This is a genomic window from Flavobacteriales bacterium, from assembly GCA_016699575.1.
GTDB lineage: Bacteria > Bacteroidota > Bacteroidia > Flavobacteriales_F > PHOS-HE28 > PHOS-HE28.
Genome location: CP064979.1, coordinates 1,152,086 through 1,267,428 on the forward strand (window position 1 = coordinate 1,152,086; position 115,343 = coordinate 1,267,428).

The window sequence follows — 115,343 nt, forward strand, 5'->3', positions numbered from 1 at the left end:
GGCCATGGCCGTCCTGCAGTTCCAACGACTCCTGCACGCGCGGACGGCGCATGTCGGCATCGATGATGATGGTGCGCTTGCCGCTGAGGGCCATCACCGTGGCCAGGTTCAGTGCGCAGAAGGTCTTGCCCTCGCCGCTGCTGCTGCTGGTGAAACCCACGACCTGTCTCGCGGCATCCGCGTTCAGGTACTGCAGGTTGATGCGGGCCGTGCGGAAGGCCTCCGCCAGCAAGCTCTTCGGCTCGTCCGGAGTGATGCGCTTGCGCTTGCTCTCCGGGATGGTGGCCAGCAGAGGGATCGGGCTGAGGCGTTTCAGTTCATCCTGGTCGCCGATGGTGTCGTTGAGGAAATCACGCACAAGAACAAATCCTATGGGGATGAGCAGCCCCAGCAACAGCGCACCACCGAAGAGCGTCTTCTTGTCCGGCGCCACGGGCCCACCGACGGCAGCACGTGCATAGTCCACTACGGTCTTGTCCACCTGATCGGAGTTGATGGCGATGCGCGCTTCGAACATCTTTTCCATCAAATAGTTGTTGATGCTCTCGTTGAGCTTGTACTTGCTGCGCTCGGCCTCGGCTTCAGCCGCCGCTCCTGGTCGCGAGTAGATGGTACCGCGCACACTGGACAATTGCCCGGAAACACTGTTCTTCTCGAACTGCATGCGAGCCAACAGGTTGTTCGCACTGCCAACGATCTGCTCGCGGATGTTGCGGACCTTGCGCTTGAGCGCGATCGTGGGAGGTGCGGTGCCCGTTTTGTCGACGGCCAGCTTCTGTACCAGGTCCGTGACGTCCCGGTTGTACTGCTCGATGAGCGACGCGAAACTGGCGTCATCCACGTCGGCCGATGAAGCCACGTTGTTCGCATCAGGATTGCTCATCGTGGAGACGATCCTGTTGAGGTAGTCGATCTGGATGTTGATCCTGTTCAACCGGTTCTCAAGATCGGCCTTCTGACCCACGAGGGCTGTCAGCAAAGCATCGCTGCTGCCCGTCCCGCCAGCCGCCGTCTCTGCATTGACCATGGCGCTCTTGGCAGCATCCAACTGTGCACTGCTGGCATCCAATTGCTTCTCAATGAACTTCACCGTCCGCTCTCCCTTGAAGTTCTGCTTGTCCTGCTCATGCTTGATGTAGGTGGCCATGAGCGAATTGAGGAAGTCCTTCTCCTTGGTGATCGCTTCCCCCACGATGCTGAGCACGACGATGTTGCTCTTCTCGCCCATGCTCTCGGTGCCCAGTCGTTGTCCGTAGCTGTCCACCAGGCCTTCCAGCGAGTTGATGAAGAAGAAGTAGTCGGCTTTGGGATCGTACGGGTAATTCTCAGCGAACGTGATGCGGAAAGCGAGGTTGTCCTCCTTTACTGTGTCCCCGAATGAGAACTGCTTCTCCCAATCCATCAGGGCACGGAAGTCGTCCACGCCAGTACCCGTCTTGGGATCATACAAGGGCACGTTCTTGCCCTTCACATTCACCGTGAACTTCTTGCCGGCCTCATCCACCTTCACGTGAACCGGCAAGCCGGTCACCTGCTTCACGCTGCTATCGAGCACCACCGTGAACGGCGGGTAGTCGTACAGCTCCCGAGTGAGGTAGTTCTTCTTGCTGAGGTAGCTGATGCCGAACGGCTTGTCCTTCAGGTTCGTCAGGGTCTTGCGCAACATCGTCTGGCTGCGCAATACGGCGATCTGGTCCTCGATGTCGGCGCTGTTGCGCAGGTAGCCGGTGCCCTTCAGGAATTCCTCATTGGATGAACCGAACGCGCTGCGGCTCTTCTCGCTGAGCATGATGGACGCACCGACCAAGTAGCTCTTGGGCGTGGTCTTGTACTTGGCGTAGGCGGCAGCAACGGCCAGGCCGACGGTGATGACGAACAGCCACCACACCTTGAGCAGTTTGCCGAAGATGGCCTTCAGGTCAATGCTGTCGCCGACTGCTTCCTTGCTCATTGGTTCTGGCTGTTCACGACGGTGACCACCAACGCCGCAGCGCTCACCGCGGCGAACAGGATGCTGAGCAGATCGAGATTGTGGCGGCCTACGCGGGCCCGCAACGTGGGGACGTAAACCACATCGCCCGGCAGCAGGAAGTAGTACTCGCTGGTGAGCACATCGGTGCTGCCCAGGTCCACGTAGATGGCCTGCACACCACGATCGCTCTGGCGCATTAGGGTCACCTTCTCCTTGTCTGCGAACTCATTGGCCCCACCCGCTTGGGCCAGGGCCTCAAGAATGGTGATCTGGTTGTTGTAGACGAAATAGGTACCGGGGCGCTGCACATCGCCCAGCACGCTAACGCGGTAGCTCACCAGTTTCAGGATGACCGTGGCGTTGTTGAAGCGGTCGTTGATCTTGCGTTGGATGACGTCCTGCGCTTCGGGAACGGTGAGCCCTTGCACCTTCACTTTGCCGATCGTGGGCAGCTCCACCTGTCCATTCTTGTCAATGCCGAAGCCGTTGATGTACAACGAAGCATCGGTCATTCCGATGGTCCCGTTGGCACTCTCCACGTTGAAGAACTTCGAGGTGGCGTCATCGAGCCCCATCACACGGATGCTCAGGACATCGTTCACCTGGACGCGGTACTCGAACTTCTTGTTCTCGAAGAGCTTGGCGCCCTCGGTGCTGAGCGACTTGTCGCGGAGGTAGTTGATGTCGCGGCGGCCCACGCATGAGGCCAGGCTGCCGATCAGTACGATCCCGATCAGCCACAATGCTCCTTTCTGCTGCATACTGGTGGTTTGGGGCCGAGTAAGCGGCCGTTCCGTTTTGAAGAAGGCGAAAGATACGTGCGGGCCTAGCGCAGGGTTTCGAGCACGGCCAGCATGTGTTGGCCATCGATGGATCCGTTGGATCGGGGATACCAATCCCAAAAACGACAAGCTCGGGCGGATGCCGGGACTTGTTCTCCTCAGCCCGAAGTAGGTGGTAGCGAGGATCTGGTAGGGCCCGAGCGTTCCACCATTCCACTACAAGAATGAACAAGCCCCGGCGTTTGCCGGGGCTTGTTCTCCGTAGCCCGTAGGGGGCTACATCTATCCCGTCGCTACTTTTCCTCATTCCGCCCTCAACGGCTACTTCCCTGCATTCATCGGCCTGCCCGGATGGTGAATGGAGGTAGGCGGGAATCGCTCAGGGAAAGAAAAACCGATGCCCGGACCGATGCCGGAACATCCTGGCCGCTACATTTCGGGCATCCAGTGCAACACATCGTGAGAACCCATGCCCAAATACCGCTTCAACCTCCGAACGACTAAGGAGACGCGCCCCGACCAACCCGCCATTGTGCGTTTCATCATTCGGTGGAATGGTGAGACGCTCACCTATCCGACCGGCGAGACAATTGCACCGAAGCATTGGTGCGACGAACCAGGACAGCGCAACTTTCAACGGGCCAAGGAAACCCGGTCGTTCCCCGAACATCCGGAGTTCAACCGCCGCCTATCTGATCTTGAACTGAAGGCAAGGGACGCATTCCGGGCGTTCACCACGGACCACGGGCGGGAACCCTTCCCCGATGAACTGCGCACGGCCTTGGATATCGCAACGGGCCGCACGGTAGAAACACCCGCCGAACTATTCGCCTTCGCAGCGGGCTACATTGACAGCGAAGAAGGGCGGTTCAACACTGATCGGAAACGCTCCTTTCATCGGGCCACCACATCACGCTACCGTGTGACCTTGGCCTACCTGAAGGAATACACCGCGCAACGCCAAGGCGCGAAGGAGGGGCGGATTCCATTCGCGGCGATCACTCCGGACTACGTTACCGGCTTCACTGCCTTCCTGACTAACGATAAGGGGTTCGCGGCCCATACGGTCGTGAAGTACGCCCGGACGTTGCGCCTGTTCATGGCGAAGGCCGAAGAAAAGGGGCACGATGTGAACCGTCAGGCGATGGCAAAGGCTACGGCCAACATGCAGCAAGGTGACGAAACCGATATGGTCTATCTGACCACGGACGAACTAATGGCCTTTGATCGTGCCGACCTGACCGCACACCCCCGGTTGGACGCTGCCCGTGATCGGTTCATCGTTCAGGCGTTCACCGGGCTTCGGTTCGGGGACTTGTCGCGGTTGATGCCGGAGCACTTCGCCGCCGGACAGATGGAAACCGACACGAGCAAAACGGGGAAACGGGTTGTGGCCCCTATCGCCCCGGTCGTTCAGCGCATCCTTACCAAATACGGCGGCAAGATGCCCCCGGCGATATCGAACCAGAAACAGAACGATTACCTGAAGGCAGCGGCAGAAATGGTCCCGGAACTTCAGGAACGTGTGCGCACTGCCCGCACGGTAGCGGGTATGCGGGTGGAAGCCGTCCGTCGCAAGTGCGAACTGATCACTACGCACACCGCGCGTCGGTCCTTCGCGTCGAACCTCTACCTGTCCGGGGTTCCTGCCCGTTCCATCATGAAGGTCACAGGTCACACGACCGAACAGGCGTTCATGCGATACATCCGCCTAACCGATACGGAACACCTCGGCATCATTGCAGCGTCCCCGATGTTCAACGTTGGGTTGTTGCACGTCGCTTAATACACCGCGTCATGATGTTCACTTTTGGAAGTCTGGACTCAGACAGTGCGGAGGCATATCGGGAACGGGCAGAGGCCAACCCTACGCGCTGGCAAGACTTATCGCGGCTGTTGGAAGAGGAGGCCGAGGCAGCGAACAGTATCGCTGCCAGACCATGCACACATGGTCGCGTTTTCGCCGAAACTTGCTTGGAGTGCTGGCAGGACATTGCCCCTGCATTTCGAGGGGTGGTAGAGATCATGCACAGGATGCGAATGGAATTCGGGGAACCGGTTCCCACGGATCCAACCGAATACCGGACATGGGTTATCACCTATCGAGACGAACGGATTCGCGACATACAGTTTGCGGGCACCTCGGGCCAGGCATTTGAGAGGGCACCGGTCGCTTGGCAAGTCGAACAAGACTACATCGTGCAATTCTGCGATCAGGAAGTAGGAAGGTTGGATCGGTTGGCCGCTGCGGTGTTCGTTTCAGGTATGCCATCCGCACCTCCTTTCACTTGGAAAGGCGAAGCCGGTGAGCTGTTCCAGCTATTCGATGAGATGATCGGGAAGGGTTGGATCCGCATACCAAGGAACGGGGGCAAGGTTTCCCGTACAGAATTGGCGAAACGCGTGCGCACCGCCTTTGACTTCGATGACGGTTCAACAATAGCTGAATCGGTAGCCGTGAAGTACCTCAAGAAGAGTAAATATCCACCGGGGCAAACTGTCCAGACACTCGATTGGAACCCCAAGGTGCCACCGGGCAAACGATCCACGTTCAACCCCGAAGAACAGGGCGGTTAGGTTACGTCCGTACCCGGTCGGGACCTACCGATCTTCGTTCATCCGTTCTATTCGCATCGCGGCCAGCAAACACGGTCGGATGCAAATGGAAAACAACATTGTCCTTTCACAGATTCCCGCCGAAGAGTTGGCCGGAATGATCGCGCGGGCAGTACGCGCCCAAATTGGCCCGATGCCAACGGCAGCGTTACCGGACACCGAACGACTCCGCACGACCAAAGAGGCTGCGGACTTTTTCCAAGTCTCAGAGCCCACCCTCCGCGACTGGACACGCCGTGAGTTGGTGAAGGGTTCGCGAATCGCTGGACGGGTCCGATACCGACATGCTGACCTATTGGACGCGCTGCAACGGATCAGCGTTCGTAAATCCCAGCGTCATCATACGCGGTGAATGTGGAAACAACGAAGGCGCACCTTAGGCGCGCCTCGCTGTTCCAGTGTCAACCCACGGACGAACCGCAGTGATCGACGGTGTGAAACTACGCATCAGAGGGCGCGCACGGCGACGGCTGCGCCTTAACGAGTTGATTCAATGGCGACCCAATGGCACGTTCAAGGATGGGCGGCCGAGGTTCCGGGGCACCTGGGCAGGTTTCACTTTCGTGGGCGACGATCGGGAATGCTGGGAGTTCCGAGGGTCGTTCCACAAGTACCACGAAGGCGGTACGAACTGCCGTGACTTCACGTTGTCCCAATTCGTGCGCACGGTGAACGAGATATGTGATCGGTTGCGGTTGCATCCGGGCAGCGTGACTGTGTGCAATGTCGAAACCGGGGTGAACGTGTGCCCCCCGATACCGACGCGGGAAGTATTGGCGCGGATCATCATGCACAAGGGCGCGCGTCCAATGCACATGAAAGGCGCGAAACCGGGCCACGGCATCACGATCGAACACACCGCGTGCCGTTACAAGTGGTACGACAAGGCCGATCAGAACGACATGGAAGGCGAGTTGCTGAGGGCTGAGAACGCGGATCACAAGATGGCAGCGGTGAAGGCAGCGATATGGCCCAACCCAAAGGACCGCCGCACGGTGACACTTGCGGACCTGTTGGATCCCGCCGTTTGGCAGGCATTGCAAACCCTAGCCCTTCGCCGCTTCGATGAACTGTTGATCCTGGAACCCGACCTGAACACCGACGGCCTGAGCGAAAAGGACCTTGCCCTACTGAGCAACGCGATGCGCCCGGAGTATTGGAAAGGGCTGAAACGATCCACGCGCTGCGATCAACGTCGAAGGTTGGACCGGATCATCATGGAGCGTGGAAGATCCCACCTGAAGGCCGAACTACGGCAACTGATCACGGACAAGTTCACGGCAGCGATCGACATGGACGCCCGGACGAATTGCCCAAGGGTGCAACCGGTGGCCATGGTGCCCACGGATACCCCGGACCGGACATACTGCTCACTAGTGATAAAGGAGCACAACGTCCGGTCTGAGGTATCCGAACAGAACGACGTGGTGGAGGTACGTCGGTGCCCGGAATGCGACCGCGACATCACGCACCAAGATCCGCGTTCAGAGGTTTGCAGCGAACGCCTCTATGGCAAGGAAGGGAAGAGGTGCCGGAACGCACGGAGTAACCGAAAATTGAGCCTTCGGCGCATGGACGCGCGTAGCCTCCCCCTGTTCGATCAACGGCCGTTCATCCGCCCCCCTGGGGGGCCGCAACACGGCAACACCTCGGCGCGATGAACCCGCAACGTATTTTCAACCCATGCGCCGGTTCTTCAAACGCCTTGTCCGGTTGCTTGGGTTCCTGTTGGACCTTGCAACGTCACACCCCGCACGATGGCAATACAAGACTGACCGTTGGCAGGACCGTGACCCTTTATGAGCTCAACACCTTGGACATGGATGCCCGCGCTTCGCATTTGTGGACGCATGGTGAGTACGTGACCGGCATTGCCGATGCCCAAGGCCGTAGCAACTTCTACGCGCTCCACGGCTACTTTGTCGAGGTGGAGTTATTCGATGAAGGCAACGCAATTGCGGCCGTTATTCCCTTCAACGCTGGCGACCGTTACGAACGAATGATCCGGGGCGTTGACTTGTCACGGCTCACCTGAAGGAACATCCATGAACAAGGATCCGCATACTGGCCACTTCGCCAAGGGCAACAGCGGCCGTGCCAAGGGCACGAAGAACCTGCGAACCCTGCAATGGGAAGAGCTGGGTAAAGAGATCACAGAGGCCAACGGCGCACGGTTCAACGCCCTGCTGGAACGGTTGTGGAATAGCCGCAAACTGTCCGATCAGATCCGCGCCGCTGAGTTGTTCCTGAAGGTGGCGGAGTTCTTCAAACCGAAGTTGCAGCGGATCTACGCACCAGACCCAAACCCGCAGACCGTCCCAGTGATCAACATCGTTGTGCAACCGCCCCCCGTCGATCCCGATGGCCCCTTGCGCAGTGGGAACGCCTTGGATAGCGCCAGGACGTAGGCCGTAGTTTGCGGCGGTTCAACGGGGTGTTTGGCCCAGCGCGTGCGTGAAGGCCATTGCCGCGAAGTATGCACTCACCAAGTCACGGTCAGGCAACTACCTTCGGAGTATGCGAAACATGATACTACTACTTGCACTGACGTTAGGAACTGTGACCCGTGCCCAAGGCGACGTGATGGAAACACTGAGTTCACACTATTCCACTGATAGCCTTTTTTTCACGGTGGACACGGTGCGGTTTGACGTGCCGTTGGCCAATGTGAAACCCAAAATAGAGAAGTACGTGTGCGCCGCTGTCGGGCCTTGGAGCACTAACGAGGTCAGTTCCCTGGGTAGCCTCGCATCGGGCCGTGTGGAGTTTACCTACATGCCCGAGAACCTCATGGAAGTTACCCGTGCGGGGTACCTGTCTACGTTCGCGACATACCGATGGACAGAGGGAATGTGCATTGTTCGCCTTGAACTATGGCGGCAACGCCCTGCGGTCAGTTCATTCAAACCCGACATGTCGTTCGGCATGATCGCGCGCGGCAATCGGTGTTCTCAGAACCTTTGTTCCCTGCAAGGGGTGTCCAAGTGTTCAGAGGTATGCAACAATGAGCTATGGCCCGCCGTGGAACAGGTGCGCGCGGCTATCCTGAAGGAAGTCCGGTCAGCGGTGGCCTCGAAGTAGAGAACTGGGGGCTGCCGAGCACGGAGGACCAACCATGATCCACTACCAGTCCGATGACCCGGCGGAGGACATAGCTCGTTGGAGATCGGCTACCATGGCGTCGCATTCCTTCTTTATCAATGGCTGTATGATCCCCGCGCAGTGGATGAGCATCATTTCCTTTTCCGTCCCTTCAACGATCATCAATGTGGGTTTCGGAGTGTAGCACTCCGCGCCTGCATAGATGGGTCCATAGTCCAGATAGGGAACGTAGGTGGTGCCCGAGGTCAATCCGCCAACCCCAACGTGGTTGAAGTTGTAGAACCGCACGCGATAGCGACCCGCCTTCGCTGCAACCTCGACCGTAAACCAAATACGGCCCATATCGTGATAGTTAAACCACCCCTTGCCCACGATGGTTCTCGCACTGTCATCTTCCAACTGGATTACCTCTTCGGCGTCTTTGAAGGCGTCAACGAACCAACGTCGCGCCGATCGGTAGAGTTGGTCAGCCGTTCGGGTGCTGTCCACCCTAACCAGCTCAACGCGCTCGTACGGTTTCGGCGGATCAGTTGACGTAGGTTCCTGACCGAAGGCTGAGGAGGTCAATGCGGTCAGGGCCGCGAAGAGCAGGGTTCGCATTTGCCGAAGGTAGATGGGCTGAGGTGGAAAGAGGAACGGCGGAGAACTGGCCGTAACCGATGCCCAAACCAATGCCCTAGAAACGACAATCGCCGGAAACCCTTGCTATTGCTAAGGTTCCGGCGACACGTTGTAGCCCGTAGGGGAATCGAACCCCTGTTTCATCCGTGAAAGGGACGCGTCCTAACCCCTAGACGAACGGGCCATACCTCTTGAACCTCAGTCGCCTTCACAGAGGCTACGGCGACCAAAGGGGCGGCAAATGTAGAAAGACATTCGAACCGGGAAAGCCCATCAGGCCACTATCGCACGTCGTCGTTGTCCGCTTGGAAACGGAAGCCCAAGCGCTTGCCCGTGCTGATCTGCACGTTGGCGTTCAACTCGTTCATCTCGCTCACGGTCACCTGGTTCACCTGGTCGTACGGTGGGGTGAGCAGGTCGAAGTCGAGGGTGTACATGATCACAGAGTACAACACCTGCTGCAAGCGCTCCTTGCTGATCGTATTGTCGGCCAAGTCGTTGTAAAGGAAGCCGAGCTGGCGCTTGCCCTGCACGAAGAAGTGACCGTCCTTGTTGATGAACAAGCGCGACACGAGGTAGCCCAGGTCGCGCTCGCGGTTGTACTTGAAGGAGTCGCTGAGGAAATTGTACATGTTCACCACGCCGAAATAGCCGCGCAGCTCATCCTCCTGAAGGTAGCTCGTCTTCCATAGGCTGTGGCCTTGGTCCAAACGGAAGACGTTGGTGTGCATGTGGAAAATGATGACATCACCAGCGACCTTCAGTTCAGCGGCAGCCTCGCCTTTGTCAGTGTACTTCACCGTCACGCGCTTGTCCTGCTGCTCCATGGTGGCGTTCAGGTCATCGGCCGTGGCGGCAAGCACCGCCTTCAGATCGGCGAACACACTGAGCAGACGCTGGTAAACGTCCTGCTTCATGGCGCTCTTGCCACCGAGCATGCGCAGGATGGTGGAACGCGGGTCGTCTTGCTTGGTGGTCTTGCTCATCAGTAGGCTCTTGCGAAGATGACACGTTGTGCGCTGGGCTTGCCGGTGACCATGCATGCTCCGGGCGTGCGGTCGCCGTGCAGGGGGATGCAACGGATGGTGGCCTTGGTCTCCTGCTTCACCTTCTCTTCCGTCTCCGCCGTACCGTCCCAATGCGCCAGGATGAAGCCGCCTTCCTCGATGACCTCCTTGAACTCGGCGTAGCTGTCCACAGCGCGGGTCTTGGCATCGCGCATGGCCAATGCCTTCTGGTACAGGTTTTCCTGGATGGCCTGAAGGAGGTGTTCGACCTTTTCCGCCAGGTCGGTCACCTGCAAGGTCTCCTTTTCCAAGGTGTCGCGGCGGGCCACTTCAACCGTGCCGTTCTCCATGTCGCGTGGGCCCACGGCAATGCGCACAGGCATGCCCTTCAACTCGTACTCGGCGAACTTCCATCCGGGCTTCCGCTTGTCGTCGTTGTCGTACTTCACGGTGATGCCCTTGCTGCGCAGCGCGTGGACCATGGGCGCCACATAGGCGTCGATAGCGGCCAATTGCTCGCCGTTCTTGGCAATGGGCACAATGACCACTTGTACAGGAGCCAGTTTGGGCGGCAACACCAGTCCGTGGTCGTCGCTGTGCGTCATGATGAGCGCTCCCATGAGACGGGTGCTCACGCCCCAGCTCGTGGCCCATACGTGGCTCTGCTTGTTTTCCTTGTCGGTGAAGTACACGTCGAAGGCCTTGGCGAAGTTCTGACCGAGGAAGTGCGAGGTGCCGGCTTGCAGCGCCTTGCCGTCCTGCATCATCGCTTCGATGCAATAGGTGTCCTCAGCACCGGCGAAACGCTCGCCAGGGGTCTTCACGCCTTTGATCACGGGCATGGCGAGCCACTCCTTGGCGAACTGCGCGTACACATCGAGCATGCGCATGGTCTCCTCCACCGCTTCCTCCTTGCTGGCATGTGCGGTGTGCCCTTCTTGCCAGAGGAATTCGGCCGTGCGCAGGAACAAGCGCGTGCGCATTTCCCAACGCACCACGTTCGCCCACTGGTTGATGAGCAACGGCAGGTCGCGGTAGCTCTTGATCCAGCCGCGGTAGGTGTTCCAGATGATCGTCTCGCTGGTGGGGCGCACGATAAGCTCCTCCTCCAACTTCGCTTCGGGGTCCACCACCACGCCGTGTACCGGGTCGCTCTTCAAGCGATAATGCGTCACCACGGCGCATTCCTTGGCGAACCCTTCCACGTGGCTGGCTTCCTTGGCCAGGTAGCTTTTGGGGATGAACAGCGGGAAGTAGGCATTGACGTGACCGGTCGCCTTGAACATGGCATCCAAGGCAGCCTGCATCTTCTCCCAAATGGCGTAACCGTGGGGCTTGATCACCATACAACCGCGCACGTCGCTGTGCTCGGCCAGGTCGGCTTTCAGCACAAGATCGTTGTACCACTGTGCATAGTCCGTGGCACGCTTCGTCATCACTTCGCTCATCGCCTGCTTCCGGTACTATTTTTGACGTTGACCGGAGCGGCGAAAAGTAGATACTACCGGACCGCCCCGGACGTTGGAACCAAACCTCACTACCCCCGTGAACGGGATGAAGCACATGCGCGCACCGAACTTCCTCCACGGCACCGCCCCCGCTATCCTGCTGGCGCTGGTGGCCACGGCCTGCACCCAGAGCCAACCTTCGGCCTATGTGCATGACGATGTGTACGACCGCCCTGACCCGCGGGCGATCACTGCTTCGGTTAGCAACGAACCGTTGGCGGAAGAAGCCGCACCAACGCAGGAGGATTACTACGACCCCCAAGTGGCCCCGCAGTACAGCAATCCGCGCGGCTACTACGACATGGCCTACAACGACCCGTACTACTACGGCTATGACCGCTACGGCTTCGGTACGATGTACGGCAACAACTGGGGTTACAATGGTTGGGGCAGCGGTGTTTACATGGGCTACTACAATGGCTATTGGGGTGGGATGGGCAACGGCTGGAACTACGGATGGAACGATCCGCTCTACGGATACACCGGAAGCTGCGTTGATGGTTGGGGCAATTACGTACCCTGCTACAACGGCTGGAACAACAACTATTGGTACAATGGCCCCTACTACGGCTATGGCTACTACGGCTACGGTGGTGGCTGCTACAGCTGCTACCAACCCATCGTGAACGGCTGGAACGATGGTTGGAATTCCAACGTGTACTACGGTCACCGCCCACGCTTCGGTGGTGGAAGCGGCAATGGCACCGGCGGTAGTGCGCCCGTGCCGATGACGCGCACCAACCCGCGGGACCAGATCGGCTTGATGCGCCCCGCCACCGCCCGGCCCAATACCCAGATGTCCACCGGCACCACACGCCCGTTGGTCCAGCCCGATGCGCGCCCGACCACGCGCCCGACCACCGCTCCAGTGGAACGCCCGGTTACCCGGCCCGCCGTGCGCGAACGGGGACGTGGCACCGACACTGCTCCGCAGCGCAATGACGGTGGTGGTTTCGACAGGGGCACAGCGCCATCGCGCGACACCGGTGGTGGCAACAGTGGCGGAGGAGGACGTCGCCCGCGATAAGAACCCATGAACGCATCGATCATCCGCTCGGTCAGCATCGGGCTGGCCATCGTTCTGCTCGCGCCGACCGCCTGGGCCCAGACGGAAGAGGACGTCCTCGGGTTCTCAAGCCTATCCCACGGCAGTTCGGCCCGCAGCTTGGGCATGGCAGGTGCGTTCGGGGCACTGGGCGCCGATCCTTCCGCCGCTGTGATCAACCCCGCAGGCATGGCGCTTTACAGCACGAGTGAGTTCAGCATTACGCCATCGTTCGATGTGCAACGGGCTGATGCGAAACACTATGGGTTCAATGGTACCGGCACCGACCATAGGTTCTACTTCAACAACCTGCTGGTACAGTTCGCAGCGCGCGGCGATGCCGGCAGCAAGTGGACCAACTTCAGTTTCGGCATCAGCTACGACCGGCTCGCGAGCAACCATTGGGAGCGCCAAGTGGAATCCAAAGGCGTGAACAGCAGCATCGCACAAGCATTCGCAGCGGAAGCGAACGGAACGCCCTATGGGATGGTGGACAGCATCCTGCCCTATTCTGCGGGACTGGCCTGGCTTGCCTATGCCATTGATCCCTTGGACACCAACGGTTTCACCTACACGAGCGCCATTCCGTCCGGAAGCCTGGTGGACCAGACCCACACGATCAGCAGCGCTGGCAACGTGCGGTCATGGAACCTGTTCTTCGCGGCCAGCTGCATGGACGAGCTTTTCATCGGCGGCTCCATCGGAATACACGGTGTGCGCAACGAACGGATCACCACGCACGTGGAAACCACGCTCGATGAAGATCTCCCGTTGGAGAAACTGACCTACAAGGAAAACCTGCTCACTACAGGCACGGGCTTCGACATCAAGTTGGGCGCAGTGATGCGCGCAGGTGATGCTGCACGCTTCGGACTGGCGTTCCACTCGCCCATCTGGCTGAGCCTCACCGACGGCTATACCACGGAGATGAGCACGGCGTTCCGGGACAACGGTGATCGGTTCAACTACGAAAGCCCAGAGGGCAACTTCAACTACCGGGCGCGCACTCCCCTGCGTGTGGTGGCCAGTGGCGCGGTGATCGTGGGCAAGGTGGGTGCCATCAGCGCCGACTATGAGTTCGCGGACTTCCGCCACATGCGCCTCAACCATGCCACCGGCGAGGTCGGCGCGTACGACTTCAGCGAAGAGAACGGCATCATCAAGGAGCGGTTCCGTGTGCAGCACCACCTTCGGGTGGGCACGGAGTGGCGCATCGCGAGCAAGGTGTACCTGCGTGGCGGGGTGGGCTATTGGCCGGATCCGTACATCGATGAAGACCCACGCGGCGGCGAGGCGCTCATGCGCTACACGGGCGGTATCGGCTACCGCACCCAGCGCTGGAGCTTGGACTTTGCCGGGCTGCACGGATCACGCACCGCGGGCTACTACCAGTACAACCCCAACTTCATTGAACCCACCACCGAAACGCTCAAGGAGACCAGGGTGTTCGTGACGTTCTCCTACAGGCCTTAACAGCACAGCAGCAAACGAAAAGCCCGGCTCATCACCGGGCTTTCGCATTGTTCAGGTCTTCAGTTGATCACTTCATCGCGCGAACCTCCTCGGCGAGGAGCTCATCCACCAGCACGCGACCGCAGTGCTCGCACACGATGATCTTCTTGTGGCTGCGGATATCCAGTTGGCGCTGGGGCGGGATGCTGTTGAAGCAACCACCGCAGCTGCCGCGCTCCACGGGCACCACGGCCAAGCCGTTCATGGCGTTGCTGCGGATGCGGTGGTAGGCGTTCAGCAGGCGCTCTTCGATGTGGCTGCTCGCGGTCTTGCTCTTCTTCTGCAGGTCCTTCTCGTCCTTCTCCGTCTCGGCGATGATGTCGTCGAGCTCCTTCTTCTTCACATCGAGGTCCTTCTTGCGCTCCTTGAACAGCTTGGTGCTTTCGTCCACGGCAGCCTGCTTGCTGTCCATGCCGAACTTGGCTTCCTTGATGCGCTTCTCGGCGAGCTGGATCTCCAGGTTCTGGAACTCGATCTCCTTGCCCAGCGAATCGAACTCGCGGTTGTTGCGCACCTTGGCTTGCTGCGCTTCGTACTTCTTGATCTGCGCCTTCGAATCCTTGATGGAGTTCTGCTTTTCAGCGATCTGCGTCTCCATCTCCTTCAGCTCGTCCTGGAGCTTCATGAGGCGGGTCTCGAGGCCGGCCACTTCATCCTCCAGGTCCTGCACCTCCAGGGGCAGTTCACCGCGGATCACGCGCAGGCGGTCGATCTGTGAATCGACGGTCTGAAGGATGAACAGCTCGCGGAGCTTGTCTGCAATGGCGTTCTCGGCCTTGGTGGCGGCGTTCACGGCCTTGATGGCCCCGTTGCCAGCAACAGTGTCAGCGGCTTTCGGGGTCTTGGCGGCGGTCTTCGACATGGTCAACTGTAATGGATGGGGTTGGTGTTAAGCCCCGATAAACGGACCGCGAAAGTAGGTTTTTCCAGCACCAGCCGATCCCGGATGGCGTGCATGGTGAATTGCTCGGTGTGCCAATGGCCGGCATCCACCAGCAGCAACCGGCCTTCCGGCTCCTGGAACTGGTGGTATTTGGCATCGGCCGTTACCATGGCATCGGCCTTGGCGGCCAAGGCATTGCCGAGCAGGAAGGTGCCGCTTCCGCCACAGACCGCCACCCGCTTTATGGGCCTTCCCAAAGCCTCCGAGTGCCGCAGGTTGGGTTGGCCGAGAACGGTCTTCAGGTGCTGGAGGAAGTCCCCCTCGGCCATGGGTTCGGGCAGCTCACCAAGCAGACCGGCCCCGATGCGGGGGTCTTGGTTGGCCAGTTGATAGAGGTCGTAGGCCGCCTCTTCGTAAGGGTGAGCGGTTCTCATGCCCTGCAGAATGACCGCCTCACGCTCAACAGGATAGATCACTTCCACCCTGACCTCGGCCTCTGCGTGCCGTTCGCCGCGCACGCCCGCGAAAGGGTTGGTGCCCTCGCCTGCCCGGAACGTTCCCCTACCACTGAGGTTGAAGCTGCACTGGTCGTAGGCGCCAATATGCCCGGCGCCCGCCTCGAAAAGGGCCGAACGCACCGCTTCGGCGTGGGCCTCGGGCACAAAGACGACCAGCTTCCTAAGCCGATCGGCCTTGGGCTCGAGGACTGAAAGTGGCTTTAGACCTAACCGCTTGGCCAGTTCGCCGTTCACGCCATCGATCACATTGTCCAGGTTGGTGTGAATGGCATAGATGGCGATGTTCTTGCGTAGCGCCAGCTCGATGGTGCGCTCCACCGCGTTGCTGCCTGTGAGCCGCTTCAGTCCTTTGAAGATGACCGGGTGGTGGCAAATGATGAGGTTGCAGCCTTCGCGCTCGGCCTCCACCACGGTGCGCTCATCGCAATCCACCGATACCAGAGCAGCGGTGGCTTCGGCGTTCCGATCACCGACCTGAAGCCCGCAGTTGTCATAGTCCTCCTGCAGGGCGAGTGGAGCCCAGTGTTCGAGGACGGAGATGATGGAGGCGATGGTTTGGGGCATGTTTAGAAGTGTTGTTCCACTGCGAGGGTCCTGTACGCTTCACTGCAACATCAGGCACGGATAGCAATAGAACAGGGTCTGTTAGATTAAGTGTGTCACGATCTTGATCACTGATGTTGTTGATGTAGTTGGGTTTTCAACGAGGGGGTCTGGGGGAGACTGATAACGTGTTGATCGGTGTTGGCCAGTTGTGGATCGAAGCGCGGTCCGAAGAGCAAGCGTAACTCGGCTGCGATCTCACGCCAGGCGAAGATGGGCTTTGCGGCCATCTTCTCCACGATGCGCTGCTGGGCCAAGAAGAGCAGTTTGAGCAGGGCCATGTCGTTCTCGAAGACGCGCTTGGTCTTGGTGTATTTGCGCAACTGGGCATGGAAGCCCTCGATGGGGTTGGTGGTGTAGATCAGCCGCCGGATACGCTCGCTGTACCGGTATTGGCTGGCCAGAAGCGGCCAGTTGATGCGCCAGGAGTTCACCGCTTGCGGATAGCGCTCGCCCCATTTGTCGCTGAACACTTCCAGTGCTTGCAGGGCACGCTCCTCGTTGGGTGCCCGGTAGATGGCCCGCATGTCCTTGACCACTTCCTTGTAGTGCTTGTAGCTCACGTACTTCAAGGTGTTGCGCACCTGATGCACAATGCACAGCTGGATGTCGCTCTGCGGGTACACCAGCGCGATGGCCTCGGAGAAGCCGCTGAGGTTGTCGATGCACGCGATCAGCATGTCCTCCACCCCGCGCTGGCGTAGGTCGTGCAGCACGCTCAGCCAGAACTTGGCGCCTTCGTGCTGGCCAACGTAGAGGCCAAGCAGGTCCTTGTGGCCATCGGGGCCCACGCCAAGGGCGGTGTAAACGGCTTTGTTCACCACGCGACCCTCTTCCTTCACCTTGAAATGGATGGCATCGAGCCATACGATGGCGTAACGCGCTTCCAAGGGGCGCTGCCGCCATGCCTGCACATCGGCGACCACCTGGTCGGTCACCGCGCTGATGGTGGCTTCGCTCACTTCGATGCCGTAGAGGTCGCGCACATGGTCGCTGATGTCGCGCTGGCTCATCCCCAGTCCATAGAGCTTGATGATCTTCAGGTCCAGCTCGGCGTTCAGAACCCGTTCCCGTTTAGGCAGCAGCAGTGGGTCGAAGGTCCCGTTCCGGTCCCGCGGGGTGGCGATGTCCACCTCCCCGTGTGCGGTCTTCACCCGCTTGCGGCCGTGCCCGTTGCGCCGGTTGGCCTTGCCGGTGTCCTCTTCCAGATGCGCGCTCAGCTCTCCCCGTAGGGTGGCTTCCATCAGCCGTTTTACCAAGGGCGTCAGCACCCCTTCGCTGCCGCTGAGCGGCTTGCCCAGAAGCAATTGCTTCATGGCCTCCTTCTCGAAGGCTTCGTAATCGAACTTGTCCGTCTTGTCTTCCATGGGTCAGGGTTTGAAGTTCGCAACTCCGGCCTGACACACTTTACTGAACAGTCTCATAGAACACGCTCATTGCCCTCCCGCGACCTTCACATAGCAAGTCTCGCAACCCTCGTTGCCATAGCAGAATCCCATCCATCCTTTGTCCTGTTCAACAAATGTGCTCACTGTCGTGCGCTCCACCCACTCCTTGTCCATCGGGGCGGAAGCATCGAAGACGGGTCTGCTCATCAGCCCATCAAAGTGAATCCTAGCGCCGCCCCCTAGTTTCCACTTACCGTCAGTCTCGGCAAGCAAATCTCCCCGATGGTCGTATATCCGGTGTCGAAATGAGCCAGCTCCTGACAGAAAAAGTGAATCCTGCAAGTCCAGCCATGAAGTGTTCACATACGTGCCAACAACATCCTGCTCTTCGGCACCACAGGCTGCCAGAAGAACCCAGCTAACCAGAAGAACACCCTGACCCCGAAAGACCATTCGCTGCATGAGCTTAAACCCGGTGCTCAAACATAGTCAGCATGCAATCGGACACTGTTCGCCCACTCAACATCTTTGGCCTTCCAGATGATTCCATTGAAGAGCCTTCTCCTCCCCCTCTCCTGGCTCTACGTCGGCATCCTCCGCCTCCGGCATTGGCTCTACGACGCCAACCTTCTAAAGAGCACGCGGCCCAGCGTCCCCACCATCGTGGTGGGCAACCTCTCGTTCGGTGGCACGGGCAAGACACCGCACGTGGAACTGATCCTGCGCACACTGGCCGGAGCTGGCAACATGGCCACACTGAGCCGGGGCTACGGTCGCAGCGGAACGCAAGTGCTGGAGGTGCAATCGAACATGGATGCCGCCAGTGTTGGCGACGAGCCCTTGCAGCTGAAGCGCAAGTCCCCTGACGTGCGCGTGTTCGTGGGTGCGGATAGGACGGCAGCACTGGCAATCATCAAGCAACACGTGAAAGACCTGCGGTTGGTCGTGCTGGACGATGCCTTCCAGCACCGGCGCGTGCAGGCCGGACTGAACATCCTGCTCACTACCTGGACCAAGCCATGGCACCGCGATGCGCTCGTGCCTGCTGGCACCTTGCGCGATGTGCCTTCGCGCAGCCGGGCCGCCCAAGCAGTAGTGGTAACCAAGTGCCCGCATACCCCTTCTCCTGCCGAGCAAGCGCAGTGGCGTATTGACTTGCGGCTGCTTCCAGGGCAAGCGTTGTTCTTCAGCGGACTGCGGTATGCAGCGCCTCGTGCGCTGTCCGCTGCCGGAGCGCTGACGACGGAAGTCGCGCTGGGCGGCAAAAGGTGTTTGGTCGTCACCGGCATCGCCGACCCGGCACCCTTCGTTGAGCATGTGCGTTCGTTGGGTGCAACCACCGAGCACCTGCGCTTTCCGGACCATCACGCTTTCAGCTCGGCCGACCTCCGGAAAGCGGCGGAGCGCTTGGCTACTTTCGCGCCCGGCCCGGAATTGCTGGTGACCACGGAGAAAGACGCCATGCGCCTGCTCCCCCACCTGCACCAAGGGTCCTTGGCCAAAGCAACGGTCGTGGTGATCGGTGTGGAGGCCGTCATCCTCAACAACCAAGACCGGTTCACCCGACTTCTGCATGACCACATTGGAGCGCATCAAGCGCACGGCTGACTTCCTGAAGCAACGCACCAACGGCTTCGCGCCGCGCACCGGCATCATCCTCGGCACGGGCCTCAGCGGCTTGGGCAAGGAGATCAAGGTGGAGCATACTGTTCCTTACAGTGAAGTGCCGGACTTCCCGGTGAGCACCGTGCAAGGCCACAAGGGCCAGTTCCTCTTCGGCACCTTGGGCGGCAAACCCGTGGTGGCCATGCAGGGGCGCTTCCACTACTACGAAGGCTATACCATGGAGGAAGTGGTGCGGCCGGTGCGCGTGATGAAGTACCTCGGCATCCAGCAGCTGTTCGTGAGCAACGCCAGCGGCGGCGTGAACCCCGACATGATCATCGGCGACCTGATGATCCTCGACGACCACATCAACCTGTTCCCCAACCCGCTCATCGGCCCGAACATCAACGAACTGGGCACACGGTTCCCGGACATGAGCGAGCCTTACGATCACCAATTGATCGCCAAGGCGAAGGACATTGCGAAGGCGAACAGCATCCGCGTGATCACGGGCACCTACGTGGGCTTGACCGGTCCGACGCTGGAGACACCTGCCGAGTACCGCTACGTGCGCAACCTCGGTGGCGATGCCGTGGGCATGAGCACCGTGCCGGAGGTGATCGCTGCGCGGCACATGGGCCTGCCCTGCTTCGCCATGAGCGTCATCACCGACCTCGGCGTGCCCGGCCTGATCGAGAAGACAACGCACGAGATGGTGCAGCGCGTGGCGGAGGAAGCCGAGCCGAAGCTGACGTTGATCATGCGTGAACTCATTGCTGCGAGCTGATGAAGAGTAATGCTGGCCACAGGCCATGGGCCGCGGGCCACGGGCTGCGCAGAGCGGCTCGAGCCTTTACTGCGATCCTCCTTCACTGCGCGTTCGGAGCCGGTGTTTTCGCACAGGACAGTTTGAACATGTCGCTGGCGGCGCGCTGGCACGTCGACACGATCCCCGCGACATGGATGTACGGCAACGTTTACAACGCGGTGTGGGGGTACGTGCGCGACGGGCACGAGTACGGCATCATCGGCAGTACGTCCGGCACGCACATCATCGATGTCACCAACCCGCCGACCATCACGGAGACGGCGTTCATCCCCGGCGCTTTCCAAGGAACGGACGTGGTGCACCGCGAGTTCAAGACCTATCAGGACCGGCTCTATGCCGTTACCGACGAGGGCATCGGCACGTTGCAGATCATCGACCTGCGCTGGTTGCCGGACAGTGCACCGGTAACCTACAACAGCAGCGCGCTCTTCTACCGGGCGCACACGCTGTGGATCGATACGCTGCATGCGCGGCTTTACACATGGGCGGGCTCATCGCAAGCCGCCGTCTACGACATCAGCAACCCCGACCAACCCGCGCTGCTCAACGATTGCGAAGACGACATCCCTTGGTGGGGATCGGAGATCGGCTGGGTGCACGATGGGTACGTGACCGACAACGTGGCTTACGTGAACCACATGGAAGGCATGGCCATCGTGGACTTCACGAACATCAATTCACCGCAGCTGCTCGGCACCTTGGACAACTACCCGCAGCCGGGCTACAACCACAGCGGCTGGCTGCACGAAAACGGCTGGCTGTACGTGATGGCCGACGAAACGCACGGCACCGACCTGAAGCTCTTCGACGTGAGCGACCCGAACGACATCCAGTTCATCGACACGATCGGGGTGGAGTGGAACGAGCTCTCCATCGCGCACAACCCGCACTTCCACGGCGATCTGCTGCACGTGAGCTATTACTACGATGGCTACTGGTTGTGGAACGTGGCCGATCCCGCGAACGCGCAACTGCTCGGCTACTACGACACTTCGTTGGAGCCGCACGACGACAGCTACGAAGGCGCGTGGGGCGTGTATCCGTACCTGCCGAGCGGCCGTGTGCTGGTGAGCGACATGCAACGCGGCCTGTTCGTCATCGACATCAGCGCGGCGGTGAGCGTTGCAGAAGCCACGGAACCAGAGACGCTGCAGGCGTTCCCGAACCCGGCATCAAGCTCCGTATCGTTCATTGCTACGGGGGTGGTGCAACAGATCGAACTCGTTGCCACGGATGGAAGGGCCCATGCCGTCCCGTTCACAGCACAGAACGACCGCTGCACGCTCGACCTGTCGGGTTTGTCTGACGGCCTGTACGTGGCACGCATCCGCACTGGCAACCGTGTTCTTTCTTCGCGGATCGTTAAGCAAAGCGTTCGATGAGCAAGCATTGGAGCGAAGAGTGGGACCTGGTGGTGGGCCTTGAGGTGCACGCGCAGTTGCTCACGGAGAGCAAGGCCTACAGCAGCGATCCGAACGCCTACGGCGACCACCCGAACACGAACGTGAGCCCGGTGACCGTGGGCTTGCCGGGCGTTCTTCCGGTGATGAACAAGAAGAGCATCGAGCTGGCCGTGCGCATGGGCCTCGCCTGCGGAAGCACCATCGCCGAGCGGATGCACTTCGCCCGCAAGAACTATTTCTATCCCGACCTGCCGAAGGGCTACCAGATCACTCAGGACAACACGCCTATCTGTGTTGGCGGTGCGATCGCCATCCCTGTCGGCGAAAAGAATGATAAAGGACGCCCCTCGACTGCGCTCGGTGTGACAAAGGAGAAGGTCATCCGACTGGTGCGCATCCACCTGGAAGAAGATGCTGGCAAGAGCATCCACGACGTGGATCCGTTCAACACGCTGGTCGACCTGAACCGCGCCGGAGTGCCACTGATCGAGATCGTGAGCGAGCCGGATATCACCAGTAGCCAAGAGGCCTACGACTATTTGGTGGAAGTGCGCCGCATGGTGCGATACCTGGACATCTGCGACGGCAACATGGAGGAAGGCAGCCTTCGCTGCGATGCCAACATCAGCGTAAAGCCGAAGGGCAGTACGGTGCTGGGGAACCGCTGCGAAGTGAAGAACCTCAACAGCTTCAAGAACGTGCAGCGTGCCATCGAGCATGAGGCGCAACGCCAATCGGAGATCCTCGCGGCCGGCGGCACCATCGAACAGCAGACGCGCACGTTCGACGCCGTGAAGGGCACCACTGCAGCGCTCCGCAGCAAGGAGCAAGCGCACGACTACCGGTACTTCCCCGAGCCTGACCTGCAACCCGTTACGGTAAGCACGACGGCGCGCGAACGCATCCACGCAGCCATGCCGCCGCTGCCCCGCGAGCTGCGTGCGAAGTACACAGCAGAGCTCGGCCTCAGTCCGTACGATGCCAATGTCCTCACGGACGACAAGAGCACTGCGCTCTACTACGAGGCGGTGATCGCCCACACGGCCAACCACAAAGCTGCGGCCAACTGGGTGACCGGCGAGGTGCGCAGCTGGATCAACGAGCGTGGCTTGGAAATGGACCATTTCCCCGTGAAGCCGGAGAAGCTCGCCGGCCTCATCGCGCTCATCGACAGCGGTGCCATCAGCCATAGCGGGGCATCGCAGAAGCTGCTACCCCTGATGGTGGAACATCCAGCCCTCGACGCCGCTGCACTGGCCAAGCAGCACGACCTGCTGCAGGACGCCGGAGATGATGTGATCACCAACGCCGTGAAGGAAGCCATGGCGCGTTACCCGGAAAAAGTCGCGGCATACCGCGGTGGCAACAAAGGCATGCTCGGCCTCTTCATGGGTGAAGTGATGAAAGCGTCCATGGGGAAGGCCGATCCCCGGAAGGCCAACGACCTCGTGAAGCAACTCCTCGAACAAGACAACTGATCGATGATGAAGACGACCTCACTACTGCTCACATCTTCCGTTCTCCTGGCCGCGTGCGGCGGCTCCGTTGGTGGCGGCGCCACCGTGGAGCTCTCGATCGAAGGCGGTGCGGGCAAGACCATCCGCTTGGACCGCAGCGTAGGCCGCAACGTGGTGACCATGGACAGTGTAACACTTGACGCCAACGGCAAGGGTTCGCTCGATGCCTCGCACCTGCCGCTCGACTTCTACTACCTCAACTTCGACCGCAGCAACTACCTGATCCTTGCGCTCGACAGCACCGAAGGCGCGCAGGTGACCGCCAAGGCCGACGACCTGAAAAAGGCGAGCAGTGTCACGGGTAGCAAGCATGCCACGGCGCTGTACACCTTCATGCGCGACAACGAAGTGTATCGCACGCGCAAGGACAGCATCCGCAACATCATCAACACGGGCGAGGCGCCCACGGCCATGGACGCCTTCAACCAATTGAACGCCGAGTTCTTCGACCGCTGCAAGAGGACGGTGGCGGACAACCCGAGCTCACCAGTGCAACTCGCCGCCATTGCGCAGATCGACCAGACCAAGGAACCCGCCTTGGTCCAGCAGGTGCGTGAGCAGCTCGGTAAGGTGATGCCCAACACCGATGCTTATGTGGACTTCAACTCGCGCTTTGCTCGCGAAGAGCAGATGCGCCAGCAACAGGAGCAAATGCTGGCCCAACAGAAACAAGCTGAGGCCATGCAGGCCGGTACCGCCATCGGTGCTCCCGCGCCGGAGATCGAGCAACCCACGCCTGATGGCGGCACATTGAAACTGAGCAGCCTGCGCGGCAAAACGGTGCTCATCGATTTCTGGGCCAGTTGGTGCCGACCGTGCATCGCGGAGTTGCCGCATGTGAAGGAGGCGTACAGCAAGTACAAGAGCAAGGGCTTCGAGATCTACGGCGTGAGCTTCGACAAGAACAAGGACGCCTGGGTGAACGCCATCAACCAGCACGACCTGCCCTGGAAACACGTGAGCGACCTCGGCTGGTGGCAGAACGCGGCCGCCGGTCCTTATGGCGTGCAGAGCATCCCGCATACCGTTCTCATCGACAAGGACGGGAAGATCATCGCGAAGAACCTGCGCGGCGCAGCGCTGGAGCAGAAGTTGGCGGAGGTGCTGGGTGGGTAATTGAGCGCGATGAGGTGGTCACCTTGCTCGAACATGGCAACGGAGCGCCGCCGTCATCGCGAGCGACTGCGAGGAGGCTTTGCGACGAAGCAGGAGCGACGCGATCCAGCAGTTGGCGTCGTGCTGGATCGCTTCGGCCCTATGAAGGTCCTTGCGATGACGTGGGTGCGATCCACCCTCTCATTGGCGTTGACGTCTGCTGCAGGGATCGGCCACGGACAAAGCACGAACTACTTCCAGCAGGAAGTCGCCTACGGCATTGATGTGGAGTTGGATGATGTGCGCCACGAGCTGCGTGCCAACGAGACCATCACCTACACCAACCGCAGCAGCGTTGCGCTGGACACGCTCTGGTTCCACCTCTACCCCAACGCCTACAAGCAACGGGGTACCGCGCTGAGCAAGCAGCAGGCGTTGCACAACGACCTGGACCTCTGGTTCGCGGATGACAAGGACCGCGGCTTCATCGACAGCCTCGACTTCCGCAGCAACGGACAAGCTATCGCTTGGGGGACTCACGAGCAACACATCGACATCGCTTGGCTGAAGCTGACCACGCCGTTGCAGCCGAATGCAAGTATCATCATCACCACGCCGTTCCGCGTGAAGATCCCCGACGCGCGTTTCTCGCGGCTGGGGCATACCGGACAGGCGTACTACATCACGCAGTGGTACCCGAAACCGGCCGTGTTCGACAGCCAAGGGTGGCACGCCATGCCCTACCTGGACCAAGGCGAGTTCTTCAGCGACTTCGGCTCGTTCGATGTGCGCCTCACCTTGCCGCAGAATTATGTGGTGGGTGCCACGGGCGAGTTGCAGAACGAGGAAGAGAAACAATGGCTGGATGAGCTCGCCAGGAGCAATCGCGGAGAGAAGGGATCCAACGCGTTTCCGTTGAGCGCGCCGAACACCAAGACGCTGCACTTCATGCAGGACAGCGTGCTCGACTTTGCGTGGTTCGCCGACAAGCGCTTCCTCGTGGAGAAGAGCAACGTTGCCTTGCCCAGCGGCCGCGCTATTGCAACCTGGGTGATGTACACCCCTAAGAACGCCCCCAACTGGTGGAAGTCCGTTGAATTCGTGAACCAGGCCGTACTGCACTACAGCCAATGGGTTGGCGAATACCCGTTCAACGCGTGCACGGCGGTGGACGGCACCATCAGTGCGGGTGGTGGCATGGAGTACCCGATGATCACCATCATCGGCGATGGAGTGGACGGCATGTCGCTCGACGAGGTGATCGCGCACGAGGTGGGCCACAACTGGTTCCAAGGCATCCTGTCGAGCAACGAGCGCGATCATCCCTGGATGGACGAAGGCATGAACAGCTTCGTTGAACTGCGCTACATGCGCCAGCGCTACCCGGGCAATGTCTCCGTGATCGCAGAGGACATCCCGAAATTCCTGTTCAACGGCCGGTCGTTGAGCCACCGCGAAGTGCTGGAACAGGCGTACCGCTTCAATGCGCGCCGCAACTTGGACCAGAGCTGCGGTCTTCACAGCGAAGACTACACGAGCACGAACTACGGCACCAGCGTGTACATGAAGACCGCGCTTGTGTTCGACCATCTCTTCGCCTACCTCGGCGACTCGCTGTTCGATGCCTGCATGCACGAGTACTACCGGCGGTGGGCGTTCAAGCATCCGAAGCCGCATGATGTTCATATGGCGTTTCAACAAGTAAGTGGAAAAGACCTTAGTTGGTGTTTTGATCTCCTGCTCGCAGAGGAGCAAAAGGTCGATCTGCAGGCTCGGCGACTTGGGCGTGAGGTACTTCGAATCAAGTCCTCGGTCACCGGGCACACCTCGTTCATGCCGGCACACCTATTTGCATTGGCGGGACAAGATTCGGTCGGATCAAAGTGGCTAGAGGTGGGCCAAGACGGGTTCTTGTCAGAGCCCATCGGAAATGGATGGTCGTACAACAACAATGGACCTGGGGGAAAGTTCAAGGTCCAACTTCCCTGGCCCAACGCCACACGCGTCACCATTGATGCCGGCCACCGCACCTTGGACATCGACCACCGCAACAACACCGTACGCAGCAAAGGCATCCTGCGCAGTTGGACGCCTGTGCGGTTGAAGTGGCTGGCGGGAATTGAGCACCCCGAGAAGCGGACCTTGTACTGGACGCCGATCATTGCAGGCACCGTGCACGACGGCTTCCAGGCAGGCCTAGCACTGTACAATACAGTCTTCCCCAGCCAGCGCACGGAGTTCGTGTTCGCGCCACTTTATGCCACCGGGAGCCAGCGCATGGTGGGTGGAGGCCGCATCGAGCACCACTTCGATCGGCTGCGCAGCAGTTGGTTCCGCAACATCCATGTGGGCGTCAGTGGGCGCACGGCCAGCCTGCGCGAAACGGACAACCTCGACATCTGGTACGAGAAGGCCAGCCCGAGCATCCGGTTCGACATCAAGCGACCGTTGGCCAAGCCCACGCAGCACAGTTTCGGTGGGCGTGTGGTGTACATCCGTCGTAGCTACAAGACCACCTCGGAGAAAGTTCCCAGCTCCTACCTGCTGCGCGATGACCAGTGGATCAGCGAACTGGGCTACGATGGGAAGTACCTGCATCCCCTCGGCCCAGCTACATGGAACGCCACGCTCACCCAAGGTGACGAATGGCTCCGCGCTTCCGTGGAAGTCAAGAAGGCCTTCGTGTACGACAAGCGCAAGCACAGTGTGCGGCTGCGGTTGTTCGCGGGATCATTCCTCGGCACGCCAGCACGCTTGCAGGCAGGCGAAGCATGGCGTTTGAGCTGGAACGCGGACGACCCGTTCCTCGACCGTGCGTTCATCGGCAGGAGCGCTGATGCTGGGCTCTGGGCCAATCAGTTCAGCAAGGACCAAGGCGCTTTCAAGACAGGTTTCCGCCAAGGTGGATCCGCCTCCTACATCGGTGCGGTGAACTTCGAGCTCGATCTGCCGGTGCGCTTCCCGATCGCGGTGTTCGCCAGTGCGGGCGTGGTGCCCGTGACAACGATCGCCAACGATGGCACGCGCAACGAAAAAGGCGAGCTGCTGTACGAGGCCGGCATCGGCCTGCCGCTGTGGAAGGACATGATCGAGGTCTGGATGCCGTTAGTTTGGTCGAGCAACATCAGCGATGAGCTGGAGTTCCGCGATGTGCCGGTGGTGGAGCGCATCCGTTTCGTTCTGGCCTTGGAGAAGATGGACCCCACCCGCATCGTGCGCAACTTGCGGCCCTGATGAACGCCGCTCGCATCGTCTTCCTGTCCGATTTCCACTTGGGCGTGCCCAACGCCATGGACAGCCTGGCGCGCGAGCACCGCATCGTGAAGTTCCTCGATGAGGCGGCGAAGGACGCCACCGAGATCCACATCCTGGGGGATGTCTTCGATATGTGGTTCGAGTGGCGCAAGGCCGTTCCGCGGGGCCACGTGCGCTTGCTGGGCAAATTGGCCGAGATCACGGACCGCGGTCTTCCCGTGCACCTGTACACCGGCAACCACGACATGTGGACCTTCGGCTACCTGGCCGAGGAGTGCGGCCTCATCGTTCATCATGCACCGGTGACGCGTGAGTGGAACGGCATGAAGTTCCTGATCGGTCACGGCGATGGCCTCGGCCCCGGCGACCATGGCTACAAGTTCATCAAGCGGGTGTTCCGCAGTCCCGTCAGCCAATGGCTCTTCGCGCGGCTGCATCCCAACTTGGCCCTGGGCATTGCGGAGTTCTGGAGCGGCCGCAGCCGAAAGAAAAGCTACGATAACGACCGCAAGTTCCTCGGTGAGGCGAACGAGTGGCTGGCCATCCACTGCCGGGAGGTGCTGCAACGCGAACACTTCGACTTCTTCGTGTTCGGCCACCGGCACCTGCCCATGGACCTGCAGGTTGGTGAGCGTTCGCGTTACGTCAACCTCGGTGATTGGATCACGCGCTTCACGTACGCCGTGTTCGATGAGCACGGCATGCGGCTCATCGCGCGGGTGGGCGATGGTCCGTTGAGCGCGGATGTGCCCGCGCCGAGAGTGCCGGAGTAGCAGCCGGCGCGCTCGTCAGCTCTTCCCCGCCATCAACTTCACAAGGTCCACCAAGCGATTGCTGTAGCCCCATTCGTTGTCGTACCAACCCACCACCTTCACGTGGCCACCCACTACGCTGGTGAGGCCCGCATCGAAAATGCAGCTGTGCGGATCGCCGACGATGTCGATGCTCACGATCGGGTCCTCGGTGTAACGGAGGATGTTCCTCCACCGGCCCTCGGCCAACTGCTTGAAGTGCGCGTTGATTGCCTCCACGCTCACGGGCTTGCGGACCAGACAGGTGATGTCGGTGAGCGACCCGTCCGGAACCGGGACACGGATGCCGCAGCCGCCCATTCTTCCTTCGAGGTGGGGGAACACACGCGTGATGGCCTTTGCCGCGCCTGTGGTCGTGGGGACGATGCTCACCGCAGCTGCTCGCGCCCGTCGCAGGTCCTCGTGCGGTGCATCGTGCAAACGCTGATCGCCGGTGTAGCTGTGAACAGTGGTCACATAGCCGCTCTCGATGCCGCAGAGTTCATCCAGCGCTTGGATCATGGGCGCGGCGTTGTTCGTGGTGCAGCTCGCGTTGCTTATCACGCGCTCTGTCCCCGTTAAGGAATGCTCGTTCACGCCCAGCACCACAGTGGGCGTGTCATCGCTGGCGGGAGCGCTAAGGATCACGCGGCCTGCACCGGCATCCAGATGCGCCTGAGCCTTGTCCGCTGAGCGGAACCGCCCCGTTGCTTCAATGACGAAATCGATGCCCAGGGCCTTCCACGGAAGTCGGGCGGGATCGGCCTCGGAGCAAGCCCTGATGCGCTTGCCCCCCAGCACCAAGTGCTGCTCATCGTGCTCAACAGTGCCTTTGAAGACACCGTGCACGCTATCGTATTTGAACAGGTGCGCAAGCGTGCGGTTGTCCGTGATGTCGTTGATCGCGACGAGTTCAATGTCGTTCCGCTCCAACAGGATACGGGTGGTCATACGGCCGATGCGGCCGAATCCGTTGATCGCTACGCGGGGTGCTGCCATGGGTTGCTCAGATGACTTGTCGCGGGTGCAAAGGACTGAAAAGAAGAAGCCCCTTCCGCAACAACGGAAGGGGCTTCCACAGGGATCACAACGCTCAGCGGTTCACCACCAAACGACCAGTGCGTGAGGACCCGTCGATGCGGACATCAACAACATAAGTGCCGTTGCGCAGGTCGCCCACGTTGATGTTCATGCGCTGCTTGCCCGGGGCCAGGCGCTGCTGAGGTACCGTGCGCACAACACGACCGTTCAGATCGTAAACCGTGGCAACCACCTGGCTCGTAGCACGCACTTCGAAGGCCACGGTCGCTATGTCACTTGCCGGGTTGGGGAACACCAGCAGGTTGCTGGCCGCATTGGCCGAGCTCTGTCCGGCTGTCGGCGGCACCACGCCCAAGAGCGTCTCGCTCTTGAAGAAGCCGCGACCGTGCGTGGCCAAGTAAACCACACCCGGGTTCTCCACGAAATCAGCTCCCATCGGATGGGTTTGCCAGTTCCAGGTCTGCTGTCGCACTTGGAAGGTGGGCACCAGTTCCATGCCCGCGTTCTCAAAGGCCCAGTTGTCTCCGCCATCCTCGCTCACCATCACACCGAACTCGGTGCCCACCACGAAGAGGTCCGCGGAGGACGAATGGATGATGCCGTCGTAAACGGGCATACCGACCAGATCGGCCGGGATGTTGTTCCAGACGTTGATGGTGGTAGGCGCGGGTTGGTAAGCGTCCGTGCTGAGACGCACCTTGGAGGTGCCCCCGTATTCTCCTAGCGTGATCAGCAGGCGGTTGTTGTCGTTCGGGTCGGCACACAAACCGGTAATGGCCGCGCTGCCGTTATACACTTGGATGGGTGCCGACAACACACGGGTAGCGCTCGCTACATCGGCTGCCGCACTATCGTAGGCTTGGTCAAAGCCCTGCACCTTGTACACGTCACCCTCGCTGGTGCCCCAGAACAGGATATCTCCGTTGGCGCTCCACTCCAGCACGTTCACGTTGCCGCTGGCATTGGCCGCAACTTTCCACCATTCAACGTTGCCCGCGAAGCTCGTGGCATCGCGCGTTACCCAAATGCCGTCCGTGCCGGAAAAACCGACAGCGAACAAGGACTCCACACGGTCAGGTAGCTGAATGAGGTAGTTCACGGTATCACCTATCTGGTAAACCGTGTTGGCGGTCGTTCCGTCCGGGAAACCATCCAGCGACCAAGTGGTTGCGGGCAGCGGCACGGCCGGCATCTTCTTGCTGAAGATCTGCGGGAACGGATCACCCAGGGTGTCACCAACAGTGAAGTCATTGTCTTCCACGATCCACTCAACCGCGAAGAGGCCGGAGTCCGGGCTATTGAGGTCATTAGCATCCTCGAAGAGACGCATGTTGGTGTAGAAATCGCCCAAACCGTTCCCGGTGATATCACCGGGCTCGCCCAAAGCCAAGATGCGGGAATTGTAGAAGTCCCCGAACACCCCACCAGCGTTGTTGCTGCGGAATACAGCACCAGCGTAAATGGAGGCCATCATGACGTTCGGGTCCAACTGGCTGATCTCACAATCGAAACCATCACCGCCGCTCACTTCAATGGCGCGGCGCGGGTCGTTCGCTGCAGCGAACGAGATGTACTGGGTGCCGTTGTCCTGTGTTCCGCCCATGACACGGCCTTTCGGGTCATGCGTTCCGCTGTAGAACTGCGTGACGTTGTAGTCCTTGTTGGAAGCGAGCCAAGCGAAGTTCCCACCAGAGCCGAACGACTTGTATACACCACCATCGCAACCGACGTAGAGCGTGGTTCCATCCGGCGACCAGGTCAGTTCATGCACATCGGCATGAACGCATACGAAGCAGCCCGGGAAATCCTGGGCGATGGCCACTTGCTCCGGTTGGGCGTTCAGGGCGGTTTTCCACAGCGAAACGCCACCCACGAAGATCTCCTCCTTGTTCTGCGGGTTAACCGTGATCACGATGTCGTAGTTCCCCTGGGTGTTGTCCCCGAAAATGTCCAGCGCCGGTGCGTCGGTACCGCTGGGCCAGATCTGATCCCAAACCTGACCTCCATCCGTGCTGTAGAAACCACCACGCATTGCACCACCGCCTGTGGCGATAAGCGCATACATGTAGTTCACGTCCTGTGGGCTGATGGCGAATTCGACCCGCCCGATCCCGCTGGTCGGCAGGCCATCGTTGGCCGCGATCTGGTCAAATGAGTTTCCGCCGTTGACACTTACCCAGTTCTGTGTGCCGGTCCTGAGAAGGATGCCGACATCACCGCTTTCATCTTTCACGACCTCCAGTGACTGGCAGAAGCTCGAAGAAGTGATCCCGGGAACCGTCGAAAACGTATTGGCCGACTCATCGTAGATCCGGGGCCCGTTGTTGGTCGCCACCCACAGTTTGTTCGCATCGTTCGGATCAGCAATGATCTTGTTCGTGATGGCCCAATCAGCGCCACCGTTCCAGTTGGTCGGCGGACCAGTGACCAGTTCGAAGCTTGCGCCACCGTCGTTCGAACGGTAGATACCGTGGCCGATGAAACCACTGCCGCCGCTTCCACCTGCGCCTTCCGCACTGTTGCCCGTGGCCACGTAGATCTTGCCGCTGTTCGTCACCGCAATGGAGCTGATGATGAGGCTCTCGCTCAACCCGCTCACACGCTGCCATGTGTTGGCGGCGTCCTCGCTTTTCCAAAGGCCACCGCTCACACCACCGGCCCACACCGTGTTCGGTGCGTCGGGATGGATGCAGATGGTGCGCGTACGACCACCCACATTGTTCGGCCCGATATTATCCCACTGGAAGCCGACCGCCTTCGCCTGCATAGCTGCGTATTGACGAGCGGCAGCGTACGCTTTGATGTAGTCTTCGGCCTCCACCTGGCCGGTCACGGAGTTCTTCCGGATCATTGCCAAGTACTCCTGCATGCCTTTGGCGCTGGCGGCCGGGTCCTTGGCTGACCGGGCTTCATAGGCCGTTTGCCCGCTGTTCACCCACGATGTGAGCGCAACAGCTGAAACAGTGGAGATGCCTAGTATGAGGGGTAACGTCCGTTTCATGGTCTGGAAGGTCTTCGATGCGGGTCGAAAGTAGGGTTGGCGGAGCAGGGGCCTTCAATCCCCGGGGCCGATCCGAAGCTGGCCCTATACAGGTCCGAGGCCACGGGTTGTCCCGGTTTGAAGGCGTGCAATATATCAGAGGACGTGTTTCTCGGCGTGGTAGCTGCTGCGCACCAGCGGGCCGCTCTCCACGAACCGGAATCCCATGCTCTTGCCAAGCTCCTCATAGCGCTTGAACCGGTCGGGGTGAACGAACTCCTGGACACCCAGATGGGCCTTTGTCGGTTGCAAGTATTGCCCCAGGGTAACCACGTCCACGCCCACGGAGCGCAGGTCCTCCATGGCTTCCACCACCTCTTGGTCCGTTTCGCCCAAACCGAGCATGATCCCGCTCTTGGTGCGCAATCCGGCGCGCTTGCTGCGCATGAGCACCTCCAGACTGCGATCGTACTTGGCCTGCACGCGCACTTTTCGGGTGAGCCGCCGCACTGTCTCGATGTTGTGGCTCAGCACATCGGGCTGGGCATCCAGCACCACCTGAAGGTTCTCCCACTTCCCTTGGAAGTCAGGGATGAGCGTCTCGAACTTGGTGGCCGGGCAGCGACGGCGGATGGCCCGGATGGTGCGTGCCCAGATATCGGCACCACCATCGGCGAGGTCATCGCGGTCCACGCTGGTGATGACACAATGCTTCACCCCCATCAGCTCAACGCTGCGGGCCACGCGGGCCGGCTCGAAGGGATCCACCGCTTCGGGGCGGCCGGTGGCCACGGAACAGAAGCCGCAGGACCGGGTACAGGTGTTGCCGAGGATCATGAACGTGGCCGTGCCGGCACCCCAGCACTCACCCATGTTGGGGCAGTTGCCGCTCTGGCAGATCGTGTGGAGCTTGTGCTCCCCAACGATGTCGCGCACCTTCCGGTAGTTCTCACCGGTGGGCAGTTTCACACGAAGCCAGTCGGGCTTCTTGGCCCGTGGCTCGGCAACCGGCACATGCTCGCTCATCGGATCGTCTTCTTACCGAACTGCAGCGAGGCGAAAAGCGTGATGAAGAACCGCTTGTTGTGCACATCGCCTTTCTCCGCCATCAGCGGCATCGGCTCAGCATAGGCATCAAGCGCGGCGCCGCATTCAATGGCCTTGATGGATACACCCGGGCTGGCATACTCGAAGTTGAACCCTGCCCTACCGAAGCCGCCAAAGTAGAACCGGCTCTCCTCCAAGCCACGGAACCAACTGGCCCGGCCATAGATGTTGTCCACGAAGTGCTTGTCCGGGTCGTACTGCTCAACCACAATGCTCTCGTACGGGACGTTCGTAGTGCCGATCTGCAGGTACACCGGCTTGATGAGCGCGATGCTCGGCCCAATGGCCCAGAACCAGTTCACTTCCACACCTCCCCGGCGCACCTTATCGCTGACCTGTTGCTTGCGACCGTAGGTAGGCCTGATGGCCACCATGTGGTTGATCTTCCCGTAGTAGTAACCGCGCGAGTCTTCGTAGTACGGATTGAAGCTCTTCACCTCCTTGGGATGCTTCATGCTCACGATCTCGATGCCCAAGGTGCGGCGCGTCTTGGCCGTGCGGTACTTGCCGTGCGTGAAATTCAAGCCCCAGCCATCGCTGTGGATGATGGCCCCGAAGCTGATCTCCTTGCTGTAGAGCGTCCGTTGGTCATCGAAACTGGTTTGCTGCGCCAGCAAACCTGAATGCACCGCGCAGATCAGCGCGACCAACAGTGACCATTGCAACCTATCCATGAGAGGACGCCAAAGCTAAGCAGCCTGTGAACGCAGGTGTTGAGCACCTTCGCACGCGGCGGCGGCATCAAGCAACCGCCATCCTTGGAATGGACACCGCGAAAGTGAAATACCTCGGCGACCTGCGCTGCGAGGCCGTGCATGTGCGCAGCGGGCAACGGATAGTGACGGATGCGCCGCCGGACAACCAAGGCCGTGGCGAAGCCTTCAGCCCGAGCGACCTGACGAGCACCTCGTTGGCTTGTTGTATGCTCACGATCATGGGCATTGCCGCCCGCGACCGCGGCTGGGACCTTTCGGGGATGGAGGCACGGGTCGTTAAGCACATGGCCAGCGACCCCAGGCGGATCGCCAAAGTGGAAGTGCACTTCAGCTTGGACGGGAGCCAACTGGACGCCAAGGCACGCACCATCCTGGAGCGGGCAGCCCACACGTGCCCGGTAGCCCTCAGCCTGCGCGAGGACCTTGTGCAAGAGATCGTCTTTGACTGGCAGGGACGACCGTAAACGCGAATGCCCCGGAGTGCCGGGGCATCATCGCGCTGGGGAGCAGCGGTTAGGCGCGTTCGGTGGGAACCTTGTGCACCTTGCCGTAGGCAGGGCAGCTCTGGTGCTTGTTGCAGCTTGTGAGCAACGCAGCGCCTGCTACGATCAGTGCTAGTACGAAGAGCGTCTTTTTCATCGTTCGTCGGTTCGTGCCGAGTGGATCTTCCTTCACTGCCGCTCCGGCTGCGGCCAAAATTATGCCTTCAACCATGCGCGCCCCGAAAAGGTTTCAACAAAGGGTTGGTGCATCTTTCGGGTCTGTGCGACAACCGCAGCCATGACCGATAACGCCCCGAAGACGCCGGATATTGGACCTGGGTGGTCCGAGCGGCTCGCACCGGCCATGGCAACCCCTTCGTTCATCGGGCTGAAGGAGTTCCTCGTGGGCGAGCGGGAGCGGTTCGCCGTCTACCCCAAGGGCAAGGACATCTTCAACGCTTTCCGCAGCACGGGTTTCGATGATGTGAAGGTGGTGATCCTCGGCCAGGATCCCTACCACGGACCGGGGCAGGCCCACGGACTTTGTTTTTCGGTCCCGGACGGAATACCACCCCCACCCTCCTTGGAGAACATCTTCAAGGAACTGGAACGCGACCTTGGCAAGGCAAAGCCAGCCAATGGCGATCTGACCACTTGGGCAACGCAAGGCGCGCTCCTGCTCAATGCCACACTGACGGTTCGGGCACACTCGGCAGGATCGCACCAAGGCAAGGGCTGGGAGCCCTTCACAGACGAAGCCATCCGACTGCTCAGCACTGAGCGCGAGGGTCTGGTCTTCATGCTCTGGGGCAGGTTCGCACAGGACAAAGCCGCGCTGATCGACGCGGACAAGCACTACATCCTGAAGGCACCTCACCCTTCACCCCTATCGGCACACCGCGGGTTCATCGGTTGCGGGCACTTCAGCACCGCCAACTCCATTCTTGAAGGTCAGGGGAAAACGCCCATAGCATGGTGACGCGACATTGGTGGTTGATCGCGTTGATGGCCATTGGGCCATGGGTCGGTGCGTCCGCGCAGCGCGCTGTTGTGCAGTTCGAGGCCGATGCACCGTTACCGAAACGGTTCGACACCACGATCGAACTGAAGGACGGATGGGACATCGCGATGGCGAGACAGGCTGCGGTGAACGACCTCCTGCGGCGAGGCCACTTGGAAGCCACGGTGGACAGTTGCCGGGGCGATTCCATGAAGACCGTTTGCGCGCTGCACGTGGGACCGAAGTACCGCTGGGCGCGGCTCAGCGTGCGGCCGGGCGATGCAGCGCTGGCGGCCGAAGGCGGCTACCGGCAGCGCAACTACGATGTGGAGCCGATCACTCCGGCCTCTGTTGCCACCCTGCTCAATGGCATACTGGACCATTGCAGCAAGCATGGATACCCCTTCGCCAAAACCGGGCTCGATAGTCTTCGGCAGGAAGCCGAGGGGTTGAATGCGCGCCTTTGGGTGGACAAAGGCCGTAGCGTGAAGATCGATAGCGTGATCGTGAAGGGCACCGCCAAGACCAACATGCGCTACCTGTATGCGCACTTGGGCGTGCGACCGGGCGACCTCTACGATGAGACGGTGATCCGCAACCTCGAAACACGCATCCGGGAGCTGGCCTTCGTGCAACAGAAGCAACGGCCCTACGTGCAATTCACGCAAGAACATACCAAGCTCTACCTCTTCCTGGACACCCGCAGTGCCAGCAGCGCGAACGGTATCCTCGGTTTGCAACCCGATGCCGTGACCGGTAAAGTGGTGCTCACCGGCGACGTTGACCTGAAGCTGCGCAACGCATTGCGGCGAGGTGAAGCCATCGAACTCAACTGGCGCAAACTGCAGGATCGAACTCAGGACCTGAAGCTGCGCACCAACATCCCCTACCTGCTCAACACGCCCTTCGGCACCGATCTGTCCCTGCGCATATTCAGAAGGGACACCACTTTCCTTGAAGTGAACGCACGCGGTGCCGTTGAGTACCTGATGGTGCGCGGTGGCAAACTCGGCCTATTCATCAACAACAAAAGCAGCGAGCGATTGGGCAAGCTCAACATCGCCACGCCGGGCTTGGCCGATGTTGACCTGCTGAGCTACGGCATGAACCTGACGCACGAGCGGTTCGACTACCGCTTCAACCCACGGAAAGGGCATACCGTTTTCGCTGAGGGCAGCGTGGGCAACAAACGCAGCACGACTGCGCTGGCCACCGGCGGCGAGCAACCTCCAGTGCAGGAAAGCCTGCAGGGTGAATTGCTCGGCAACGGCGCTTGCCACGTTCCGCTCAAGAAGCGAGGCACGCTTCGCATTGCCGGACAAGGCGGCTGGATGCTGAACGACAACATCTTCAGCAACGAGCTTTTCCGGGTGGGCGGCCTGAAGACCATGCGGGGCGTGGACGAGGCCTCCATCTTCTGTTCGGCGTATGCTATCGGCACCGTTGAGTACCGCTTCCTGTTCGAGGAGAACGGCAACTTCTCCGCGTTCGTTGACCTCGGCTGGTGGGAGGATGACAGCCGAGAGCAGTACATCAACGACGATCCCATTGGCTTCGGCGTCGGTGCCAGTTTCGAAACGAAGGCAGGCATCTTCGGCATCACCTACGCGCTGGGGCAGCAGTTCGACAATCCCATCGATCTGCGCGAGAGCAAAGTGCACTTCGGGTTCACCACGCTGTTCTGAGCACCGGGCTACCTTTAGCCCTCCCCAATGGAAGCAGCATTGTTCCTGTTGATCGGGCTCGCAGCGGGCGGTGCACTCGTGTGGTTCCTTTTGCGCAGCAAGTCGCAGGGATTGGTGGAGCAGTTGCAGGCCAACCATGCCCGCGAGCTGGAAGAGCGGGAGCGGCGGATAGCGGAAACACGCGGCGACCTTCTTCAACGCGATGGCGACCTGCGCAGCGCCGAACAGCGTCTGGCAGCCGAACTGGCCAAGGCCGACGCACGGGAGGAGAAGTTGAAGGAGCAGGCCACCTACATCACGGAGCTGAACGAACGCATGAAGGGCGAGTTCAAGGTGATCGCCGCAGAGCTGCTCAAGGAAAAAGGCAAGGAGCTGAACGAGCGCCAGAAGGAATCGCTCGAAGGCGTACTGAACCCGTTGAAGGAGCGGATCAAAGACTTCGAAGAGCAGGTGCGCAAGGCATACGACGAGGAAGGCAAGCAGCGGTTCGCGCTGAAGGGCGAGGTGGAGAAACTGCTCCAACAGAACATGCGCCTCAGCCAAGACGCCGACAACCTGGCCAAAGCGTTGCGTGGGGACAACAAGACCCAGGGCGACTGGGGCGAGATGATCCTGGAACGCTTGCTCGAGAGCAGCGGATTGGTGGAAGGAGTAGAGTACACTCTGCAGACGAGCAGCACGCTCTCCGATGGCTCTCGGCTACGACCCGATGCCGTGGTGCACCTGCCAGGCGGCAAGCACATCATCATCGATTCGAAGGTTTCGCTGACGCATTACGAGCGCTTCGTCGCCAGCACCGACGACGCTGAACGTGATGGGCTGGCAAAGGCACATGCCGACAGCATGCGTGCGCACATGCGAGGACTTGCGGCGAAGGACTACCTCAAGCTCTACGGCACGGCCACGCCCGAATTCGTGTTCATGTTCGTGCCCATCGAGAGCGCCTTCAATCTGGCGCAACAAACAAGGCCCGAGCTGGTGCAGGAGGCCATCGAACAACGCATCTACATCGTAACGCACAGTACGTTGCTCGCCAGCCTGAAGCTCTTCCACAACATCTGGAAGAACGAACGCATTGCACAGAACCACCTGGAGATCGCCGAGCGTGCCGGCGCACTGTACGAAAAGTTCGTCGGCTTCACAGAGGACCTGGGCCGTATCGGCAAGAGCGTGAACGACGCCAAGGAGCAGTACGAGAAGGCTCTCGGCAAACTGAGCGAAGGTCCCGGCAACCTGGTGCGACAGGTCGAGATGCTGAAGAAGCTGGGCGCAAAGACCAATAAGAGCCTGCACGAGAAACTCGTTCAGCGCTCGCTCGAAGAGAACACCGAAGCATGAAGTCCCTAAGATCCCCTGTATTGAGGTCGCTGGGACGATCGGCGGTCCTGCTTCTGCCTTTGTTGCTGAGCATCGCCGCATGCCGCAGCACCCCGAAACGTGCAGCCACCCGCGACAACTTCAGCTGGCTCTATGGTCCCGACGCGAACCAGTTGCGCCTGGACGCGCGCGCATACCACGCAAGCGAGGAGCGCACCATGATCTACTTCAAGCTGCGCACCGGCGACCTGCTCTACAAGAGCGATGGCCAGGGAGGACCATACCGCAGCCATGTGCGCATCACCTACGCGGCTTACGCCGACCGTAAGTGCACACAGCTCATCGATAGCGCCGGAACCACCGTGCGCGACCAAGCCGGTCAGCCTGGGGAGGACAAGGACCTTATCGGCAGCATGGAACTGCGGCGCATTGCCTCCCGCAATTTCCACCTGCTGGTGACCGCCCGCGACATGCACCGAGAAACAGTGAGCAGTGTGCTCATCCCGATCGCGGCGGATGTGCCGGGCCATCGCCAGAACTTCATCATCGAAGACCCCGGCACCGGACTGCCTTGGTTCAGCGACCACCTGCCATCGCCGCGCCAGGTGCGCATCCGTTGCGAGCGCTATGCTGGTTCTACGCTCCTTGTGGAGCACATGGGAGCCATTGACAAGTTGCCATCGCCGGTGTTCGCTACCACAGCTGCACCGGCGGCCCCAACCGCCGATTCCACGTTCACCGTTGCGCTCGCGCAGGATGGCACCCTCCTGTTCAACGCCGACCGCAGCGGCACCTATCACTTCAAGTCGGCGGTGGACGGCCAAGCGGGCTACACACTTTTCGTTCTCGGCGATGCCTATCCGTACGTACGCACAGGCGCCGACATGCTGGTGCCCTTGCGTTACATCACCAGCATGCAGGAGCACGACAAGTTGCGCACAGCGCCAGACGTGCGCGCGGCCGTGGAGCGTTTCTGGACCGACGCGAACGGCAACCGCGACCGTGCGCGCGAAGCCATCGCGACCTTTTACGGCCGGGTGGAAAGCGCGAACCGCCATTTCACCTCCACCGCCGAAGGCTGGCGCACGGACCGCGGCTTGGTGCACATCATCTTCGGAAGGCCCAACAGCATCCAACTGGGCGAAAACGGGGAAACATGGACCTACGGCGAGGATGCCAACATGATGAGCCTGAGCTTCACGTTCACCAGGCGCAACAACCCTTGGTCCGACAACGACCTGGTGCTCGACCGCGACCCGGCGTTCAAGGGCGCTTGGTACCGCAATGTTGAGGCCTGGCGCAATGGGCGTGTGCGCAACAATTGAGGAAGAAAGATGCCCAGCGGCAAGTTCAGGGTGACAAAAAAGGAAGATGAAAGATGAACTCGTGGCCGGCATTCGGCCCGTGACCGAAGCCCTGACGGCCAACCGGAACATCGAGAAGCTGCTGGTCCGGCGGGACAGTGGGCACGCTGCCCTGAAGGAGATCAAGCAACTGGCACTGGAACGGGAGATCCCGTGGCAGCCGGTTCCCTTGGAGAAGTTAGACCGCATGACCCGCACTGAGCACCAAGGCGTCATTGCGCTGCTCAGCCCGGTGGAAGAACAGAACCTCGATGAGGTGATCGCGCGTGCGTACGAACACGGGCAGACCCCGTTGATCATTGCCTTGGACGGGGTAACGGACGTGCGCAACGTGGGTGCCGTGGCGCGCAGTGCCGAGTGTTTCGGTGCGCACGCTGTGCTGGTGCCCAAACAAGGCAGCGCCCGCTTGGGCAGCGATGCCGTGAAGAGCAGTGCAGGCGCGCTCTTGCGCATGCCGGTTTGCCGCGCCAACGAGCTTGTTACCGCCTTGAAGCGGGGCCGGGAGCACGGTCTACGCATTATAGCCTGCACGGAGAAGGGTACCGCACTGGTGGCTGAGGCTGACCTCAGTGGCCCCACGCTGCTGGTCATGGGTGCCGAGGATACTGGAGTGAGCCCCGCCGTGCTGCGCATGGCCGACGACCTTGTGCGCATACCCATGGTGGGCACCATCGGCTCACTGAACGTGAGCGTGGCTTGCGGGGTGGCGCTCTACGCAGTCCTCCAGCAACGGAAGACCTGAGCAAGGCTCGTCGAGGAAAGTCCTACCCTGGTCGATAACCTTTTGGGGGTTGGTCCGGTAGAAAGGCCGCTTTCGTGGGTGAACTCACCCCACCGGAGCCGGACCAATGAAGACCTGGACCCTCGATCTTATGACGGCGTACCGCCGCGTGCTGGTTGCGTGCTGCGCCCTGCTTTTGGCGGTCATGGGCATTGCCCAAGGCCCTGCCAACAGCAGTATCACCCTGAAGATCAAAGACCTGAGCAGCGAGGAGCGTGATGCCCTTGTGCGCCAGCTGGAAAAAGGCGGTGAGGCCCGAGTGGCCTTCGCCTGTGTTCCGGCGGGCATTCTCGTCCTGGAAGCCACTGCGCAAGGCCGCACCGTGGACAGTCTGCGCTTGCGGGCCATGCCCGGTCTACTGGCAAGCGTGTCACCTGCACGCATCACTGAAGAGCACATCGCCCTGAACGAAGCTGAGCAGCGCTGCTCCAATGCGCGCGCCAGCCGCTGAAGTCCCTGACGAGCCATGCGGAACACGACCCTCCGGAACCTGTTGCTGTCGATCCCGGCCGGCCTTCTCGGTCAAGCCGGTTTCGGTCAATTGAGCGTTGCCCCACAAACCGACCTGCAGCAGCTGGCCGAGGCCATCACCGGCCCGGGCGTGCAGATCAGCAACCCCACCATAACCTGCCACACAGAGGGATACGGTGAATTCACGTACACCGGCATTGGGCTCTCCGTTTCCAATGGGGTGATCCTAACCACGGGCCGCATGACGGATGCCCTGGGGCCGAACAACAACGGTGGATCGAACTGGTTCGCGCAGAACACGGCCGGCGATCCTCTGCTGGATGCGGTGACGGGCAGGACCACACGCGACGCGTGCAAATTCGAGTTCGACATCATTCCGAGCGGCGATTCGCTGCAGTTCGATTTCGTGTTCGCCAGCGAGGAATACAACGAGTGGGTAGGCTCGCAGTTCAATGACGTGTTCGGCTTCTTCATCAGCGGCCCGGGCATCGTAGGCGATCCCGGTGCCGGTGGACAGAAGAACATCGCCCTGGTGCCCGGCACGGCAACGCCAGTGACGATCAACAACGTGAACAACGGCAGCAACAGCGCCTTCTATCAGGACAATACCGGCGGCACATCGACGCAATACGACGGGTACACTGTGGGATTGTCTGCGAAGGCGATGGTTTCCGCCTGTGAAACCTATCACCTCCGCCTTGTCGTGGCGGATGCCACGGACCGCAAGTACGATTCCGGGGTGTTCATCGATCAGGTGAGCAGCCCGACGGTCACCATGTCCAGCTACACGCTGAACGGTAAGCCCGAGATGGTTGAAGGTTGCAATCCCGGCTGGGTCCGTTTCACCCGCACTCCGGTGACCAATCAACCATTGGTGCTGCAGTACTACCTTCAGGGAACGGCCATCAACGGAACGGATTACAGTGCCATCGCGCCGATCAATCCGTTGCTCCCGAAAACGATCACCATCCCTGCGAACCAGGCCTTCGTGGACCGCAACATTGACCCCGGTGCTGATGCGGTGAACGAGCCCGTTGAAACCGTGAAATTCATCCTGGGCAACCCGAATTGCCCCGGCCAGAACCTGGACTCGTTGGTCTTCAACATCCGGGACACCATCCTCGCCACCGTCACGCCGTTGAACGCCACCATTTGTGAAGGCGACTCCGTACAGTACACCATCTCCGGGGGAAGCACTTTCGAATGGACCCCAGCGGGATCGTTGGATGATGCAACAAGCGCAACACCTTGGGCATCGCCGACATCCACGACCATGTACACCGTTCAGATCAACGACGGTGTTTGCTCCCGAACGTACAACCGTTTGCTCCGCGTGAGCGAACTGGCCCTCAGCGCCGTGGTCACCAACCCGCTCTGCTTCGGCAACAGCAATGGCGCCATCAACTTGAGCCATGCAGGCGGCTACGCACCCTACACCTACAGTTGGACGGGTCCGGGCGGCTTCACCGCAAGCACACAGGACATCAGTGGTCTCGTTGCCGGCACTTACACGGTCACCGTGACGGATGCTGCATGCACACGCACGCAGAGCTTCAACCTCATTGCGCCGACAACGCTAGCGGCCACCCTTCAACCGGCCATTCTGGCGTTCGGGCAGAACATCGCCTGCTTCGGTGGGAACACCGGTAGCATTGATGCCACCGTAAGTGGTGGCACCGGCCCGTACACGATCGCATGGAACGGACCGGGCGGCTACACGAACAACGGAGCTGACATCAGCGGACTTTACGCCGGGGCATACACACTGAACGTTATCGACGCGAACGGCTGCACGGTCAGTGCCAACACAACGCTTACGCAAACCACCGCGATGGACGCGGACATCACTGCCACGAGCAGTGTCGTTTGCTTCGGTGATGGACAAGGCAGCGCATCGGTATCCGTCACGGGCGGGGTGCCTCCATATGCGTACGCCTGGAACAGCGCACCTGTTCAAAACACTTCTACAGCGACCGGCCTTCCTGCCAGCAATTACACCGTTACGGTAACGGATGGCTACGGCTGCAGCACAACGGCCAACACCACGGTGCTCGGCCCAACGCAAGCCCTGACCGCGCAGCTCAGCGCACAGACCAACGTGCTGTGCTTCGGGAACAGCACAGGCAGCGCCACCGCGAGCGCCAGCGGCGGCACCGCACCTTACGCGTACAGTTGGAACACGGTACCCGCGCAGAACACAGCCACTGCGAGCGGCCTTGCTGCGGGTACTTGGACCTGCACCGTTACCGATGTGAACGGGTGCATCACGAGCATCGATGCCACCATCACACAGCCTGCAAGCGCTGTTTCCGTTTCGCTCTTCGCACAAACCGACGTGCTGTGCTTCGGCAACAGCACCGGCAGCGCAACTGCAACAGCAGCCGGTGGTGTTGGTCCGTACAACTACACCTGGAACACTGTGCCTGTGCAGCACGGCGCCACGGCCATCAACCTCACCGCGGGCACTTACACCTGCACGGCGGCCGATGTGAACGGCTGCACGGGCACCGTGAACGTGACGATCGCTCAGCCTGCAGCAACACTCAGCGCGAGCATCACTGCGCAAACGAACGTTGGTTGCTTCGGCGCAAATACCGGATCAGCAACGATCAGCGTAGTCGGTGGCACTGCACCGTACACGTACAACTGGAACAGCGCACCGGCGCAGAACACCGCCACCCTTGGCAACGTTCCGGTCGGCACATATACGTGCACGGTAACGGATGCAAATGGCTGCACCACCACGCAGAACGCGACCATCACCCAACCCGCTGCAGCCCTAAGTGCCAGCGTGAGCGGTCAGATCAATGTGCTCTGCTTCGGCAACAACTCTGGCAGTGCAACGGTGAACGCCAGCAATGGCACGGGCCCCTACACCTATAGCTGGAACACGGTCCCCATCCAAACGAGCGCTACGGCGACCGGTCTCGCCGCCGGTAGTTACACCTGCACCATCACGGATGCCAACGGATGCGCCATCCAGCGCACCGCTGTCATCACGCAACCGGTCGCTGGCCTGAGCGCGGGCATTGCTTCGCAGGTGGATGTTGCCTGCTTCGGCAACAGCAGCGGCAGCGCAACGGTGAGCGCCAACGGTGGCACCGGAGCTTACTCCTACAGTTGGAACACCATCCCTGTGCAATCCGCGGCCACGGCCACCAACCTGCCCGTCGGCGCATGGACCTGCACGGTAACGGACGCGAACGGCTGCACCGCACAAGCAACTGCGAACATCGCACAACCGGCCACCGCCCTGGCTGCATCGCTCGATGCACAAACCAATGTCGGCTGCTTCGGTACCAGCACCGGAAGCGCAACGGTAAGCGCCTCGGGCGGAACTTCACCTTACAGCTATTCCTGGAACACGATCCCGGCACAGACCACGGCCAGTGCCAACGGCTTGGCGGCTGGTAACTACACCTGCACGGTAACCGATGCCAATGGTTGCACAACGGACCAAGGTGTGACGATCACACAGCCCGCCGCAGCGCTTTCAGCAACAGGAGCCGTGCTCCACGCCATCTGCAACGGAACGAACAACGGCAGTATCGACCTCACCATCAACGGTGGCACGGGTCCGTTCACCACCGCATGGACCGGTCCGAGCGGCTACTCCGCCGCCACTGCGGACATCACTGCGCTATTCGCCGGGGTTTACACGGTGCTGATCACCGATGCCAACGGTTGCACGTTCGTGCAGGCCTTTACCGTGACCGAGCCAGGGACGTTCACCGTTTCCGCAACTCCTGCGGTGTTCAACGGCAGCAACGTTTCTTGCACTGGAGGCAGCAACGGCAGCATTGCGATCAACGCCACTGGTGGCACGCCCAACTACACCTATGCGTGGACAGGGCCGAACGGCTTCAGTGCTGTCACCGAGGATATCAGCGGCCTTGCAGCTGGCACGTACGTGTTCATCCTTACGGACGCCAACGGTTGCCAAGCCGGCGAAACGGTTACGTTGACCGAGCCTGCCGCACTCGCCGGTTCCGCGACAAGTCCGGACATGGGCAACGGCTTCGAGATCACCTGCTTCGGCGGTGCCAATGGCAGTATCGACGCCAATGTGAGCGGTGGCACGGCGCCGTTCACTTATAGCTGGTCGGGCCCGGGAGCATTCAGCAGCAACGCGCAAGACATCAGTTCGCTGAGTGCAGGCACCTACAACCTCCAGATCACCGATGCCAATGGTTGCATGAGCAACACAGGCATCACCCTCGACGCACCGCCGCAACTGGTGCTGAACACTGACGGCCTCACCGATGTGTCCTGCAATGGTGGCAACGATGGCTCTGCCAGCGTGGTGGCCATCGGTGGAGTGCTCCCCCACTCGTTCGGCTGGAACACGGTCCCCGTACAGAACGGTCCGTCGGCTTCGGGTCTTGAAGCGGGGACATGGACCGTGACCCTGACAGACGCGAACAATTGCAGCACCACTCACAACGTAGTGGTATCCGAACCGGCCGCCGTATTGTCCGCGACCATCAGCAGCAGCATGGATGTGCTCTGCTTCGGCAACGCTACCGCGTCCGCCACGGCAAGCGCGAACGGCGGAACAGCTCCCTACACCTACAGCTGGAACACCAGCCCTCTGCAGAACACGGCCACCGCCAGCTCGCTTGGCGCAGGAACATGGACTTGCACCATCACCGATGTGAACGGTTGCACGACGACGGTGGACGTCACGATCGCGCAACCCGCCGCAGGTCTTTCCGCATCCATCAACGCACAACAGAACGTGAGCTGCTTCGGTGCCGCGAACGGTAGTGCCACCGCCATAGCCATTGGAGGCACGGGACCTTACACCTATTCATGGAACACGTTGCCGGTCCAGAACGGTGCTACGCTCAATAACGTGGGTCCAGGCACCTACACCGTGAACGTTGAAGATGCCAATGGCTGCACGACCACTGCGCAGGTGACCATCACTTCCCCCTCGGCTCCTGTTTCAGTGGGCCTGGTGAGCAGCGCGGACCAGACCTGTTTCGGTAGCGGCAACGGCCAGGCTACGGTGCTCGCCAGCGGTGGTACCTCTCCTTTCAGCTACGCGTGGAACACGGTACCCGTGCAGACGGGTGCGACAGCAGTTGGCCTTGGCACCGGCACATGGACAGCAACTGTAACCGATGCGAACGGCTGCACGGCACAACTGCCTGTGACCATCGGCGGGCCCAGCGCTCCGCTGGCACTGGCAGCGACGAGCATTGTTGACGTGCTCTGCTTCCAGGACAGCACAGGCGAAGCAACCGTGGCTGCCAGCGGCGGTACCGCACCATACACCTACACCTGGTTGACCGTCCCAGCAGTGAACGGTCCGACGCTGAGCAATGCCGTCGCAGGTACGTTCAGCGTGGTGGTGACCGACGCGAACGGTTGCACGGCCGGCACCAACGTCACCATTGCACAACCAGCGGCCGGTGTCAACGCCTACGTGGAGAGCTTCCAGAACGTAAGCTGCTTCGGCGGCAACGACGCCTATGCCACTGTGGAAGTCAGCGGCGGCAGCGGCAGCTACACCATCACATGGAACACGGTCCCGCAACAGCTCGGCGCCACAGCGACCGGCCTGAGCGCAGGCATCTACACCGTGACCATCACCGACAACAACGGTTGCGACACGCCGAAAGATCATCCGGTGGTCATCACCCAACCGGCTGCGTCGTTGGCCATCACGAGCACGGTAAGCACGTTCGGTGCGTTCAACGTTCAGTGCAACGGCGATGACAACGGCTGGATCGATGTGACCGTGACCGGCGGCACTGCGCCCTACAACTACATCTGGACCGACGACTTCGGCGGGACCACGGGCATTCAGGACCTGAGCAACCTCACGGCCGGCAACTACTACCTCACGGTAACGGATGCCAACGGCTGCGCTACCAGTTCGACCTGGACCCTAACGGAGCCTGCGCCGCTGACCAGTTCAGCGAACATCACCACGGCTGCTTGCCAAGGCAGCAGTGATGGTGCAGTTGACATCACCGTGGGCGGAGGAGCCCTCCCTTACACCTACAACTGGACGGGACCGAACGGCTTCACAGCCAACAGTCAGGACATCAACAACGTCGTGGCGGGTGTTTACCACCTGGTGATCACGGATGCGAACGGCTGCACTCTGGTGCAAGACCACGATGTGAACCAACCCGGCATGTTCACCTTGAGCGCTGTAGTGAGCAACTACAACGGCAATGGTGTCTCGTGCTCAACGGCGAGCAATGGCAGCATCGAGGCAACGCTGACCGGGGGCACGCTCCCCTATCTGTTCAACTGGAGCGGGCCGAACGGATTCAGTGCCACTACAGAGGACATCACCAACGTGCCTGCCGGGACCTACGCTTTGAACATCACCGATGGCAACGGGTGCGGCTCCTTCCAGAGCTGGACCATCACCGCACCTGCAGTGCTGAACGTTAGCGCAGTTGCTGCACAGATGAACGGCAGCAACGTGAGCTGCAATGGCGCCACGAACGGCAGCATCAATGCGACCATCACAGGCGGGACACCAGGCTACACCATCGCGTGGGCGGGCCCGAACGGCTACACCGCCAACACCGAGGACATCACCAACCTCGCTGCCGGCACGTACACCCTCTCCATCACGGACCTCAACGGTTGCACGGCTTCAACCAGTGTCATACTGACGCAGCCCACAACGTTGACGAACACGCTGACCACTTCCACCTACAACAGCGGCAATGCGATCGCATGCGATGGTGGCAGCAACGGAAGCATCGACTTGACGGTGGCCGGTGGTACCGCGCCTTACACCGTTTCCTGGACCGGTCCGAACGGATTCACCGCGAACACCGTTGATATCGGTGGCTTGCAGGCGGGCACCTATACCGCGACCATCACGGACGCCAACGGATGCACGTCTTCCGCCAGCGCTACGCTCACGGCCCCTGCACCCCTCGGGCTGAACAGCACGGTGAGCAGCTACATCGGCGGCAACGCAGTGTCCTGCAACAGCGCAACCGACGGTAGCATCAACATCACCGTGGTGGGCGGCGGCGGCAACAACACGTTCCAGTGGACGGGCAGCAACGCCTTCACCAGCACCAACGAGGATGTGAGCGGCCTTGGCGCCGGCACATTCCAAGTGCTTGTGACCGACCAGAACGGCTGCACTTCGAGCGCAAGCTTCACCCTTACGGCGCCAACACCGCTTGATGCCACCGCTGTGATCACCACCGCAGCTTGCCAAGGAGCCGACAACGGAGCAGTTGACGTTACCGCCGCCGGGGGTACCGCACCGTACACCTTCCTCTGGAGCGGGCCTGGTGCCTTCACCAGTAACAACGAAGACATCAGCAGCCTCTTCGCAGGCGTGTACACCGTGCTCGTTACCGATGCGAACGGTTGCACCTACAGCGAGAGCTTCGATGTGAACCAGCCGGGCCTGTTCACCATCTCGGCCAACGTAACCACCTACCCCGGCGGCTTCAATACGAGTTGTGCCGGTGCCGCCGATGGCTCCATCGATCTATCGGTCACGGGTGCCACGCCTCCCTACTTCTTCTTCTGGAGCGGGCCCAACGGCTTCAGCGCGATCACCGAGGACATTACCGGGCTCGCCAGCGGAAGCTACCAAGTGACCATCACGGACCAGAACGGCTGCAGCATCTTCCATGTGTACTCGATCACATCAGCCCAACCAGTGGGTCTGGGACTCGTCGCCACCACGTTCAGTGGCGGTGTGAACACCAGCTGCAACGGTGTCGCTGATGGCGGCATCGATGCGACGGCAACGGGCGGCGTGGCTCCGTACAACTTCTTCTGGAGCGGCCCCAATGGTTTCGTGGCCATTACCGAAGACGTGACCGGTCTTGAACCCGGCACCTACATCCTGCAAGTGACGGATGCGGTCGGCTGCAGCGCCACGGCAAGCGTCACCCTCACAGGGCCGACGCCCATGAACAACACTGTCACCACAAGCGTGTTCGGTGGTGGCAATGGCGTGAGCTGCAATGGCGTGAACGATGGCACCATCGATCTGACAGTGAGCGGCGGCACACTGCCATACATCATCCAGTGGACCGGACCGAACGGCTTCACCAGCAACAACGAAGACCTGACCGGCTTGGCAGGTGGCAGCTACGATGTGCTCATCACCGATGCGAACGGTTGCACGGCTATAGCGAGCGCTATGCTGGTGGAACCAGCGCCCATCAACATTGTACTGAACCCCTCGCTCTTCGGTGGCGGCTTCAACATCGCCTGCAACGGCGACACCAATGGCAGCATCACAGCAAGCACCAGCGGTGGTTCTGGCGGTTACACGTTCGCATGGAGCGGCCCGAACGGCTTCACCAGCAGCGACGGGAGCATCAGCGGCCTCGGGGCAGGAACCTACACACTCACCGCGACTGACATGAACGGTTGCACGGCCGCGAGCAGCATCACGCTCCAGGCCCCGCAGCCCCTGCAAACAGCCCAGCTGCTGAGCGATGTTGGCAACGGCTACCAGGTCAGCTGCGGCGGGGGCGATGGCAGTGTGGACCTCACCGTGAACGGCGGCACGGCACCCTACCAGTTCGATTGGACGGGCAGCAACGGGTTCGGTGCGCTCACCGAGGACATCGCCGGACTGAATGCTGGAACCTATAGCGTGAACGTGATCGATGCCAACGGATGTGTTGCGGGCAGCAGTGCAACCCTCACCGCGCCGGGGCTCTTGCAAGCAACACTTGCCATCACCGGCAGCGTGTGCGACGGAACGGATGACGGTGCCATCGATCTCGCTATCACGGGCGGCACAGCGCCGTACACGACCATTTGGAGCGGCCCCAACGGATTCGCAAGCAACAGCGAAGACATCAGTGCTTTGGCTGGCGGTTCCTACACCGTGAACGTGACCGATGCTGGTACGTGCAGCGGCCAGTGGAGCGCCACCATTGCCGCGTCGGCGGCCTACACGTTCGACCTCTACGTGAGCGATTACGGCAACTTCAACATCCCGTGCGCGGGTGACAGCACCGGTGTCATCGAAGTGGACGTGACCGGTGGTGCAGGCGCATTGGACATCGCTTGGACCGGCCCGAACGGTTTCACGGCGAACGGCATCACCGACTTCGCAGGCTTGTTGGCCGGCGACTACACCGTGACCGTCACCGACACGAACGGATGTGTGCTCGACAGCACCATTACGCTCACCGAACCCATCGCTCCGATCGGAGCATCACTCACGGCCGCCCTCTACCCAAGTGGCACCAACGTCAGTTGCAACGGAGCAAGCGACGGCAGCATCGACCTCACCGTGAGCGGCGGCACGGCCCCTTACATCTTCGATTGGCGCGGTCCCGACAGCGTGTTCTACTCGACCGAGGACATCAGCGGGCTCATCGCAGGCGATTACGAGATCGTGGTCACCGACACGAACCAGTGCTCGTTCACCACGACCATCACGCTCACTGAGCCTGACAGCGCCTTGGCATCGATCATCGTTCTCAGCCAGTTCGCAGGTGGTTACAGCACAAGCTGCAACGGCAACAGCGATGGCACAATCGGTGTGACGATCAGTGGTGGAAGCGGTGGCAACGTGTTCTCCTGGACCGGTCCAAATGGCTACACCAGCAACTTGGACAGCATCGGTGGTCTGGTTGCAGGCACCTATATGCTGACCGTCACTGATACCAACGGCTGCGTCCTGACGCAGAGCATCGACATCACCGCACCCGAACCGCTGGAACCCGTTCTGACACCCGCAGTGTTCCCCAGCGGAAGCAATACGAGCTGCGCTGGCCTGAACGACGGCAGCGTCGACGCGAGCGTGTTCGGCGGTGCGCCCAACTACAACCTCGCTTGGAGCGGCCCGAACGGGTTCTCCAGCAGCAGCGCAGTGATCAGCGGTCTTGAACCGGGCACCTATTGCCTGGTGGTGACCGACAGCAATGACTGCAGCGTGCAGGAGTGCGTGGACATCGTTGCCAACACCGCAATGATCACCAGCACCACCAGCACCGACGCCAACTGCGGCGCCAGCACGGGCGGTGTGGACCTGACCGTGAACGGCGGCGGCGCGCCGTACACCTTCAGCTGGGAAACCGGCGCAACTAGCGAGGATCTCAGCGGCGTGATTGCAGGCAACTACAGCGTGACCATCACCGATGCCAACGGTTGCCAATTGGTTGACAGCGCTATCGTGAATGGTTCAGCCGCCTTGACGGCCGAGGCAGTGACCACCAATGTCTTCTGCAATGGCGGTGACGATGGCAGCATCGACCTGTCCATTCTCACCGGCAGCGCGCCGTACGGCTTCGACTGGAGCAACGGCAGCACGGACGAGGACCCCAGCGGGCTGTCAGCCGATGACTACACCGTGACCATCACCGACGCCTACGGCTGCACTTGGACCGGCAGTTGGACGGTGGGTGAAACCACGGCCATCGGGGTGGACAGCACCGTGACCGTCCACGGCAACGGATACAATGTGAGCACCTACGGTGGAAGCGACGGCAGCATCGCGTTGGACGTGACCGGAGGAACCGGACCCTACACCTATGACTGGAGCAACGGTGCAACCTCAGCGACTGTGAACGGTTTGCCCGCAGGCACGTACAACGTCACCATTACAGACGCGAACGGCTGCTCCATCATGCTCTCATTCACACTCGACCAGCCGACAACGCTCGAGATGCCGACAGGCTTCAGCCCGAACGACGACGGCAGCAACGACGCCTACATCGTGCACGGCCTGGAAGGCTTCCCCAACAATCGAATGCTCGTGGTGAACCGCTGGGGCAACACGGTGTTCGACCAGCTCAACTACAGGAACGATTGGCGCGGTGAGAACCAGCAAGGTGAAGCGCTGCCCAACGGCACCTACTTCGTGATCATCACCATCAACGAGGGCGAACAAACCCTGCAGAACTATGTGGACCTCCGCCGCTGAACCAAGCACGGCGCGATCGTTCGCGCCCCAACAACGCAACATGAACCTCCTCCGCACCAGCATCCTCGGCGCCTCGCTCTGCGCGGCGGTCGTTGGCTTCGCACAGCAGGAAGTGATGGTGAGCCAGTACATGTTCAACGGGCTCTTCATCAACCCGGCTTATGCGGGCAGCCACACCTACGCCACCAGCAGCCTGCTGCACCGCGAACAATGGGTCGACGTGCCCGGGGCGCCACGCACAAGCATGCTCGCCTTCGATGCCCCGCTCTACAGCAATCGCATGGGCCTCGGGCTCTCCGTGGTACGCGATGAGATCGGGGTGAGCCGCGACATGGAGATCGCAGGGCACTACGCCTACCGCATCAAGCTCGGGGGCGGCAAGCTCGCTTTCGGTTTGAAAGCCGGTATGAGCCTTTACAGCGCACAGCTTGATCAACTGAACTATTGGGACGAGAACGATGCCGTCTTCGCGCAGAACGTGAACAACGCCATCGTCGGGAAGTTCGGCTTCGGCATGTACTACCACGACAAGGAACATTATGTGGGGGTCAGCGTTCCAACGCTCTTTGCCGCGGACAAATCCGTGCGCGTCGATGGCTCGCAGGTGCGGGAGAATTTCTTCACCAACCACTTCTACATCAATGCAGGCAAGGTCTTCCACTTGAACGAGGACTTCGACCTGAAACCATCGTTCCTTGTGAAATACGAGAAGTCGGCGCCGCTCGAAGCCGACATCAACTGCAACGTGCTGTACAAGGAACGCTTCTGGCTTGGCGCCGGGTACCGCACCGGCGATGCGATCGTCGGCATGGTCGAATACCAGATCACACCCCGCTTGCGGGCGGGCTACGCCTACGACTTCGCACTGAACAAACTCCGCACGTACACAAGCGGCTCGCATGAGCTGATGGTGGGCCTCGACTTCGGGAAGGAGACCATCAAGATCAAAACACCCCGCTACTTCTGATGAAGCACGCGACGCTCACCCCACTCCTGGCGCTGCTGGGCAGCGCACTGCTCGTCGGTTGCGCCGGCATCCGCCTCAACCAGGGCGAACAGGCGTACAACCGCATGGCCTACGACAAAGCATCGGCGAAGTATGCCTCGGTGCCAAAAGCCCTCATGGGCCGCGATGCCCGCCTGCATGCCGCCGAAGCCGCGCGATTGCGCGCAAGGGATATGGACGCCGCCGCTTGGTTCTCGAGCGCCGATAGTCTCGGCGCATTGAACGGACCGGACGCGATGCACTACGGCCAGGTCCTCATGCGGCTCGATCGCACTTCCGATGCAGCCGACCTCTTCGGGCGCATCCTTGCGGAAAACCCGGAAGACAGGACCGCGCAGGACCTCTACGCCTCGTGCCTCAGCACCAAGTCGTTCTTCAAGAACACCACACGGTTCACCATCAATGAGCTGGTCCTCCCGGGGATCCGCAATGTGTTCAGCGCGACACCCTACAAGCAAGGATTGCTCGTCGTGGGCGAACAGGACGCTCCATTGGCCACCACCAACCCGTGGAACGGGATGAGCTACCTCGACCTGTACTACAGCGAGAAGAAGACCATCGTCACCTGGCTGGAGGCACAACCGGTCCCCGGCAAAGTGAACGGCACCTACCATGAGGGCCCCGTGGCCATCAGTGCGGACGGGAAGACGATGTACTTCACGCGAAGCCACTACACCGACCGCAAACTCGCCAAGGACGAGGACGATGTCAGCCACTTGATGCTGTTCCGGGCAACATTGAACGGCGAAGCAGAATGGGACGATGTCCGCGCTTTCGCGTACAACGGGCTGGACTTTTCCACGGGCCATCCGGCGTTGAGCGCGGACGGACGGACCCTCTATTTCGCCAGCGACCGGCCAGGTGGTCACGGTGGCACAGACCTATGGATGAGCAGCGATAATGGCACCGGTTGGACCGAACCGGTGAACCTCGGCCCAACGGTGAACACACCCGGCAACGAGCTGTTCCCCACCATCAACGGGAACACGCTGTACTTCGCGAGCACGGCCCACGAGAACATGGGTGGTTTGGACATCTTCAGTACAACGCTGCAACATGAACGGTGGACCGAACCGGAGAATCTCGGCTATCCGATGAACACGGTGCACGACGATTTTGCCTTCGTCATGGAAGAGGGTGGCAATTCGGGCTATTTGTCCAGTGATCGCTCAGGGAACGACCGCATACACGCCTTCACGCTCAATGAGCGGATCTTCATGCTCGATGCCATCGTCATGGACAGCTCCGGTTTCCTGCCGCATGTTGAGGCCAAGTTGGTCAACGTGGAAACTTTGGAAGAGAACACCGCACTGACGGACAAGGACGGACGCGTCGCCTTCCCCCTTGCCGTGGAAAGCACTTATGACGTTACTGTACAGCGCGAAGGCTATCTGGCAGCCCGCAAACGGATCAGCACCAAGGGCCTTGCTATGAGCGATACGTTGGAGGCCAGGTTGAACCTTCTGGGCATCGAACTCAACAAGCCCATCGCCATCGAGAACATCTACTTCGACTACGACAAGTGGGACATCAGGCCCGATGCGGCCAAGGAACTTGACAAGCTTGTGGCGATCATCAAGGAGAACCCCGACCTGAACTTCGAACTGGGCTCGCACACAGATGCCCGCGGTGGCGATCTCTACAACCTGGTACTCAGCGATGCCCGAGCGAACAGTACGGTGGACTACCTGATCCGTAGCGGTGCCGACCCGGCGCGCATCAAGGCCCAAGGCTACGGCGAAGAGCGACTGGTGAACACCTGCGGCAATGGTGTCAAGTGCACGGAGGAGGCCCATCAGGCCAACCGCCGGACCGAATTCACCATCACCTATGTGAACATGGCCGGCAACTGAGGGCTCAAACCTTCTGCAAGCCGCCTTTCACAGCATCGCTGAAAGGCACCTCTTCGATCTTGGCGCGTGTCCAAGCCAGAAAGTCGAAGTATTTCAGCACCAAGCTTTGGTTGGGGTCCTTGAACAGCTCCAGTAGCTTTTCGTTCAAGCTCACGAACATTTCGCGCCTGGCATTCGGCTTCTGCGAGCGCGCCGCCTTCTTGATGTGGTCGATCAAGGCCACCTCAACCTCCAAAGCCCGGTGGCGCTTGCTCAGGAACCGTTGCGTGCTGCGGACGATGTACTCCAGCAGATCATAGTTGCCCAGTTCGTAGTGGACCACAAGGTTGAAGAGCCGGGCGTAGGCGAAGATGTCCTGGCGCAGGGTGGGTTCCGGATCGTTCAGCACCTTGTTGAGCCAGAACAGCGATTTGTTCACTTCGCCCGCACCGAAATGGACCACGGCCAGGTTGAACCAGAACTCGATCTCGTACTCCTTGCTCAGTCTTTGACCGAGGTCCTCCATGCCGTGCAGGATCGCGGGCACCAGTTCCAGCGCCTTCTTGTGCTCACCCATCCTTGCGAACAAGTGGAGCTCCGCTATCGAGCTGGCCGTGAAGGTCTGCACGTCGATGTCGATGCCTTGGAAGCCCTCTTGTCCCTTCAATGACCGCATGAGCTTGATGTTCTCACGCGCACTCTTGAAATCCTCCAGTTCGATCTGGCCCAGTATGATGTACTGCAGGGTGCGGATGTAGCGCTTGGTGAGGTCGGCCTTGATGTGTGGATGGGCATCCAGGATGCTCCTGACCTTGGTGAACTTCTCCAAGCTTGTCTTCCAGTCACGCTTGGCCCACTGGCAGAAGCCTTGCGTGTAGTAGCAGATGGTGGCAGCACGATGGCTCAGCGCCGTGTTCTTCCCTTTGATCAACTGGTGCTCGCTGATCTCCTCCACCATCGCGTGTTCCTCGTCACTGCGCACGTAGCCACCACTGCGGAACACATAGTTGATCTTGCTGTAAAGGATGTGATAGGCCGCAAGGTTCCGTAGTTTCTCGATCACCTCCCGTTCTTCCTCGATCAGCGCATCCAGGTCTTTGGTGAATTCACCGCTCTCGTAGGCTTCCTCCAGCAACATCTTCTCCCAGTTCAACAGCTCGAACCAGTAGTAGAACCGCTCATTGTCCTTGGCAAGCCGTTTCGCCCGGTGCAGCACCTTGTTGCACTCCGTGTAGAGCGCCTTCTGGTAGAGGATCTCGATGTTCTTGATCTCCTGCTTGAGGATGCTGCTCACATTGCTCTCAGCGTAATACGCCCGGAGGGCCTTCAGGATGAGCTTGTACAGGTGGTTCTTCTCGCTCGGAAAGTGCCGGATGAAGACCTCTTTGGCGAACAGTTTCCGCAGTGCGTCCTCATCGTAGACCTCCTGCTTGTCCACTGCATCGAAGATCTTGATGTAGTTCTTCGGACCGCTTTGCAACGTGCTGTGCAACTTGAAGAAACGCTTCTCCGACTTGTTCAGTGACCGTATGAGATCGTGTAGTTCCGTGCTCGGCTTCATGCGCTGAATTCTTGGTCAGACAAAGGCTCTAAGGATCCCAAGGGAAGACGACCAAGGTAGGGATCCCGTTGTCCGGAACCGCCTCCGGTCTCAAGCCGGTGGTCGATGGGCGCCTACTTTCACCGCCGTCGGAAGCAGCCGATCCAATGCCGGAGCACAAGTACAGGTTCAACCCGAAGACGCTTGCCTACGAGCGCATCAGGCTCACCCCGTGGCAACGGGCGAAGCGCATTCTGTTCGTCCTATTGCCGGGACTGTTGGTAGGGGCCATCGCCTTTGCCGCGCTCTATCCGTTCGTGGACTCCCGAATGTCCGCCAGCCTTCGCCGCGAGAACGAACAGCTCCTCGCACAATATGTCCTGCTGAACCGGCAGATGGAAGAAATAGAGGCGGTGCTGTTCGACGTCCGTCGCCGCGATGACAACATTTACCGCGTGATCTTCGAGGCGGACCCCATTCCACCGGAGGTGAGGCAAGCTGGCTCGGGTGGTATTGACCGATACCAAGGTCTGAAGGGTTACGCCAGCAGCGCGCGTGTAATGGAAACGCGCCAGCGCCTGGACAAGATCGCCAAGCAATTGGCTGTGCAGAGCATGAGCTTTGATGAGGTGGCCGACCTTGCCGTGCGCAAACAGGAAATGCTCGCCAGCATACCAGCGATACAGCCTGTGAAGAACGATGAACTCACACTACTGAGCAGCGGCTTCGGGGAACGCCTGCACCCGATCCACAAGATCGTGAAATTCCACGCTGGCATGGACTTCACCGCCCCTGCCGGCACGGAGATACACGCTACGGGGGACGGCCGGGTGACCTATGCGGACTACGGCACGAACGGCTACGGGATCCACGTGATCGTTGACCACGGTTTCGACTACAGTACGCTGTACGCCCACATGAGCACGTTGAAAGTGCGTGTTGGCCAACGCGTCAAGCGGGGTGACCTTCTGGGCCTCATTGGCAATACAGGGCTGAGCGCTGGCCCGCACCTGCACTACGAAGTGCACAAGAACGGAGAGCCCATTGACCCGGCGAACTTCTTCTTCAACGATCTGACCGCAGAAGAGTACGCCCGTATGCTGGAGATCTCGCGCAACAGCAGCCAATCGCTGGATTGACCGCAGTGCAAAACAAACAGGCCGGATGGCTCAACACATCCGGCCTGTTCGTCCCTGTGAAGGTTCCTCAGAGGCTCTTCACGTGCTTGTCGAGCTCTTGGTGAAGTCCCATACCACGGAGGTTCTTGGCAAGGATGACGCCATCCGGGCCGATGAGCCAGCTGGCCGGAATGCCTTGCACTTGGTACAGCTTGGCACCGGCACTGCTCCAGTGCTTCAGGTCGCTCACGTGGTACTTCCAGTTGAGCTTGTCAGCGGCGATGGCTTGGGTCCACGCCGAGCGGCTACGGTCCAAGCTCACACTGAACACCTCGAAGCCTTTACCCTCCTTGAATTTGGCCTTGCTGTACTTGTCATAAGCAGCCACCACGTTGGGGTTCTCCCGACGGCACGGGCCGCACCAGCTTGCCCAGAAATCGATGAGCACGTATTTGCCCTTCAGCTCGCTCAGCTTGAGCACCTTGGTGCTATCGGCGTTCATGAAGGCGAGCTCGGGTGCCCGGTCGCCCACGTTCAATCCGATCTTGGTTTCCCCGCCTTCGGGGGCTGCGCTGCGCTGTGAAAAACCATAGATGCCGAGTAGTACTACGGCCCCGATCAAGAAGATCCTGCCTGTGGACATGATGCTGCGGAGGTTCATGCTGCGAAAGTAGAGGGGTGGGGCGGAGGAGCTGGCAGTCATCGTGCCAAGTTCCCTCAACGGTTGCGGTCCTGTTCGACTTTCCGCGCAATGGCCAAGGCCAGGTCCAACCTCGCCTGGCGATCGCCCAACAGAACGGTGTAGGGTTTCCCCAAGCTGTCAAGCAGGGCAATGTGCCGTTGGAACAACCGCTCCCGGTCGCCGGGGTTCTCGCGCAGCGGATCCGGCTCCCACGCTATGCCTTCTGGGGAGCACAGTAACCAATGGTCGTAAGGCCGCTGCTCGGTCTGCACTGCGATCCACGGATCGCAACGACCATATTTCTCTGCTCCCCAAATGCGGAGGGTGATGAGGTCAGTGTCGCACACGACGTGCGTTTGGCCGGGCCAGGCGGCCATGGCATCCTCCAGGTCCAGCTGGGCTTTCGCTATGGCAAGCAGATCACTCTCCCGATACGGCCTGTCCAACACCCCGAGGTATTCCCGCGCAACCTCGGGAACGTAAGCGCCCGGCCATGCGGTGCACAATCCTCCGGCCAAGGTGGTCTTCCCACAGCTCTCCGGTCCAGTGATGACAAGCTTGGTCAAGCCAGCAGGATCCGTGAACGTTGATGCACGATCCAAACCCGCACGTGGCTCAAGCCAAGGCCATCTTCAGATCAGCCAAAAGATCCTCAGCGTCCTCCAACCCAACGCTCAGGCGGATCAGAGTGTCCGCAAGCCCGTTCTTCATTCGCTCCTCCCGAGGGATGCTGGCGTGCGTCATGCTCGCCGGATGGCCAACAAGGCTCTCAACACCACCAAGGCTCTCGGCCAACGAGAACAGTTGCGTGTTGCGCAGGAAACGCAGTGCGTCGTCCATGTTATCGCCTTTCATCGTGAAGGAGATCATGCCGCCGAAGCCGCGCATTTGCCTGGCCGCCACAGTGTGGTTGATGTGCGACGGAAGTCCAGGCCAGTAAAGCTTGTCCACTTTGGGATGGGCGCTCAGGAAATCAGCCACGGCCTTGCCGTTCTCGCAATGGCGTTGCATGCGCAGGTGCAGCGTCTTCAGACCGCGCAGCACCAGAAAGCAGTCTTGCGGACCGGGTGTGGCGCCACTGCTGTTCTGGATGAACGCAAGCCGCTCGGCCAGCGCCTTGTCCTTCACCACCAAGGCCCCCATCACCACATCGCTGTGACCGCCGAGGTACTTGGTCACACTGTGCATCACGATGTCGGCACCCAGGTCGAGCGGTGTCTGCAGGTAAGGTGATGCGAACGTGTTGTCCACCGCGAGCAGGCAGCTGTGCTTCTTGGCCAACGCGGCCATCGCCCCGATGTCGATGATGTTGAGCATCGGGTTGGTCGGTGTCTCGACCCACAACAGCTTCGTGTTCTTGCTGATGTGCTGCTCCACGGACGCGGCATCCCGCATGTCCACGAACTTGAACTTCAGACCGAAGCCCTCGAAGATCTTCGTGAACAGGCGATAGGTACCACCATACAGGTCGTTGGTGCTCACCACTTCATCGCCCGGTTTCAAGAGCTTGCACAGCGCATCGATGCTGGCCATGCCGCTGCTGAAGCACAGGCCGTGCTGCCCGTTCTCCAGCGCCGCCAGCGCGTTCTGCAGGGCTGTGCGCGTGGGATTGTGGGTGCGGCTGTACTCATAGCCCTTGTGGTCGCCGGGGGCGGCCTGCACGTAGGTACTGGTCTGGAAGATGGGCGTCATGATGGCTCCCGTGCTGGGATCTGGTTCCACGCCGGCGTGGATGGCTTTGGTGCCGAACTTCATGGTATTGGATTGTGGCCCGCACCGCTGGCGGGCGGGCGCGAAAGTATCCTTCGCCGTTAGCACGTTGCGGCGGCGATCTTGCAGCCCGATGCCCGACCGCAAGCTTGCCGCGCACCTCGCGCTCTTCGTGGTGAACCTGATCTACGGCATCAACTACCCCATTGCCAAGAGCCTGATGCCGGGCGTGGTGGGCCCGTCCGGGTTCATACTGCTGAGGGTCCTTGGCGCGGGGCTCTTGTTCTGGGCGTGCAAAGCGGTTTGGCCGCAACGGGTGGATCGCAGCGACATCATCCGGTTCGTGCTGTGCGCGCTCACCGGCGTGGCCATCAACCAGCTGTTCTTCTTCCACGGGCTTATGCGCACTTCGCCCATCAATGCCAGCATCATCATGGTGGCTACGCCCATCCTGGTGCTGGCACTGAGCGCGGTGCTCATCGGCGAGCGGGTGACCTGGATGAAGATCCTGGGCGTCATCGCAGGTGCGGCTGGTGCGCTCACCCTGCTCTTCAACAGCGACGCAACGGACACCGGGGCAACGCTCAAAGGAGACCTGTTCATCCTGCTCAACGCGACGTCCTACGCGCTCTACCTCGGCATGGTGAAGCCGTTGATGCGGAAGTACAGCGCCATCACGGTGATGAGCTGGTGCTTCCTCGTCGGTTCAATCGTGGTGGTGCCTTTCGGCTTCGGCGAAGTGCATGCAATGGAATGGTCGCAGCTCGACTTCAACGCCATCTGGAAGCTCCTCTTCGTGATCATCGGCGTCACCTTCATCGCCTACCTTCTGAACACTTGGGCCCTGCGCCACGTGGAACCCAGCGTGGTGGGCATCTACATCTACATGCAACCGGTGCTGGCCGTCTCGGTGACGTGGCTGGCCATGCAGCTTCCGTGGCTGGGTGACGGCTCATCTGGAAAACCGTTGGGGTTCGGCGCCCCGCAGATCATCAGCAGTGCGCTCATCTTTCTAGGTGTGTACTTGGTTGGGCGGTCGGATGCCAGGCGCTCTTGACCGTTCAGGTAGATCCGACCGACGCTTCGTGTATTCCTCAAGGCAGCGATGACCAAGAAAGAGAGCCCGAGCTTCTTCAAGAAGTACCTCTTCGTGTGGTTCCTCGTCGTACTCATCGGTCTACTCTCTGCGGCTCAGATGATCCACGATCACTACACGCTGAAGCCTGGCGTTCTCTGGACCTGCGAATGCACCGTTCTGGGCAACTCTGGAGGCTTCCTTCGCCAACCATCAACAACGAAGCTCAGGTGTGAAAGCCAGGACAGCACGTTCGTGACCTGGGCGCATAGAAGTGGAAGCTATCCCGTCGGGTCCCGATGGATCATTGAATTCGACAAGAGATGGCCGGCGCGTAGGAGCTATGTCCGGGAACTCAACTGAGCATCAGAGGTTGGCGCGTTGCCCCAACTACATTCGCCGCCATGCTGCGCTCCATGACCGGCTTCGGCCGTGCCGAGGGTTCCATCAACGGAAAGAAGATCACCGTGGAGCTGCGGTCGCTCAACAGCAAAGGGCTGGACCTGATGCTGAAACTGGCTCCGCTTTACCGGGAGAAGGAAAGCGAACTGCGCCAGTGGGCCAATGAGCGGCTGGTGCGCGGCAAAGTGGACGTGTACATCGGCGCGGAGGAAACGGTGGTGCAGAAGCGCACCTCGTTCGATGCGCAACTGGTGAAACAGTACCACGACGAACTCGAAGCCATCCGCCAGTCCGTGGCCAGGAACAGCGCTACGGACGTGCTGGGCATCGTGCTGCGCATGCCCGACGTGTCGCGCAGCGCCAGCGAAGAACTGGACGAGAACGAATGGGCGCTTGTGAAGCAACTGTTGGACGAGGCGCACAAGGCATTCCAAGCGTTCCGCGCCAGCGAGGGCCTGCAGCTCTTCAATGAGATCTCATCCCGGGTGAACAGCATCACCGCGCTGCTGACCGAAGTGGAGCCGCTCGATACCGGCCGCGCAACGAAGACCCGCGAAAAGCTGCTGGCCAAACTGCTGGAACTACAAGTGAACGTGGACAAGGACCGCTTCGAGCAGGAACTGATCTTCTACCTGGAGAAGATGGACGTGAGCGAGGAGAAGATGCGGCTGCGCACGCATTGCACCTATTTCCTGGACACCGCCCGCAACGAGGAACAGCAAGGGCGAAAGCTCGGCTTCATCGCCCAGGAGATCGGCCGCGAGGTGAACACGCTCGGCAGCAAAGCCAACGATGCGGCCATCCAACAATTGGTGGTGCGTATGAAGGACGAGCTGGAGAAGATCAAAGAGCAGGTGCTCAATGTTCTCTGACCCATGTCCACCAGCGGCAAGTGCATCATCCTGAGCGCGCCGAGCGGGGCCGGCAAGACCACCATCGTGCACCGGCTGTTAGCTGCGGACCTCGGGCTCGAATTCAGCGTGAGCGCGACCAGCCGCGCCATGCGCCCCAACGAGCGCAACGGCAAGGACTATTGGTTCATGAGCCCCGAGCAGTTCCGCCTGAAGATCGAAGAGGACGCGTTCGTGGAGTGGGAAGAGGTATATCCGGGCCAGTTCTACGGCACGCTGCGCCAGGAACTCGACCGCATCTGGCACGCAGGAAAGCACGCCATCTTCGATGTGGACGTGGTGGGCGGCAGCGACCTGAAGAGCGTCTTCGGACCGAACGCCCTTGCGCTCTTCATCAGTCCGCCTTCCTTGCAAGTGCTCGAGCAGCGCTTGCGATCCCGGGGCACCGAAACCGACGAAAGCCTGCGAAAGCGTGTAACCAAGGCCGAACGGGAAATGGACTTCATCCCGCACTTCGACCACACGATCGTGAACGACGACCTCGAACGGGCTTGTGCTGAAGCGACAACCCTTGTGAAGGCCTTCCTGGAAGCATGAAGACGGGTTGCTTGTTCGGCACGTTCGACCCACCGCACAACGGCCATGTGGCCATTGCCCAAGCCATGCTGGAACGCGCGGGGCTCAATGAAGTATGGCTGGTGGTGACGCCGTTGAGCCCGTTCAAACAAGGCAATGTGATCAGCGCGGACAGCGTGCGGTTGTACATGGCTGAACTGGCGGTGCGCGAGTTGCCCGGCATTCGGGCCAGCGACGTGGAGTTGGGCCTGCCGCAACCGAACTACACCGCGGAAACGCTGGCCGAGATGCGCCGCCGCTATGCCGACGAGGATTTCAGCCTGATCATGGGCAGCGACAACCTGGCCGGGCTTCACAAGTGGAAGGCTCCCGAGAAGATCCTCGAACACCATCGTGTGCTGGTGTACCCACGACCGGGGGCAGAGCTGCACCGGCAGCAAGCTGTTTTTGCCGAGCACGCCAACGTGCAATGGGTGGAGGCCCCGCTCATGGACCTGAGCAGCACGCGCATCCGTCAACGTGTTCGCGATGGGCAGGACATCAGCGGCATGGTGCCACCGGCCGTGAAGGACTACATCCTGGCGAACGGCCTCTACAAGGACTGAAGCAATTCCTGGGGCAGCGTTACCGTGCGCAAGAGGTGATCGCGGAGAACGGCAACGGCTTTGTCGTACTGGTATTCGTTCACCACGTGCAGATCGCACAAGTGGCGGTGCGGCAACAGGTACTGACGGTAAGCCGGCAGCACGTGGTTCTCCCACTGGTAGCGCACATCATCAGGCCCGTAGCCACGCTCAGCCGCATCGCGCAGCAGGCGCCGCTGCAACTGAGTCTCTTCGCTGGCCTCCACGAACACTTTCAGGTCGAACATGCCGCGTGTGGGGGCATGGTCCAGCACGAAAAGGCCTTCCGTTACGATCACCGGGGCCGGTTTCAACTCGAACCACTGAGCCTCCTTAGCGTTGTTGTTGAAGGTGTATTCCTTCTTGTAGATCGGTTCGCCCCCGGCCAGGCTCTCCAGGTCGCGGGCCATCGCATCAAGGTCAATGGCCCCAGGCAGGTCGAAGTTGACCTTGCCATTGGCATCGCTTACTTGCCTCTCGATAGGGTGGTAGTAGTCGTCCTGGCTCACCACACAAATGCTGCCCTCGGGCATCACCCGCTTCAGCGCCCGTATCAAGCTGGTCTTGCCGCTGCCGCTTCCTCCTGCAATGCCGACGAAGTAGGGTTTCTGCTGCATGGGCACGGTGGGTGGTCGGCGAAAATAGGGTGCCGTCATCGGCCAGAGCATCCCCTCGCCATCCAGGACAGGCACCCACCCGGCACAATTTGGCACGCCGGTTGGAAGTTCTATATCAGGAACCCTAAACCAAGGAAGCCATGATCACCCCGATGAAGCGTTACCTGAAGCTGAAGAAAGAGGCCGCCAAGCTGATGCTCAACGGCGATGTGGAGCGCTACCTGCACAAGCTCCGCGAACTGGCCTTGACGAAGCCGGTCGTGGCCTGAGGCTCAACAAGACCGGACCGTGGGCGGCCCTTGCCGGGTGCCGCCGAAAACGGGGCGGGGTCGAGGGATCGGCCCCGCCCCTCTATTTTCTTTCCACGCCCAGCAAGGCTTTCCTGACTTTCTCCGTCCCCGTTGGATCCTTTGCGCCCTTTGCTCCGTTGAAGGTGCCCATGACGAAGAAGGATAAAATAGCCTTCATCAAAAGCAGCAAGCGGAAAACACACGTGTACAACGACCTGCACAGGTACTCGGACCATCAACTGGACGGCCTCATCCGTGAGATCGTACAGGGCCTGATCCGGGAGAGCGAGATCATCGCCAACGCCTACATCAACGGGTACCGATGAACATGTGAGCGACCGCACTGCGAAGGCTATGTGCCTCAGGCAGCAGAGCCCTGGTGAAGACCGGGGCTTTGTTGCTTTCCGGCTCTCCGATCGAAGACATGGTCCGATCAGGATGCCAACCCGTTGAAGCTTGAAACTTGGGACTTGAGCCTTGAAGCTTGTTCAGCCCTTGTCGACCACGCGTGGCACCTTGAAGTAGTCGCTGTCCTTCACGGGCGAGTTCATCAGGGCCTCGGCCTTCGTCATTTCCAAGGATGCAACATCATCCCGCAGGATGTCCTCACCCTCGGTCATGAAAATGAGGGGTTCCACGCCTGCTGTGTCCACTTCCTCCAGCTTGGCCACGAAGCCGAGCACGCGCTCCATGTCCTGAAGGATGGTTGCTCGTGCGGACGGGTCGCTGAAATCAAGCTTGGCCAGTTCCGCGATCCGGTCCAAGGTGGCGTCGTCGAGCTTCATGCGTTCTTCAGAGGGCCTTCAATGACGTCGAATACCCGGTGGCGCAAGGTAGCCACGTCGGCCTCGGTCATGCCCTTGGTATCGATGTGCGGATGGATGATGCCACGCGCCCTGCCCGGATGACCGCGGCTCAGAAGCTGGGTCGGCTCCCCGAACAGACGCCAGTTATCGGTGAAGGTGACCGGAACGATGGGCACTTGCTTGGTAATGGCCATAATGAAGGCGCCGTCCTTGAAGTGCTTCATGCGCGGCGCGGTGAGCGGAATGGTCCCTTCAGGGAACAGTGCGATGGAGGCCCCGTCGCGCAGGGCGCGCTCCGCCCGGCGCAAGCTCTTGGCCGCTTCGGTGCGGCTGCCGCGGTTCACGGCGATGTTCATGCCCTTGAAGAAAATGTTGAAGAGCGGCCATCGCAGCAGCTCGTACTTGCCCATGAAGAGGAAGTAGTGCGGGATGGTGTTGTACATGTGGATGATGTCCAAGTAGCTGCCGTGGTTGCAGCAGACAACGTAGGGTGGCGGTGGCAGGGGCGCACGGCGTTCCACGGTGAGCGGCATACCACCGGCCCATTGCAGGAAGTTCGCCCAGCCGCGCATCCACTTGAACGCCTTGCGGTACCGGCTCGGCTTGTAGAGGAGGATACGGAACGGGACGTAGAGCACGGCCAGCGACAGGAAGAACACCAGGCCGAACCATACTTTGAACAGCAGCCGCAACGGGAAGAACAACCACTTGAACAACGGCACACGCCGGCTCTCGCCGTCCGCGATGAGCGGCTTGTCGTGATGCTCGTGCATATGGTCCATGGTCGGTTCCCGCAAAAGGGCAGCGAAGATATCCGGCTAACTTGCCGCCCTTCCGAACCTTCCATGACCCGCGTCCTTACTGGCATCCAGGCTACCGGCATCCCTCACCTCGGCAACGTTCTTGGCGCTATTAGGCCTGCTGTGGAAATGGGCAACCGCCCGGGATCGGACAGCTTTCTCTTCATTGCCGATCTGCACTCGCTGACCACCGTACGCGATGCCGCAGTGCTGAAAGAGAACTGCTACGCCGTTGCAGCCGCGTGGCTGGCGTTCGGGCTCGACACGTCACGCACCACGTTCTACCGGCAAAGCGATGTGCCCGAGGTGGCGGAACTCACGTGGTACCTGGGCTGCTTCACGCCCTATCCCATGCTGGCCAACGCGCACAGCTTCAAAGACAAGAGCGATCGGCTCAGCAGCGTGAACGCCGGCCTGTTCTACTACCCCGTGCTCATGGCAGCCGACATCCTGCTCTACGACGCGAACGTCGTACCGGTGGGCAAGGACCAGAAGCAGCACTTGGAGATCACGCGGGATATCGCCAGCGCTTTCAACAATGCGTATGGCGAAACGCTGGTACTGCCAGAGGCGCGCATTGGGGCTGAAACGATGGTCGTGCCGGGAACGGACGGCCAGAAAATGAGCAAGAGCTACGGCAACACCATTGTGCCCTTCCTCCCTGAGAAAGAGCTGAAGAAGCAAGTGATGTCCATTGTCACCGACAGCACCCCATTGGAAGAGCCGAAGAACCCGGACACGGACAATGTGTTCAGGCTCTTCAAGCTGGTTGCCCCCGCCGATACCGTGGAAACGATGCGGCAGAACTATTTACGGGGTGGATACGGTTACGGCCACGCGAAGAAGGAACTGCTGCAAGTGCTGCTCGATGGCTATGCGAAGGAGCGCGACACCTACCAGCGCCTTATGAACGACAAAGGCGAATTGGACGCGCGGTTGAAAGAGGGGGAACTGAAAGCCCGCGAAGTGGCCAGTGCAACGTTGAACCGGGTGCGGGAGAAGTGCGGTTACCTGCGCCGCTGGAACACTACTTGATCCCGTAGCGCTCCTTGTACTGCCGGTACAGGGCTTTGTGGTGATCATCCAAGTTGATGTGGCGTCCTTGGATGAACGCATGCACGACGTTGTTCGTGCGCATGTCCAATGCATCACCGGTACTGATGAACACCGTGGCATCCTTGCCCACTTCCAGGCTACCGCATCGCTTGTCGATGCCCAGCACGCGCGCTGCATCGAGCGTGATGGACCTGAGCGCTTCCTCGCGCGTTAGTCCGTAGGCCGAAGCCGTGCCCGCAGTGAAGGCCAGATTTCGCACCCCTTGGTGTTCCTGGTCGCCTGCATAGCCCAAGCAGAAACGAATGCCCTTCTCTTTCAAGAGGGCAGGAAGCCGGTAAGGGAGGTCCACATCGTCGTCCTCGCGCAACGGCAGCGAGTGCACGCGCCGTAGGATCACATCCACCTTGTTGTCCTTGAGCAGGTCGGCAACGCGCCATGCATCGTAGCCGCCCACGATCACGAGCTTCTTCACGCCCATGTCCTTGGCGAAGAGGATGGCCTCCTGGATCTCGCGCGCCACATTGGCGTTCACGAAGAGCGTCTTCGAACCATCGAACAGGCCCGACATGGCCTCCATGCGCAGGTCCACCTTGGTCGGGTTCGCGCGGCACCATTCCTTGTAGCTCTTGGCGGTGGCGAAAAACTCCCGCAGCTCACGTGATCGCTTCGTGCGTTCATCCTCCTTTTCGGCGGAGGTCTCGCCGGGCTCGGCCCACCAACCACCGCGTTGGAATGCGCGCGGCCAGTTCATATGGATGCCATCATCGGCCTTGATGACGGCGGCTGCATTGTCCCATGCGTCGAGCTGGACGATACCACTGGTGCCTGCAATGGTACCCGAACGCGGCGCGATCTGGGCCATGAGCACGCCATTGCTGCGCACGGTGGGAATGATGCGGCTGTCGGTCTTGTAGGCCGTGAGCGTGCGGGCCTCCGGAGCGAAGTCACCGGCTTCGTTCACATCGTCGGTGGCGCGCACCTGTTCGATCTCCATGATGCCCAGCGTGGCATCAGGGGCGATGAAGCCGGGGTAAACATGCTGGCCCTTCGCGTCGATGATGCTGTCGTACTTGACCTGAACACCGTAGGCATACCCCACGTAATCGATGACACCGTTGCGGAAGCCGACCGCTCCTTCATCGATCACGCGGCCATCCCCCACATGCACTGTGCCGCCCGTAATGAGGAAACTGGCATTTTGCGGCGGAGCAGGTGAAGGCCGCTGGGCGAATTGCACCAATGGCAGCAGCAAGAGGACCAGAATGACCACGCGTCCATAGCGGCGCATCCGCCACCTGTCCCTGCTCGTTGCCCCCGTCCTCCTCATGGCTCCTCCCCCATTGTTTCGCAATGCCAATGGCCCTGTTCCTTGCGCTCGGTCTTGCGCGTGGGTGCGCCAGCCTTCTTGGCCGCTATCATCAGGTTGATAATGCGTTGGCGCTCGGCAGCCATCAACTTGCGTTGCTCCGCATCCGTGGACAGGTCGAAGCGGCACACACCGTCCACGAAGGTCATCTCGCACCGCGCATCGATGCTGAGCGGATCTGCGCTCCACAGCACGATGTCCGCATCCATACCGGCCTCCACCTTGCCCATACGGTGGTCCAGGTGCAGCATCTTGGCAGGGTTCAACGTCACGAATTTCCATGCTTCTTCCTCGGGCACGCCGCCGTACTTCACGGCCTTCGCGGCTTCCTGGTTCAGGCGGCGGCTCATCTCCGCATCATCACTGTTGAAGCCGACGTTCACACCACGGTGCCAGAGCAAGGCACCGTTGTAGGGTATGGCATCGTACACCTCGAACTTGTACGCCCACCAGTCGCTGAACGAACTGGCGCTCACGCCATGCTCCTTCATGCGGTCGGCCACTTTGTAGCCTTCCAGGATATGGGTGAAGGTGTTCACCTTGAACCCCATGCTGTCGGCCAGTCCCATGAGCATGCTGATCTCGCTCTGCACATAGCTGTGACAGGTAATGAAGCGCTGACCGTTGAGGATCTCGGCCATGGCGTCCAATTCGAGGTCGCGGCGTGGTGATGGATGCACTGGTGCTGGCGCCGGGCGCTTGCGCTTGGTCGGAGGCTTCTGCAATGATCGCCACGTCCGCCATTCCGCGTCATAGGCTTTCGCCCGATGGAAACCGTCGGACATGATCTGCTCAACGCCCATGCGGCTTTGCGGGTAGCGCACGCGATCACTGTTCCAGTTGCTCTGCTTCACGTTCTCTCCCAAAGCGAACTTGATGAAGCCCTCGGCCCCCTCGATCTTCATCCGTTCGCCGTTCAGGCCCCACTGCATCTTGACGAGCGCGCTCTGGCCGCCGATGGGATTGGCGCTACCGTGCAGCAACTGCGCAGCGGTAACTCCCCCTGCAAGGTTGCGGTAGATATCGATATCGTCCGGGTCGATTACATCGCCCATGCGCACCTCGGCCGTGTTGGCCTGCCCGCCTTCGTTAACGCCACGCGCAATGGCTATGTGCGAATGCTCATCGATGATGCCGCAGGTGAGGTGCTTGCCCCGGGCATCCACTTCACGCACCATGATCTTCGTGTTCGGGAAAAGCGCTGACTTGTCCAATCCTTCACCCACGGCGAGCACTTTGCCGTTGTGCAGACAGACATCGGTGTTACGCAGGATGCCGCGGCTGGTGTTGGTCCATACGGTGGCCCCGCGCAGGATCACCGTTTCCGTGCCGGGCAATTGCAACAGGCCACTTGCCATGGCGGGATACCAGACCTTCCCGTTGCACAATGCATAAAGGCTGTCCAGTTCAACACCATCCCGCTTCTTCTTCCCGGCATCGGTGGGTTCGCCCTCGCGTACGGCGCTCCATGAAGTCCATGTCCCATCGGGCAGTTGACCGGAACCGTCCCAGATCCGGCTGTCCCGATGAACAGTCCCGTTCAAGCGCACGGAGCCCGACAGGCCAATGCTCTTGCCTTCGAAGACCAGGGTCATCACCGATCCGCTCACACGCGCATCCACTTTGGCCATGGTGCTGTCATCCGATGCGCTTCCAATGCGCACTTCGGGCTTGCCGGGCTCACCCTTCACGTTCATTCGAAGGCGCCTTTCGCCAAGCGAGAAGGTGTATGCACCTCTCAGGTCATGGGCATCATGAGGCTTCAGCACAAAACGTTTGCCTGCCACCCAATGCTCATGCAGCACGGCATCCTTCGCGAAAAGATGACCGCTGGTGATCTGGAAAGACGCGAACATCCCGGGCTTCAACTTTCCCAGTTCCTCCCCCATGCCCATCATGTTGGCCGGAACGGTTGTCAAAGCGGCAATGGCGGCTGCGGTGTCCAAGCCCGCGATCAGCATCCGACGCAGGTTGCCGATAAGCATCTCGCGGTCCTTGACGCCGTGCGCCGTGAACGCGAACGGCACACCGGCCTGGTGCAACACCAATGCGTTGCGTTGCGCCAGTTCCCAATGCTTCAGCTGGGCAAGTTGCACCTCCAACGCCGCGAAGGGATCCTCCACATCAAAAGCGTCCGGCAGCGTGATGGGTATGATGAGCGATTGCCCGGTGGCCGCAATGTCCGCGGCGCGTGCGTACTCGTCGCCCTTGCCCTTCACTATGAAGGTCCTGCCGAACTCCTTGGCAATGCGATCAATGCGCAGCACATCATTGCGGTCGGAGGCTTCGAAGAAGGCCGGGACCGGAAGTTGTGCGTTGATCGCGTCGAGCTCGGCATCACGCAGATCCTTCACGCCTTCGCCCGCGTACCACTGCGCATCGTAGAGCGTCTGGCGCAGCAGTGCGATGCTCCCGGTCAAGGACGACGGATAGCCGTCAGGTGAAGTGCCTTTCCGGAAACTGAAATGCGAGGAGGCGTTGGGTCGTAGCACATCGAGCAGGGGCGAGCGATCACCGAAAGCAACCACGGCGCCCGTGCCGCGCGCGATCCCGTCCATGCGGTGCACCAACGCCGTGCCGATGCCCAATGCGCGTTGATTGGCCCATAGTTCGTGATCCGGAGCATGGATCGCTGCGGCATTGGTGGTGGCTCGCACCGCACCATTGGGCATACCGGGTTGGCTCTTGCGATCCTTGTCAGCAGGGATACCCGCACTGCTCCACGGCTCCACGAACGACGGCCAGATATGCAGGCCTGTGAAGTCGAGCACGATGGCGCCGGGAGGTGGACTGTCCGGACCCCGTCCAACGACAACCGTGATCCGAGCGTCCTGCACCAGAAGCATGCCGCTCTTGATGATAACTCCGGGCTCCGGATGCAAGGTTGCTCCTAGCAGCGCGTAGACCGGTCGCGCTGTGTTGTGCGGACCGTTGACCGGCAATGTCTGTTGCGCGCACGCCGGGCCCAAGACGAACCAAGCCAGAAGGGGAGCGAAGAGGTTGCGCAGCACGGCCGCCGAAAATAGCCGCCTGCCGAACCGCCTGCCCCACCAGCTAAGGTCCTTCTACATTCGGGCCGCTCCGGAACAACCCTCCCACCATGACCGAACACCTGCCACTGCTCCAGTCCTCCTCGAACATGGCCGCGTCCGTCTCCATGCTCTTCTTCGCGCACAGCCTCATGCGGTGGGTCGTGCTCATATCCGTGGGCACTGCCGGCATCATCGCATTGCGGGGCTGGTTGATGCAGCTCCCCATCATAGTCTGGCAAAGAGGCTTGGCCATCATAGCATTGGCGGCCTGCCACCTTCAAGTGGTCCTGGGTGTCATACTCTATGGCATCCGGTTCAAGCGCTACGTCGCGCCGGGCTTCACCCCACGGGAGATCATTTTCTGGAAGTACGAGCACATCGCCATGATGCTTCTGGCGGTCATCCTGGTCACTGTAGGACGGGTGCTCAGCAAACGGGCGAAAACGGAACCGGCCAAATGGAAGATGATCGCGATCTTCTATCTCGTCGCCTTCGCCCTCATGTGCTGGGCCATTCCATGGCCACATACGCAATTCGGCATGGAGCGCAGTTGGCTCTGATGCGCGAGCTTCGCGCCCAATGAATCACAGAATGACGCTGAGGGCGGTGATTGGCTTGATGTTGCTTGGGGGCTTGTTGGCATGCGGCAGCGCACCTGAAGCCGGAACCGCGGTTGCGGCCAACGGCGAACCGGACGGGGCCCGGTTATATGACATGTACTGCACGCTCTGTCATGGCAATGATGGCAAGCTGGGCATCAATGGTGCGAAGGACCTGACGGCTTCGGCCTTGTCCCGCGAGGAAATGATCGCGGTTGTGACCGATGGCCGCAACACCATGGCCCCGTTCAAGCAGGTCTTGGACCCTGCGCAGGTGGAAGCCGTGGTCGATCATCTGCGTGCGCTTCCCAAGTAGCGTATGATCGACCCTAAAGAGACCGCAAAAGCCGAGAGCGCCGTGCTCGTTGGGCTCATCACCGGCGACCAAACGGCCGAGCGCGTGCAGGAATACCTGGACGAGTTGGAGTTCCTTGCCCTCACCGCGGGCATCCGGTCGCTGAAGCGCTTCACACAGCGGCTGCATTCCCCTGATGGGCGCACGTACATCGGCAGTGGCAAACTGGCCGATGTGAAGCAATGGGCTGAAACGCACGCCGCACAGACGATCATCTTCGACGATGAACTGTCTCCAGCCCAGCAGCGCAACCTGGAAAAGGAGTTGGGCAAGCCCGTGCTCGACCGTCCGCGGCTCATCCTGGACATTTTCGCGCAGCGGGCCCGCACCTCCCACGCCAAGACCCAGGTGGAACTGGCGCAGTACGAGTACATGCTGCCACGCCTCACCAAGCTCTGGACCCACCTGGAACGCCAACGTGGCGGCACAGGCACGCGCGGCGGTGCTGGCGAAAAAGAGATCGAAACGGACCGCCGACTGGTGCGCGACCGCATTGCATTGCTGAAGTCGCAGCTGCGCGACATCGACAAACAGATGGCCACCCAACGCGGCAACCGGGGCAAGCTCGTGCGGGTGGCGTTGGTGGGCTACACCAACGTGGGCAAGAGCACGCTCATGAACGTGCTGAGCAAGAGCAGCGTCTTTGCGGAGAACAAGCTGTTCGCCACGCTGGACACAACGGTGCGGAAAGTGGTGCTCGGTAACCTTCCGTTCCTCATCAGTGATACAGTGGGTTTCATCCGCAAGCTGCCGCACCAACTGATCGAAAGCTTCAAAAGCACGTTGGACGAAACTCGCGAAGCCGACCTCCTCCTTCACGTGGTGGACATCAGCCATCACGATTTCGAGGCCCAGCATGCCACTGTGAAAGCAACCCTAGCGGAGATCGGTGCAGGTGAGAAACCCGTCATCACCATATTCAACAAGATCGACGCCTACAGGCCCGCGCCCCACGACCCGCATGACCTTGCACCCAAACGCGAGGACCAGTACACGTTGGAAGAATTGCAGCGCACCTGGATGGCGCGCCTGGACGGTGAAGAGTGCATGTTCATCAGTGCAGCCCATAAGGACAACCTGGACGCCTTGCGCCGCTTGCTTTACAACCGTGTGAAGGCCATCCATGTGGCGCGTTACCCGTACGAGAGCGACCTCTTGTTCAGCGATGAATTCATGCGTGGGCCCGAAGAAATGGGGCCTGGTGCGTAGGCTGGCACCATGCGTGTACTAGTCTTCACCGGTGCTGGCATAAGTGCCGAAAGCGGCCTGAAGACCTTCCGAGCCACGGACGGCCTTTGGGAGGAGCATCGCGTTGAAGACGTTGCAACACCGGAGGCTTTCCGACGCAACCCGGAACTGGTGCTGCGTTTCTATAATGAACGCCGCTGCCAAGTATTGAATGCTGCTCCCAATGAAGCTCACCTGGCGATTGCGGACATGGAAGACCACCACCATGTCGATGTGGTGACACAGAACATAGACGATCTGCACGAGCGAGCCGGCAGTACACGTGTGCTGCACCTGCATGGCGAGATCAACAAAGCCCGGAGCACGGCCAACGAGAGGATCGTCTTGCCATTGAACGGGCCATCACTTGGCCTGGGTGACCTGTGCCCACTGGGATCCCAACTACGCCCGCACATCGTTTGGTTCGGCGAGGGGGTGCCCATGATGGAACCGGCTCTGGAACTCGCACGGAAGTGCGACGTGCTATTGGTGGTGGGGACCAGCTTGAACGTGTACCCAGCAGCCAACTTGCTGTGCTTTGCCCCGCAAAAGGCACGCATTTACGTCATAGACCCGGGAGAAGTCCCGTTGCACAGGCCGGGGGTGGACCATAGAAAAACGAAAGCCAGCGTTGGAGTGCCCCAGCTGGCCTTCGAACTTTGCGGACGTACTTAGTGCGCGACGACCAAGCGCTGAGTTGAAACCACGGTCCCGGACCGAACGAAGCTCACGAAATAAACCCCGCTGCGCAACGCTGCCGTGCTGAGAACCGCGTTCCGCTGACCAGCAACGAACGATCGGTCGAGCACTTGTGCGCCCAACGCATCGAACACCACCGCGCGGTCATTGATACCACTGGAAGCGCCCAAGCTGAGGAACACGTTTTGGTCGGCCGGATTGGGCTGCATGGTCAGGGCTGGCGCTGCCACAACATCGCTAACCCCCAAGGAGTTGCCGAAAGTGATATCCACGAAAGCTGAATCGGACACGAAATTGGCATCATACCATACATAGCGATACGTGCTCAGGCCCTCCGTGTTGTCGGGCACGTGGTAAGCATGGAAACCGCTGAACGGCTGGTTGGCATACAGGAGCTGCTCATCCGCGGCCACCCAGAGCGGCAAGGTCCCCGCCTCTTGTGGCAGGTAACAAAGATTCCAGCAGAAATAGTTCTGGGAGCCCGGTTGCACGGAAAGCTCATAGCGTTTCACGTTCACTTGTCGACTGCCAATACCACCGATGACAGTGTTCAGGTCGATCTCCATGGTGGAACCCGTCCACATCCATAGACTGGTACTTCCATTGGTCACGTCGGTCCCGTACTCGTCCGTAATGGTGATCCAACCTTGGGCCCATGTACTTTGTGCCAAACCAAGCACAATGCCGGCCATGGCGTAGATTTTCTTCATGTTGCGTCGTAATAGTGCGCCGAACGGTTGCTTGCGCGAGGCCAAATTTAGGTGCAATGGCCGCCACCCGTCACCAGGTGTACCGTTCGGCAACGCGGGTCATGCACGGTGGGATCCCAACCGTAACCAATGTGTGTCCGATCAACCTTCTCCGGCTTCCCGCTATGTTCGCGAAAGCCGTGAGCACTTGATCCTGCTTTCGGCCCAGAATACGGAACCATTAACCCAAACAACCGCAAATGAAGAAGTCCTTACTCTTTGCTGCTGCGCTGGCCACCACCGGCGCCACGGCACAAATGACCGCCGGTTCGATCTGCCCCGACTTCACCGGGACCGACTTGAACGGAAACGTGCACAATCTGTACGACTATTTGGACGACGGGTATACCGTTGTTGTGGACGTGAGCGCCGCTTGGTGCGGTCCGTGCTGGAACTATCACGGAACGGGTGCATTGGAAAACTTGCACAACCAGTATGGTCCGGGCACTGCTGAAGACAAGGTGATCGTGCTGTTCATCGAGGGCGAAGCATCCAACTCGTTGGCACAGCTTCAAGGCACCACCACGAACCAGAACGTTTCCGGTTACAGCCAGGGCGATTGGATCACGGGCACCCCGTACCCCATCATCGACGATGCGAGCATCGCGAACTTGCTCGACATCAGCTACTTCCCAACGATCTACACGATCTGCCCCAACCGCCGGATCGCTGAAACGAGCCAGGTGAGCACTGCCCAGCACTGGAGCTACGTTCAGACGCCCTGCAACATAAGTGGCGTGAATGCAGGTTTCCTCGGGTACAACGGAGCAACCAGCACCTGCGGGGTGGAGGACATCACGGTGAACATGTTCAACATGGGCCAGAACGCCGTTACGAACGCCACTGTTGAGGTGAAACAAGGTGCTACCACCTTGGCCAGTCAGAACTGGACCGGGAACCTGAACACTTGGCAGAACGATGAGATCACTTTCCCGAACGTGACCATCAGCGACGCCGAGGCGGTGACCATCAACATTGCCACAGCCGATGCCGTGGCTTCCGACAACGTCCTCGACCCGAACATGGTTGATGCTGCACCTGTAAGCTGGGGCATCACCATCGAAGGCAAGATGGACCAGTACGCCACGGAATTCTCTTGGCGCTTGCTCGACCCCAGTGGAACGGAGATCGCTCAGGGAGGTAACGTGAACTACGTGAACGAGAACAGTTACTGCAACGGCACCACGCCTAATGCCGGCGCTGGCGCCTATGCGAACAACGCCACGTTCGCGGAGGAGATCGAACTGACCCAGATGGGTTGCTACAAGGTGGAGGCGTTCGACTCATACGGTGATGGCCTCCTGGGCTCGGGCTACTTCCGCGTGCGCAACAACAGCCAGTGGATCGTTGTTGATGTGGACTATGGCTGCAGCACCTCGAATGCCGTGGTCAACGACGCCGTTGGTGTCGAGGAGCGCGTTGGCAGCAACACCATCCAGTTCTACCCGAACCCGACGAACGGCAGCGTGAACCTCGTGCTGGGCCAAGCAGCCAGCAAGGTGAACGTGGAAGTGTACAACCTCGTTGGTGAGCGCGTGATGAGCCGCAACTTCAACAACAGCGCCATCGAAACGTTCGACATGAGCGCCTTGAACAACGGCATGTACTACTTCACCGTGAACGTGGACGGCAAGACCACCACGCAGAAAGTGACGCTCAACCGCTAAGCCGGTAGCGACAGGAAACCAATAAGGCCGGCGGCCCGGTGTTTGCACCACGGCCGCCGGCCTTTTCCTTTGACCAACTATCCAACAGCCATCATGCGCACGTTCATCACCACGATAGCCGCCATCGTCACCCTGCCTTTGTCCGCACAACTGCCCAGTGCTACCGTTACCGGGCTCGATGGGAAGAAAGTGGATGCCAAGACCTTCAGCAACGATGGCAAGCCCATCATCATCAACTTTTGGGCAACATGGTGCGCCCCATGCAAACGCGAATTGAACGCGATCGCAGAGGTATACGAAGAGTGGCAGAAGACAACGGGCGTCAAAGTGATCGCCATCAGCATCGATGATACCCGCAGCACGGCGCGCGTGGCACCGTACGTGAGCGGGCAAGGCTGGGAATACGAGGTGTACCTTGACCCCAACGGCGATCTGAAGCGCGCGATGAACGTGCAGAACGTGCCGCACACAGTGCTTTTGGACGGCAATGGGAAGATCGTTTACCAGCACAACGTTTACAATCCCGGCGACGAGAACGAACTCTACGCCAAGGTCAAGAAGCTCGTGGGCAAGTAGACCCGTTCGATCCCCATCCTGCGGTGCGTTCGGTCCATGGCCGATCGCCGAAAGCATGCGACATTGCGGCGCATTCACCACCGCATGACCTTGACTTCCCGGACCGCCCTTTCCATACTGGCCGTGCTTTCCGTTTTGGCCACCTCTGCGCAGCAGGATCCGCCAACCGGTGCGAACGACCTGCAGGTGCACGGCAACTTCAACATCGATGGGCAACTCTACAACCCTGACGAAGAGATCGGCGCCGTGCCCCCGCCGGAAGATTGGGGTCTCAATGCGTGGGGCAACCTGATCATCACCAAGGGCGCCTTTGAAGCCGGTTTGCGGCTTGAGAGCTATACGCCCCCACTGCTGGGTTACCCTGCCGGCGAACCCTACACGGGTTCCGGACTGGGCTACCGCTATGCTCGGTATTCCCAGGACGACCTGGACATTACGGTCGGCAATTTCTTCGAGCAATTCGGAAGCGGTCTTGCTTTCCGCAGCTATGAGGAACGATACCTCGGCGTGGACAATGCCATGGACGGTGTCCGGGTGAAGTTCAAGCCGACCACGGGCGTTTACCTGAAAGGTTTCATCGGCGAACAGCGCCTCGGGTTCAATAGCGGTTTCACCAAAGGGCCCGGTGTCGTGCGCGGCGTGGACCTCGAGCTATCGCTGAACGAATTGCTGGACAGCCTGGCCGTCAAGGGGCGCAACCTCGTCATCGGCGGCAGCTTCGTGAGCAAGTACCAGGAAGACCGCGACCCCCTGCTGGAACTGCCCGAGAACGTGGGCCTATGGGCTGCGCGCCTCAACTACCTGTCCCCGCACTGGAATCTCTACGCGGAGTACGCCCACAAGATCAACGACCCCAACAGCAGCAACAACAACATTTACAAGGACGGCGAAGCATTGATGTTCAACGCCACGTACGTGAGCAAGGGGCTTGGTGTCAGCGCCGGTGTTCACAGCTACGACAACATGGTGTTCCGCAGCAACCGAGCGGCCGGGCCGTTCGATCTCAACATCAATTTCCTGCCACCGCTTGCCAAACAGCACACTTACAACTTGCCCGCAACGCTATACCCTTATGCCACGCAACCCAACAACGAAGTGGCCGGACAAGCGGAGGTCTTCTACAAGTGGAAGAAGGGCACGGCCCTCGGTGGCAAGTACGGCACCAAGCTGGCCGTCAATGGCAGCGTGGCCTACGCGCTCGACACGTTGCGGATCGTTGACGATACCGTGACCTACGACGGTTACACGAGTTCATTGTTCGGAACGGGAGACCGCATGTATTTCAGCGACTTCAACGTGGAGCTGCGCAAGAAGGTGAGCAGCACGTGGGAGTTCGCACTGACCTACCTGAACCTGGGCTTTGACATTGAAACCGTACAGGGCAAGCCGGGCAAACCCCTGATCTACGCCGACATGGTGATCCTGGAGGGGATGCACAAGCTTTCCGATGCCAATAGCCTTCGCTTCGAACTGCAGCACCTCAGCACCAAGCAGGACCACGGCAACTGGGCCACCGCCTTGGTGGAGTTCACCTTCAGTCCGCACTGGAGCTTGACCGTGATGGACCAATACAACTACGGTGGTGCGGTCGAGACCGACGAGATCCACTATCCGCTTGGCAGCGTGGCCTACACGCGCGGTGCAAGCAGGATCCAAGTGAACTACGGGCGCCAGCGAGCTGGGATCTTCTGCGTCGGCGGTGTCTGCCGAGCAGTTCCCGCCGCCAATGGTCTAACGGTTTCCATTGCCAGTACCTTCTGAGCCATGATGAAGCAACTTCTCCTCCCTGCCCTCCTTCTTGCCGGTTTTGCCGGGTGCGACGTGATTGAGGAACCGGACAATCCCGTCCCGAGCACCAACGCATGCGAAGGCGTGAGCAATGGTTACGGCTTCCGTCGCGTGCTGCTGGAGGATCTTACGGGCTTCCGCTGCCCCAACTGCCCGGCCGCAGCCGATGTGGCCAAACAATTGGACGGTATCTATTGCGAAGACCTGGTGGTCGTTGCGGTGCACTGCACCGGGGTCTTCGCAAGCCCGACCACAACGCCGCCCGATCCCTTCAGCACCGATTTCCGTACGGCGGCCGGGGAGGCATACGTGAGCGCCTTCAGCCCCCCAGGACTACCTAACGGCTTGGTAAGCCGACGTGCGTTCGACGGGTCACAGATCGTTGGCGAGGACAATTGGAGCAGCGCCATTGCGGACATTTTAGGCGAGCCCGCACAGTTCGAGGTAACCTTCCAGCAGGTGAACTACGACACTGGTACGGAGACCCTTGACCTGCAGGTGAAATTGGACGTCCTGCGGGACACTGTCGGGGAGCACAACCTGGTGGTATACCTGCTTGAAGACGGCGTGATCGAGGGCCAGGAGGACAACCGCGTGCCCGGTGGCATCGTGTACCCCTATACGCACAACCACGTGCTGCGCGACAACCTGAACGGGACATGGGGTACCCAAGTGTTCAACGGGGCCATCACCACTGGCCAAAGCAATGTGCTCCCCATCAACGACTATGTGCTTCCGGCCAACGTACTTGAACCCGCGAACTGCCATTTGGTGGCGTACATCTACCGTGTGGACAACGACGAGGTGATGCAAGTGACGGAGCGTAAGCTCGTCGAGTAAGGCTCGGCGCCACCAAAGACCGGGCCTTGGGAGAAACCGGCGGACAAGTGCACAACTTTCCCTCCCAAAAGCGTTCATCCACTTCCCGAAGGATTACCTTCACGCTGCTTTCGCTGGAACCTCCCCCTGCGGTCCCCGGTGGAAGCCGACCCCACAAACGCCAACTCCCATGGTAGAGCAAGGAAGGAAGATGATGGAGTTCAGTAAGCAGGTGTTGCAGAAAGTGAGCTTCGACAAACGGTTGTTCCGCAAGGAATTGATCAAAGCGAAACGCTGGGTGGGCCAGCACGACCAGCTGCTCTTGAAAGCCTGGTGCTTGGCCACGTTCGGTCACGTGTACAAAGACGTGATCGTGGAGGTGTTCGAGAAGAGCATGCGGGCCTGAGCGGCGGATCACGCGACGTTGGCCCTTGCTGTGAGGTGTTATTCCTCCCGCAGGAACCGCACGTTGCGCATCAGGCCAGCGTACTTGGCGCGCTTCACGGCGCTTCCCTCAAAGAGGCGTTCGAAAACCACTTCGGTCATCCCGTGCCATTCCTCCTTTGACAAGGACATCACTTCCGGTCGCGGATCGAACTGCGGCTCGGTGTGCGGCGTGCTGAAGCGGTTCCACGGGCAAACCTGTTGGCACACATCGCAACCGAAAGCCCAGTTCTCGAAGCGGCCATTCATCTCTTCGGGGATCCCATCTTTCAGCTCAATGGTGAAGTAGCTTATGCACTTGCTACCATCAACCCCATAAGGTGTTATGGCATCCGTGGGACAGGCATCTATGCAACGCCTGCATGTGCCGCAGTGGTCAGTGGCCGGGGCGTCCGGCGCCAGTTGCAGATCGGTGATGATCTCACACAGAAAGAAGAACGACCCTGCGCCTTGCCGGATGATGTTGGTGTGCTTGCCCATCCAACCAATGCCGGCACGCTGTGCCCAAGCCTTCTCCATTACTGGTGCACTGTCCACGAAGGCCCGCATATCCACGGTGCCGAACTGTTCCCGGATGAACTGCATCAGCGGCTTCAGCCGCTGCTTCACCACCTTGTGATAGTCCCGGCCGTAAGCGTAGGTGCTCAGTTTGGGAGCATCCGCTTGCTTCTGCCGCGGCGGTGTGTAGTAGTTGTAGGCGAGACTGATAACGCTCTTCGCTCCCGGCACCAGCTTGCACGGATCGAGCCGCAGGTCGAAATGGTCGGCCATGTAGGCCATGGCGCCGTGCTGCCCGGTCCGTAACCATTGCTCCAAGCGCGGCGCTTCCTCATCAAGAAAGCCCGCTTGTGCGATACCGCAGGCCAAAAAGCCAAGCTCGTGCGCTTTGCGCTTGATGGCTTCCGCACGGGCTCGGGGGTCCATGCGGGCAAGGTAGAAGCCTAGGGCGAGGCCATGATCCAAGCGCGGCGCCCGCTACCGTCGGCGCTCTTCCAGAAGTAGCAGAAACGCTCGCGGCCACTGCGCAATAGGTCGCGCACTTCGTTCAGTGCGGAACTAGGATAGCCGAGATCGATGACGCCATGCTCCGCATCGAACTGTGGTACGGGAGCCTCTGGTTGGTCCACGAACCGGATGGTGACGCTCTTGGCCTTCGTGCCGCGCGAAAATGGTACGCCCTTGAAGCGCAACACCTTACTGGGGTCTTCGCCCACGGCACTCACCTGGCGCAGCAAGCGCACTATCTGCAAGTGGCCGAAACCAACAGGCCCGGGCGGACCGGAGCGTTCACCGATGGACGACACCACGGCGATCGGAGGGGGGAGAGCGGTCATGGTCGTTCGGTTGGGGGAACCAAACTGATCAAGCCCATGGACACCACCAAGGACGACCCTCAACTTCATACGAAGGATCGTTGTACTTAACGATCCGGAAACATGTCGGCCTATTCGAACAAACCGCCAGGTCGCGCAGTAGGCACCTTGCCCAAGTGCTTGTAGGCCCGTTCCATGGCCTGGCGACCGCGCGGCGTGCGCATCACATAGCCTTCCATGATGAGGAAGGGCTCGTACACCTCTTCGATGGTACCGGCCTCCTCGCCCACCGCAGTGGCCACGGTGTTGAGGCCCACGGGCCCGCCCGAGAACTTCTCGATGATGCACGAGAGGATCCGGTTGTCCATCTCGTCGAGGCCGTGAGCGTCCACGTTGAGGGCCTTCAGCGCGTGCTGTGCAATGGAAAGGGTGATGGTGCCATCGCCCTTGATCTGGGCGAAATCGCGCACACGGCGCAGAAGCGCATTGGCGATGCGCGGTGTGCCGCGGCTCCGACGTGCTATCTCGGTGGCCGCATCATCGACGATGGGTACGTTGAGGATGCCTGAACTGCGCTTCACGATGCCGGTGAGGATCGTGGCGTTGTAGTAATCGAGGCGGCTGTTGATGCCGAACCGGGCACGGAGCGGTGCGGTTAGAAGCCCGCTGCGGGTGGTGGCGCCCACCAGTGTGAAGGGGTTCAGCGTGATCTGCACCGTGCGCGCGTTGGGCCCGGCGTCGATCACCAGGTCGATGCGATAGTCCTCCATAGCACTGTAGAGGTACTCCTCTACGATGGGGCTCAAGCGATGGATCTCGTCGATGAAGAGCAGATCGTGCGGCTCGAGGTTGGTGAGCAGTCCGGCCAGGTCGGCGGGTTTGTCCAGCACGGGACCGCTGGTGACGCGCATGCCCACGCCCATCTCTTGCGCAATGATGTTGGCCAACGTGGTCTTGCCCAAGCCGGGCGGGCCATGCAGCAGTACATGGTCCAGCGCTTCGCCACGCATGCGGGCAGCTTGGGTGAACACCTTCAGGTTGTCCAGCACGGCCTCCTGCCCTGCGAATTCCTCGAAGCGGCGCGGCCGCAGCACCTGCTCCAGCTCTTTGTCGCTGGCGCTACGCTGCTCGTTTCGAAGGTCGAAGGCTTCAGGCATGGGATCCGATGCGGCGCATCGGGAGGACCAAAGAAACGGCACCGGGCAACACCGGCGAAAAACCGGCGGTCAACAACCAAGGCGGGCCTTCACCCGCCTTTGTCCAGGTCCGTTCTATCGCTCAGAAGAACTTGTTGCGCTCGTCCTTCACGCCGGCAGCCTCCTTCATCGCGTTGTACATCGTGGTTTCAATGCGGCCTTCAGTGCGTTGCTTGATGGCCTGGCGTTCGGCGCTCAGTTCGGTGGCCTCGGGTGCAGGTGTGTTGGTGGTCATCTGCACGGTGTAAACGCCCATATCGCCCTTGAGCGGCTTGCTCACGTTGCCGTCCTTCAGGCTGAAGATGGTGCCGATCAGTTCGCCTTCGTTGTAGCCACCGGGGATCGAATAGGCATTGTAAAGCATCTCTGTAGCCGTGCTCACGCTTACGCCAACTTCGGTGCCCAGAGCGCTCAGGTCGGTCTTGCCTTCCATCTTGGCCATCCAAGCCGCGGCTTTCTTCTCCTTCACCAATTCGGTCTTGAAACGGTCACGTACGCTTTCCAATGAGGGTGCACCTTCTTCCTTGATGGCCGTGAGGATGGCCACCACTTGGTTGTTGTCGATGGTGGTCACCGGGCTGATGTCGCCCACCTCGGCGTTGTTCGCCCACGTGATCAGTTGTGCGGGGTTCTGCAGGCCGGGCACGTAACGCTGGTCGGCGCGCAGGTCGTTCGCGGGGCGCACTTCGATGCCCTGCTCCTTGGCCACGCTGCGGAAGGTGGCCGTGTCCTTGACCAGTCCACGGAAGGCGTTGGCCTCTTTGTAGCGCTTGTTGAAGGTGGCGCCGCTGGGCTTCGAGGCACGGTCCACGGTAAGGATGCGGCGCTCGTCGCGATCGCGCTGGCCCAACACCTCCACGATGTGGTAGCCGTAACTGGTCTTGCAGATCGTGGTGGCGCCCACAGGCTCGTCGAAGCTGGCCTTGGTGAACTCGGGCACCATCTGCTTGCGGTCGAACCACTCGTAGACACCGCCCGTGCTCTTGCTTCCGGGATCCTCGGTGTACTTCGTCACCATCTCCTCGAACTTGCCCTTGTTCTTTTTCACCACCGCCAGAATGCTATCGGCGCGTTGCTTGATCTTCTCCGACTCTTCTTCGCTCTTGCCTTGAGTGCTGAGCAGGATGTGGCGCACACGGGCTTCCTCCACTTTGGCCAGTTCGGCCACCTTCACCAGTTTCCATACTTCGCCTTCGCGGTAGGGCCCGATCACGGCACCGGTGTCGGCCTTCAGGATCAGGCTGTCGTTCACCATGTCGGCGCTACCAGCCGTGTACGCCACGGGCGTTGGGTTCTTGCTGTCGGCGTTGGCCATCACGAAAGCACTGTCGTTGGTGCTGGTCCCGAAAGCGGAACGGAGGGCCTCCATGTCCTTGGCCAAGGCCGCGATGTCCTCGTCGCTCGGCCGCACTTCCATGGCCACGAACTCGAAGCTGCGTGAAGCCTGCTGCTTGTACTTGCGCTCGTTCTTGTGCTCGTTGTAGTACCGTTTGATCTCCTCCTCGCTGGGCGTATAGAGGCTGTCCGCTTCGCTGTCGTAACGCTTGGCCACGAAGTTGAATGTGGCCTTGCGGTTGTTGGTCTGGTTCTCGTCGCGGGCCTGTGCGCTGTTCACGAACACGCTCTTTTTCACCAGCGTGTTGTACTTGCTGTAGAGGCGCTCCTGGATGATGCGCTGCTTCTGGATCTCGTGGTATTCCGGCGCCTGCTCGTACACGTTCTTGAAGTAGCTCTTCAAGGCCTCGGTGTTCACGCTGCCATCGGGGTTCTGGAAGTTCGGCTGGTTCTTGAAGTCCGGCAGGATGTTGTCGCCGAAGCGGATGTCGTCGTACTCGTTCTTCACGAGCGTGGTGCCGAAGCCGGCCTTTTCAACTTGCGGCAGCATGATGCGTTCCTTCACGATCTCGTTCCAGATCCGGGTGCGCAGTTGCTCCATCTGCGGGCCGTCCATCGTCTGCCCGAAGGAGTTGCGCAGGGTGTTGGCCTCGTTCTCGGCGCGCACGCTCAGTTCGCGGACGCTGATAGGGGCACCGGCCACTTCGCCCGCCACCTCTTCGGCGCGACCGCTGAAGCCTGTGTTGTTCTCCAGCAGGGCACTGAGTATGAAGAGGACCAGCGCGCCGCCCACGATGATGATGAGAAGACCGCCGCGCTTGCGAATGCTACCGATGACTGCCATGGTTCTGTTCCGTTTGAAGACTTCCAAGACCCCTTGTTTTCAGGGGCTTATGAGCAAAGGGCCGCAAATATAGAAGGGCACCCGTACGGTTGATGGACCGCGACGACGCAACGGTCGCAACGCAACCGGGCCCAAGGGTGATCCCCCGCTGCGTTCGTAGCGCCGTTGCGGTGAAAACCTACCCCACCAGCCCCGCCCCCGTGTCCTCCACTTTGAGCCGCACCAGGTCGATGCGGCCGTGGGTCACCTGGGCAATGGTGAGGTGGAAGGCGCCGATGTCGAGCTGGGCTCCCTGCTCGGGCAGTTCCTCGGTGTGGTGCAGGATCCATCCGGCCAGGGTGCCGAACTCCTCGTCCACGGGGAAGTCGAGGCCGAAATGGTCACGGAGCCGCTCCACCTCCACCCGACCGCTGAAAAGGAACTCGTGTTCCCCCAGGCGCTCCTCCACCACCTCGCCCAGGTCGTGCTCATCGTCGATGTCGCCCACAATGGTTTCCACCACATCCTCAATGGTGAGCATGCCGGCCGTGCCGCCGAACTCGTCCACCACCACGGCCACGTGTGCCTTCTGTTTGGTGAAGAGCTGCAGCACCTGGTCCACGGGCATAGTGCCGGGGATGAAGTTCACCGGGCGCATGACGCTGCGGATGGTGCGCGGGCGGCGGAACATCTCGTAGCCGTGCACATAACCGATGATGTTGTCGATACCGTCCTTGTACACCAGCAACTTGCTCAGGCCGGTGTCGGCGAAGCGTTTTTGCAACGTGGCCACCGTCTCCTCCACGTCGATGGCTTCGATCTCCGCACGGGGCACCATGCGATCGCGGGCCTTGGTGCTGCTCAGCTCCAAGGTGTTGCGGAAGTAGCCCACCTCTGCGTCCATGTCCTTGTCGGCGGGCGTGCTTTCGCTCACCTGCTTCAGGAACTCATCAAGGTCGATGCGGCCGAAAACGGGCTGACCAGGCTTGGCGCGCACGCCGATGAGCCGCAGCAGCAGCTCACTGATACCGGTGAACACCATCATGGGCAGCCAGAGCACCACGTAGATGAGTTGCAGCGGCACGGCGAACACCGTGAGGATCCCGTTGGGGTCGATGCGGAAGAGCGACTTGGGGAAGTACTCCGCCACCACCAGGATGATGAGCGTGCCGATGACCGTGCTGGCCGTTAGCTCGAACCACTCGTGCGGATAAATACTGTGCAACCAGGGATCGATGCCTTTGGCCAGCATGAGCGAACTGACCACGATGGCGATGTTGTTCCCCACGAGCAAGGCGCCGATGACACGGTGCGGCCGCCGATAAAGGCCCGCCAGGAGCCGCGCGCCCAGATCGCCCTGCTTGCGTTGCAGCTCCACATAGAGCTTGTTGGCGCTCACGAAGGCGATCTCCAGCCCGCTGCTGAAGGCCGAGAACAGCAGCGCAACAATGAGTATGGTAAGGTCGGTAGGGCTCAAGCGGGGGTGAAGATCGCATAGGCCACTCTTTTGATACTTGGGCGATCACGAGTTGGCTAACGGCCAAGGGATTAGTGCTAGGATTCCGAAAAAATGCCTATAGCTTCACACCGTGCCCTACCATGGGTGCGTTGGCGTCATGGAAGCGAAACGGAACACTGTTGCATTCGCGGCGGTGATGAGCGCTGTGCTTTGCGTTGCTCAACTACCGAACACTGTTTATGACGCGCAGTCTTATACCACTGCCCAAGTGGAAGCTTGGGGCGTGGACCTGAACGCACCGGTAGGAGTTCTTCCCGGCGGTGCGGGCGTAAGCGCTACCGGCGGTGCCACCTACACCATACCGATCGCAGTGCCTCCGGGAACGAACGGCGTTGCACCACAATTAGCCATCACCTACAGTTCGCAAGCCGGAGATGGACAACTGGGCATGGGTTGGGGCATCAGTGGCCTTTCGAGCATCGCCATGGTGAACAGGGACATGCACAACAGCACGCTCGTTGCGCCAATGCAGTTTTCACCGGACGACCAATACGAACTGGACGGCCTATCGCTGGTGCCCATCAATGGCGGGGCACAGGGCGCCGACGGCACGATCTACGACACGGAGGTAGCGCAGTATGCTGAGGTAGTATCGCATGGTCCACAGCCGGAACTAGGGCCGTACTACTTCACTGTGGTGACAAAGGACGGCCTGCGGTATTGGTATGGCGAGGGCGATGCCAGCGTTCGGGCGAACGGCAATTGGCCTGTGGAGTGGAAGATGAACAAATGGATGGACCTCAACGGCAACTACGTGAACTATGTGTACGAGACAGACCCCGTGGACGATGAGACGTACTTGGACAGGATCGAATACACCGGCAATGATGCGGCGAACCTTGCACCGTACAACCACATAGAGTTCGTTTACTCTCAACGCGACGACCGCACGCAAACCTGGGTGAACGGCTGCCGCTTCTGGCGGACGCGATTGCTTGACGCCATCAAGGTGTACGCCGAAGGGCAGCACGTGCGCACGTACGAACTACGTTATGCGCAACGGCATTTGGGCCGTTCGTTCCTGAACAGCGTGACGGTTTCGAACGCTGGAGAAACGGAGTGGATGCATCCCACCATTTTCAAGTACGGCGACATAGACGTTGTCCACGATGTGGACCAGTATGCCATCAACGACGCGCAAGTGAAGTATTTCACCGGCGACTTCGACGGGAACGGCATGAGCGACGTGGTGCGCGTGTATTACGACAACGTGGACCTGACGCCGAACAACAACTGGTGGGACATCAGCTACGAGGAAGTGCAGCATTCCTTTGATGTGTACATGAACGGCTCCACGACCTCAACTCACTTCGTGGACCTGGGTGCGCTCATCGGGACCTCCAACGCCATTTAACTGTTCAGGGACCAAGGCACCAACAGCAACGTGGTAACGATGGACATGACCGGTGATGGGCGGGATGACATCCTGGTGACGAGCTTGTCATGGGATGGAGACGAGGAAAAATGGCAGGTTGTTGGTTTCTGGCTTCTCCGAAGCACTTCGGTTCTTGATGATGCGAGTTTTGCAGTGGAGGACCTTGGCAAGCCGAGTCCTGCTATCAAATACCTCGACCCACCCGTTCAATTCATGACTGTCGGTGACTTCAACGGGAACGGCCGTAGCGAACTGCTCGTGAACCTATATGACGACCAATGGAACAACGCCTACGCCTACACCTTTGAATGGAGTACGAACCCGACATGGTCCGCGGCTCAGACCCTGCCGAATGCGAACGCCGTTTCTCGTGCTCGGCACATGCATGTTATGGATTATGATGGCGATGGCAAGCAGGAACTTATTGTCAGACAGAACGAGTATGGTGATGGATTCCAGATGTTGACGCAGACCAGCGAGAACACCTGGACCGAGCAGTACACCTCCCCCTCCCTAGCGGCCGACATGGACGACCATGTTTGGATCGGCGATGTGGACGGCGATGGAAAGGACGATGTGCTTGTCAACTACTACACCGGGTCATGGTGGCTTTACACGAGCACCGGTGCCAACTTTTCCGTGTTCGCCAGGTGGAAAGCCGATCAACTGTCGTTCACGCCGTTTCTCGACGCGGATGATGAGACGGTGTTCCTCGCCGACTTCAATGGCGATGGGCGCGCGGACATTTTCCGCTCAGAGGCCGGTACGGATGTGGCACGGGTCCACTATTCCATGGGCTACACCCCAACGGGTCCTTCCTTCAGTTGGACCAACTACGTGGTGGAGGGGTTCCAACCCTTGACCACACTGACCCTCGGTGACATGAACGGCGACGGAAAGCACGATGTACTGAACTACGCCCTCTACACCGAGCCATTGGAGATCCACTACTTCAACAAAGGCGCTCATGAGCGCAGCATGACCCATGCGAGCAATGGCATGGGTGCGCTGACCACATGGACACTGGCCTACACCAGTGATGCTGCGGTGTACACCCAGGAGACGTACGGGGCTGGTCTTAGCGAAGTGAGCACCGCCGGACCGATGGAAGTGGTGGCCGGCATGAGCAACCCTGATGGTGTTGGCGGGCGTTATTCGGACTGGTACAGCTATGAGAACGCGTGGCGGCAACAGTATGCCCGTCGCTTCATGGGCTTCGAGCGCACGGTGCATGACGACATTCGCAAGCAACTGCGCACCGAGCGCAAGCGCAAGCGCACGAGCGGGATCAGCGGGTTATTGCCGGAAACGGTGGATATGAGCAGCCTGGTGGACCAAACCCTTCTACACGGTGCCGTGAGGACGTACACGTTCCTGACCACGGGTATCGCCAACTATACCCGCGTACTCGTGGAAACCGAGCAACGAACCAACCACTTGGACAATAGGACCAGCACTTGGACCATGCTCGACTTCGACGTGGACGGAAACGTGGAAGAGAGCATGTTGGACATCAACGGCATCGAGGAAGTTCACACCACCACCACATGGGTGGCCCGCGGACCTTCCACGCGACTGGCGAAGCCCGAGCTCGTGACGGTGGAAAGCACGCGCGACGGAGTCCCACCGGTTTCCAAACAAACCAACTACACCTACTATACCAGCGGGCGGCTGGACAAGACCATTGACTTCTTCGGGACACCACAGACGAGGACCACGGACCGGCAGTACAACAACACCGGCAATCTGGTGTTGCAGCGTGAGTATTACACCGCGCTTCCTGTGGCCGGTTACCGGACCACGCAACTCGCGTACGACGCCAAGCGGCGCTACCCAACGGAGCAGACGATCGTCTGGAACGATGGAGGTGTATTCAGGGACATTACCACTACAACCACCTGTGGGGACCCGCGCTGGGGCGCGCCCACGGCCCAATTGGGCCCTGACGGGCTGACCACCCTGAGCACATACGATAGTTGGGGACGGACCAGCACATGGAGCGCACCCCATGAGGCAGGAACCCCGCGATATGAATTGACCTACGAGCACGATTGGGCTGTTGACCCTGTTACCCATCAGTACACGCAGCTGCGCACGAACGACCCTGGCGGGGCCGATCGCATCGGCTACTTCGACCTGTTCGGCCGCGAGGTGGAGGCATGGACCGAGGCTTACGACCATGGTTGGCACGAACAGACCATGGCCTACGATGCCGCAGGCCGCTTGGCTGAGCAGACCGTGCCGCATTTCGATGGTGAGGCCTTCGAGACCGTGAACCTTGGCTATGATGACTATCACCGTCTGAGCACCAGCACCAGCGATGTGCGTGGAACGAGCACCAAGGCGTATTCCGTCGCCCAGAACGGCGAACTAACGGTGACCAGTACTACACCTGCCGGACATGTGAGCACGGTAACAACCGATGGAACGGGAAAGACCGTAAGGGCCTCCGACGACGGTGGCGAGCTGAGCTACAGCTATGATAGCTGGGGCAACCTGCTCCGCGTGAAGCACGGCGGACAAAGCCTTAGCTGGTGGACCTATGACTCTTATGGCCGTCGCGAAACGATGCATGACGTGGATGCCGGCACCACCGCATATGCTTATGATGGTTTCGGTCAGATCACCACCGAGGTGAATGCCCTTGGCCAAGCGACGGAACTGACGCGCGACAATCTGGGGCGAGTGCTCAGCAGGACCGGTGAAGAGGGTACCACGACATACACCTATTTCTACCAGAACGACCGGTTCGTGAACGTGCCGGTGACCATTGAAGGACCGGATGCCACATTCTCCTATGAATACGACGATAGCTACAACCGGATGACCAAGGAACTGCGCACGATCAATGGCGTGGACTACCCCATGTATTTCACCTACGATGATCATGACCGTTTGAGCACAATAGAGTACGGGAGCCAATTGCAAGTGCTACGGAGCTACTTTGACAATGGGGCCCTGGCCACGGTGGAGACGAGCTTCGGGACCGTCTTCGACAGCCCCGAGATGAACGGTCTGGGACAGTACACGGGCTATATGATGGCGGATGGGAACGAGTTGGATATCGTGCGCGAGCACGGTTGGACCAAGGAGATCACAGCAGGCACGGTGCAGGACCTTGCGTACGATATCGAACCGGAGACCGGGAACATGCTGAGCCGGTACGACCGTGTGAAGGAGCGCAAGGAGATCTTCACGTACGACGACCTCGACCGGTTGAAGACGTCCGAAGTGTTGAGCGTGCTGGGCGGTGGCAACTACAGCTTGGTGAGCAGCACTGAGTATGAGTACGATGAGTTCGGAACAGGGCAAAGCCGGGGCAACTTGGAGGTGAAGAGCGACGTGGGCCAATTGAAATTCAGCGGGCGGCACAAGGTGAGCGGTGCTTACAACCTCGACTATCCGAACCCGAACAACCAACCGCCCAAGCTCATCAATCTCGAAACGCAGACCGTCGAGTACACGCCGTTCCAAAAGGCGAGCAGGGTGATGGAATTGGTGGGCACGGACGACTGGAAGCTGGACTACACCTATGGGCCGGATCAACAACGGGTTTTGAGCGTGCTGGAGCAGAACGGGAGCGGGTACATGAGCCGCGTGTATGCCGGATCGTTCGAGAAGGTGGAGCAGCAAGGCGATGCTTGGGAGGTGCATTACATCGGCGGCGGGGACGGCCTTTGCGCCATGGTGGTGCACGACCTAACGCAGAACGAATGGAAGACCTACGCCGTGTACAAGGACCACCAGGGCAGCTTGGTAACCCTGACGGACGCCGACGGCGGAAGCGTGGTGACGGAGCAAGCCTTCGATGCCTGGGGCCGTTGGCGGAACCCGCAGGACTGGGGCGACACGGACATACCGCAGCAGCCCTTCTGGCTGTTGCGCGGCTACACCGGCCACGAGCACATGGAGCCCTTCGCCAGCATCAACATGAACGGGCGCCTGTACGATCCGGTGAACGGCCGCATGTTCTCAGCCGACAACTACGTGCAGGGCAGCAATTGGACGCAGGGCTACAACCGCTACGCCTACGCGGCCAACAACCCGATGAAGTACACAGATCCAACGGGGGACTTCATTGTGATCGATGACTGGTTGCATGGCTTTGTCCATGGCTACTTCTCAACTAGCACGGATCGCTGGGATGCAGGCGTCGCAGTTGGGAACCATGAGGGTGAAATGGCCGCGCGCATTTGGGCAGGGTTGGGTCAGACAGATTCCAAAAATGACTTCTGGGGGCAGAGCTGGGAGATCATCTCAAGACTGACATGGCAATCACCCCAAACCGCCTTCGGTCTCGGTTACGGACTGTTCACGAACATGACGAGTGACGTGAACTCCGTTGAGACCTATGGTGGTGCCACGGTAATTAATGTGACCGGTTTCAGCGGTGGAGTTACGATTGGATCATACATCACTGGCGGAACCTCGATCAAGGCAGATCCAAGCAACCCCTTGTTCCAGCACGAGTATGGGCACTACCTTCAGAGCAAAGCATATGGGCCATGGTATATGGAAAAAGTGGCCCTGCCAAGCCTTATCAGCGCGGCGTCGAGCGAGACCGGTACTGAGCACGGTGCTCATCCCGTGGAGCAGGATGCGAACAGGAGGTCGTTCGAGTATATGCAAGGAAGGTACGAGCAGTATAATGGCTGGAACCACAACAGCAATACGATTTTGGTCTACGATGCAACTCGGGGCTACTCCGATGCGAGCAACCGCGCGGCATTGCAGCGAGCCAAAGTGAGCTTAGAGTGGTACGACTTTGCCATAACGGGTTTTACTGGCGGCTTTACTTTAACCGGTGGTATTGTCAACGTAATCAACATGAACTACTGATGTGCAAGGCCAACAAAGCGTTTCGGCTGCTTGGTCCGCTTGCGCTTCTACCGCTCATGGCAGTCGATTGTGGTCGGAATACCGAGGACTGCCATCGAACCATTGAAGTGCGCAACACGGCCACGACCACGCACTATGCCATGGGCCTAACAGAACAGCTACATAGTCACCTCCAAACAGCGAGCCCATTCCTTTCTCCGGAAGCACATGCTGTGGAGTCGGGCAGGACGAGTGCCGGTCCCTTGTTGCGCACCAGTTGCTGGGAGGCACTCTTATCCGGTAACACGCTCTACGTATATTCATTCCACGACTCCCTGGCCAGCTACGAATGGGAAACGATCGTGAATCAGCAACTCTACGAGGGTCCCGACGCCTATACACTGAATGATTTACGGGCCGGTGGATTCAAGGTGACGGTGCCTTAAGTTGCTCTATGGCGCTGACTTGGAGAAGGTAAGTGTGTTCGATGTTTCGCCATCCTGCAGGCGAACGTAGTAGGTGCCCGCTGGAAGGTGGGCAACGCTGATTCGGCAGTTGGTGCCTGCGACATGATCCGACAGCACAACTTGTCCGTGTATGTCGAAGACCCGCAACTGCGCATTCACGAGTTGAGAAGCGGATGAAACAGTAACGAACTCCGAAGCCGGGTTCGGATAGATGCTCAGCACCGGTGCGGCCTGCTCATCTGCCACACTCACATCACACGAACCCACCCACACATCATCCACAACGAACGTACACCGGTAGTGCGGTGGTGTTATGTTGGTGATGGTGCTGAGGGAATCGGCCAGGAAGTTCCCGAAGGTGAAGTACTCCTCTCCTCCCGCAGCGGTATAGACCGCATCGAGGGCGGTCCAATTGGCGGTATCGACACTGGCGGTATTGAAGATGACCTGTGCATCGGCCGCCCATGCCGTATCCGCTTCTTGCCAGGTGCTGGGGATGGTATCGGTAAAGAGGCCATGCAGGTGGTGAGTGATGACCTCGGAGGCTTCCAGGAGGTTGATCCAGATGCGCACACAATAATCGGTACCCGCAGTAAGTGGTGTGTTCAGATGAGCAGTGGCATAAGGGTGGTTGGGGCCTAGGTTGCGCAGGTAGGTGCTCACGGCAATATGACCGTCACCGGAGTGAGAGAATTGGTAACCGAGCAGGTTACCCGGAACGCCAACGGAGGGGTCCAGTGGATTGTTGCAGGCGTGCAAGTACTCCGGTTGGCTCCCCGGGTTGATCCAATCGTCGAGGCTTTGCCAATCGACACCACCGGCGCACCCCGAATGGTCCTCGAAGCCGGGGTTTGGAATGAGGTTCTGGGCGCCAACCGTACTCGAAAGGCACAGACATACAAAGAGGGTAGAGCGAACGCGCATGTGTTTCAACTGTTTCATTCCGACTTGGCGGGAACGCCATTGCAGGAGGGTCAATGGTGCGAGACGGAGAAGGGTGAAATGAGCATCTCGGAGCCTACGCTGATACGAGCGAAGTAGGTGCCCGCTGGGAGGTGGGCGATGCTGAGGCGGTGAGTGAGGCCCGTGAACTGGTCGCTCAGGACTGTGTGTCCTTCGGCATCCAGGACCTCTAGCTGACCGTTCTCCACCGGCATTCGGAGCTGGAAGTTGACGAAATCGTCGGACGGGTTCGGATGCAAGCGCATCGCATTGGCTTCGAGCATAGCGGCCTTCGTGCTACCTGTCTGAGGCGCCATGCCCTCTTCGTGCTCCTGCTCTTCCTCCTCTTCCCCGGTCCAACAGTACCATTCGCGCTGTATGCGGTTACCACCCGCATCGTATTGGTAACGCACCTTGCAACCGCCTTGTGCTTGTGCGACCATGCACACGGCCAAAAAGCCGAAGAGCAAGACCGTTCGGCGAACATCGGACTCCGTTCTCATGGCGAAGGGTTTGTAGTGAGTGAAGATAAGCGCCATCGGCAACTTCCGCATTCCGCCCGTCGGCGGCCTCCCTCCCTTCGCCAGCTTTAGCCCGGGCGCACTGTTGCGTCCGGCAGCGCAGTGCTGCCTTCCGGTTCATTGACGGGTTGTTCCATCCTCTTCGCGGGCGCAGTTGCACGGAAGCTATCAACCGTCGGTCAGTTCCGTTGGCTTACCCGGCCTATGGTCGCCGACTTCCCTGGATTTCGTTCATCCAACCGTCGGAAGTACGGACATTTCCAACACAAGTGCGCATCCGACCGACAGAAGTTAGGGCACTTCCTCATCGGTTAGCGCAACCACACAACAGGCCCCCCGGTGCGGAACGCCGGGGGTTGTTTCATTTCCGGCCCTCGCCTTTGGCCATCCTGTCCCGTTCCTCCATCGCCTCTATCTTCTTGCGCATGAGCCTGCGGCCGAACCACATGCCCAGGGCCACCAGCGGGAACCACAGCCAGATCTTGCCTGCCGCAAAGCCTTGCGTGCTGATGGCCCAGATGGCCAAGCCGAGCGACACGGCGGCCACGGCCAGCCAGAATCCCTCCATGATGCGGTTCAACTTCTTCATGGTGTGTTCTCCAGTGAGTCCTTTTGCACGGCCACCACGCCGGTGATGCGCGTGATCTCGTAACGGCTGAAATCCTCGGCGGCACGCATGCCCTGCCCGTGGATCACGTCCTGCTTGCGTTCGATGGTGACGGGCTTGTCCGTGCGGATGATGGCGCTGTCCTGCACCCAGTGCAGTTCCTCGGTGCGCAGTGTTTCGCCCTTGGTGTTCACGAACACCACATCGCCGGCCACGCGCATGAGGCGTTCCGCGTTGCGTATGGTACCCCGCTGGGCCGTGAGCTTGCTGCCTTCGGCGCCACTGGCGGTGAAGAACACCAGCTCAATTCCGCCGCTCAGTTCGGTGCGTTCGGGCTTGGTCATGTACTCCTCCACCCGGGCTGCGCGCAGTCGGTTGCGCACGATGGCACTGTCGCTGTAGAAGTACTCCACCTCGGTGCTGGTGCGATCGGGACCATCGGCGTGCAGATCAACGGCGGCCACACTGTCGAGGTCGTTCTTGCACGCGGAAAAAAGAAAGAGAGCTAGGAGGAGAAATCCGGTTTCACGCAGAGGCGCAGAGAACGCAGAGCAGCATCGTGCTCCAGCATTTCCTCTGTGTTCTCTGCGCCTCTGCGTGAGAAAAAAACACAAGGTGTTCACCGCGTGAAAGCGACGACCCATCCTCAATCGATGCGCCGCTTCACGAACCATCCTTCGCGGGGATCGGGGGTGAAGGAGAGGCCGACGAAGAGCGTGGTGAACTGCTCCTGGATAAGGCCGTTGTCGGTGGTGCCGCGCTGACCGTATTCGCCACCGATGGTGATCCGGCTGCGCGAGAACTTGGCGAGCACCGGAACGGAGAGGCCCGCGCTCACAGCCGTTTCGTCCAGCTGTTGGCCACGCACCACCAGATAGTCCTGGTTGTAGCGCACCCCTGCCCGGTAAACGATGTTGCGCAGCAGGTTGTCGTGCACGGTATTGCCCGAAGGACGCCATGCCAAACCGAGCGCATACGTGCGTTGCAGGCCGAGCTCCTCTGCCGGTTGCCAGCCCTCTACATCGCTCCGCAGCTGGCTCCAATCGCGCTGCCGCACTTCGGCGCTCAGACTGAACTTGCCACCATGGGTGATGCTGAACCCAAGCCCGAACAAGGGCGGCACGCCGATGTTGCCACGCTCGCCGTCGGTGAAGCTGATGGTGTCGCGTGGGATCTCCACCCCGCCGGAGAGCGAGTAGTTGTGCAGCACATTGGAGTAACGCGCTCCTAGGCCGCCGCCCAGTTCGCACACCGCACCGATGTGGAAGCCCCACGCCATGGTGTCGGTCTTGATGGGCACGAACTCCGTACGCAAGCTGTCCGGCCGATCGGCGTTGCGGGCCGCGTGGCGCTCGCGTCGGCGTTTATCGCGCACGATGATGCGCTGCTGATCGCGCCGCCACGACGATAGTTGGCCGCTGTAGAGCAGGCCGAAGGTGTAGGTGGGGTCACGCACCACCAAGGTGGAGAAGCTGCGTGTGCTGTAGTAGCCCGATGCCTGCGGATAGATGGCCTTGCTGGTTTGCTCGATGGCGCCGAACAGGTAGTTGAAGTTGAACCCGAAGGCCAGCTTGTTGCCCAAACCCAGCGTATCGCGACGGCGGTTGTCGGTGCCCACGCTATCGCGATCCTGCCAGAGCACGCGGCCCAACCCCAAGTAGGCACGATTGAGCCCGCCCGTACCGAGGTACTCGAACGTAACGGTGTGACCATCGCCGGTGGTGGCCTGGTCGGTGACGAGGTAGCCCACGTTGCTGTACGGCTGAAGGCCGATGGCCATGCCCCACTTGCGCTTGCCGAACGGAATACCGAGGCTCAACCCGGCCAACTGCACGCCATCGCGCTTTGCTTCCTGGGTGCTGGTGGTGAGCGTTGCGTTGCGCCAAGCGCCGCCTGCCTCGAACACCGGCGTATAAAGGCTGGGGTACGTGGCCGGGTTGACGGCTGTAAGACTGAAAGGGTCCACTACCGCAACGCCGACACTGCCCATGGTGCTCTGGCTGATCTGCGCGGCATTCACCAGGTCGCCGAAGCCGTACGCCGAGTAAGGGCTGTCGGCGATGTTTTGTGCGCGGGTGCTACCGGCCAGCGCCAGCAGGGCCAGCGCCGTGGTGCAGTTGATGTTCCAAGAGTGCATGCAGTCCGCGCAGGGTCAATAAAGGGTCGGCAAAGATGCTGCTTCGCAGGTGCCCGGTGAACAGGAGTGCGTCGCCGCCGGTGAGCACAACGAACAAGTCGGGCCATTGTTGCCGCAGGGCGTTGGTGTAGCCCCACAACTCCGCAAGCACACCGTGGAATGCACCGCTCTTCAGCGAGGAAGCCGTGTCCGTGCCCACGAGCGGTGGCATGGCGTCCACTTCAACCAACGGCAGACGTGCTGTTTGCTCGTGCATGGCCCGCGCGCGCATGTGCAGCCCCGGGCTGATGGCCCCACCTTGGAATACCCCGTCCGGCCCGACAATGTTGTAGGTAACACAGGTGCCCAGGTCGATGGCCACACAGGGCCTTCCAGCGCCGAGTTGCCAAGCCGCCAAGGCATCGGCCCATCGATCGGTGCCCAACGTGTGTGGTGTGGCGTAAGAAGTGCCCAACAGCGATGGGCTTTGGCCTGTCAAGCGAAAGAGCGGGGCGGTGGCTGCACCCCACTCCATCAGTTCCTCCGGCAGTTCACCGCTTGCTGCAAGGGCGATGGCGGCTGGCTTCGCACCCGCAAGCCATCGTTCCCAGTCCGTTGCCTTTGCGGCTTCCAGGACGGCATGCTTCACCACGGAGCGGCCGCTGAACAGCGCGGCTTTCACCCGTGTATTGCCGACATCGAGCACAAGGTGAAGAGGGCCGGTGGGCATTGGAGTGCGCGTCTATATTTGCGGCCCTTTCGCCGGAAGGCCAAAGGAACAGCTTGGTGCCTTAGCTCAGCTGGTAGAGCAACGGATTGAAAATCCGTGTGTCCCCAGTTCGATTCTGGGAGGCACCACCAAGGAAGCCCTCGATGCGTCGGGGGCTTTTCTTTTCCTGCTCAGGGATTTTCCTTCAACCATTGCCGCACGCGCTCCAAGTGCTGCTGCTTCTTCGGTTCGCGCGCGCGCTGGTTGGTAGCCGTGAAGTAGTGGTGCTGGCTGAGGAAGGTGACCTGGAGTTCGTTCCAGGAGCGTTCCGTGCTGAGTATGCCGTATTGTTTCAACTCGCGGAAGAGGTGGTTGCCCACGGTGAAGAAGTCATCGCGGCCCAAGTAATCAAGGTCTGCATCGCAGAGGATGGCGCTGAGCGGGTCCTGCGGCGTTTGCGGGATGCGGGTGGCCATGATCATGGTGCAGATGGCCTCCACCTGCTCGCTGGTATAGCCGAAGCCGGGCAGCGATTCGCGGGCGATGGTGCAGCTGACTTCCTCGTGGCGCTCGTTGCCACGCACGAAACCGACATCATGGTAAAGAGCAGCCGTCTTGAGCAGGGTCAGGTCATCGCCTCCCACACCTTCCTGCCGGGCGATATCGATGGCGGCCCTGTGCACATCGAGCGTATGGCCATAGCTGTGGTACGTACGGTCGTACGGTAACCGGCCTTGCAGTTGCGCAAGGATGAACGATTTGGCCGAACTGTAATCCATCGTCGTTGCGAAACAAAGTAAATCCCTTCACGGCAGCATCGTCCAAGGCGATGAAGTGGGCATTCCAGGCCTTGACGGGTCTAAGTTTGTGCGATGCCGAATGCCCAGCGTCGCACGGTCCTGCTCATTGTCCTGCTCGGGCTGTACATCGTGCTGCAGTTCGCATGGTGGGGCGTTCTGCTGGTGCGCAAGGAAATGGCACTGGAACAAGCAGGCTCACCGGTGGCACACGTCCAGCGCACCGTGTGGATGCTGGTCGGCGAAGGCACAGTGTTCATCACGCTCATCGGCATAACGCTCTGGTTGTTGTACCGTGGGTTGAAGCGTGAACTGGCGGCCTCAAGACTGCAACGGAATTTTCTTCTTGCGGCCAGCCATGAACTGCGTACGCCCATCGCAAGCCTTCAACTGCAATTGCAGACAGCATTGCGCAGCGGCCTGAGCGAAGAGGAACGCCACGAACTGCACCGCCTGGCATTGAACGATGTGCACCGCTTGGGCGGCTTGGCCGAGAAGGTCCTTCTTGCTACTCGTCTTGAGGAGACGAGCATTCCGCTGGACAATTCGTGGTACCGGTTGAACGACCTCGTGGAGGAAGTGTGCGCACAAGCGCGAGCCTCATACGCCAAAGACCATGTGGTGATCACCGACCTGCGGCCGGTTGAACTGCGGATCGATCCGCAGGCCTTCCGCAGCGTGCTGGAGAACCTGCTGGAGAACGCAGCGAAGTACAGTCCCGCGGGCCGCACCATCCGCGTGGACCTGAGCCCCGTTGGCAGCACCGTGCTGTTGCGCGTAAGCGATGAAGGTCCGGGCATACCGGCCGACGAACGCCAAGTCGTCTTCAACAAGTTCTACCGCAGCGGCAACGAGGAAACGCGCCGGGAGAAAGGCACCGGCCTCGGCCTGTACATCGTGCAACGCCTCATGAAGAGCATGGGGGGCAGTGTGCACGTGGAGGCACGCGCTGGGGGAGGGTCTATTTTCGCCGCCGCTTTTCCCTTGCATACATGACGAACAGGAAAGTCGCGCTGATCATCCTCGATGGATGGGGCATTGGCGCAGGCGACCACACCGATGCGATCGCGAAAGCGCGCACACCGTTCATCGATGGGCTGCGTGCCACCGTTCCGCACGCCGCTCTGCGCACCGACGGCCGCAACGTGGGCCTGCCCGATGGCCAGATGGGGAACAGTGAGGTGGGCCATTTGAACATCGGCGCGGGCCGTGTGGTTTACCAGGACCTGGTGCGTGTGGACAAGGCCATTGAGGATGGGTCGCTGGAGAAGAACGAAGAGCTTCAGCGGGCATTCACCGCTGCGAAGACCATCGGCAAGCGATTGCACTTCATGGGCTTGGTGAGCAAGGGTGGTGTGCACAGCATGCAAGCACACCTTGCGGCATTGTGCCACATGGCCAAGCGTGCTGGAGTTCCCGTAGTGCTGGTGCATGCGTTCACAGATGGCCGCGATGCCGCGCCGAACAGCGGGCTGGGCTACATGGAGGAACTGCTGCGCGACATTGCCGGAAGCGGCGCACAGGTGGCGACCGTGTGCGGGCGCTACTACGCCATGGACCGCGATAAACGGTGGGAGCGCATCAAACGGGCTTATGACCTCCTGGTGGACGGAAAGGGAACGGAAGCGAAGGATGCGCTCGATGTCTTCCGAACGAGCTACGCGAACAACATCACGGACGAGTTCATCGAACCGCACCACATCGCGGGCATCGATGGCCGCATAAGGCCCGATGACGTGGTAGTGTGCTTCAACTTCCGCACGGACCGCTGCCGCGAGATCACCGTGGCGCTGACGCAGCGCGACATGCCCGAGCACGGCATGCGCACACTACCGCTGCACTACGTGACTATGACCGAGTACGACAGCACCTACCGCAACGTGCACGTGCTCTTCACCAAGGACAACCTGAGCATGACACTGGGCGAGGTGGTCGCGAACGCCGGGCTGACCCAACTGCGGGCGGCCGAGACCGAAAAGTACCCGCACGTCACGTTCTTCTTCAGCGGAGGTCGGGAGGAGCCGTACACGGGCGAGGAACGCATCATGGCAGCATCACCGAAAGTGGCCACCTACGACCTGCAGCCGGAGATGAGCGCACTGGAACTGGCGCAGCGCGTCGCCGAGTACCTGATAGCCAAGAAGCCCGACTTCGTTTGCCTCAACTTCGCCAACCCCGACATGGTGGGCCACACGGGCGTGTTCGATGCCATCGTGAAGGCCGTGGAGACAACGGACCGATGTGCACAGCAAGTGGTGGAAGCAGGCCGAAAAGCGGGCTACAGCTTCGTCATCATCGCGGACCACGGCAATGCCGACAAGGCCATGAACCCCGACGGCACGCCGCACACTGCGCACACCACCAACCCGGTGCCGGTGTTCATCATCGATGATCGCAACTGGAACGTGCGCGACGGCATCCTCGCTGACGTTGCGCCAACCGTGTTGCGCCTCATGGGCGTTCAGCAGCCTGGAGAGATGACGGGGAAGAGCTTGATCGGCTGATCACTTCACCGCCTCCACCACCAAGCTCTCCGCGGCGCGCTCCTGCTGATCAATGAGCAGCTCCTGCATGGCACCTTCGCCGATGCGTCGTCTCGTTATGGAACCGAACCCGGCTTGGCGAAGGAAAAGCTCGAGCGACTCGAGATCGTAGCTGTACTGGTGCGTGCCTTCACGCGCGTAGCGGTTGATGCTGATCATGCCTGTAGCCTCTTGCTCGCCGTATGGGAACACGACGCTCTTATCGGTCTTGCGCTTCTGGTAAAGGTCGAAGTACAACTCTCCATCGGGCAACACCAGGCGGAACACTCCGCCTGGCTTCAAAACCCGGTGGATCTCCTTCACCGTGCGCATGAACGCATCGTGCGGGATGCAGTCGATGCAATGCTCGCTGAAGACGCCAGCCATGCTTGCGCTCTTCAACGGTAGCCCACCACGCGTGAGGTCCCAGCAGATGTCCACGCCCGGCAACCAGTGGTAGTCGAGGTTGATGAACTGGGGCTTGGGCTGAGCACCGCATCCAACATTGAGCAAAGTGGCACGTCGGTACTTCCGCCGATCCACGAACAGCGGATTGCCCCGGATCGCCCAAGAGAGCGCTTTCTGGACTTTGAAATACGACAGCAAGGAGCGCATAACGGAAGGAAGTGGCGGGCAAGGTAGCCGCTGCCCTTCGGACACGCAGCGGCACCAGAAGGCTTGGCCCTGCTCCTACCTTGGCGCACCCCATCATGCATCCTACCAAACGCTGGCGCTTGAAGCCCGCCGCCGATGAACATGCGGTTCAGGCCTTGATGCACGACCGCTGCCCGCCGGTCGTTGCCCAATTGCTTGCGCAGCGCGGCATCACCTCGCCGCAGGAGGCCTCGCTCTTCTTCCGGCCCGGCACCGATCAGTTGCACGACCCCTTTCTGTTGAAGGACATGCAAGTGGCCGTGGAGCGGATCGAAAAAGCCTTGGGCGACGGCGAGCGCATCATGATCTATGGCGATTACGATGTGGACGGCACCACCGCCGTGGCCCTCGTGTACAGCTTCCTCAGCCACCTCAGCAGCGAGGTGCAGTTCTACATCCCTGATCGCTACAGCGAAGGCTACGGCATCTCGTTCAAAGGCATCGACCGGGCGGAAGAGGACGGCGTGTCGTTGATCATCGCGCTGGACTGCGGCATCAAGAGCATCGACAAGGTGCAGTATGCGACCGAGCGAGGCATCGACTTCATCATCTGCGACCACCATTTACCGGGCGATGAACTGCCGGCGGCCGTTGCCGTGCTTGATCCGAAGCGGCCGGACTGTCCGTACCCGTGCAAAGAGCTCAGCGGTTGCGGCATCGGCTTCAAGCTGATGCAGGCGCTTGCCAAACACAACGACCTGCCCTGGTCGGACCTGGAACCGTTGCTCGATCTGGTGGCCGTTAGCACGGCGTGCGACATCGTGCCCATCGTCGGCGAGAACCGCGTGCTGGCACACTTGGGACTGAAGCGCATCAACGCATCACCGCGCCCGGGCTTCAAGGCCATGCTACGGCTGGCCAACGTGAAGCGTGCGCTCACCATCACCGATCTGGTCTTCCTCATCGGCCCCCGCATCAACGCGGCTGGTCGTGTGGAGCATGGTGCCATGGCGGTCGAACTGCTGTTGGCCCACGACGAGCAACAGGCCGAACAAAGCGGTCTGCGCATCGACAAGAACAACGCGCACCGGCAAGGGCTCGACAAGGAGATCACACGGCAGGTGATGGAGCGCATCGAAGCCCAGGCCGGCGGTGAGGAGCGTTGGAGCACCGTGCTCTACGACCCCACGTGGCACAAGGGCGTCATCGGCATCGTGGCCAGCCGCGTCATCGACCAGTACTACCGGCCCACCGTCATCCTCACCGAGAGCAACGGCAAGGCAGCTGGCAGCGCGCGCAGCGTGAAGGACTTCGACCTGTACGAAGCCATCGGCGCCTGCAGCGATCTCCTGGAGCAGTTTGGCGGTCACATGTACGCAGCGGGGCTCACCATGCCCATCGCCAACATCGAGGCCTTCGCGGAACGCTTCGAGCAGGAAGTGCGCGCGCGCATGAAGCCAGAGCAGCGCTTGCCCATCGAAGAGGTGGACATGGAGATCGGCCTGCACCAAGTGGACTTGAAGCTGTTGAACACGCTCAACCACATGGCGCCCTTCGGGCCGGGCAACATGAAGCCCGTGTTCCTGGCGCGCGGCGTCAAGGACAGCGGCGGCCTGCGCATCGTGGGCGAAAGCCACCTGAAGATGACGCTCATGCATCCGCTCGACCCGTCGCGGCGCTTCGATGCCATCGCGTTCCGCCAGTCACACCACATCGACCTGGTGCGCAGCGGCGGACCGTTCAGCGTGCTCTTCACCATCGAGGAGAACGAATGGCAGGGGCGTGTGACCCTGCAGTTGAACGTGAAGGACATCAAGCCGGGCGTGGAGGGGTTGTTGGTCGGAGAGGAACATTCTGCTTCTGTTACCGCCCGATGAACCGAGCATCCTGTAGTTCGTCCTCAAGGCATCATTCATCTCACACGGAGGCACAGAGGCCCGGAGGGTAATGCACGACGACGATGAAATAAGCGGCATGGTCGTGGACGAAGCCTTCAAGCTCCACAAGGACATCGGCCCTGGATTGCTCGAGTCGGTTTACACCACCCTTCTTGCGCATCGTTTACGGAAACGCGGGTTGGCCGTGGAAACCGAGAAAGTGGTGGCACTGGTTTACGACGGCATCCGGTTCGACCAGGGGTTCCGTCTGGACCTGCTTGTGGAAGGGCGGGTGGTAGTAGAGCTAAAGTCCGTTGAGCAAGTGCCGCCTGTCGCCTACAAACAGACATTGACCTATCTGCGCATACTGGATCTGAGAGTAGGGCTGCTGATCAACTTCGGTGCCGAGCTCTTCAAGCACGGTGTTCGGCGGATCGTGAATTGAACGAGCCTTGGCCTCCGTGCCTCTGCGCCTCCGTGTGAGCCTCTCGCCTGCTTGTCGCAACCCGATGCTTCCAGCAATGTGACCAGTTACAGCGCTCAAGTCTCGCTTTCATAGATCAAGCCTTCCTGATTCTTCCCGGTCACAACGGCCGACCCCTACTTTCGGGCGATCACGGACGCATGCCCATGAACCTTCGACCCCTCTTGCTCGGCGCTGCCACTGCATGGCTGCCGTATGCCACATCCGCACAATCGCCCACATGGGCCGATGATGTGGCGTGCATCGTGTACACCCATTGCACACCCTGCCACCACGATGGCGGCGCAGGCCACTTCAGCCTGATGACCTACACCAACGCCTACAACGCGCGCTTCGATGTGGAAGGCTTCACGGCCCAGCGCTGGATGCCACCATGGCCGCCCGATGAGAACTACCGCGGACTCGCGCACGAACGCACCCTGACGCAGGACGAGATCGACATCATAGGAGCATGGGTGCAAGGCGGTGCCCCTGAGGGCAACCCCAACGATGCGCCAACGCCGCCCGTGTACCTCAACGAAGTGGTGATCGACAACCCCGACGTGAGCGTGATCATGGACGACTACGTGATCCCTGCCAGCACCACGGACCTCTACCGCTGTTTTGTGATGCCCGGCAATACCAGCGTTGACCAGTTCATCACCGGCATGGAAGTGATCCCCGGCAACACCGAAGTGGTGCACCACGTGCTCGTGTTCCAGGACACCACTGGACAAGCGCAACAACTTGACAACGCCGATCCTCAACCCGGCTACACCAATTTCGGTGGTATCGGCGTGGATGATGCCAAGCTCATCGGCATCTGGGTACCGGGCTCGCAACCCTATTTCACGCCCCCCGGCTTCGGCATCCAATTGAACGCAGGCGCCGACATCGTCATCCAAGTGCACTACCCCGCTGGGAGTGATTTTGAGCTGGACAGTACCCGCGTGAACATGCAGTTGAGCAGCGCCAACCTCCGCAGCCTCGCCATCGACCCACTGCTGGAGCACGGCTTCACCATGACGGACGGGCCGTTGATCATACCGCCGAACCAGGTGAAGACCTTCCACAACCAGTTCACCGTGCCCATCCCGGGCATCATTACGGCCATCGGTCCGCACGCGCACAAGGTGTGCACCAGCATGAAGTGCTTCGCCACGCTGCCGAACAACGACACCATCCCGCTCATCGACATCCCGCAATGGGACTTCGCGTGGCAGGGGCTCTACGAGTTCCGCAAACCCATCTACCTGCCCATCAACAGCGTGCTGCACGGCGAAGCCACCTACGACAACACGACGAACAACGTCAACAATCCGAACGACCCGCCGGCATGGGTCTTCCTGGGCGAAGCCACCAACGACGAGATGATGCTGTTCTACTTCGCATGGTCCTTCGGCCTGCCGAACGATACGAACATCGTCATCGATGGGACCACGCACGCCGAACACCACGATGGTTGCACCACCTCGTTCAACATCGGAATGAACGAAGCGTTGATGAACGCGGACGTTGACGTTTGGCCGACGCTTGCCACCGACCATGTGAACGTGCAAGCGATCGACGGACGGGAAGTGCGCATCTTGGATGCATCCGGGCGAACGGCAAAAGCGATGCGTTACGCTGGCGGCCTCACCGCCGTTGGGGTCGATGGCCTCTCCCGCGGCGCATACGCATGCGAAGTGCGCGATGCGCTCGGACAGGTCATGTCACGAACCCCGATCATCCTGGAATGATCGCACCGCCGGGCGACGAGCACTTCATGCGGCACGCGCTGCGCGAGGCTGAACAGGCATTTGCCGCGGACGAGGTGCCCATCGGTGCCGTGATCGTGAGCAAGGACCGCATCATCGCACGTGGCCACAACCTGGTGGAGCGCCTGAACGATGCCACAGCGCACGCCGAGATGCAGAGCATCACCGCAGCGGCCGAGTTCATCGGCGGCAAGTACCTGCACGACTGCACCCTTTATGTGACCGTGGAGCCTTGCGTGATGTGCGCGGGTGCGCTCAACTGGTGCCACATCGGCCGCATCGTTTTCGGCGCGTTCGACGAGAAAGGCGGTTACCGCCGCATCGGTAGCACATTGCTGCACCCCAAAACGCAGGTGACCGGTGGCGTGCTCGAAGCCGAATGCGCCGACCTGATGAAGGCGTTCTTCAAAAAGAAGCGCGCGCTCTAAGAGCCTGTTTGTGATCTCTTGAACGAAGGGCTGCGAGGCTATTTTTCGTTCAGGCGCATCCGGAAGATCATCGCGTAGCGGTGCCTACGGGATCATTTTCCGGCGAAGCATGGGCGGAAAAGAGACCGGAGAGCGGGTTTGAAGAGATCCCAAACAGGCTCTATCGCACGGCCACTGTGCCGGGCGGGCAGTTCTTCGCTGCGCGCGTGCTGCGGCGGCTCATCCTTCTCCAGTGCTTGCGGCCTTCGGGATCGAAGGCACGCGCAACGCTGAGGGTCCGGCCTTCTTTGGTGTGGCGTTTCACCTTCACCCGTTCCGCGGCCCGTTGCTCCCGTGCCTCGGCCTTCGGGTTGGGGGCAGGCGTGGCCGATGGCGTTGGATCGGCCGTGGTCTGTGCGGCGGCTGCGGTGCCCAGGAGCAAGGTGGCGGCCAAGATGATGATGCGGTTCATGTTGCAGGTTGTTGGTCCTCCATGGTGAACGCACGTACGCCGCGGATCCTTGCAACACGACCACCCCTTCTACCGGCCTACATTTGCGCTCACATTCCAGAACTAACATGTACCCCGCAGAACTCACCGCCCCGATGGCCGCCGACCTGGCCAGCGTGGGTTTCGAAGAATTGAAGACCCCCGACCAAGTGGACAAGGCCCTGGCCGCACCCGGCACCGTGCTGTGCGTGGTGAACAGCGTGTGCGGTTGTGCCGCTGGCGCAGCCCGTCCCGGCGTGAAGGCATCGCTCAAGGCCGCAAAGCACCCTGGCAAGCTCGTTACCGTGTTCGCCGGCGTTGACACCGACGCCGTGAACCGCGCCCGCCAGCATTTCCTGCCCTACCCGCCCAGCAGCCCCGCCATTGCGCTCTTCAAGGACGGTAAACTGGTGCACTTCGTGGAGCGCCACCATATCGAAGGCCGAACCGCCCAGATGATCGCCGACCACTTGGCCATGGCCTACGAAGAGTACTGCTGAGCACCATGGCCGCGCCTATCTTGAACGGTCCCGTTCCACGAACGGCACCCACTGTGGACCAAGTGGGGGTCGAGGAGCGCGTGGCACGCATCAAGGCGCGCAGCCTCAAGAAGGAGACGAAGGTGCAGGGCATGAAGCTCGCACTGAGCATGATCGACCTCACCACGCTGGAAGGGGCCGACACGCCGAGCAAGGTGCAGCAGATGTGCTACAAAGCCATGCACCCGCACGACAGCCTTTCCGGGTTACCGACGGTTGCTGCGGTGTGCGTGTATCCTTCGCTGGTGAAGGTGGCCAAGAAGGCCTTGGGCGAAAGCGGTGTGAAGGTGGCAAGTGTCTCAACCGCATTCCCCAGCGGCCAAGCGCCGCGCAACGTGAAGATCGCCGACACCAAGTTCGCCGTGAACGAAGGCGCCGATGAGATCGACATGGTGATCAGCCGCGGGAAGTTCCACAACGGCGACCACAATTTCGTGTTCGACGAGATCGCGGCCATCAAGGAAGCATGTGGCGCGGCGCGACTGAAAGTGATCCTCGAAACCGGCGAGCTTGGCACGTACGACAAAGTCCGTCTGGCCAGCGATATCGCTATTGCTGCGGGTGCGGACTTCATCAAGACGAGCACCGGCAAGATCAACCCGGCCGCCACCATGGAAGTGACCCTGGTGATGCTGCACGCCATCCGCGACCACTACCTGAAGACCGGTCGCATGATCGCCATGAAGCCGGCCGGTGGCATACGCAAGAGCAAGGAAGCGCTGCACTACCTCATGATGGTAAAAGAGGAACTCGGAACCGAATGGCTCGATCCGTTCTGGTTCCGTTTCGGTGCGAGCAGCCTGGCCAACGACATCCTGATGCAATTGCAGAAGGAAGTGGACGGCCACTACCAGAGCGCGGACTACTTCAGCGTTGACTGAAGGACGAGCCTCCGCAAAGGACTCCACTTATCCTACCACGGCCCGGGCCTTACGGCTCCTGTCCTTCTTGCTCTTCACCATGAAGTAAACGATGAAGAAGATGAGCAGACCGAGCATCAAGCTGTTCTCCGGCCAATGCTCAGTGGGATGCACCCAGATCTCCTTGAACAGGTCCCAGCGTCCCATCACCTCGATGAAGTTCCAGAAGATCACCACTGTGGGTATGGCGTAACGCACTGCGTGGTCGAACGCGCGGATGCGCACCAGCTTGCTGATGAGATGCACGCTCCAGAACAGCGAGCCGAAGGCAACGACCCACGTAATGGGGTGGCGGTCGCCCGCAATGACGTCATCGTAGCACAGCAATAGCACAAGATAGAAGGTCCAGATGATCATGATCATCTCCAGGAAGGCGATGACAGAGAGCGGTCGCTGGGCTGGTGCGTTGACCGGCACTGCGCGGTGCACACCCATGCGCTTCTGGAACCATGCGAAAAAGGTGCAGCGGGTGTGGCTGAAGAAAAACATGAGCAGCATGCTGCCCAATAGGCCGATGGAACTGACCATCACCAGGTACTCGGGTTTGGTCACCACTTCACCATCCACGGTCAGCGGTGCAACGCTCAGCTTGTTGGCCACCCACACAAAGCTGAACTCCACCCAGCCCGTCCATACGAGGACGCCACCGAGCGCACCGAGCAAGGTGGCATACAGGGCGCGGCCGGGGCGCGCTACGCCCCACCACAACAAGCCGCAGCCAATGGCTCCCACCACTGCTGCACTGGCGTACACAGCGGCCCCGAACCCGTGCTCCATCAGCACCATGAGCGCGTGGCCCAACGGCATCAGCAGCAGCACAATGACGAAGGCCAGCACGCCGGTGCCGTAGCGTTTCAGTAAAGTCTGCTCGGTTGATGCGTTCACGACTGCGAAGCACGCCACCCGACCCAGCCGTCACAATACTGCGATCGTGGTACCGGGCTCGATGGTGACCGAACGCCTTTGCGAGCCTCAACCCTTCACCTCGATCCCAAGCTCCTTCATCTGCACGTCATCGATCCGGCTCGGCGCATCGATCATCACATCGCGGCCGGAGTTGTTCTTCGGGAACGCGATGAACTCACGGATGTCCGTGCGGCCGCCGAAGAGCGATACCCAGCGGTCGAAGCCGAACGCACAACCACCGTGCGGAGGAGCGCCGTACTCAAAGGCATCCATGAGGAAACCGAATTTGTAGCGGGCATCCTCGTCGCTGAAGCCGAGGACACGGAACATGCGCTCCTGCAGTTCGCGTTCGTGGATACGGATGCTCCCGCCGCCGATCTCGGTGCCGTTGATCACCAGGTCGTAGGCGTTGGCGTTCACAGCGCCGGGGTCACTTTCGAGCAGGTGGGCGTGCTCCGGTTTGGGTGCCGTGAACGGGTGGTGCTTGGCGTGCCAGCGTCCGCTCTCTTCATCGTGTTCCAGCAGCGGAAAGTCAACGACCCAAAGTGGTTTGAACGACCATGGGTCGCGCAAGCCGAGCTGATCGCCCAGATGCAAGCGCAGCTCGTTCAGTTGCTTGCGGGTCTTCTCGGCAGGCCCTGCCATGATGCACAACAGATCACCTTGCTTCATGTTGAAGCGGGCAGCCCATGCTTGCAGCTGCTCAGGTGAGAAGAATTTGTCCACCGTGCTCTTCAGGCCTTCTTCCGTCCACTTCAGGAAGATGATGCCCGTGGCGCCTATCTGCGGGCGCTTCACGAAGTCGATCAGTGCATCGGTCTGCTTGCGGCTCCAATTCGCGCATCCCTCGGCGTTCACACCGACCACGAGTTCAGCATCGTCGAAAACCTTAAAGCCGGATCCTTGGGCCAGGTTGGCCCCCTCTCCTTGGGAGAGGGGGTTGGGGGTGAGGTAGTTGAACCTCATCCCGAAGCGCAGGTCCGGTTTGTCGCAACCGTACAAGCGCATCGCCTCCGCATAGGTCATGCGCGGGAACGGCTCGCTGAACTCCTTGCCGAGCACTGCTTTGAACAAATGCTTGGCCATGCCTTCGACAAGTCCGAGCACGTTCTCCTGCTCCACGAAGGCCATCTCCATGTCGATCTGCGTGAACTCCGGCTGGCGGTCCTGGCGCAGGTCCTCGTCCCGGAAACACTTCACCAACTGGAAATACCGGTCGAAGCCGGCCACCATCAGCAGTTGCTTGAAGGTCTGCGGGCTTTGCGGCAGCGCGTAGAACTCACCTTGGTTCATGCGGCTGGGCACCACGAAGTCGCGCGCACCTTCAGGAGTGCTTTTGATGAGCACCGGCGTTTCCACCTCCAGGAACTGCTGCTGGCTGAGGTAATTACGCGCTTCGATGGCCATGCGGTGGCGCAGCTCGATCCCCTTACGAACGCTATTGCGCCGCAGGTCCAGGTAGCGGTACTTCATCCGAAGCTCGTCGCCGCCGTCGGTCTCGTCCTCAATGGTGAAGGGCGGCGTCTTGGCGCTGTTCAGCACTTTCAGTTCCGTGGCGATGATCTCCACTTCGCCGGTGGGCATGTTGGCGTTCTTGCTCTCGCGCTCCCGCACGGCGCCTATGACCTGTACCACGAATTCGCGGCCCAGCGAGCGGGCCGTTTCGCGCAGCGTGGCATTGCTCTCGGCATTGAAGGTGAGCTGCGTGATACCGTAGCGATCGCGCAGGTCAACGAAGGTCATGCCGCCCAGGTCGCGGGTGCGCTGCACCCAGCCTGCAAGGGTCACGGTCTTTCCAGCGTCGGTGAGGCGGAGTTCGCCACAAGTGTGGGTGCGGAACATGAGGTTGATTGGAGTTTGTTCACCACCACCGGTGGCGATGCTGTATCATACTATCCTTCGCTCTGATTTTCAGAGGGATGCGATTGAGGGGGGTTTGATAGCGTGAAGCAAAGTTTGATGGAAGCATGCAACCACTATCAAACTCCCAATACCCAGAGGGACGAAGGTCCACGTGCACCACTGTTCAGGATGGTGCCATCGCGGGACATGCGCTGGATGAGATTATGGACTTTGTTCCGCTTTTGGGCTGGGGTCATGACCGTAGGGAGCATCGGCAGTATGAGGTTGTCGATATCCGATCGACGGACCCCATGCGGCATCTCCTCAAGCAGCCGAATGACGAACTCCTCATATTGCGCGTCCTGAAGACCCTTCGCGCGCACGTATTTCACCTCTTCACCGGTAGCCCGGGCAACGGCGCCGGAAATGTGCAGGTTGGGATACCGGCCTTCAACCAAACCCTCGGACTTGAGTTGCTTGTGCTCTTCTCGACTGATTCGTCGATGCCGTTGAACACGGTCCAAGAGAATGATACGATCCAAGGGAAGATCGGTCACACGCATGAGCAAACGCGTGTACCGTTCATCGATCACCTTTCCGGGTATGGTCACGAATACGCGGTTCTCGCGAGAAAAGTCAAAATCCGGCATCGGGAGGAATCGCCGAGCCTGCTCACGGAACATGCGTTTTATCCCGCCGCCCTGCGTCTCGATCATGTTCAGACTGAACATGGCATCGGCCAACCATCGGTTCCGATAGATGTCCCAAGGAGCATCTTGCTGGATAACATCCTCTATCGACGTCGGGAGAAAGTGACCAGCGTTGGTGAATAGGAGAGAATCGGGGTTCTCCACCATTTGGATACGAGCCCGCAACGAATAATCCTGATGAGCAATGCAATTGTGCAGTGCCTCGCGGATCACCCATGGGTCATAAGGTTGTATCTCGCTAGGGAACAAACTGCCGGGTGCAAGTTCCCGGATTGGGATGTTCCGGATGGAGCGGAACAGTTCATCACTCGCCAAGATGAACGGTGGATGAAACGGTCGACCACCGATCTCCGCACCTTGGCCATCCTTAACGACCCACATGATGTTCGCAACAGCGGGTGTCAAGAGCCCCGAAGAAGTGCTCTTGCCAAGCAGAAGGAGTGCCGCGTTGGTTATTCCTCCTTGCTTGGTTACCTTGGCTTTGTTCAGAAAGGTGAGGTCCGGCCACTCATCCACTTGATCTGCGGTGGCCGGGAATTTCTTTTTGTATTCCTCGCGAGCTTTCTGAATAGCGACCGGGTCCAGGTCCATGAGTGTGGCATCGGAACAGATTTCACCGGACCAGTCGCGCTCGCTGTTCACGATAGACCGCAGCAGATCGGGCCGCGAGTCCAACTGGGTTGTACTCGTTCCGACCTTCTCCCAAGCCGTGCCTTGGAATTTGACTGGATCGCCCGCTGCCCGATGGATCCGATACATCACAACTCGTCCTGAAGCATGCTGTACAACGAATGAGTCGAAGCCAGGATTCGGTCTTAACTGTGTGGAGAGGTAGATGGGCAACAGTTGATTACCCTTTGCCAGGACATGATCCGGGTCGAACGAAGCGCCAACAACCTCTCGGTCACTATCACGGATGCCAAAGACCACATACCCGTACGGTTGCGAACGGACGCAGGCAGAATTGGCCACGGCCGAGAGGTTCCTACCTAACAACTCCGCATCCAATCCCTGCTTGAATTCCAACCAGTCGCGCTCTGACCGCTCAAGAAGCAACCGGTCGAGCAGGGCATTCAGTTGCGCTTGGTCCATCAGTGCGGGTCGATGGTCAAGCTCCGAACGTCATGCCGCCCAGGTCGCGGGTGCGCTGCACCCAGCCTGCAAGGGTCACGGTCTTTCCGGCGTCGGTGAGGCGGAGTTCGCCACAGGTGTGGGTGCGGAACATGCAATATTTGAAGGGCCGCGAAGTTAGAAGCGCGTATCAGCCCGTTCCCATGAGCAAGAGCCCGGCGATCCCTGTAGCCGTTCTGTTGACGGTCATCGTGCAAGGCGTTACGGCCCAATCCTGGTTCTCGGCATTCAGCTATTTCGGCCGCCAACCCGATGCTCGCTCTGAAGCCATGGGCCGCGGCAACGTGGCATTGCAGGGCGATGCGCGCAGCATGGCCTACAACCCGGCTGCGTTGATGGATCTGCGTGGGCTCGACCTGTACATGCACAGCGCCACGAAATGGTACATCTATGAAAACGCCGGTTTCAGCCATGGGGCGTTGGCCTACCGATCTGGTGAGCGTTGGGCGGTCGGGGTCGCCGTGGATGGTGCATCGCTGAGCAGCGAGAACTTCACGACCGGAGACCAGATCGAGCCCCGTCGTGGCTTCATCTATCAGACGTTCGATGGGTTCATTGCTCCGGAGCATAGGATGATGCTTTCGTTGGCGTGTACCCCCGTCGACCATTTGAACGTTGGAGTTGCACTCGGCAATGTTCCATTGAACTCGGAAGACCAGGATGTGCTCTATGGCTCCTTGGGGCTCTCGCATGGCGGCGAGTTGCCGATGAAGGGTGCGTTCCGCCACGCATTCCGGGCTGCGGCATCCACGCAGAATATCACGTTCTCGGAGGAGAGCACCACAGGGTATCGACTCGACCTCCACGGTCAGGTGGACTCCGTATTCCGGATCACGGATCACCTACCCGCCATTTTCCGCGGTGGTGTTGCATACACGGTGAAGTGGGAAGGTCTGCGGCTTCGCGATACGCTTTCCGCAGCGGCCTTCACCATGCATGTGCAATACGACGATGACCTGACCCAGCGGTCCCGGTCAGCTATGCGGGTTGGTGGGGAGTTGCTTCTGTGCGACATGCTCGCGCTCAGGGCGGGTTGGTACAGTGAAAAGGTTGATAACGGCGGCAACTCGTACAATGCAACTGAATTGGAGCAGTTCACCTATGGGTTTGGTTTGGTACTGCCCTGTGGCCCGCTGACGAGAGGCTCGGTCCCGATCACCATCGCCTTTGACTTCACCAACTTGCCCCAAGTGAGCTATTCGGCCGATGGACTGGGGTTCAATGGGGTACCCTGGGAGAACTTCCAGAGTATCGGTTTGCGGATCAACTATGGCTTGCGTCCGCTGCTGAAAAGCAGGGCTCGCACCTGATCAAACTGTCCGTCGCGCTCCGGGCAGCGCCACCACCGCCGTGTGCATCTTCACCACAAAGCACACCCCATGCGCGCACCTGTACTCCTTATCACTGCACTGTCCTTCAGGCTCGCTGCATCGGCCTGCTCCTGCTTCGGCAACAACAGTTACTGCGAGACGCTAGCCCCGGGCTGGTTCGGGAACCCCGACGCCACCGCCATGGTGGTGAAGCTCACCGACTACCACTACGGCATCACCGTGAAGGTGGTGCAGACGTTCGGCGGCACTTCATTGCCAGAGGACACTCTCACCGTGTGGGGCGACAACGGCGCGCTCTGCCGCATCTACCTCAACGGCATCGCCGTGGGTGACACGATGATCTTCGGACTGAACGAAACGGACTTCTCCGGCAATACCATCTGGAACAGCCAGTACCCGCCTGACCTGGAGGAGCCGGGTGATTACATGGTGAGCGTTTGTGGTGTGTACGCGCTCAACGTCATCAACGGGCAGGTGAGCGGCTGGATCGACGCACCGGCGGTGCAGACCATGAGCCTGCAGGATTTCGATGCAATGGTGACCAGTTGCACCCTGGGTGTGGGAGTTGAAGAGCCTGGCTCGCAGGAGAACGAGCTTGTTGTGAACTACACGACGGATGGACCGGTGTTGCGGGCGGCCATACCGTTGGGCAACGCGCAGTTGACCATCGTTGATGCTGCTGGCCGCATGCTGCTGTCGCGGGGTTGGAACGGTGAGCCCTTGCCGTTGGCGCTGGGAGCGGCTGGTGTTTTTGCCGTGAGGGTGCGCGATGGGGAGCGGGAGATGCGGGTGCGAGTGCAGGACAGATAGCTGGTACTTTCGGCTCATGGTCCGAAGCCTTCGGTTCTGGGCGATCGTGCTACTTGTCGGGCTCGCGTCACTGACCGTTTGCGTGCGCGTGTTTCATGCACTTGCTGTGGACAGTGCGTTCGACATTCCCATCCACGACGAGTACCGTGTTGAGGTATTCATCATGGGGTGGTTGGTCCTGCTGCTCCCACTGCTGCTGGCGGGACTGTACCTGATGATTCCCAGCTTGGTTTCAGGTCGGACGGGTCGATGGCTCAGCGCTGCCAATGTTCTGCTCACAGCGCTGGGCATCCTGGCAGCCGTTGCCCCGCTTT

95 protein-coding genes, 2 tRNA genes and 1 pseudogene (2 of these 98 running past the window's edge) are annotated in these 115,343 nt (G+C 60.3%); 57 read left to right on the forward strand and 41 right to left on the reverse strand.

Going from position 1 to position 115,343, the window contains the following annotated elements; translation table 11 throughout:
- A protein-coding gene (locus IPJ76_04760; GenBank protein ID QQR87542.1) for a polysaccharide biosynthesis tyrosine autokinase crosses the window boundary here: on the reverse strand, positions 1-1,951 show its 5' portion. It extends 392 nt beyond the left edge of the window; the window shows 1,951 of its 2,343 coding nt (coding positions 1-1,951); it begins with the start codon at positions 1,949-1,951; its stop codon lies off the left edge, out of view.
- A complete protein-coding gene (locus IPJ76_04765; GenBank protein QQR87543.1) occupies positions 1,948-2,733 on the reverse strand; it encodes a polysaccharide export protein in 786 nt (261 codons plus the stop codon). Before IPJ76_04765 ends, IPJ76_04760 begins: the two co-directional genes overlap by 4 nt.
- A gap of 490 nt (positions 2,734-3,223) precedes the next feature.
- Between IPJ76_04765 and IPJ76_04770 the strand changes: the two genes are divergently transcribed.
- The 6 genes from IPJ76_04770 (at position 3,224) to IPJ76_04795 (ending at position 7,778) form a co-directional block, all read left to right on the forward strand.
- Positions 3,224-4,540 carry a site-specific integrase gene (locus IPJ76_04770; GenBank protein ID QQR87544.1) on the forward strand — a complete coding sequence of 439 codons (1,317 nt, stop codon included), beginning with the start codon at positions 3,224-3,226 and terminating at the stop codon, positions 4,538-4,540.
- Positions 4,541-4,794: 254 nt separating this feature from the next.
- Positions 4,795-5,331 (forward strand): hypothetical protein, encoded by a 537-nt coding sequence (locus IPJ76_04775; protein QQR87545.1) that lies wholly within the window; start codon positions 4,795-4,797, stop codon positions 5,329-5,331.
- Between the two features lie 85 nt (positions 5,332-5,416).
- Positions 5,417-5,722 (forward strand): helix-turn-helix domain-containing protein, encoded by a 306-nt coding sequence (locus tag IPJ76_04780; protein QQR87546.1) that lies wholly within the window; start codon positions 5,417-5,419, stop codon positions 5,720-5,722.
- 463 nt (positions 5,723-6,185) lie between these two features.
- Complete coding sequence (locus IPJ76_04785; GenBank protein ID QQR87547.1) at positions 6,186-7,031, forward strand: hypothetical protein; 846 nt, start codon at positions 6,186-6,188, stop codon at positions 7,029-7,031.
- A gap of 74 nt (positions 7,032-7,105) precedes the next feature.
- Positions 7,106-7,405 (forward strand): hypothetical protein, encoded by a 300-nt coding sequence (locus tag IPJ76_04790; GenBank protein ID QQR87548.1) that lies wholly within the window; start codon positions 7,106-7,108, stop codon positions 7,403-7,405.
- 10 nt (positions 7,406-7,415) lie between these two features.
- Positions 7,416-7,778 (forward strand): hypothetical protein, encoded by a 363-nt coding sequence (locus IPJ76_04795; protein ID QQR87549.1) that lies wholly within the window; start codon positions 7,416-7,418, stop codon positions 7,776-7,778.
- Positions 7,779-8,493: 715 nt separating this feature from the next.
- On the opposite strand, the gene IPJ76_04800 is transcribed toward IPJ76_04795, so the two are convergent.
- The 4 genes from IPJ76_04800 to IPJ76_04815 form a co-directional block, all read right to left on the reverse strand.
- Positions 8,494-9,072, reverse strand: a complete 579-nt coding sequence (locus IPJ76_04800; protein ID QQR87550.1) for a DUF4468 domain-containing protein — start codon at positions 9,070-9,072, stop codon at positions 8,494-8,496.
- Positions 9,073-9,205: 133 nt separating this feature from the next.
- A tRNA-Glu gene (locus tag IPJ76_04805) sits at positions 9,206-9,277 on the reverse strand.
- A gap of 97 nt (positions 9,278-9,374) precedes the next feature.
- A complete protein-coding gene (locus tag IPJ76_04810) occupies positions 9,375-10,079 on the reverse strand; it encodes a hypothetical protein (protein ID QQR87551.1) in 705 nt (234 codons plus the stop codon).
- A complete protein-coding gene (locus tag IPJ76_04815; GenBank protein ID QQR87552.1) occupies positions 10,079-11,548 on the reverse strand; it encodes a proline--tRNA ligase in 1,470 nt (489 codons plus the stop codon). Before IPJ76_04815 ends, IPJ76_04810 begins: the two co-directional genes overlap by 1 nt.
- A 106-nt stretch (positions 11,549-11,654) precedes the next feature.
- On the opposite strand from IPJ76_04815, the gene IPJ76_04820 reads away from it, so the two are divergent.
- Positions 11,655-12,635 carry a hypothetical protein gene (locus IPJ76_04820; GenBank protein ID QQR87553.1) on the forward strand — a complete coding sequence of 327 codons (981 nt, stop codon included), beginning with the start codon at positions 11,655-11,657 and terminating at the stop codon, positions 12,633-12,635.
- A 6-nt stretch (positions 12,636-12,641) separates the two neighbouring features.
- Positions 12,642-14,126 carry a hypothetical protein gene (locus IPJ76_04825; protein ID QQR87554.1) on the forward strand — a complete coding sequence of 495 codons (1,485 nt, stop codon included), beginning with the start codon at positions 12,642-12,644 and terminating at the stop codon, positions 14,124-14,126.
- A 67-nt stretch (positions 14,127-14,193) separates the two neighbouring features.
- Here IPJ76_04825 and IPJ76_04830 read toward each other — a convergent pair whose 3' ends face one another.
- The 4 genes and pseudogenes from IPJ76_04830 to IPJ76_04845 all read right to left on the reverse strand — a co-directional run bounded on the left by IPJ76_04830 (position 14,194) and on the right by IPJ76_04845 (position 17,764).
- Positions 14,194-15,027 carry a hypothetical protein gene (locus IPJ76_04830; protein QQR87555.1) on the reverse strand — a complete coding sequence of 278 codons (834 nt, stop codon included), beginning with the start codon at positions 15,025-15,027 and terminating at the stop codon, positions 14,194-14,196.
- 2 nt (positions 15,028-15,029) lie between these two features.
- Entirely contained in the window at positions 15,030-16,130 is a 1,101-nt protein-coding gene (locus IPJ76_04835; GenBank protein ID QQR87556.1) for a Nif3-like dinuclear metal center hexameric protein, read from the reverse strand.
- Positions 16,131-16,339: 209 nt separating this feature from the next.
- Positions 16,340-17,536: pseudogene (locus tag IPJ76_04840) on the reverse strand (IS256 family transposase).
- A 66-nt stretch (positions 17,537-17,602) separates the two neighbouring features.
- A complete protein-coding gene (locus tag IPJ76_04845; protein ID QQR87557.1) occupies positions 17,603-17,764 on the reverse strand; it encodes a hypothetical protein in 162 nt (53 codons plus the stop codon).
- 333 nt (positions 17,765-18,097) lie between these two features.
- On the opposite strand from IPJ76_04845, the gene lpxK reads away from it, so the two are divergent.
- From lpxK to IPJ76_04880, 7 genes are all read left to right on the forward strand, one after another.
- A complete protein-coding gene (lpxK, locus tag IPJ76_04850; protein ID QQR87558.1) occupies positions 18,098-19,165 on the forward strand; it encodes a tetraacyldisaccharide 4'-kinase in 1,068 nt (355 codons plus the stop codon).
- Positions 19,131-19,949: a purine-nucleoside phosphorylase gene (locus IPJ76_04855; GenBank protein QQR87559.1), complete on the forward strand. Its 819-nt coding sequence runs from the start codon at positions 19,131-19,133 to the stop codon at positions 19,947-19,949. Before lpxK ends, IPJ76_04855 begins: the two co-directional genes overlap by 35 nt.
- The gene (locus IPJ76_04860) at positions 19,949-21,373 is read left to right on the forward strand and encodes a choice-of-anchor B family protein (GenBank protein QQR87560.1); all 1,425 of its coding nucleotides are present in this window, start codon (positions 19,949-19,951) and stop codon (positions 21,371-21,373) included. Before IPJ76_04855 ends, IPJ76_04860 begins: the two co-directional genes overlap by 1 nt.
- Positions 21,370-22,872 (forward strand): Asp-tRNA(Asn)/Glu-tRNA(Gln) amidotransferase subunit GatB, encoded by a 1,503-nt coding sequence (gatB, locus tag IPJ76_04865; protein QQR87561.1) that lies wholly within the window; start codon positions 21,370-21,372, stop codon positions 22,870-22,872. Before IPJ76_04860 ends, gatB begins: the two co-directional genes overlap by 4 nt.
- A gap of 159 nt (positions 22,873-23,031) precedes the next feature.
- Positions 23,032-24,027, forward strand: coding sequence for a TlpA family protein disulfide reductase (locus IPJ76_04870; protein ID QQR88395.1), 996 nt, complete (start codon positions 23,032-23,034; stop codon positions 24,025-24,027).
- Positions 24,028-24,168: 141 nt separating this feature from the next.
- The gene (locus IPJ76_04875) at positions 24,169-27,240 is read left to right on the forward strand and encodes a M1 family metallopeptidase (protein QQR87562.1); all 3,072 of its coding nucleotides are present in this window, start codon (positions 24,169-24,171) and stop codon (positions 27,238-27,240) included.
- Positions 27,240-28,034: a UDP-2,3-diacylglucosamine diphosphatase gene (locus IPJ76_04880; protein ID QQR87563.1), complete on the forward strand. Its 795-nt coding sequence runs from the start codon at positions 27,240-27,242 to the stop codon at positions 28,032-28,034. Before IPJ76_04875 ends, IPJ76_04880 begins: the two co-directional genes overlap by 1 nt.
- Before the next feature lie 15 nt (positions 28,035-28,049).
- Here IPJ76_04880 and gap read toward each other — a convergent pair whose 3' ends face one another.
- From gap to IPJ76_04900, 4 genes are all read right to left on the reverse strand, one after another.
- Complete coding sequence (gene gap, locus IPJ76_04885) at positions 28,050-29,051, reverse strand: type I glyceraldehyde-3-phosphate dehydrogenase (protein ID QQR87564.1); 1,002 nt, start codon at positions 29,049-29,051, stop codon at positions 28,050-28,052.
- 94 nt (positions 29,052-29,145) lie between these two features.
- A complete protein-coding gene (locus tag IPJ76_04890) occupies positions 29,146-32,094 on the reverse strand; it encodes a T9SS type A sorting domain-containing protein (GenBank protein QQR87565.1) in 2,949 nt (982 codons plus the stop codon).
- A 135-nt stretch (positions 32,095-32,229) separates the two neighbouring features.
- On the reverse strand, positions 32,230-33,099 hold the full coding sequence (gene lipA, locus IPJ76_04895) for a lipoyl synthase (protein QQR87566.1): 870 nt from the start codon (positions 33,097-33,099) through the stop codon (positions 32,230-32,232).
- A complete protein-coding gene (locus IPJ76_04900) occupies positions 33,096-33,854 on the reverse strand; it encodes a hypothetical protein (GenBank protein ID QQR87567.1) in 759 nt (252 codons plus the stop codon). The genes lipA and IPJ76_04900 overlap by 4 nt, the downstream gene beginning before the upstream one ends.
- 89 nt (positions 33,855-33,943) lie before the next feature.
- Here IPJ76_04900 and IPJ76_04905 point away from each other — a divergent pair, with 89 nt between their 5' ends.
- The 10 genes from IPJ76_04905 (at position 33,944) to IPJ76_04950 (ending at position 54,746) form a co-directional block, all read left to right on the forward strand.
- Positions 33,944-34,360 (forward strand): OsmC family protein, encoded by a 417-nt coding sequence (locus tag IPJ76_04905; GenBank protein QQR87568.1) that lies wholly within the window; start codon positions 33,944-33,946, stop codon positions 34,358-34,360.
- Positions 34,361-34,676: 316 nt separating this feature from the next.
- Entirely contained in the window at positions 34,677-35,357 is a 681-nt protein-coding gene (gene ung / locus IPJ76_04910) for a uracil-DNA glycosylase (protein QQR87569.1), read from the forward strand.
- Positions 35,351-37,063, forward strand: a complete 1,713-nt coding sequence (locus IPJ76_04915) for a BamA/TamA family outer membrane protein (protein QQR87570.1) — start codon at positions 35,351-35,353, stop codon at positions 37,061-37,063. The genes ung and IPJ76_04915 overlap by 7 nt, the downstream gene beginning before the upstream one ends.
- A gap of 27 nt (positions 37,064-37,090) precedes the next feature.
- Complete coding sequence (rmuC, locus tag IPJ76_04920; protein QQR87571.1) at positions 37,091-38,401, forward strand: DNA recombination protein RmuC; 1,311 nt, start codon at positions 37,091-37,093, stop codon at positions 38,399-38,401.
- Positions 38,398-39,705 carry a GWxTD domain-containing protein gene (locus IPJ76_04925; protein QQR87572.1) on the forward strand — a complete coding sequence of 436 codons (1,308 nt, stop codon included), beginning with the start codon at positions 38,398-38,400 and terminating at the stop codon, positions 39,703-39,705. The genes rmuC and IPJ76_04925 overlap by 4 nt, the downstream gene beginning before the upstream one ends.
- A 46-nt stretch (positions 39,706-39,751) precedes the next feature.
- Positions 39,752-40,486: a 23S rRNA (guanosine(2251)-2'-O)-methyltransferase RlmB gene (rlmB, locus tag IPJ76_04930; protein ID QQR87573.1), complete on the forward strand. Its 735-nt coding sequence runs from the start codon at positions 39,752-39,754 to the stop codon at positions 40,484-40,486.
- 106 nt (positions 40,487-40,592) lie between these two features.
- A complete protein-coding gene (locus IPJ76_04935) occupies positions 40,593-40,976 on the forward strand; it encodes a hypothetical protein (protein ID QQR87574.1) in 384 nt (127 codons plus the stop codon).
- A 15-nt stretch (positions 40,977-40,991) separates the two neighbouring features.
- Positions 40,992-51,887, forward strand: a complete 10,896-nt coding sequence (locus IPJ76_04940) for a choice-of-anchor L domain-containing protein (GenBank protein QQR87575.1) — start codon at positions 40,992-40,994, stop codon at positions 51,885-51,887.
- A gap of 40 nt (positions 51,888-51,927) precedes the next feature.
- Positions 51,928-52,854 carry a type IX secretion system membrane protein PorP/SprF gene (locus tag IPJ76_04945; GenBank protein ID QQR87576.1) on the forward strand — a complete coding sequence of 309 codons (927 nt, stop codon included), beginning with the start codon at positions 51,928-51,930 and terminating at the stop codon, positions 52,852-52,854.
- Entirely contained in the window at positions 52,854-54,746 is a 1,893-nt protein-coding gene (locus tag IPJ76_04950) for an OmpA family protein (GenBank protein QQR87577.1), read from the forward strand. Before IPJ76_04945 ends, IPJ76_04950 begins: the two co-directional genes overlap by 1 nt.
- Positions 54,747-54,750: 4 nt before the next feature.
- On the opposite strand, the gene IPJ76_04955 is transcribed toward IPJ76_04950, so the two are convergent.
- Entirely contained in the window at positions 54,751-56,286 is a 1,536-nt protein-coding gene (locus IPJ76_04955; protein ID QQR87578.1) for a hypothetical protein, read from the reverse strand.
- A 146-nt stretch (positions 56,287-56,432) separates the two neighbouring features.
- Here IPJ76_04955 and IPJ76_04960 point away from each other — a divergent pair, with 146 nt between their 5' ends.
- Positions 56,433-57,404, forward strand: a complete 972-nt coding sequence (locus IPJ76_04960) for a M23 family metallopeptidase (GenBank protein QQR87579.1) — start codon at positions 56,433-56,435, stop codon at positions 57,402-57,404.
- A 67-nt stretch (positions 57,405-57,471) separates the two neighbouring features.
- Here the strand turns inward: IPJ76_04960 and IPJ76_04965 are convergent, their stop codons facing one another.
- Genes IPJ76_04965 through IPJ76_04975 form a run of 3 tightly spaced genes read right to left on the reverse strand, consistent with a single transcriptional unit; the run spans position 57,472 to position 59,820 of the window.
- Complete coding sequence (locus tag IPJ76_04965) at positions 57,472-58,086, reverse strand: TlpA family protein disulfide reductase (GenBank protein QQR87580.1); 615 nt, start codon at positions 58,084-58,086, stop codon at positions 57,472-57,474.
- Between the two features lie 14 nt (positions 58,087-58,100).
- A complete protein-coding gene (locus tag IPJ76_04970; GenBank protein QQR87581.1) occupies positions 58,101-58,631 on the reverse strand; it encodes an ATP-binding protein in 531 nt (176 codons plus the stop codon).
- A gap of 49 nt (positions 58,632-58,680) precedes the next feature.
- The gene (locus IPJ76_04975) at positions 58,681-59,820 is read right to left on the reverse strand and encodes a cystathionine gamma-synthase (protein ID QQR87582.1); all 1,140 of its coding nucleotides are present in this window, start codon (positions 59,818-59,820) and stop codon (positions 58,681-58,683) included.
- 88 nt (positions 59,821-59,908) lie between these two features.
- On the opposite strand from IPJ76_04975, the gene IPJ76_04980 reads away from it, so the two are divergent.
- The 5 genes from IPJ76_04980 to IPJ76_05000 are packed head-to-tail and all read left to right on the forward strand — an operon-like array spanning position 59,909 to position 63,284.
- Complete coding sequence (locus IPJ76_04980; protein ID QQR87583.1) at positions 59,909-60,832, forward strand: DMT family transporter; 924 nt, start codon at positions 59,909-59,911, stop codon at positions 60,830-60,832.
- Between the two features lie 48 nt (positions 60,833-60,880).
- A complete protein-coding gene (locus IPJ76_04985; GenBank protein QQR87584.1) occupies positions 60,881-61,213 on the forward strand; it encodes a hypothetical protein in 333 nt (110 codons plus the stop codon).
- Positions 61,214-61,254: 41 nt separating this feature from the next.
- The gene (locus IPJ76_04990; protein ID QQR87585.1) at positions 61,255-62,124 is read left to right on the forward strand and encodes a YicC family protein; all 870 of its coding nucleotides are present in this window, start codon (positions 61,255-61,257) and stop codon (positions 62,122-62,124) included.
- 3 nt (positions 62,125-62,127) lie between these two features.
- On the forward strand, positions 62,128-62,700 hold the full coding sequence (gene gmk / locus IPJ76_04995) for a guanylate kinase (GenBank protein QQR87586.1): 573 nt from the start codon (positions 62,128-62,130) through the stop codon (positions 62,698-62,700).
- Complete coding sequence (locus tag IPJ76_05000) at positions 62,697-63,284, forward strand: nicotinate-nucleotide adenylyltransferase (protein ID QQR87587.1); 588 nt, start codon at positions 62,697-62,699, stop codon at positions 63,282-63,284. The genes gmk and IPJ76_05000 overlap by 4 nt, the downstream gene beginning before the upstream one ends.
- Here the strand turns inward: IPJ76_05000 and IPJ76_05005 are convergent.
- On the reverse strand, positions 63,272-63,919 hold the full coding sequence (locus IPJ76_05005) for a zeta toxin family protein (protein QQR87588.1): 648 nt from the start codon (positions 63,917-63,919) through the stop codon (positions 63,272-63,274). The genes IPJ76_05000 and IPJ76_05005 overlap by 13 nt on opposite strands.
- A gap of 439 nt (positions 63,920-64,358) precedes the next feature.
- Between IPJ76_05005 and IPJ76_05010 the strand changes: the two genes are divergently transcribed.
- On the forward strand, positions 64,359-64,535 hold the full coding sequence (locus IPJ76_05010) for a hypothetical protein (GenBank protein QQR87589.1): 177 nt from the start codon (positions 64,359-64,361) through the stop codon (positions 64,533-64,535).
- Positions 64,536-64,697: 162 nt separating this feature from the next.
- Here IPJ76_05010 and gatC read toward each other — a convergent pair whose 3' ends face one another.
- Entirely contained in the window at positions 64,698-64,994 is a 297-nt protein-coding gene (gene gatC, locus IPJ76_05015) for an Asp-tRNA(Asn)/Glu-tRNA(Gln) amidotransferase subunit GatC (protein QQR87590.1), read from the reverse strand.
- Positions 64,991-65,797 carry a 1-acyl-sn-glycerol-3-phosphate acyltransferase gene (locus IPJ76_05020; GenBank protein ID QQR87591.1) on the reverse strand — a complete coding sequence of 269 codons (807 nt, stop codon included), beginning with the start codon at positions 65,795-65,797 and terminating at the stop codon, positions 64,991-64,993. The genes gatC and IPJ76_05020 overlap by 4 nt, the downstream gene beginning before the upstream one ends.
- A gap of 63 nt (positions 65,798-65,860) precedes the next feature.
- Here IPJ76_05020 and trpS point away from each other — a divergent pair, with 63 nt between their 5' ends.
- Positions 65,861-66,850: a tryptophan--tRNA ligase gene (trpS, locus tag IPJ76_05025; GenBank protein ID QQR87592.1), complete on the forward strand. Its 990-nt coding sequence runs from the start codon at positions 65,861-65,863 to the stop codon at positions 66,848-66,850.
- Here the strand turns inward: trpS and IPJ76_05030 are convergent.
- A complete protein-coding gene (locus IPJ76_05030; protein ID QQR88396.1) occupies positions 66,843-68,159 on the reverse strand; it encodes an amidohydrolase family protein in 1,317 nt (438 codons plus the stop codon). The two genes, trpS and IPJ76_05030, sit on opposite strands and share 8 nt — an antisense overlap.
- A 35-nt stretch (positions 68,160-68,194) precedes the next feature.
- The gene (locus IPJ76_05035; protein QQR87593.1) at positions 68,195-71,248 is read right to left on the reverse strand and encodes an amidohydrolase family protein; all 3,054 of its coding nucleotides are present in this window, start codon (positions 71,246-71,248) and stop codon (positions 68,195-68,197) included.
- Positions 71,249-71,337: 89 nt separating this feature from the next.
- Here IPJ76_05035 and IPJ76_05040 point away from each other — a divergent pair, with 89 nt between their 5' ends.
- From IPJ76_05040 to IPJ76_05055, 4 genes are all read left to right on the forward strand, one after another.
- Positions 71,338-71,829 carry a hypothetical protein gene (locus IPJ76_05040; GenBank protein ID QQR87594.1) on the forward strand — a complete coding sequence of 164 codons (492 nt, stop codon included), beginning with the start codon at positions 71,338-71,340 and terminating at the stop codon, positions 71,827-71,829.
- A gap of 154 nt (positions 71,830-71,983) precedes the next feature.
- Complete coding sequence (locus tag IPJ76_05045) at positions 71,984-72,184, forward strand: cytochrome c (protein ID QQR87595.1); 201 nt, start codon at positions 71,984-71,986, stop codon at positions 72,182-72,184.
- 3 nt (positions 72,185-72,187) lie between these two features.
- The gene (gene hflX, locus IPJ76_05050) at positions 72,188-73,432 is read left to right on the forward strand and encodes a GTPase HflX (protein QQR87596.1); all 1,245 of its coding nucleotides are present in this window, start codon (positions 72,188-72,190) and stop codon (positions 73,430-73,432) included.
- Between the two features lie 9 nt (positions 73,433-73,441).
- Positions 73,442-74,125, forward strand: coding sequence for an NAD-dependent deacylase (locus IPJ76_05055; GenBank protein ID QQR87597.1), 684 nt, complete (start codon positions 73,442-73,444; stop codon positions 74,123-74,125).
- Here IPJ76_05055 and IPJ76_05060 read toward each other — a convergent pair.
- Positions 74,122-74,859 (reverse strand): T9SS type A sorting domain-containing protein, encoded by a 738-nt coding sequence (locus tag IPJ76_05060; protein ID QQR87598.1) that lies wholly within the window; start codon positions 74,857-74,859, stop codon positions 74,122-74,124. The genes IPJ76_05055 and IPJ76_05060 overlap by 4 nt on opposite strands.
- 239 nt (positions 74,860-75,098) lie before the next feature.
- Here IPJ76_05060 and IPJ76_05065 point away from each other — a divergent pair, with 239 nt between their 5' ends.
- The 5 genes from IPJ76_05065 to IPJ76_05085 all read left to right on the forward strand — a co-directional run bounded on the left by IPJ76_05065 (position 75,099) and on the right by IPJ76_05085 (position 80,154).
- Positions 75,099-76,565, forward strand: coding sequence for a T9SS type A sorting domain-containing protein (locus tag IPJ76_05065; protein ID QQR87599.1), 1,467 nt, complete (start codon positions 75,099-75,101; stop codon positions 76,563-76,565).
- A 93-nt stretch (positions 76,566-76,658) separates the two neighbouring features.
- Positions 76,659-77,141 (forward strand): TlpA family protein disulfide reductase, encoded by a 483-nt coding sequence (locus IPJ76_05070; protein ID QQR87600.1) that lies wholly within the window; start codon positions 76,659-76,661, stop codon positions 77,139-77,141.
- Positions 77,142-77,225: 84 nt separating this feature from the next.
- Complete coding sequence (locus IPJ76_05075; protein ID QQR87601.1) at positions 77,226-78,902, forward strand: hypothetical protein; 1,677 nt, start codon at positions 77,226-77,228, stop codon at positions 78,900-78,902.
- Positions 78,903-78,905: 3 nt separating this feature from the next.
- Complete coding sequence (locus IPJ76_05080; GenBank protein ID QQR87602.1) at positions 78,906-79,769, forward strand: Omp28-related outer membrane protein; 864 nt, start codon at positions 78,906-78,908, stop codon at positions 79,767-79,769.
- Between the two features lie 169 nt (positions 79,770-79,938).
- Positions 79,939-80,154, forward strand: a complete 216-nt coding sequence (locus IPJ76_05085; protein QQR87603.1) for a hypothetical protein — start codon at positions 79,939-79,941, stop codon at positions 80,152-80,154.
- Between the two features lie 38 nt (positions 80,155-80,192).
- Here IPJ76_05085 and queG read toward each other — a convergent pair whose 3' ends face one another.
- The 5 genes from queG to IPJ76_05110 all read right to left on the reverse strand — a co-directional run bounded on the left by queG (position 80,193) and on the right by IPJ76_05110 (position 86,336).
- Positions 80,193-81,116, reverse strand: a complete 924-nt coding sequence (queG, locus tag IPJ76_05090) for a tRNA epoxyqueuosine(34) reductase QueG (protein ID QQR87604.1) — start codon at positions 81,114-81,116, stop codon at positions 80,193-80,195.
- A 17-nt stretch (positions 81,117-81,133) separates the two neighbouring features.
- On the reverse strand, positions 81,134-81,526 hold the full coding sequence (locus IPJ76_05095; protein ID QQR87605.1) for a hypothetical protein: 393 nt from the start codon (positions 81,524-81,526) through the stop codon (positions 81,134-81,136).
- Between the two features lie 110 nt (positions 81,527-81,636).
- On the reverse strand, positions 81,637-82,662 hold the full coding sequence (ruvB, locus tag IPJ76_05100) for a Holliday junction branch migration DNA helicase RuvB (protein QQR87606.1): 1,026 nt from the start codon (positions 82,660-82,662) through the stop codon (positions 81,637-81,639).
- Between the two features lie 121 nt (positions 82,663-82,783).
- Positions 82,784-84,880: a peptidylprolyl isomerase gene (locus IPJ76_05105; protein ID QQR87607.1), complete on the reverse strand. Its 2,097-nt coding sequence runs from the start codon at positions 84,878-84,880 to the stop codon at positions 82,784-82,786.
- 178 nt (positions 84,881-85,058) lie between these two features.
- On the reverse strand, positions 85,059-86,336 hold the full coding sequence (locus IPJ76_05110) for an HlyC/CorC family transporter (GenBank protein ID QQR87608.1): 1,278 nt from the start codon (positions 86,334-86,336) through the stop codon (positions 85,059-85,061).
- A 139-nt stretch (positions 86,337-86,475) separates the two neighbouring features.
- On the opposite strand from IPJ76_05110, the gene IPJ76_05115 reads away from it, so the two are divergent.
- The 3 genes from IPJ76_05115 (at position 86,476) to IPJ76_05125 (ending at position 93,017) form a co-directional block, all read left to right on the forward strand.
- Positions 86,476-87,732 (forward strand): hypothetical protein, encoded by a 1,257-nt coding sequence (locus IPJ76_05115; protein QQR87609.1) that lies wholly within the window; start codon positions 86,476-86,478, stop codon positions 87,730-87,732.
- A gap of 234 nt (positions 87,733-87,966) precedes the next feature.
- Complete coding sequence (locus tag IPJ76_05120) at positions 87,967-92,592, forward strand: VCBS repeat-containing protein (protein QQR87610.1); 4,626 nt, start codon at positions 87,967-87,969, stop codon at positions 92,590-92,592.
- A gap of 56 nt (positions 92,593-92,648) precedes the next feature.
- Entirely contained in the window at positions 92,649-93,017 is a 369-nt protein-coding gene (locus IPJ76_05125; GenBank protein QQR87611.1) for a hypothetical protein, read from the forward strand.
- Positions 93,018-93,023: 6 nt separating this feature from the next.
- On the opposite strand, the gene IPJ76_05130 is transcribed toward IPJ76_05125, so the two are convergent.
- The 6 genes from IPJ76_05130 to IPJ76_05155 form a co-directional block, all read right to left on the reverse strand.
- The gene (locus IPJ76_05130) at positions 93,024-93,962 is read right to left on the reverse strand and encodes a T9SS type A sorting domain-containing protein (GenBank protein ID QQR87612.1); all 939 of its coding nucleotides are present in this window, start codon (positions 93,960-93,962) and stop codon (positions 93,024-93,026) included.
- A gap of 50 nt (positions 93,963-94,012) precedes the next feature.
- On the reverse strand, positions 94,013-94,483 hold the full coding sequence (locus IPJ76_05135; GenBank protein ID QQR87613.1) for a T9SS type A sorting domain-containing protein: 471 nt from the start codon (positions 94,481-94,483) through the stop codon (positions 94,013-94,015).
- 379 nt (positions 94,484-94,862) lie between these two features.
- On the reverse strand, positions 94,863-95,090 hold the full coding sequence (locus IPJ76_05140; GenBank protein QQR87614.1) for a hypothetical protein: 228 nt from the start codon (positions 95,088-95,090) through the stop codon (positions 94,863-94,865).
- Positions 95,087-95,752: an LPS export ABC transporter periplasmic protein LptC gene (gene lptC / locus IPJ76_05145; GenBank protein QQR87615.1), complete on the reverse strand. Its 666-nt coding sequence runs from the start codon at positions 95,750-95,752 to the stop codon at positions 95,087-95,089. The genes IPJ76_05140 and lptC overlap by 4 nt, the downstream gene beginning before the upstream one ends.
- A 2-nt stretch (positions 95,753-95,754) precedes the next feature.
- On the reverse strand, positions 95,755-97,245 hold the full coding sequence (locus IPJ76_05150) for a hypothetical protein (protein ID QQR87616.1): 1,491 nt from the start codon (positions 97,243-97,245) through the stop codon (positions 95,755-95,757).
- Positions 97,187-97,954, reverse strand: coding sequence for a type III pantothenate kinase (locus IPJ76_05155; protein QQR87617.1), 768 nt, complete (start codon positions 97,952-97,954; stop codon positions 97,187-97,189). The genes IPJ76_05150 and IPJ76_05155 overlap by 59 nt, the downstream gene beginning before the upstream one ends.
- Positions 97,955-98,009: 55 nt before the next feature.
- Between IPJ76_05155 and IPJ76_05160 the strand changes: the two genes are divergently transcribed.
- A tRNA-Phe gene (locus IPJ76_05160) sits at positions 98,010-98,085 on the forward strand.
- A 39-nt stretch (positions 98,086-98,124) separates the two neighbouring features.
- On the opposite strand, the gene IPJ76_05165 is transcribed toward IPJ76_05160, so the two are convergent.
- Positions 98,125-98,712 (reverse strand): HD domain-containing protein, encoded by a 588-nt coding sequence (locus IPJ76_05165; protein QQR87618.1) that lies wholly within the window; start codon positions 98,710-98,712, stop codon positions 98,125-98,127.
- Between the two features lie 93 nt (positions 98,713-98,805).
- On the opposite strand from IPJ76_05165, the gene IPJ76_05170 reads away from it, so the two are divergent.
- A complete protein-coding gene (locus IPJ76_05170) occupies positions 98,806-99,726 on the forward strand; it encodes a hypothetical protein (GenBank protein ID QQR87619.1) in 921 nt (306 codons plus the stop codon).
- Entirely contained in the window at positions 99,723-101,234 is a 1,512-nt protein-coding gene (locus tag IPJ76_05175) for a 2,3-bisphosphoglycerate-independent phosphoglycerate mutase (protein ID QQR87620.1), read from the forward strand. Before IPJ76_05170 ends, IPJ76_05175 begins: the two co-directional genes overlap by 4 nt.
- Here IPJ76_05175 and IPJ76_05180 read toward each other — a convergent pair whose 3' ends face one another.
- Entirely contained in the window at positions 101,235-101,867 is a 633-nt protein-coding gene (locus IPJ76_05180) for a methyltransferase domain-containing protein (protein ID QQR87621.1), read from the reverse strand.
- Between the two features lie 95 nt (positions 101,868-101,962).
- Between IPJ76_05180 and recJ the strand changes: the two genes are divergently transcribed.
- The 4 genes from recJ to IPJ76_05200 all read left to right on the forward strand — a co-directional run bounded on the left by recJ (position 101,963) and on the right by IPJ76_05200 (position 106,371).
- Positions 101,963-103,723: a single-stranded-DNA-specific exonuclease RecJ gene (gene recJ, locus IPJ76_05185; GenBank protein ID QQR87622.1), complete on the forward strand. Its 1,761-nt coding sequence runs from the start codon at positions 101,963-101,965 to the stop codon at positions 103,721-103,723.
- Between the two features lie 70 nt (positions 103,724-103,793).
- Positions 103,794-104,168 (forward strand): GxxExxY protein, encoded by a 375-nt coding sequence (locus tag IPJ76_05190; GenBank protein QQR87623.1) that lies wholly within the window; start codon positions 103,794-103,796, stop codon positions 104,166-104,168.
- Positions 104,169-104,353: 185 nt separating this feature from the next.
- Positions 104,354-105,925: a hypothetical protein gene (locus IPJ76_05195; GenBank protein QQR87624.1), complete on the forward strand. Its 1,572-nt coding sequence runs from the start codon at positions 104,354-104,356 to the stop codon at positions 105,923-105,925.
- The gene (locus IPJ76_05200) at positions 105,922-106,371 is read left to right on the forward strand and encodes a nucleoside deaminase (protein ID QQR87625.1); all 450 of its coding nucleotides are present in this window, start codon (positions 105,922-105,924) and stop codon (positions 106,369-106,371) included. Before IPJ76_05195 ends, IPJ76_05200 begins: the two co-directional genes overlap by 4 nt.
- A 160-nt stretch (positions 106,372-106,531) precedes the next feature.
- Here IPJ76_05200 and IPJ76_05205 read toward each other — a convergent pair whose 3' ends face one another.
- Entirely contained in the window at positions 106,532-106,822 is a 291-nt protein-coding gene (locus IPJ76_05205; GenBank protein QQR87626.1) for a hypothetical protein, read from the reverse strand.
- Between the two features lie 107 nt (positions 106,823-106,929).
- Between IPJ76_05205 and IPJ76_05210 the strand changes: the two genes are divergently transcribed.
- Positions 106,930-107,340: a BrxA/BrxB family bacilliredoxin gene (locus IPJ76_05210; protein ID QQR87627.1), complete on the forward strand. Its 411-nt coding sequence runs from the start codon at positions 106,930-106,932 to the stop codon at positions 107,338-107,340.
- Positions 107,341-107,345: 5 nt separating this feature from the next.
- A complete protein-coding gene (gene deoC, locus IPJ76_05215; GenBank protein ID QQR87628.1) occupies positions 107,346-108,260 on the forward strand; it encodes a deoxyribose-phosphate aldolase in 915 nt (304 codons plus the stop codon).
- Positions 108,261-108,287: 27 nt separating this feature from the next.
- Here the strand turns inward: deoC and IPJ76_05220 are convergent, their stop codons facing one another.
- From IPJ76_05220 to IPJ76_05230, 3 genes are all read right to left on the reverse strand, one after another.
- Positions 108,288-109,184, reverse strand: coding sequence for a hypothetical protein (locus IPJ76_05220; protein QQR87629.1), 897 nt, complete (start codon positions 109,182-109,184; stop codon positions 108,288-108,290).
- A gap of 87 nt (positions 109,185-109,271) precedes the next feature.
- The gene (gene aspS, locus IPJ76_05225; protein ID QQR87630.1) at positions 109,272-111,047 is read right to left on the reverse strand and encodes an aspartate--tRNA ligase; all 1,776 of its coding nucleotides are present in this window, start codon (positions 111,045-111,047) and stop codon (positions 109,272-109,274) included.
- Between the two features lie 137 nt (positions 111,048-111,184).
- Entirely contained in the window at positions 111,185-112,849 is a 1,665-nt protein-coding gene (locus IPJ76_05230; GenBank protein QQR87631.1) for a putative DNA binding domain-containing protein, read from the reverse strand.
- A 182-nt stretch (positions 112,850-113,031) separates the two neighbouring features.
- On the opposite strand from IPJ76_05230, the gene IPJ76_05235 reads away from it, so the two are divergent.
- From IPJ76_05235 to IPJ76_05245, 3 genes are all read left to right on the forward strand, one after another.
- A complete protein-coding gene (locus tag IPJ76_05235) occupies positions 113,032-114,198 on the forward strand; it encodes a hypothetical protein (GenBank protein QQR87632.1) in 1,167 nt (388 codons plus the stop codon).
- Positions 114,199-114,267: 69 nt separating this feature from the next.
- Positions 114,268-115,029 carry a hypothetical protein gene (locus IPJ76_05240; GenBank protein ID QQR87633.1) on the forward strand — a complete coding sequence of 254 codons (762 nt, stop codon included), beginning with the start codon at positions 114,268-114,270 and terminating at the stop codon, positions 115,027-115,029.
- A gap of 16 nt (positions 115,030-115,045) precedes the next feature.
- On the forward strand, positions 115,046-115,343 hold the 5' portion of the coding sequence (locus IPJ76_05245; protein ID QQR87634.1) for a hypothetical protein. 188 nt of this gene lie beyond the right edge of the window; the window shows 298 of its 486 coding nt (coding positions 1-298); its start codon is at positions 115,046-115,048; its stop codon lies beyond the right edge, outside the window.

What these genes read in the sequence shown, in the direction of transcription:
- IPJ76_04765 (QQR87543.1), bottom strand. Translation starts at nt 2,733, where the DNA reads ATGCAGCAGAAAGGAGCATTGTGGCTGATCGGGATCGTACTGATCGGC.
- IPJ76_04770 (QQR87544.1), top strand. Translation starts at nt 3,224, where the DNA reads ATGCCCAAATACCGCTTCAACCTCCGAACGACTAAGGAGACGCGCCCC.
- IPJ76_04775 (QQR87545.1), top strand. Translation starts at nt 4,795, where the DNA reads ATGGAATTCGGGGAACCGGTTCCCACGGATCCAACCGAATACCGGACA.
- IPJ76_04780 (QQR87546.1), top strand. Translation starts at nt 5,417, where the DNA reads ATGGAAAACAACATTGTCCTTTCACAGATTCCCGCCGAAGAGTTGGCC.
- IPJ76_04785 (QQR87547.1), top strand. Translation starts at nt 6,186, where the DNA reads ATGAAAGGCGCGAAACCGGGCCACGGCATCACGATCGAACACACCGCG.
- IPJ76_04795 (QQR87549.1), top strand. Translation starts at nt 7,416, where the DNA reads ATGAACAAGGATCCGCATACTGGCCACTTCGCCAAGGGCAACAGCGGC.
- IPJ76_04800 (QQR87550.1), bottom strand. Translation starts at nt 9,072, where the DNA reads ATGCGAACCCTGCTCTTCGCGGCCCTGACCGCATTGACCTCCTCAGCC.
- IPJ76_04810 (QQR87551.1), bottom strand. Translation starts at nt 10,079, where the DNA reads ATGAGCAAGACCACCAAGCAAGACGACCCGCGTTCCACCATCCTGCGC.
- IPJ76_04815 (QQR87552.1), bottom strand. Translation starts at nt 11,548, where the DNA reads ATGAGCGAAGTGATGACGAAGCGTGCCACGGACTATGCACAGTGGTAC.
- IPJ76_04820 (QQR87553.1), top strand. Translation starts at nt 11,655, where the DNA reads ATGAAGCACATGCGCGCACCGAACTTCCTCCACGGCACCGCCCCCGCT.
- IPJ76_04825 (QQR87554.1), top strand. Translation starts at nt 12,642, where the DNA reads ATGAACGCATCGATCATCCGCTCGGTCAGCATCGGGCTGGCCATCGTT.
- IPJ76_04830 (QQR87555.1), bottom strand. Translation starts at nt 15,027, where the DNA reads ATGTCGAAGACCGCCGCCAAGACCCCGAAAGCCGCTGACACTGTTGCT.
- IPJ76_04835 (QQR87556.1), bottom strand. Translation starts at nt 16,130, where the DNA reads ATGCCCCAAACCATCGCCTCCATCATCTCCGTCCTCGAACACTGGGCT.
- IPJ76_04845 (QQR87557.1), bottom strand. Translation starts at nt 17,764, where the DNA reads ATGAGCAGACCCGTCTTCGATGCTTCCGCCCCGATGGACAAGGAGTGG.
- lpxK (QQR87558.1), top strand. Translation starts at nt 18,098, where the DNA reads ATGATTCCATTGAAGAGCCTTCTCCTCCCCCTCTCCTGGCTCTACGTC.
- IPJ76_04855 (QQR87559.1), top strand. Translation starts at nt 19,131, where the DNA reads ATGACCACATTGGAGCGCATCAAGCGCACGGCTGACTTCCTGAAGCAA.
- IPJ76_04860 (QQR87560.1), top strand. Translation starts at nt 19,949, where the DNA reads ATGAAGAGTAATGCTGGCCACAGGCCATGGGCCGCGGGCCACGGGCTG.
- gatB (QQR87561.1), top strand. Translation starts at nt 21,370, where the DNA reads ATGAGCAAGCATTGGAGCGAAGAGTGGGACCTGGTGGTGGGCCTTGAG.
- IPJ76_04870 (QQR88395.1), top strand. Translation starts at nt 23,032, where the DNA reads ATGGACAGTGTAACACTTGACGCCAACGGCAAGGGTTCGCTCGATGCC.
- IPJ76_04875 (QQR87562.1), top strand. Translation starts at nt 24,169, where the DNA reads ATGAAGGTCCTTGCGATGACGTGGGTGCGATCCACCCTCTCATTGGCG.
- IPJ76_04880 (QQR87563.1), top strand. Translation starts at nt 27,240, where the DNA reads ATGAACGCCGCTCGCATCGTCTTCCTGTCCGATTTCCACTTGGGCGTG.
- gap (QQR87564.1), bottom strand. Translation starts at nt 29,051, where the DNA reads ATGGCAGCACCCCGCGTAGCGATCAACGGATTCGGCCGCATCGGCCGT.
- IPJ76_04890 (QQR87565.1), bottom strand. Translation starts at nt 32,094, where the DNA reads ATGAAACGGACGTTACCCCTCATACTAGGCATCTCCACTGTTTCAGCT.
- lipA (QQR87566.1), bottom strand. Translation starts at nt 33,099, where the DNA reads ATGAGCGAGCATGTGCCGGTTGCCGAGCCACGGGCCAAGAAGCCCGAC.
- IPJ76_04900 (QQR87567.1), bottom strand. Translation starts at nt 33,854, where the DNA reads ATGGATAGGTTGCAATGGTCACTGTTGGTCGCGCTGATCTGCGCGGTG.
- IPJ76_04905 (QQR87568.1), top strand. Translation starts at nt 33,944, where the DNA reads ATGGACACCGCGAAAGTGAAATACCTCGGCGACCTGCGCTGCGAGGCC.
- ung (QQR87569.1), top strand. Translation starts at nt 34,677, where the DNA reads ATGACCGATAACGCCCCGAAGACGCCGGATATTGGACCTGGGTGGTCC.
- IPJ76_04915 (QQR87570.1), top strand. Translation starts at nt 35,351, where the DNA reads ATGGTGACGCGACATTGGTGGTTGATCGCGTTGATGGCCATTGGGCCA.
- rmuC (QQR87571.1), top strand. Translation starts at nt 37,091, where the DNA reads ATGGAAGCAGCATTGTTCCTGTTGATCGGGCTCGCAGCGGGCGGTGCA.
- IPJ76_04925 (QQR87572.1), top strand. Translation starts at nt 38,398, where the DNA reads ATGAAGTCCCTAAGATCCCCTGTATTGAGGTCGCTGGGACGATCGGCG.
- rlmB (QQR87573.1), top strand. Translation starts at nt 39,752, where the DNA reads ATGAAAGATGAACTCGTGGCCGGCATTCGGCCCGTGACCGAAGCCCTG.
- IPJ76_04935 (QQR87574.1), top strand. Translation starts at nt 40,593, where the DNA reads ATGAAGACCTGGACCCTCGATCTTATGACGGCGTACCGCCGCGTGCTG.
- IPJ76_04940 (QQR87575.1), top strand. Translation starts at nt 40,992, where the DNA reads ATGCGGAACACGACCCTCCGGAACCTGTTGCTGTCGATCCCGGCCGGC.
- IPJ76_04945 (QQR87576.1), top strand. Translation starts at nt 51,928, where the DNA reads ATGAACCTCCTCCGCACCAGCATCCTCGGCGCCTCGCTCTGCGCGGCG.
- IPJ76_04950 (QQR87577.1), top strand. Translation starts at nt 52,854, where the DNA reads ATGAAGCACGCGACGCTCACCCCACTCCTGGCGCTGCTGGGCAGCGCA.
- IPJ76_04955 (QQR87578.1), bottom strand. Translation starts at nt 56,286, where the DNA reads ATGAAGCCGAGCACGGAACTACACGATCTCATACGGTCACTGAACAAG.
- IPJ76_04960 (QQR87579.1), top strand. Translation starts at nt 56,433, where the DNA reads ATGCCGGAGCACAAGTACAGGTTCAACCCGAAGACGCTTGCCTACGAG.
- IPJ76_04965 (QQR87580.1), bottom strand. Translation starts at nt 58,086, where the DNA reads ATGACTGCCAGCTCCTCCGCCCCACCCCTCTACTTTCGCAGCATGAAC.
- IPJ76_04975 (QQR87582.1), bottom strand. Translation starts at nt 59,820, where the DNA reads ATGAAGTTCGGCACCAAAGCCATCCACGCCGGCGTGGAACCAGATCCC.
- IPJ76_04980 (QQR87583.1), top strand. Translation starts at nt 59,909, where the DNA reads ATGCCCGACCGCAAGCTTGCCGCGCACCTCGCGCTCTTCGTGGTGAAC.
- IPJ76_04985 (QQR87584.1), top strand. Translation starts at nt 60,881, where the DNA reads ATGACCAAGAAAGAGAGCCCGAGCTTCTTCAAGAAGTACCTCTTCGTG.
- IPJ76_04990 (QQR87585.1), top strand. Translation starts at nt 61,255, where the DNA reads ATGCTGCGCTCCATGACCGGCTTCGGCCGTGCCGAGGGTTCCATCAAC.
- gmk (QQR87586.1), top strand. Translation starts at nt 62,128, where the DNA reads ATGTCCACCAGCGGCAAGTGCATCATCCTGAGCGCGCCGAGCGGGGCC.
- IPJ76_05000 (QQR87587.1), top strand. Translation starts at nt 62,697, where the DNA reads ATGAAGACGGGTTGCTTGTTCGGCACGTTCGACCCACCGCACAACGGC.
- IPJ76_05005 (QQR87588.1), bottom strand. Translation starts at nt 63,919, where the DNA reads ATGCAGCAGAAACCCTACTTCGTCGGCATTGCAGGAGGAAGCGGCAGC.
- IPJ76_05010 (QQR87589.1), top strand. Translation starts at nt 64,359, where the DNA reads ATGACGAAGAAGGATAAAATAGCCTTCATCAAAAGCAGCAAGCGGAAA.
- gatC (QQR87590.1), bottom strand. Translation starts at nt 64,994, where the DNA reads ATGAAGCTCGACGACGCCACCTTGGACCGGATCGCGGAACTGGCCAAG.
- IPJ76_05020 (QQR87591.1), bottom strand. Translation starts at nt 65,797, where the DNA reads ATGGACCATATGCACGAGCATCACGACAAGCCGCTCATCGCGGACGGC.
- trpS (QQR87592.1), top strand. Translation starts at nt 65,861, where the DNA reads ATGACCCGCGTCCTTACTGGCATCCAGGCTACCGGCATCCCTCACCTC.
- IPJ76_05030 (QQR88396.1), bottom strand. Translation starts at nt 68,159, where the DNA reads ATGCGCCGCTATGGACGCGTGGTCATTCTGGTCCTCTTGCTGCTGCCA.
- IPJ76_05040 (QQR87594.1), top strand. Translation starts at nt 71,338, where the DNA reads ATGACCGAACACCTGCCACTGCTCCAGTCCTCCTCGAACATGGCCGCG.
- IPJ76_05045 (QQR87595.1), top strand. Translation starts at nt 71,984, where the DNA reads ATGTACTGCACGCTCTGTCATGGCAATGATGGCAAGCTGGGCATCAAT.
- hflX (QQR87596.1), top strand. Translation starts at nt 72,188, where the DNA reads ATGATCGACCCTAAAGAGACCGCAAAAGCCGAGAGCGCCGTGCTCGTT.
- IPJ76_05055 (QQR87597.1), top strand. Translation starts at nt 73,442, where the DNA reads ATGCGTGTACTAGTCTTCACCGGTGCTGGCATAAGTGCCGAAAGCGGC.
- IPJ76_05060 (QQR87598.1), bottom strand. Translation starts at nt 74,859, where the DNA reads ATGAAGAAAATCTACGCCATGGCCGGCATTGTGCTTGGTTTGGCACAA.
- IPJ76_05065 (QQR87599.1), top strand. Translation starts at nt 75,099, where the DNA reads ATGAAGAAGTCCTTACTCTTTGCTGCTGCGCTGGCCACCACCGGCGCC.
- IPJ76_05070 (QQR87600.1), top strand. Translation starts at nt 76,659, where the DNA reads ATGCGCACGTTCATCACCACGATAGCCGCCATCGTCACCCTGCCTTTG.
- IPJ76_05075 (QQR87601.1), top strand. Translation starts at nt 77,226, where the DNA reads ATGACCTTGACTTCCCGGACCGCCCTTTCCATACTGGCCGTGCTTTCC.
- IPJ76_05080 (QQR87602.1), top strand. Translation starts at nt 78,906, where the DNA reads ATGATGAAGCAACTTCTCCTCCCTGCCCTCCTTCTTGCCGGTTTTGCC.
- IPJ76_05085 (QQR87603.1), top strand. Translation starts at nt 79,939, where the DNA reads ATGGTAGAGCAAGGAAGGAAGATGATGGAGTTCAGTAAGCAGGTGTTG.
- queG (QQR87604.1), bottom strand. Translation starts at nt 81,116, where the DNA reads ATGGACCCCCGAGCCCGTGCGGAAGCCATCAAGCGCAAAGCGCACGAG.
- IPJ76_05095 (QQR87605.1), bottom strand. Translation starts at nt 81,526, where the DNA reads ATGACCGCTCTCCCCCCTCCGATCGCCGTGGTGTCGTCCATCGGTGAA.
- ruvB (QQR87606.1), bottom strand. Translation starts at nt 82,662, where the DNA reads ATGCCTGAAGCCTTCGACCTTCGAAACGAGCAGCGTAGCGCCAGCGAC.
- IPJ76_05105 (QQR87607.1), bottom strand. Translation starts at nt 84,880, where the DNA reads ATGGCAGTCATCGGTAGCATTCGCAAGCGCGGCGGTCTTCTCATCATC.
- IPJ76_05115 (QQR87609.1), top strand. Translation starts at nt 86,476, where the DNA reads ATGGAAGCGAAACGGAACACTGTTGCATTCGCGGCGGTGATGAGCGCT.
- IPJ76_05120 (QQR87610.1), top strand. Translation starts at nt 87,967, where the DNA reads ATGACTGTCGGTGACTTCAACGGGAACGGCCGTAGCGAACTGCTCGTG.
- IPJ76_05125 (QQR87611.1), top strand. Translation starts at nt 92,649, where the DNA reads ATGGCAGTCGATTGTGGTCGGAATACCGAGGACTGCCATCGAACCATT.
- IPJ76_05130 (QQR87612.1), bottom strand. Translation starts at nt 93,962, where the DNA reads ATGCGCGTTCGCTCTACCCTCTTTGTATGTCTGTGCCTTTCGAGTACG.
- IPJ76_05135 (QQR87613.1), bottom strand. Translation starts at nt 94,483, where the DNA reads ATGAGAACGGAGTCCGATGTTCGCCGAACGGTCTTGCTCTTCGGCTTT.
- IPJ76_05140 (QQR87614.1), bottom strand. Translation starts at nt 95,090, where the DNA reads ATGAAGAAGTTGAACCGCATCATGGAGGGATTCTGGCTGGCCGTGGCC.
- lptC (QQR87615.1), bottom strand. Translation starts at nt 95,752, where the DNA reads ATGGGTCGTCGCTTTCACGCGGTGAACACCTTGTGTTTTTTTCTCACG.
- IPJ76_05150 (QQR87616.1), bottom strand. Translation starts at nt 97,245, where the DNA reads ATGCACTCTTGGAACATCAACTGCACCACGGCGCTGGCCCTGCTGGCG.
- IPJ76_05155 (QQR87617.1), bottom strand. Translation starts at nt 97,954, where the DNA reads ATGCCCACCGGCCCTCTTCACCTTGTGCTCGATGTCGGCAATACACGG.
- IPJ76_05165 (QQR87618.1), bottom strand. Translation starts at nt 98,712, where the DNA reads ATGGATTACAGTTCGGCCAAATCGTTCATCCTTGCGCAACTGCAAGGC.
- IPJ76_05170 (QQR87619.1), top strand. Translation starts at nt 98,806, where the DNA reads ATGCCGAATGCCCAGCGTCGCACGGTCCTGCTCATTGTCCTGCTCGGG.
- IPJ76_05175 (QQR87620.1), top strand. Translation starts at nt 99,723, where the DNA reads ATGACGAACAGGAAAGTCGCGCTGATCATCCTCGATGGATGGGGCATT.
- IPJ76_05180 (QQR87621.1), bottom strand. Translation starts at nt 101,867, where the DNA reads ATGCGCTCCTTGCTGTCGTATTTCAAAGTCCAGAAAGCGCTCTCTTGG.
- recJ (QQR87622.1), top strand. Translation starts at nt 101,963, where the DNA reads ATGCATCCTACCAAACGCTGGCGCTTGAAGCCCGCCGCCGATGAACAT.
- IPJ76_05190 (QQR87623.1), top strand. Translation starts at nt 103,794, where the DNA reads ATGCACGACGACGATGAAATAAGCGGCATGGTCGTGGACGAAGCCTTC.
- IPJ76_05195 (QQR87624.1), top strand. Translation starts at nt 104,354, where the DNA reads ATGAACCTTCGACCCCTCTTGCTCGGCGCTGCCACTGCATGGCTGCCG.
- IPJ76_05200 (QQR87625.1), top strand. Translation starts at nt 105,922, where the DNA reads ATGATCGCACCGCCGGGCGACGAGCACTTCATGCGGCACGCGCTGCGC.
- IPJ76_05205 (QQR87626.1), bottom strand. Translation starts at nt 106,822, where the DNA reads ATGAACCGCATCATCATCTTGGCCGCCACCTTGCTCCTGGGCACCGCA.
- IPJ76_05210 (QQR87627.1), top strand. Translation starts at nt 106,930, where the DNA reads ATGTACCCCGCAGAACTCACCGCCCCGATGGCCGCCGACCTGGCCAGC.
- deoC (QQR87628.1), top strand. Translation starts at nt 107,346, where the DNA reads ATGGCCGCGCCTATCTTGAACGGTCCCGTTCCACGAACGGCACCCACT.
- aspS (QQR87630.1), bottom strand. Translation starts at nt 111,047, where the DNA reads ATGTTCCGCACCCACACTTGTGGCGAACTCCGCCTCACCGACGCTGGA.
- IPJ76_05230 (QQR87631.1), bottom strand. Translation starts at nt 112,849, where the DNA reads ATGGACCAAGCGCAACTGAATGCCCTGCTCGACCGGTTGCTTCTTGAG.
- IPJ76_05235 (QQR87632.1), top strand. Translation starts at nt 113,032, where the DNA reads ATGAGCAAGAGCCCGGCGATCCCTGTAGCCGTTCTGTTGACGGTCATC.
- IPJ76_05240 (QQR87633.1), top strand. Translation starts at nt 114,268, where the DNA reads ATGCGCGCACCTGTACTCCTTATCACTGCACTGTCCTTCAGGCTCGCT.